At 46.7% G+C, this 85155-nt stretch carries 63 protein-coding genes and 1 tRNA gene; 35 read left to right on the plus strand and 29 right to left on the minus strand.

Annotated elements, in window-relative coordinates; translation table 11 throughout:
• Nucleotides 1-106 precede the first annotated feature (106 nt).
• From ACEW9O_RS16180 to pcaB, 5 genes are all read left to right on the plus strand, one after another.
• Nucleotides 107-1453, plus strand: coding sequence for a 3-oxoacid CoA-transferase (locus ACEW9O_RS16180; RefSeq protein ID WP_373551283.1), 1347 nt, complete (start codon nucleotides 107-109; stop codon nucleotides 1451-1453).
• Between the two features lie 70 nt (nucleotides 1454-1523).
• Entirely contained in the window at nucleotides 1524-2930 is a 1407-nt protein-coding gene (locus tag ACEW9O_RS16185; RefSeq protein WP_373551221.1) for an ATP/GTP-binding protein, read from the plus strand.
• Nucleotides 2917-3618, plus strand: coding sequence for an RloB family protein (locus tag ACEW9O_RS16190; RefSeq protein ID WP_373551222.1), 702 nt, complete (start codon nucleotides 2917-2919; stop codon nucleotides 3616-3618). Before ACEW9O_RS16185 ends, ACEW9O_RS16190 begins: the two co-directional genes overlap by 14 nt.
• Before the next feature lie 7 nt (nucleotides 3619-3625).
• Nucleotides 3626-4831: a 3-oxoadipyl-CoA thiolase gene (gene pcaF / locus ACEW9O_RS16195; RefSeq protein WP_373551223.1), complete on the plus strand. Its 1206-nt coding sequence runs from the start codon at nucleotides 3626-3628 to the stop codon at nucleotides 4829-4831.
• 28 nt (nucleotides 4832-4859) lie between these two features.
• Complete coding sequence (pcaB, locus tag ACEW9O_RS16200) at nucleotides 4860-6206, plus strand: 3-carboxy-cis,cis-muconate cycloisomerase (protein WP_373551224.1); 1347 nt, start codon at nucleotides 4860-4862, stop codon at nucleotides 6204-6206.
• 29 nt (nucleotides 6207-6235) lie between these two features.
• Here the strand turns inward: pcaB and ACEW9O_RS16205 are convergent, their stop codons facing one another.
• Entirely contained in the window at nucleotides 6236-7690 is a 1455-nt protein-coding gene (locus ACEW9O_RS16205) for a hypothetical protein (protein ID WP_373551225.1), read from the minus strand.
• A 186-nt stretch (nucleotides 7691-7876) separates the two neighbouring features.
• On the opposite strand from ACEW9O_RS16205, the gene ACEW9O_RS16210 reads away from it, so the two are divergent.
• Together ACEW9O_RS16210 and ACEW9O_RS16215 are read left to right on the plus strand one after the other, a co-directional pair.
• The gene (locus tag ACEW9O_RS16210; protein WP_373551226.1) at nucleotides 7877-13225 is read left to right on the plus strand and encodes a T9SS type A sorting domain-containing protein; all 5349 of its coding nucleotides are present in this window, start codon (nucleotides 7877-7879) and stop codon (nucleotides 13223-13225) included.
• A gap of 193 nt (nucleotides 13226-13418) precedes the next feature.
• Nucleotides 13419-14786, plus strand: coding sequence for an AGE family epimerase/isomerase (locus tag ACEW9O_RS16215; protein WP_373551227.1), 1368 nt, complete (start codon nucleotides 13419-13421; stop codon nucleotides 14784-14786).
• A gap of 7 nt (nucleotides 14787-14793) precedes the next feature.
• On the opposite strand, the gene ACEW9O_RS16220 is transcribed toward ACEW9O_RS16215, so the two are convergent.
• Complete coding sequence (locus tag ACEW9O_RS16220; RefSeq protein WP_373551228.1) at nucleotides 14794-15444, minus strand: hypothetical protein; 651 nt, start codon at nucleotides 15442-15444, stop codon at nucleotides 14794-14796.
• Here ACEW9O_RS16220 and ACEW9O_RS16225 point away from each other — a divergent pair.
• The gene (locus ACEW9O_RS16225; protein ID WP_373551229.1) at nucleotides 15443-15664 is read left to right on the plus strand and encodes a hypothetical protein; all 222 of its coding nucleotides are present in this window, start codon (nucleotides 15443-15445) and stop codon (nucleotides 15662-15664) included. The genes ACEW9O_RS16220 and ACEW9O_RS16225 overlap by 2 nt on opposite strands.
• 19 nt (nucleotides 15665-15683) lie before the next feature.
• Here ACEW9O_RS16225 and ACEW9O_RS16230 read toward each other — a convergent pair whose 3' ends face one another.
• From ACEW9O_RS16230 to ACEW9O_RS16240, 3 genes are all read right to left on the minus strand, one after another.
• Complete coding sequence (locus tag ACEW9O_RS16230) at nucleotides 15684-16553, minus strand: inositol oxygenase family protein (protein ID WP_373551230.1); 870 nt, start codon at nucleotides 16551-16553, stop codon at nucleotides 15684-15686.
• 37 nt (nucleotides 16554-16590) lie between these two features.
• A complete protein-coding gene (locus ACEW9O_RS16235; RefSeq protein ID WP_373551231.1) occupies nucleotides 16591-18204 on the minus strand; it encodes a sodium/sugar symporter in 1614 nt (537 codons plus the stop codon).
• 70 nt (nucleotides 18205-18274) lie between these two features.
• Nucleotides 18275-19483, minus strand: a complete 1209-nt coding sequence (locus ACEW9O_RS16240; RefSeq protein WP_373551232.1) for an aminotransferase class V-fold PLP-dependent enzyme — start codon at nucleotides 19481-19483, stop codon at nucleotides 18275-18277.
• Nucleotides 19484-19743: 260 nt separating this feature from the next.
• Here ACEW9O_RS16240 and ACEW9O_RS16245 point away from each other — a divergent pair, with 260 nt between their 5' ends.
• Together ACEW9O_RS16245 and sufU are read left to right on the plus strand one after the other, a co-directional pair.
• Entirely contained in the window at nucleotides 19744-20940 is a 1197-nt protein-coding gene (locus tag ACEW9O_RS16245; protein ID WP_373551233.1) for a molybdopterin molybdotransferase MoeA, read from the plus strand.
• A gap of 37 nt (nucleotides 20941-20977) precedes the next feature.
• Nucleotides 20978-21403, plus strand: a complete 426-nt coding sequence (gene sufU / locus ACEW9O_RS16250) for a Fe-S cluster assembly sulfur transfer protein SufU (RefSeq protein WP_373551234.1) — start codon at nucleotides 20978-20980, stop codon at nucleotides 21401-21403.
• A 6-nt stretch (nucleotides 21404-21409) separates the two neighbouring features.
• On the opposite strand, the gene ACEW9O_RS16255 is transcribed toward sufU, so the two are convergent.
• The 3 genes from ACEW9O_RS16255 to yihA form a co-directional block, all read right to left on the minus strand.
• Complete coding sequence (locus ACEW9O_RS16255; protein ID WP_373551235.1) at nucleotides 21410-21952, minus strand: exonuclease domain-containing protein; 543 nt, start codon at nucleotides 21950-21952, stop codon at nucleotides 21410-21412.
• 46 nt (nucleotides 21953-21998) lie between these two features.
• On the minus strand, nucleotides 21999-23711 hold the full coding sequence (locus tag ACEW9O_RS16260; protein ID WP_373551236.1) for a 1-acyl-sn-glycerol-3-phosphate acyltransferase: 1713 nt from the start codon (nucleotides 23709-23711) through the stop codon (nucleotides 21999-22001).
• A gap of 135 nt (nucleotides 23712-23846) precedes the next feature.
• Entirely contained in the window at nucleotides 23847-24467 is a 621-nt protein-coding gene (gene yihA, locus ACEW9O_RS16265) for a ribosome biogenesis GTP-binding protein YihA/YsxC (protein ID WP_373551237.1), read from the minus strand.
• A 249-nt stretch (nucleotides 24468-24716) separates the two neighbouring features.
• Between yihA and ACEW9O_RS16270 the strand changes: the two genes are divergently transcribed.
• The 3 genes from ACEW9O_RS16270 to ACEW9O_RS16280 all read left to right on the plus strand — a co-directional run bounded on the left by ACEW9O_RS16270 (nucleotide 24717) and on the right by ACEW9O_RS16280 (nucleotide 30461).
• Nucleotides 24717-25364, plus strand: a complete 648-nt coding sequence (locus ACEW9O_RS16270) for a porin family protein (RefSeq protein WP_373551238.1) — start codon at nucleotides 24717-24719, stop codon at nucleotides 25362-25364.
• Nucleotides 25365-25506: 142 nt separating this feature from the next.
• Nucleotides 25507-28689 (plus strand): AsmA-like C-terminal region-containing protein, encoded by a 3183-nt coding sequence (locus tag ACEW9O_RS16275; protein WP_373551239.1) that lies wholly within the window; start codon nucleotides 25507-25509, stop codon nucleotides 28687-28689.
• Nucleotides 28690-28859: 170 nt separating this feature from the next.
• Nucleotides 28860-30461, plus strand: a complete 1602-nt coding sequence (locus tag ACEW9O_RS16280; protein WP_373551240.1) for an OmpA family protein — start codon at nucleotides 28860-28862, stop codon at nucleotides 30459-30461.
• A 118-nt stretch (nucleotides 30462-30579) separates the two neighbouring features.
• On the opposite strand, the gene ACEW9O_RS16285 is transcribed toward ACEW9O_RS16280, so the two are convergent.
• Nucleotides 30580-31161 (minus strand): TIGR00730 family Rossman fold protein, encoded by a 582-nt coding sequence (locus ACEW9O_RS16285; protein ID WP_373551241.1) that lies wholly within the window; start codon nucleotides 31159-31161, stop codon nucleotides 30580-30582.
• A gap of 160 nt (nucleotides 31162-31321) precedes the next feature.
• Between ACEW9O_RS16285 and ACEW9O_RS16290 the strand changes: the two genes are divergently transcribed.
• From ACEW9O_RS16290 to ACEW9O_RS16300, 3 genes are read left to right on the plus strand one after another with little or no spacing between them, the layout of a single operon-like run.
• Nucleotides 31322-34054, plus strand: a complete 2733-nt coding sequence (locus ACEW9O_RS16290) for a family 78 glycoside hydrolase catalytic domain (protein ID WP_373551242.1) — start codon at nucleotides 31322-31324, stop codon at nucleotides 34052-34054.
• 34 nt (nucleotides 34055-34088) lie between these two features.
• Entirely contained in the window at nucleotides 34089-34742 is a 654-nt protein-coding gene (locus ACEW9O_RS16295; RefSeq protein ID WP_373551243.1) for an alpha/beta hydrolase, read from the plus strand.
• Nucleotides 34743-34747: 5 nt separating this feature from the next.
• Nucleotides 34748-36217, plus strand: coding sequence for a TlpA family protein disulfide reductase (locus ACEW9O_RS16300; protein ID WP_373551244.1), 1470 nt, complete (start codon nucleotides 34748-34750; stop codon nucleotides 36215-36217).
• Nucleotides 36218-36322: 105 nt separating this feature from the next.
• On the opposite strand, the gene ACEW9O_RS16305 is transcribed toward ACEW9O_RS16300, so the two are convergent.
• The 8 genes from ACEW9O_RS16305 to ACEW9O_RS16340 all read right to left on the minus strand — a co-directional run bounded on the left by ACEW9O_RS16305 (nucleotide 36323) and on the right by ACEW9O_RS16340 (nucleotide 47587).
• Nucleotides 36323-36880, minus strand: coding sequence for a Uma2 family endonuclease (locus ACEW9O_RS16305; protein WP_373551245.1), 558 nt, complete (start codon nucleotides 36878-36880; stop codon nucleotides 36323-36325).
• A gap of 137 nt (nucleotides 36881-37017) precedes the next feature.
• Nucleotides 37018-37731 (minus strand): DUF4386 domain-containing protein, encoded by a 714-nt coding sequence (locus tag ACEW9O_RS16310; protein ID WP_373551246.1) that lies wholly within the window; start codon nucleotides 37729-37731, stop codon nucleotides 37018-37020.
• A 3-nt stretch (nucleotides 37732-37734) separates the two neighbouring features.
• Nucleotides 37735-38202 carry a hypothetical protein gene (locus ACEW9O_RS16315; RefSeq protein ID WP_373551247.1) on the minus strand — a complete coding sequence of 156 codons (468 nt, stop codon included), beginning with the start codon at nucleotides 38200-38202 and terminating at the stop codon, nucleotides 37735-37737.
• A 57-nt stretch (nucleotides 38203-38259) separates the two neighbouring features.
• Nucleotides 38260-39360 (minus strand): SMP-30/gluconolactonase/LRE family protein, encoded by a 1101-nt coding sequence (locus ACEW9O_RS16320; RefSeq protein WP_373551248.1) that lies wholly within the window; start codon nucleotides 39358-39360, stop codon nucleotides 38260-38262.
• 107 nt (nucleotides 39361-39467) lie between these two features.
• Nucleotides 39468-40031 (minus strand): Crp/Fnr family transcriptional regulator, encoded by a 564-nt coding sequence (locus ACEW9O_RS16325; RefSeq protein WP_373551249.1) that lies wholly within the window; start codon nucleotides 40029-40031, stop codon nucleotides 39468-39470.
• An 85-nt stretch (nucleotides 40032-40116) separates the two neighbouring features.
• Nucleotides 40117-43323, minus strand: a complete 3207-nt coding sequence (locus ACEW9O_RS16330; protein ID WP_373551250.1) for a S41 family peptidase — start codon at nucleotides 43321-43323, stop codon at nucleotides 40117-40119.
• 164 nt (nucleotides 43324-43487) lie between these two features.
• Nucleotides 43488-44234, minus strand: coding sequence for a LytR/AlgR family response regulator transcription factor (locus ACEW9O_RS16335; RefSeq protein WP_373551251.1), 747 nt, complete (start codon nucleotides 44232-44234; stop codon nucleotides 43488-43490).
• A gap of 59 nt (nucleotides 44235-44293) precedes the next feature.
• Nucleotides 44294-47587, minus strand: coding sequence for a histidine kinase (locus ACEW9O_RS16340; protein WP_373551252.1), 3294 nt, complete (start codon nucleotides 47585-47587; stop codon nucleotides 44294-44296).
• Nucleotides 47588-47823: 236 nt separating this feature from the next.
• On the opposite strand from ACEW9O_RS16340, the gene ACEW9O_RS16345 reads away from it, so the two are divergent.
• The 3 genes from ACEW9O_RS16345 to ACEW9O_RS16355 all read left to right on the plus strand — a co-directional run bounded on the left by ACEW9O_RS16345 (nucleotide 47824) and on the right by ACEW9O_RS16355 (nucleotide 55550).
• Complete coding sequence (locus tag ACEW9O_RS16345; protein WP_373551253.1) at nucleotides 47824-53451, plus strand: N-acetylmuramoyl-L-alanine amidase; 5628 nt, start codon at nucleotides 47824-47826, stop codon at nucleotides 53449-53451.
• A gap of 126 nt (nucleotides 53452-53577) precedes the next feature.
• Entirely contained in the window at nucleotides 53578-54582 is a 1005-nt protein-coding gene (locus ACEW9O_RS16350) for a hypothetical protein (protein ID WP_373551254.1), read from the plus strand.
• A gap of 107 nt (nucleotides 54583-54689) precedes the next feature.
• Entirely contained in the window at nucleotides 54690-55550 is an 861-nt protein-coding gene (locus ACEW9O_RS16355; protein ID WP_373551255.1) for an RICIN domain-containing protein, read from the plus strand.
• 22 nt (nucleotides 55551-55572) lie between these two features.
• On the opposite strand, the gene ACEW9O_RS16360 is transcribed toward ACEW9O_RS16355, so the two are convergent.
• The 4 genes from ACEW9O_RS16360 to ACEW9O_RS16375 form a co-directional block, all read right to left on the minus strand.
• Nucleotides 55573-56643, minus strand: a complete 1071-nt coding sequence (locus ACEW9O_RS16360) for a PorV/PorQ family protein (RefSeq protein ID WP_373551256.1) — start codon at nucleotides 56641-56643, stop codon at nucleotides 55573-55575.
• Nucleotides 56644-56960: 317 nt separating this feature from the next.
• A complete protein-coding gene (locus ACEW9O_RS16365; protein WP_373551257.1) occupies nucleotides 56961-58076 on the minus strand; it encodes a YihY/virulence factor BrkB family protein in 1116 nt (371 codons plus the stop codon).
• Nucleotides 58073-58486: an acyl-CoA thioesterase gene (locus ACEW9O_RS16370; RefSeq protein ID WP_373551258.1), complete on the minus strand. Its 414-nt coding sequence runs from the start codon at nucleotides 58484-58486 to the stop codon at nucleotides 58073-58075. Before ACEW9O_RS16370 ends, ACEW9O_RS16365 begins: the two co-directional genes overlap by 4 nt.
• A gap of 138 nt (nucleotides 58487-58624) precedes the next feature.
• A complete protein-coding gene (locus ACEW9O_RS16375; protein ID WP_373551259.1) occupies nucleotides 58625-59878 on the minus strand; it encodes an arginine deiminase family protein in 1254 nt (417 codons plus the stop codon).
• 274 nt (nucleotides 59879-60152) lie between these two features.
• On the opposite strand from ACEW9O_RS16375, the gene ACEW9O_RS16380 reads away from it, so the two are divergent.
• Both ACEW9O_RS16380 and ACEW9O_RS16385 read left to right on the plus strand, forming a co-directional pair.
• Nucleotides 60153-60830 carry a hypothetical protein gene (locus tag ACEW9O_RS16380; protein ID WP_373551260.1) on the plus strand — a complete coding sequence of 226 codons (678 nt, stop codon included), beginning with the start codon at nucleotides 60153-60155 and terminating at the stop codon, nucleotides 60828-60830.
• 64 nt (nucleotides 60831-60894) lie between these two features.
• Nucleotides 60895-61923 carry a hypothetical protein gene (locus tag ACEW9O_RS16385; protein ID WP_373551261.1) on the plus strand — a complete coding sequence of 343 codons (1029 nt, stop codon included), beginning with the start codon at nucleotides 60895-60897 and terminating at the stop codon, nucleotides 61921-61923.
• Nucleotides 61924-62050: 127 nt separating this feature from the next.
• On the opposite strand, the gene ACEW9O_RS16390 is transcribed toward ACEW9O_RS16385, so the two are convergent.
• Entirely contained in the window at nucleotides 62051-62845 is a 795-nt protein-coding gene (locus ACEW9O_RS16390; RefSeq protein WP_373551262.1) for a DUF6089 family protein, read from the minus strand.
• A 205-nt stretch (nucleotides 62846-63050) separates the two neighbouring features.
• Here ACEW9O_RS16390 and ACEW9O_RS16395 point away from each other — a divergent pair, with 205 nt between their 5' ends.
• Nucleotides 63051-63584: a hypothetical protein gene (locus tag ACEW9O_RS16395; RefSeq protein WP_373551263.1), complete on the plus strand. Its 534-nt coding sequence runs from the start codon at nucleotides 63051-63053 to the stop codon at nucleotides 63582-63584.
• A 78-nt stretch (nucleotides 63585-63662) separates the two neighbouring features.
• Nucleotides 63663-63738 (plus strand) — tRNA-His (locus ACEW9O_RS16400).
• A gap of 169 nt (nucleotides 63739-63907) precedes the next feature.
• Here ACEW9O_RS16400 and ACEW9O_RS16405 read toward each other — a convergent pair.
• The 4 genes from ACEW9O_RS16405 to ACEW9O_RS16420 form a co-directional block, all read right to left on the minus strand.
• Nucleotides 63908-65218: a gluconate:H+ symporter gene (locus tag ACEW9O_RS16405; protein WP_373551264.1), complete on the minus strand. Its 1311-nt coding sequence runs from the start codon at nucleotides 65216-65218 to the stop codon at nucleotides 63908-63910.
• Between the two features lie 144 nt (nucleotides 65219-65362).
• The gene (gene pyrF, locus ACEW9O_RS16410) at nucleotides 65363-66169 is read right to left on the minus strand and encodes an orotidine-5'-phosphate decarboxylase (RefSeq protein WP_373551265.1); all 807 of its coding nucleotides are present in this window, start codon (nucleotides 66167-66169) and stop codon (nucleotides 65363-65365) included.
• Nucleotides 66170-66180: 11 nt separating this feature from the next.
• On the minus strand, nucleotides 66181-66432 hold the full coding sequence (locus ACEW9O_RS16415) for a NifU family protein (RefSeq protein WP_373551266.1): 252 nt from the start codon (nucleotides 66430-66432) through the stop codon (nucleotides 66181-66183).
• Between the two features lie 130 nt (nucleotides 66433-66562).
• Nucleotides 66563-67657, minus strand: coding sequence for an Mrp/NBP35 family ATP-binding protein (locus ACEW9O_RS16420; protein WP_373551267.1), 1095 nt, complete (start codon nucleotides 67655-67657; stop codon nucleotides 66563-66565).
• Nucleotides 67658-67762: 105 nt separating this feature from the next.
• On the opposite strand from ACEW9O_RS16420, the gene ACEW9O_RS16425 reads away from it, so the two are divergent.
• The 6 genes from ACEW9O_RS16425 (at nucleotide 67763) to ACEW9O_RS16450 (ending at nucleotide 73719) form a co-directional block, all read left to right on the plus strand.
• A complete protein-coding gene (locus ACEW9O_RS16425) occupies nucleotides 67763-69757 on the plus strand; it encodes a bifunctional riboflavin kinase/FAD synthetase (protein ID WP_373551268.1) in 1995 nt (664 codons plus the stop codon).
• On the plus strand, nucleotides 69754-70485 hold the full coding sequence (locus ACEW9O_RS16430) for an RluA family pseudouridine synthase (protein ID WP_373551269.1): 732 nt from the start codon (nucleotides 69754-69756) through the stop codon (nucleotides 70483-70485). Before ACEW9O_RS16425 ends, ACEW9O_RS16430 begins: the two co-directional genes overlap by 4 nt.
• An 11-nt stretch (nucleotides 70486-70496) precedes the next feature.
• On the plus strand, nucleotides 70497-72170 hold the full coding sequence (locus ACEW9O_RS16435) for an ArnT family glycosyltransferase (RefSeq protein ID WP_373551270.1): 1674 nt from the start codon (nucleotides 70497-70499) through the stop codon (nucleotides 72168-72170).
• Nucleotides 72171-72245: 75 nt separating this feature from the next.
• Nucleotides 72246-72623, plus strand: coding sequence for a hypothetical protein (locus ACEW9O_RS16440; RefSeq protein ID WP_373551271.1), 378 nt, complete (start codon nucleotides 72246-72248; stop codon nucleotides 72621-72623).
• A 66-nt stretch (nucleotides 72624-72689) separates the two neighbouring features.
• The gene (locus ACEW9O_RS16445) at nucleotides 72690-72896 is read left to right on the plus strand and encodes a hypothetical protein (RefSeq protein WP_373551272.1); all 207 of its coding nucleotides are present in this window, start codon (nucleotides 72690-72692) and stop codon (nucleotides 72894-72896) included.
• 91 nt (nucleotides 72897-72987) lie between these two features.
• Entirely contained in the window at nucleotides 72988-73719 is a 732-nt protein-coding gene (locus tag ACEW9O_RS16450; RefSeq protein WP_373551273.1) for a hypothetical protein, read from the plus strand.
• A 149-nt stretch (nucleotides 73720-73868) separates the two neighbouring features.
• Here the strand turns inward: ACEW9O_RS16450 and ACEW9O_RS16455 are convergent, their stop codons facing one another.
• Complete coding sequence (locus ACEW9O_RS16455; protein WP_373551274.1) at nucleotides 73869-75287, minus strand: c-type cytochrome; 1419 nt, start codon at nucleotides 75285-75287, stop codon at nucleotides 73869-73871.
• Nucleotides 75288-75400: 113 nt separating this feature from the next.
• Between ACEW9O_RS16455 and ACEW9O_RS16460 the strand changes: the two genes are divergently transcribed.
• Both ACEW9O_RS16460 and ACEW9O_RS16465 read left to right on the plus strand, forming a co-directional pair.
• Nucleotides 75401-76015 (plus strand): inorganic diphosphatase, encoded by a 615-nt coding sequence (locus ACEW9O_RS16460; protein WP_373551275.1) that lies wholly within the window; start codon nucleotides 75401-75403, stop codon nucleotides 76013-76015.
• Nucleotides 76016-76101: 86 nt separating this feature from the next.
• Nucleotides 76102-77337 carry a hypothetical protein gene (locus ACEW9O_RS16465; protein WP_373551276.1) on the plus strand — a complete coding sequence of 412 codons (1236 nt, stop codon included), beginning with the start codon at nucleotides 76102-76104 and terminating at the stop codon, nucleotides 77335-77337.
• Between the two features lie 8 nt (nucleotides 77338-77345).
• Here ACEW9O_RS16465 and ACEW9O_RS16470 read toward each other — a convergent pair whose 3' ends face one another.
• Nucleotides 77346-77705 (minus strand): hypothetical protein, encoded by a 360-nt coding sequence (locus tag ACEW9O_RS16470; RefSeq protein ID WP_373551277.1) that lies wholly within the window; start codon nucleotides 77703-77705, stop codon nucleotides 77346-77348.
• The gene (locus ACEW9O_RS16475) at nucleotides 77702-78307 is read right to left on the minus strand and encodes an RNA polymerase sigma factor (RefSeq protein ID WP_373551278.1); all 606 of its coding nucleotides are present in this window, start codon (nucleotides 78305-78307) and stop codon (nucleotides 77702-77704) included. The genes ACEW9O_RS16470 and ACEW9O_RS16475 overlap by 4 nt, the downstream gene beginning before the upstream one ends.
• A 355-nt stretch (nucleotides 78308-78662) precedes the next feature.
• On the opposite strand from ACEW9O_RS16475, the gene ACEW9O_RS16480 reads away from it, so the two are divergent.
• The 4 genes from ACEW9O_RS16480 (at nucleotide 78663) to ACEW9O_RS16495 (ending at nucleotide 84961) form a co-directional block, all read left to right on the plus strand.
• Nucleotides 78663-79361 (plus strand): Uma2 family endonuclease, encoded by a 699-nt coding sequence (locus tag ACEW9O_RS16480; RefSeq protein WP_373551279.1) that lies wholly within the window; start codon nucleotides 78663-78665, stop codon nucleotides 79359-79361.
• Between the two features lie 73 nt (nucleotides 79362-79434).
• A complete protein-coding gene (lysA, locus tag ACEW9O_RS16485) occupies nucleotides 79435-80664 on the plus strand; it encodes a diaminopimelate decarboxylase (protein ID WP_373551280.1) in 1230 nt (409 codons plus the stop codon).
• 10 nt (nucleotides 80665-80674) lie between these two features.
• Nucleotides 80675-83416, plus strand: coding sequence for a valine--tRNA ligase (locus tag ACEW9O_RS16490; RefSeq protein WP_373551281.1), 2742 nt, complete (start codon nucleotides 80675-80677; stop codon nucleotides 83414-83416).
• A gap of 156 nt (nucleotides 83417-83572) precedes the next feature.
• Nucleotides 83573-84961: an IS4 family transposase gene (locus tag ACEW9O_RS16495; protein WP_373551282.1), complete on the plus strand. Its 1389-nt coding sequence runs from the start codon at nucleotides 83573-83575 to the stop codon at nucleotides 84959-84961.
• Nucleotides 84962-85155: the final 194 nt, after the last annotated feature.

The raw sequence follows: 85155 nt of genomic DNA on the forward strand, positions 1-85155 counted from the left end.
GGTTGAGGCTGCCGCAGCGATTTTGACGATGTCAATGTCTAAGTCGCTGCGGCAGCCTCAACCTTCATCAACCTTCATCAACCTTCTCAACCTTCTCCCAACCCACATGAAATCAGTCCCACAAATCACCCCCCAACAAGCCGCTACACTCGTCAAAGAAGGCGATACCATCCTCGGCGGAGGCTTCGGCATGACCGGAAACCCAGTCCACCTGCTGCATGCCCTGGCGGAAACCACCACCAAAAACCTCACCTTCATCGGCAACAACGTTGGCGAACCAGGCCTGGGAGGTGGACGTTTGCTCCGCAATGGCCAAATCCGCAAAATGATCGGCTCCTTTTTTACCTCCAATCCCGATGCAGTAAAGGCTGCCCAATCGGGCGAGGTAGAATATGAGCTGTTGCCCCAGGGCACTCTGGCCGAAGCCATTCGGGCGGGCGGTGCAGGTATTGGAGGTTTTTACACCCCCAGCTCGGCCGGAACATTGATTGCCAAGGGGCGGCCCACCATGCTGATCAATGGGGTAGAACAGGTATTTATCCCTGGGATCAGAGCCAATGTGGCCTTTATACGCGCCTGGAAAGCCGATACTGCGGGCAACCTCACCTACCGCATGACCGAACAAAACTTCAACCGCGCCATGGCCACGGCTGCAGATATCGTAGTGGCAGAAGTGGAAGAAATAGTGCCAGTTGGGGCCATCGATCCCAATTTTATCCATACGCCGGGTTGTTTTGTGGATTACCTCGTGCAAGCCAATCTTTCACTGGAACTACTCGGTTCCTCAGCTTCAGTTGGCGCTGCCAAAAAAGTGAGTGAAAGCCGCATGAACATGGCCAAACGTGCTTTTGCAGAGTTGCAAAAAGGCGACGTGGTCAACCTCGGCATTGGCATTCCCACCCTGGTTGCTGACTTGATTCGACCTGAGCACGGTATTATTCTGCATACCGAAAATGGCATGCTGGGCGTTGGTCCTTCTCCTGCCGATGGTGGCGGTGCACTGGATTACCCAGTGAATGCGGGCAAAATCCCCGTTACCGCCCTGCCTGGCAGTAGTTATTTCGATAGTGCCGACAGTTTCGCCATGATCCGCGGTGGGCATGTCGATGTGGCAATCATGGGCGGCCTGGAGGTGGATGAAAAAGGCAACCTGGCCAACTGGGCTGTTCCTGGTAAACCACTGCTGGGCGTTGGTGGCGCGATGGATTTGGCTTCTGGTGCCAAAAAATTGATTGTTACTTTGACCCACGCCGACCCGGATGGGACTTCCAAAATTGTGCCGGAATGTACCTTGCCACTTACCGCGATTGGGGTGGTGGACGTGGTGATTACAGAATTGGCAGTGTTTAAATACCTGGATGGCCAGTTGACTTTAGTGGAATTGATGCCGGGGGCGAGTTTGGAGGAGGTGAGAGTGAAGACGCAGGCGAAATTTTTGGAAAGATTGGGTTAACTAGCTTTTTTGCCACTAAATATCTCCTTTTGGTGAAAAAAAGTGGTTTTAAAGTGAAAAAATCACGTAATTGCAGAAAAAAATCATCATGCTGATCACTTTTCGCGTAGCTAATTTTCTTTCTTTTAATGAGGAGGAAGAATTTTCGATGTTGGCGGGTAAACAGCGTAAGCCCGTGCGACCTGCTGTGCCTTTGGCTACAGGCGTAGAGGCTTTGAAGTTGGCGGTTGTTTATGGGGCGAATGCTTCTGGGAAATCGAATTTGGTGCGGAGTATAGATTTTGCTAAAAAGATGATAGTGGATGGGGTTAAGTATACTTCTACGCTTACCCTGAATGATCACTTTCGGTTGAAGCAAGGTAGCGAAAACGAATTTACAAAATTTGAATTTGAATTTACCCTGAAATCAAAAATTTATGCATACGGGTTTCAAGTTTATCTAGATAGAGGTGAAATTTTGGAGGAATGGCTCTTCGAAATCAAAAAGACCACACAGAAGCCGATTTTTGAACGTATCGTTAGAGAGTCGACTACCACATACATGAAGAGCAAACCTTCATTAAAAGGAGAAGAAGAAACCCGTTTCACCATTTATGCGCAAGACGTGCAGGCAAATGAACTGCTGCTTAATGTATTGGGAGAAAAATTATGGGACCATGGATCGTTTTTTTCAATTTTTAGAAATATACATCAATGGTTTAAAAATAGGCTATTTGTAATTTATCCCGATTCTCAATCAGATATCCACAATTTTTTTGAATCCTCTCCAACAGAGCTTGAAAATATGGTGTTTACAGGCGCAATGCTGAAAAATTTAGGTACAGGTATTAGTCAAATTAAGATACAAGAGGAAGATTACCAAGGAAAAGACACAATTATTGAAGAAATGATTAATAGACATAAACAGGCAATAAAAGAAGGCTTAGGCCGGTTTATGGCATTCAATTTAATCATCGACAATAAACGATACCTTTTTGCTAGAAATGGAAATGGAAAAATCATAACTTATCGTATATTAACAAAGCATGATGCAACAGAAGAGGCAAATGATGTTTTTTTTGATTATCAAGATGAATCAGATGGTACAAAGCGATTATTAGATTTTATTCCTTTTCTTAAATTTCTATCCGTATCGGGTGTTACCGTTGTAATTGATGAAATTGATAGAAGTTTACACCCTGAACTGCTGCATAAAATTATTGAATTCTATTTAGAATCATCTAGGGAAACCAACAGCCAACTCATTGTCACCACCCACGAATCCAGTCTTCTCGATCTCAGCCTACTACGCCGGGACGAAATCTGGTTCGTCGAAAAAAACAAACATGGTGAATCCCATCTCTATTCCCTCGAAGAATTCCAGCCCCGTTTCGACAAGGAAATCCGCAAAGCCTATTTGCAAGGCAGATATGGTGCCATTCCCTTCATCTCCGATGTACAACAGCTAAACTGGGAAACTGCCAATGCCGAGGGATAAAAAAGGACTAAGCCGCAAAAGTGGCGGGCAACGTAAAGACCCCACTACTTTTTTCGTCATCGCCTCGGAAGGCCGAGAGAGTGAGCCGCAATACTTTGCCCATGTAGCCGATTTTATCAACACCAAGTCTCTGGGGCGTTTGATCAAAATAGAAGCCTTGCGCCGGGAAGACAATGCCAGTGATTTTCGTCGGGTCTTGTCGATGCTGGATGAATACAAGAAAAAATATAAACTTAGTGACAAGGATCAATTGTGGTGTTTGGTGGATGCGGACAAGTGGCCAGAGAAGAACATGGCTGAAGCGCAGCAACTCTGCAAACAAAAAGAGTATGAATTTTGTATGACCAATCCCTGCTTTGAGCTTTGGCTTTTGCTGCATCATCTGGATTTTAAGACCATTGATGAGGCTGCAAAAAATGATTTATTGAAAAACCCCAAGACTACCTCTTCCAAAAATCACCTGGAGCAAGTGCTCCATGCAATACTTAAAAAAGAGTTTGGCGAAAGTTATCGCAAAGGGTCAATTTCAAAAGCCCACCTTGAAAAAATCCCTTTTGCCCTTCGTCAAGCTTTTGAGTTAGAATTGGAGAAAAACCACTGGACTTTTGATGCTTTTTGTACCAGAATCCACGTTCTCCTCCAACAAATTTTCCAATCTGAACCCCCAGATTATCCATTACCCGAATAACCAACACATGCAAACCTACCTAATCGACGGCATTCGTACCCCCATCGGCAGCTTCGGCGGCAGTTTGTCCACTGTCAGGGCGGACGATCTGGCAGCTCACGTACTGGCCGAATTGTTCAAACGCAACCCCCAACTCGACCCCGCCAGCATCACCGATGTCCTTCTCGGTTGTGTCAACCAAGCGGGTGATGACAACCGCAACGTAGCCCGGATGGCGCTGCTGCTGGCCGGATTGCCCTTCAGCGTACCTGGTGAAACAGTCAATCGACTTTGTGCTTCTGGTATGTCTGCCATTGTCAATGCCCAGCGCGCCATTGCCAATGGCGATGGCGATGTGTATGTCGCCGGGGGCGTGGAGCACATGACCCGCGGGCCATACGTAATCTCCAAAAGCGCCAAACCCTTTGGCACCGATGCCCAAATGTACGACTCCAGTTTTGGCTGGCGCTTCATCAATCCCCGCATGCAAACCCTATACGGCACTGATGCCATGGGCATTACAGCCGAAAATTTGGTCGAAATCCACAACATCAGCCGTGAAGCCCAGGATCAATTTGCCTACAACTCCCAAATGAAAGCGGCGAAAGCCCAAGCCGCTGGCCGTTTTGCAGAAGAAATTATCCCGGTTCCAATCAGTATCGGCAAGGGCGATACTCAATTGTTTTCTCAGGACGAATTCATTAAAGGAGGGACAACTGTAGAAAAACTTGCTCAACTGCGTCCAGCCTTCAAAAAAGATGGCGGCTCGGTGACAGCTGGTAACTCTTCTGGTTTGAACGATGGTGCCATTGCGGTCATGCTAGCTTCTGAGAAAGCAGTAAAAGAACAAGGTTTTGTACCCAAGGCGCGCATTGTCGCTTCGGCAGTAGTGGGCGTAGAGCCGCGCATTATGGGCATAGGCCCGGTACCCGCTACACAAAAAGCCTTGCAAAAAGCAGGTTTAAGCCTGAAGGACATCGACATCATCGAACTCAATGAAGCCTTTGCCGCACAATCACTGGCTTGTATTCGTAGTTTGGGCCTTGACGACGATGATCCACGCATTAATCCGAATGGAGGCGCCATTGCATTGGGACATCCGCTGGGGATGTCGGGGGCTCGGATTACCTATAGCGCTGCACTGGAATTGCAAAAGCAACAAAAGCGGTATGCGTTGGCGACAATGTGTATCGGGGTAGGTCAGGGGTATGCGGTGATTATTGAAAGAGTTTGATTGTCGCTTTAGGATAAATTAGGAACACATGGAATCATTATTCGAATCTCTTTTTTATAAAGCTGAAGTCAACGCCTTGTTCAGCACTGAAGCCTACCTCAGTGCCATGCTGCGCTTTGAAGCTGCCCTGGCCCTGGCCCAAGCCGAACAGGGGATGATTCCAAAAGCTGCTGCCGATAGTATCACTCAATGTTGCATCCTGGATCACATCGATATTCCCAGTTTGATCCCAGCCGTTGGCCTAGCGGGCAATCCCAATATCCCACTGATCAAACAACTCACCGCAGCAGTCAAAAAGTTTGACCCCGAAGCAGCGAAGTACGTCCACCTGGGCGCTACTAGCCAGGATGTGATTGATACAGCGTTGATTTTACAAGTCAAAGCCGCATTACTTTTGATCCAAAAAGATTTAGAACGACTTTTAAACCAATTACGGCAACTGGCCGAAACCCACCGCCACAGCATCATGGCTGGGCGTTCCTTTTTGCAGCACGCTCGCCCCGTCACCTTTGGCTTCAAAGTGGCCATCTGGATGGATGGTTTGATTCGTTCTGCCCAGCGAATTGAACAGTTATTACAGCACAATTTGGTTGTACAATTTGGCGGTGCCGTAGGAACGCTGGCTGGTTTTGGAGAAAAAGCATTGCCCCTTGCACTCACTTTGGCTCAAAAACTAGATTTGGTTTTGCCGCCCATTTCCTGGCATACCCAGCGCGATCGTTTGCTGGAAGTCGCCAGTACTTTAGGGATCTTGACCGGGAATCTGGGCAAAATAGCCAAAGACATCAGCCTCTTGATGCAAACTGAAGTGGCCGAAGTATTCGAACCTTGCGGTGCGGGCAAAGGCGGTTCTTCTACCATGCCGCATAAGCGCAATCCTGTCGGTTGTGTGGCCATTTTAGCAGCTGCTCAGCGCAGCCCAGCCTTGATTGCTACCTTGTTTCAATCCTTGCCGCAAGATCACGAGCGCGCCACCGGGCTTTGGCATGCCGAATGGTTACCCCTGGTTGAATTGTGTAAAATAACTGCAGGTGCTTTGCAACAAGCACTGAATATGACCGATGGTTTGGAGGTTGACACCCAGCGGATGCTGCAAAATTTGGAATTGACCAATGGCTTGATTTATGCCGAAAACCTGTCCTTGGCCTTGGCTGAAAAAATGGGAAAAGCCGCCGCACATGAGCACGTTGAAGGCTTGTGCAAGCAGGTGGCGCAAACACAGACCCACTTGAAAATACTTGCTACAGCCGATCCAGTTGTGGGCAAGCACCTGAGCAGTACAATCATTGAGCAATTGTTCGATCCAGTTAATTCCTTGGGTGACTGTGATCGGCTGATCGATGCAGTTTTGGATATAAGGCCACCAAAAAGATAAGCCCGCAAGCGCCATTTACTTTTTAAAAATTATATTTCTTCCGCCAATGCATTTAGCTTCTCATCCAACCAGGCCCGGCTGAATATATCGTTTGTTTTGAGTAGACTTTCCCGGATTCGATCCAGTTCCACTCGGGCTTTATCCGCCGATAAATACTCCAGTCGAGAGCGCAGGTGTGCCGCTTTGCGAGTGAACCTAAATAGGTTGTAATACCCTTTTCGGAAGTTCTCCGACATGGTTTTGTCGCGCATCAACAACTGCCGAAAGGATTCAGTGAGTGAAAACAAGGGCTCGTATTCTTCCAATTCGTAATAGGTTTGCAGTAGCATGGTTTTGGCCCCCAGGTTGTAGCGCAAATCGCGGTATTCTACCTCTCGGAGGAGCAGCATGGCCTCGTGTGGCTGCACCAAAGACAGGTGATAACTGGCCAGATTGAAGCGATACGCATTGTCCTTGAACTCTGGCGCCAACTTATCCTTATACTCCTCAATAAAATTTCTGACCCACTCGTGTTGTTTGAGTCGCAATCCCGCCGCTACGATATTTTTGTAATTCCACTCCAACATCACCCCCTCTTCCAGCAACAAACCCTGATCCAGTTGATATTGGTACAAACCAAATAAGTTATCTAAAAAAGCCTGATCACCCTGATTAATGCGAATGAGGCAATAGTTTTTAAACTGGTTGTACAAATCACTCACTTCTACCCGCGAAAAGGATTTTTCCCACTTCTGAAAAACATTGAGGGCTTGCTGGTAAAAATTTGGATCATGGCTCGTTAACATGCGGTAAATCATGTAGTGGGTAATGGTTTGGGGGACTTGCTGGTATTTTTCGAAATTTTCCTCAACCTCTTGCAATACGGCCTCCAACAGGCGAGGAGGTTGTTCATCTCGCTTCATTTCCTGACGGAAAATAGCTTCCGAGGCGTCCTTCAATTTTTGAGTGAGGTAAAACTCATCCAGTTCTGCTTGTTTATTTTGAAAAGACCCTTCAAATTCAGGCTTGTTGGACTGCGACCAATACCGTTCACCTTCACCTGCCAGCAGGTAGCGCATCAAAGTTTGATCTGCGCCCAGGCATGGAGTAGGCTCCGGCTTTTCTTTTAGCTCATTAAACAAGCGTTCATAAGGGCCAAAGGCTTGCTGCACCCTCAATTGCCTCAAGTAAAGATATTGTTGAAAATAGGTGTCTTCCCGAAATTCCTCATAGGCCCAGAACTGCTCCAACAATCTTTGGGTATAAGTTAGCACCGGAGCCAATTGTTTTTCACTATATTTACCGCCGTCAAAAACCGATTTATACAGTAGTTCCTTTTTACACTTTTTTTCGTCTAATCGAGGATAAACCTCAGAAAGGTACGCAACCAGTCGCCGTACTTCCTCGTGTTTATTGAGGTAGGGAGAAAAGACAAACTCCTTAAAACGAGTCATTTCTTTACGTGATAATTTTTCCAGGTTGCGAATTAATTTGTTACTACTCACAAAAAATCAATTTTTGGCCGTATTTTTTTGTCATCAAAATATTGATTGACAAAAAATTAGATCGTAATTTCGGCTCAATAATCACGAATTTTTTCCAAAATTCCAACGATTATGTCAGTTTTAACGTCTAAAAAAAGCAGCACTTTTGTATCAAGAGCAAAGTGTAGTATAAAAAAATATCGCACCATGAACAATTCTACACGTTGGGTTTATCTACTGCTTTTTTGTTTTGGTCTGTTTTCGACACAGTTGGAGGCCCAATCCCAAAAACAAGAGGTCTGTTTTAACTTCAACGACCTAGCCGACGGAACCAAGTTCGGCACCGATGCCAACCAAAAACCTGGCACACCTATCTTGAAAAAAGACGGCATAGCCGTATCCATCGAATCCTTTCTCACTGGCAACAATAGCACTGAATTTGGCTCTATCAAAGTAGAGGAAAAAAAACTACTTTTTGACGGAAGCTTCAAAGAAGCCGAAGGCAAAGTACTTTTTGTGTCCAATGTCAATTTGAAGTGGATTTTTAGCGGATTACCCAAAAAGAAAGCGAAACGGGTCTGCCTCAATTTTATTGATGGAGGGGGGCAAGAAAACTTTTCCATCAATGGTCAATTGGTCACTGTTTTGGAAGATTGGGGCTCTTTGAACGACAAAGAAGTCGCCAAGGGGGTCAAAGCCGCAGTATCTATCAAGGAAGACTCCGATCTGTTACAAGGCACCATCTGTTTTGAGGGAGACATCGATTCTATTTCCTTTGGTGGCCAAGAATTTGGCATTGACAATGTTTGTATTGAATATGAAAAAGAAATTACCCCCATTGCCTGTATTCGTGATTTGGTGATTTTGCCCCGTCCTTGTACGCCCAATGGTGTTTTTTACCTCGCAGCTACCTTTAAAACCGATGTAAAAGCCGATACGGCCACTTATAATGTTTGGGTAAATGGCCAAAAATTCGGCCCATTCAAATACAAGGATGTTTTCCCTGCCATTGGCCCTGTAAAACTGGATAGCACCGGGAAGTACTTCTTAACCGTGCGGGATAGCAAAGACAGTAGCTGTTTCAAAACTGAAGATTTTAAGCACGACTGTAGTGTTACCAATGCCTGTGAATTAAAAGAGCTATCAGCAACGATAAAATATTGTCCTAGAGATACTTTTGCCCGACTTATCGTTAAAATTGGCTCGGTACAACCTGCCAATGCCAACATTATTTTGAGCATTGGAGGAATTGTTATCGGCGAATATCCAGCTGAGAAGTTGCCCTTTGAAATCAAACTTTCCAAAAAACACCTGTCTTCTGTAACGGCGCTTGTGCCGCTGGTTCAGGCTTGTATAAGTTTACCAGGAGGGCGGTGTTGCATCAGTGTTACGCCAAAAATAGAATTGGATTTGAGTTGTGCCGATGATCCCACGGCCTGTGGGATAAAGGAATTTGCTGCTCAGCCCGGAGATTGTAACAGTGACGGAAGCTTCCGCATGGTGTATAAATTTAGTGGCGAAAACAAATGGCTATCGGGCTATTACATTTATGTTAACGATCAGCGTTTTGGACCATTTCGCTACGCGGTCAACGGTGGCACTATTGGTCCAATCAAGCCAAATAATGATGGCTACTATCGGGTAGTGATGAGCGATGTGGAAAACACACGCTGTGCGGATACTGTAGAAATCAAAAAATTCTTTTGCAAACCCTGTTCGATTCGCGATCTGGCCGCAGCTTACATCATTTGTGAAGAAGAGAATCAAGATATTTTTACGTTGAACCTGCTTTCAGGGCCAACAGTAGATACTGGTTACGTTTTGACCATCAATGGCATTGAAATTGGGACCTTTTCTTTGAAAAAAATGCCATTGCGCATCAGCATTTCTAAAGCCATTCCCAACCTGATCAACGATGTACTCAAAGTACAGGTTTGTTTGCCGGGCGTGGAAAAATGCTGCATTGAAACAGTAGCCAAAATCATCCGGGTTAAATCTTGTGCGAAGCCTGATTACCTGTGCCCGATCAAAGAAGTAAAAGCAGTTGCTACTGGTTGTGGGGTGATTGGGAAATATCGACTCGAAGTGAATGGTTCATTTGATGAACAATTGTCGACTTCTGGGAAAATATTCATTAAAGTAGGTGACAAAACTTTTGGGCCATACAAAGCTAGTAGCTTCCCTGTAAAGCTGGATCCATTGGAATTGTTGGTAGGTGGGATCGTTCCGCTGAAAATTCAGGTTTGTGCCGAAAGTTTGTTGGACACTTGTTGTGTGGAAATCATTCCACAAATCAACAATACTGGTTGTGATTGTAGCTTGGATTTGAGTGTCACACCCGTGGAGTGTAATGGAGAAAAATATTATGCCTCCATTAAATTAGAGGGCAAAAACGGTAGCCAGTCGGGTTATGTCGTGATTGGCCCAGATGGCAAAAAATATGGCCCTTACGCCTATGGTCAAGGCCCTAAAGTAATCGGGCCATTTACTCGCGCAACGACTTCGCCACGGCAGGTATTTGTTGCAGTGGATGTGGAAAAATATTGTACGGATACAGTTGTACTGAGTTCAATTGTATGTGCTTCAGACACGCTCTGTAAGATCAGGGAATTAAAAGTTGTTGTTCGTGGCTGTAATACCAAAGGAGGCTATGATTTATTGATCACCCCCTTGCTCAATTTAAACCCATCCAATCTACTCTCGACCTACTACGTCTATATTGAAAACCATAAATATGGCCCATTCAAATTGTTGAGCACGCCTCAATTGATTGAAAATGTAGTCATCAATACCGACGCCCTCAGTTTTGAAGTAAAGGTATGCGTCGACGGACAAAGTGAAAAATGTTGTGTCTCTGCCAAGGTCGAAAAGCCGAAATGCCCTGAATGTGAATTGGGTGAATTGGTAATCAAAACTGCACCTTGCAATGATAAAGGCGAAGTATATGCTTACCTGGATTTCAAACACTTCCGCACCAATTCAGACTATTTTGTGCTGGTACAGAACGGTAAGGAAATTGCAAAATACAAATACTCCGAACTGCCGATTCGTCTAATCTATCCATCACCCCAAAAAGATACCATCCGCCTGGAGGTGTACGATAGCAGTACCCGCGCTTGCAGCAGCAAGGGCTACATCAAACCTTTTGAATGCAAACTGCATTGCAGTCTGAGCGACATCAGCGTTACCGAAGTGAAGTGCAACAATGATGGCACTTACAGCCTATTGTTGAAATTGAAGGCAACGAATACCGACTCCATCCTTTGGCTACAAACCTCCACAGGCTATGAAGCACGTTTTAAATACACTGGCCAAGCGGTAAGAATTGACAAAATTCCACTGCCCAAAAACAGCAAAACCGATTGGATCATCGTCTGTGATAAAAATTCACCAGACTGCTGCATCAAGTGGTTGTATGAGGTACCTTGTACCCAAACGACTTGTGAATTTGGTGCCCTGAAGTTGGAACAGGTTTGTCTGCCCACTGGCGGGTATTATGTGAACTTGAATTTTGAGCGCAAAAACACGGGTGCCCTCTTCAATGTTTACGTGAATGGCAAATTGTACGGAACCTATAATTACAATGTATTGCCTTTGCGCATCGGCCAAATCGTGAGTGCCGATGTGGCGGTGTTAGAGGTCAAAGTTGAAGACAAAGAAAAGGGTTGCACCCAAGCCGGGCGTTTGGAATTGAAAAAATGCGAAACCAACTGTCCGATTGAAGGCTTAAAAATAGATTTGCTGCCTTGTGAAAAAGGGTACTATTACGCTAAAGCCTTTGTTGTATCTCGACCAAGTTCTACCTTGCTTAAAGGCTACATCATCTATGCCAATGGCATGCTCTTTGGTCCATTTGCTTACAATGGTGAAGCTCCCAAAATAGGCCCATTCCCAAGCTCTGCAAGCGGCAATATGGAATTCCTGGCGGTGGATGTAACCAACCCAACTTGTTTTGCGGCAACCAAACTTTCTGCTCCACAATGCCCCGACCCCAATCCATGCAAAATTTCAAACCTGGCTATTCGTAGCCTGGGTTGCAATCCCGACGGTACACGGCGCATGGCCATCAGTTTCAAGTACGAAAATGTTACGAATCGCTTCTTTGACGTCATGGTAGATGGCAAAATCATCGGCACTTTCCCCTTGATTCGCCTGCCTTTGGAAGCCAATTTCAAACTGACAACGGACAAAGAAGTATTCAAAATTACGGTTTGTATCAATGATCAAAAGAGCTGCTGCGAAACCCTGGAGGTGAAACTCCCCTGTGAGCGCCCCTGCCCTGATTTAGTCGTTGATGTCAAGCAAAAACCTTGCAATGCAGGGGGTGCTTTTGGCGCGGAATTGGTGTTCAAAAACCCAACCCCAGGTCCTTTGCGTATCGCCATCAATGGCAAAATTCTGGATACCCTTGCAGCGGGTAGCAAAGGTTTTAACCTGGGTATGCTGCTTGGCGATGGGGTGACTTTGTACAAAGTGGATATCCTGAACCTGAAAGATACCACGTGCAAACGTTTGGTGGTCTTTGGCCCAGTGAAATGCCGCAATATGCGGGTGAGTGATGTATGGCCTGGTGATGTCAACCTGGATAACATTGCCAACCATTTCGACTTGTTGCACATTGGACAAGCTTTTGGGGCCAAAGGATTGAAGCGCTTCCTGATCAACTCCTGGGATTGGAAACCAACCCCATCCGAAGACTGGTCTGAAATCTTCTTCGATGGCATCAACTACAAAAACGCCGACGTCAATGGTGATGGTGAGGTCAACCGCAAAGACATTGAGGCCCTGGCCTTGAACTTTGGTTTGTCGCGTGGTCCTTTCAAAATCATCAAAGCTTTACCTGCTACCGTTCTTGATCCAAAAATTTTGGTAGAGATGCCTGCGAAAGGAGAACTGGCGGACAGTACCCGTTTTGAAATCCCCATCATTTTGGGTGATGACAAACACGTCATCAAGGACATTTACGGGACTGCTTTCAGCGTGAAGTTTGATCCAAAATTGATTGACCCCAAAAATCTGTCCATCGAAGTACCTACTTCCTGGATGGGGCAACCTGGGGTGAATCTGGAATTCATCTACAAAGTCTATCCCAACGAAGGCCGTGTGGACATCGCCATTACCCGTACCGATCAAAACGAAGTTTCGGGTTATGGCACCATTGCCAAATTGAAGGGGATCATCATCGACCTGGTTGGTCGTGCTGAAACAAAATTACAAACGGACGATGCCATCCTGAACCGACTGGACGGCGAAATCCTGCCACTGAATACCCAAATTACCGCCTTTAGTATTGTTGACGCACCTCGTGCAGTACGCCCTGAAGATTTGTTGAGCGGTGTTAAGGTTTATCCCAACCCAACCAACTCACAAATCAACATCACGAGTGCTGCGGGTACCGTTACGGAAGTAGAAGTGATGGGCCTCGATGGCAAAACCATGATCAAATCCTTCCGCAACACCAGCCAGCTGGAGATCGACGACCTGAAGGCAGGTATGTATTTCCTCCGCATCAAAGTAGGCCAGCAGGTCTTCTTCGAGCGGATCATTAAACAATAATCCTTGGAACCAGGTAAACTGGGACTTTGGAACCTTTTAAAATCTAGTGAGTGTTTTTTTATATAATCCCATGTAACTGTTTTTTTATCGTTTACCATGATGCATATCCGGCTGCCGATTCCTACAACAGGGATCGGCAGTTCTTTTTTACTTCTATTTTTATGGTTATATTTCTTGCCTCAAATACCACATTATGCACCGCAAACAGCTAATTGTCCTGCTCGCCTTTGCTTTTATTTTCTCCTTCTGCAAAACGCCAGCCCCACATCCCAATGCCCATTCATCCAAAGAACGACTAGCCCTGGCCGATACCTTGGAACAACTCCTCCAATTCAACCTCGTCGATACCTGGTATCCGGCAGCCATCGATACCGAATTTGGCGGTTATCTATCCACCTTCAATGCCCAATTCAAACCCATAGGCAACCAGGATAAAATGATTGTATCCCAAGCCCGACACCTCTGGAACAACGCCAGAGCATCTCAGCACTGGCCTACTGAAAAAAAATACCAAAGCTTCGCCCGACATGGTTTCGCCTTTTTAAAAGACAAGATGTGGGATGCTGAGAACGGTGGATTTTTTTGGCAGGTGGAACGCTCGGGCAAACCGCGTGGGGATTCCTCCAAAACTGCTTATGGCAATGCTTTTGGGCTGTACGCAGTGTCGGCTTATTACCAGGTAAGTAAAGACCCTGCGGCCTTGGTTTTGGCTAAAAAGTCTTTCAACTGGCTGGAGCAACACAGCCACGATCCCATTCACAAAGGTTATTACCAACACCTGGATAAAACCGGAAAAATTCAGCCTAGACTCAAGACTACACCTTCTACAGCTGAGCTGGGGTATAAAGATCAAAACAGCTCCATTCACTTGTTGGAAGCTTTTACAGACTTGTACCAAATCTGGCCCGATCCATTGGTCAAAACCCGACTCGAAGAAATGATTTACCTCATTCGAGACAAAATGGTAAATGATAAAGGCAACCTCATTTTGTTTTTTCAACCGGATTGGACACCAGTGAGTTTTCGGGATTCCAGCCGTGCCAGCATCCGACAGCACCACAACCTGGATCACATTTCCTGGGGGCACGACATTGAAACCGCTTATTTACTGATGGAAGCTTCTCATGTGGTTGGGTGGAAAAATGACACAACTACTTGGCGCATCGCCAAAAAAATGACCGATCAGTGTTTGACCTTGGGTTGGGATGATCGGGTAGGCGGTTTTTATGGTGAGGGCTATTTTTTCAAGGAAGATGCGGGTAATATTACGGTTACTCAGGATACCAAAAACTGGTGGACCCAGGCGGAAGCATTAAATACCCTCCTCATCATGACTGATTTGTACCCAAATGATCCATTGGATTATTATGGAAAATTTAAAAAGGAATGGCAATACATCAATAGCTACTTAATTGATCATCAATATGGTGAGTGGTATGATAGTGGCTTGGACAGAGACCCACGGAGTGTTGAGCGGAATAAAGGGCATATTTGGAAGGCGGGGTATCACCAGTATCGGAGTTTGGAGAATTGCATAAAACACTTAAAAGCGCAGAAATAGGCATCGGCTACTTCAACTCAAGCGTAGTCGCCGCATTACCAATCAACGTATTCTTTACGATATTCTTACTAGCCGCAGACCTGAATCGCCAAACATGGCCAGTGTAGGAGTCCATGACGATCTGGTATTTGGGCTTCAAACTGAAGTAATAAACCTCTTTGCCATCAAAATCCAGCCAATAGCCCAGTACCTCTTCCTGTAGTGAATTGATGACGGTGAATTTGGCAGCAGTAGTACTTCTAGCCGATTTTGAAGGAATTACGGCATGGTTGTACGGCGCTTTAAACTTAGCCGCAACCCGATGTCTTTGGGTGACAACATCGAAATACCCGCTGACTTCAATTTCGGTTTTGTCGGTAGCATTCGTCCATTTTATTACTTTACCCGCATTTTTTTCAAGGGCTGGATCATCACTAAACTGGCTCAGCCCAGTAGTTTTTACGGTTTTGGTGTAGCCTGCTAATGGGCATTGTTCAAGTAATTTGGCAAACTGATCGATGGCGACATTTTGCTCCACAGGGGTGGTTTTTTCCGAAAGTACCGCGTAATATTCATTGGAAAAAGCCTTGCCGTTAAAGTCGAATTGAGTAAAGATGTAATTGTTTGAAGTATTGGAGAGGGTTACAGTTGAGTGCCAAAAATTAGTACGTGAACCCATGGCATTCCCTTTCAGGTTCGTGAAATTGTCTTTTAACCCGCTGAGCACTGGTTTTAATTCATCACAAAATGCTTTTGAAGCTGAAGACTCCGGTCTAGCTTCATCGCTTGAAAATGAAGTACCAAGCAATAAAACTAAAGGTAAGGCAATAGCTGCTAGGTTCATTAGGGTAGAATTAGGATGTTTTACTATTGCCGCTGGTTTAAACACTTGGGTATAAACCAGCGGCATGGAGATACTTAGAACTTCAACGTACTCGGCAAATACTTCGCGATCAAGTCCTCATAATAAGGCTTCAGTTCCTTCACATTGGGTGGAACGGGGGCCTTGGAATACAAGTCATAAGGATTGAACAACTTCACATACTCGAACATCTCCCGATCGTAATCATCCATCAGGTGATCGTACGCGTGCTCGCGGTGCTGAGCATAAAAGGAGTGGTACCGAATCATGTACAGTGCTGAATCAGGCAAATGGTCCTTGACCATATGGTACAGGTACTCATCGTGCCCCCAGGATAGGTGTACGTTGCGCAAGCCACAGTTGGGCTCGTATACGCCGTAAGTGGTATTGTAACGCTCGTCCTGACTATCGGGATTGAGTTCAAAGAACTCAGGGTAAACGATTTTATCCGAGTGTTTGCAACCTACCGGGAAAGTGTCGCCTACGACCGCCCATTGTGGCTCACCAAACAGGCACAAAACCTTGCCCATATCGTGCAACAAACCCGTGAGTATAAACCAATCCGGGTGACCATCGGCGCGGATGGCCTCGGAGGTTTGCAGCAAGTGTTGCAATTGATCCAAGTCGGTATCGGGATCTGAGTCATCCACTAAGGTGTTCAAAAAGTCAAAAGCAGACCAAACCGGCATTTCTTTTTTGTCCAGCTTGAGGTACTTGGCCTCTTTTTCCATGACAAAATCGTAGGTCTGGTAAGTATGGTTCAAACGATAAAACTCCCGTACAGTATCGCGTTTAGGGTCATCGTAGTTGCGAAATTCTTCTTTGGTTTTGGCCGTGGTATTCGGCTCGGGGTAGCGGAGCAGCAGGTCATCTTCCCACTCGTCGAGGCTACCCAAGGGTGCATTGTTGTCGAAGTCCTGATTCATTGTTGTTTTTTTGATTTAACGTTAAAATTACAAAGGATTACCAAAATACGGTATAAAGTGCCGCTAAAATGCCACAAATCAAGATGGAAAGGATAGCAAAACTATCGGATACCTTGAACATTCCTTTGTCCAGCTCCAAACCTTTGGGATTGTGGGTACTTTTTTTGTCCAGCAGTGAAATCACCACCATAATGGCCACCAAAATTAAAAAGCACCATCCCGTGCGGTGTAAAAAAGGAATCGGCGTACTGGGTATCAACTTAAATGCTACGGCTAGCGGAATGGATATGGCCGCAGCCACAATTGCCGCAGTTGAAGTGGTTCGTTTCCAAAACATCCCCAGGAAAAACAGGGCAAAAGCGCCCGGTGTCAAATAGTTGGAATATTCCTGGATGAACTGATAGGCTTGCTCCAGTTGCCGCAGTTGTGGCGTGATGCACAAGGCAATGGCAAATGCACCCAATACCGCCCATCGCCCAGTTCGCACGGTTTGTTTTTCACTGGCCTCAGGTTTGAGGAATTTTTTATAAATGTCCAAACTGAAAATGGTGGCAATGCTGTTGCACTTGCCCGCCAGAGAAGCTACAATTGCCGCGGTCAGCGCCGCAAAAGCCAAGCCTTTCAAACCCATGGGCAACAAATTCATCAGGGTAGGGTAGGCGCGATCGGGTTTGATGGTACCAGCAGCATCCACCAATTCTTGTTGGAAATAGCCATTCTGGTGCAGCACATACACTGCAATCCCTGGGATCACACAAATGAGCGGAATCAGCAACTTGAGAAAAGCCGCAAAAAGAATCCCGGAGCGGGCCGTATTCAAGTCAGCTCCCAGTGCTCGTTGTACAATGTATTGATTGCAACCCCAGTAATTCAGGTTGTTGATCCACATCCCTCCAAAGAGTACGGCCATACCCGGCAGCTCGTAGTAATATTTGTGGCCTTCGGCAAAAATCATGTGAAAATGATCGTCGGCCTTGCTGTGCAACAAGCTTAGTCCATCCAGTACACCCGAGCCGCCAAAATGATCAGAGACCATTGATAGCGCCAAGTAAGTCACCACCAAGCCGCCCATAATCAGTACCACCACTTGTACAATGTCGGTGTAACCAATCACCTTCATTCCACCCAGAGTGATAAAAATGGCAAAAACGGCGAGCCCCAGCATACAGTACAAAAACGGCACACCAGAAATACTCTCCACCGCCAGTGCGCCCAGGTACAAAATGGAAGTCAGGTTGACAAAAACGTACAAGAGGAGCCAAAACACGGCCATAATGGTTGCGACAGTATCGTTGTACCGTTTGGCTAAAAACTGGGGCATGGTGTAAATTTTATTCTTCAGGTAAACTGGAATAAAAAATACCGCAACCAGAATGAGGGTTGCTGCCGACATCCATTCGTAGGAAGAAATGGCCAAACCCATGGCAAAGCCCGAGCCAGACATGCCAATAAAATGCTCGGCGGAAATGTTGGAGGCGATGAGGGAAGCACCGATGGCCCACCAGGTCAGGGAACCTTCAGCTAAAAAGAAGTCTTTGGTATCGGTTTCTTTGGCTTTTTTGCGCTGGTAAATCCAGTACCCGTACAACGACACGGAGACCAGATACACCAGGAAAACCAGGTGATCGAGGAAATGTAGTTGGTTCGTCATTTTGCTTGCGATTAGTGTAGGCAAGAAGTTTCAAAAAAATTGCTGGAAATTTTAAAAAACCGATCTTTTTTTAGCCCATGACACCAATTACTTGTGCTAAACCCTGTTTTAGTTTGTCCAAATCCTCTACTGAATTGTACACCGAAAAGGAAGCCCGCACTGTTCCCGGGATGTCGTAAAAGTCCATAATGGGCTGGGTGCAATGGTGCCCAGCGCGGATACAAATGTCTTGTTGCCCCAGAATGGTGGCCAAGTCATGGGGGTGAATGCCCTCAATGGTGAAGGAGATGATCCCGGATTTTTGAGCGGCCTCGCCATAAAACTGGATGCCGGGAATGCTGCTCAATTTTTCCATCCCAGCGGCGAGTAGTATTTGTAGATGGGCAGCGATGTTTTTTTGCCCCAAAGATTCTACAAAATCAAGTGCGGTGGCTAAAGTGGCTATACCGGCAATATTGGGGGTGCCCGCTTCAAACTTGTGCGGAATCGGCGCAAAAGTGGTTTTTTCAAAAGTGACATCCCGAATCATTTCTCCGCCAAAACGGTAAGGCGGCATTTCCTTCAGGAATTTTTCACGACCATACAATACTCCAGTACCCGTAGGCCCAAAGATTTTGTGCCCCGAAAAAACCAAGAAATCTACATCCAATGCCTGCACGTCAATTTGATGGGAACTGATGCTCTGAGCTGCATCAACTAGCACGGGAACTCCTTGTTCATGCGCCAAGGCAATGATTTCTGCAATGGGATTGATGGTGCCCAGGGTATTGGAAATATGGGTGAGCGCCAGGATTTTCACCTTGGGGTTCAATAGGTCTTTTAATGCTTGCAAATCTAGTTCTCCCTTCCAATTAAAAGGGATGACCTTCAGTTCCGCTTTTTTGGCCAAACAAACTTGTTGCCAGGGAATCAAATTGGAATGGTGCTCCATGGCGCTGATCAAAACCTGATCACCTGGCTCCAGCCGTGGCAAGGCAAAACATTGAGCCACCAGATTGATGCCATCAGTAGTGCCGCTAGTGAAAATCACCTGTTTGGCTTGTGGCGCATTGATGAAGCGGGCACAACGTTCGCGGCTACCTTCGTACAGGGCGGTAGCTTCGGCTGCCAGTCGGTAAATCCCACGGTGTACATTGGCGTTGTGTTGCTCGTAATATGCTCGCTCTGCTTCGATCACCACCTGGGGCTTTTGGGTGGTGGAGGCATTGTCGAGGTAGACCAAATCATGGAAGTGTTGAAAAACCGGAAAGCTTTGCCGAATCTGTTGTGGACTGAACATTGGTAGAGATTTGGGTTTCAATTTAGATAAAAACGAGTATTATTGAGTCTAGAAAAATGAGCAAAGCTGAATATTAGTTATTCTGGCAATCCTCATCCTGAGGTGAATCTAAAGTGCCTGAGGTTTCTTAGGTGGTGAAATATTAACTGCTTCGCAGATTCTTTTTTTCACCACCTAAGAAACCATAGGCACTTTAGATTCACCTTAGTTGATTATAGCCTAAATTACGCATGAAACTAAATTCTTCAATCATTTAACTTATGCTGACTGTTGCCCAAGCTGAATCAACTATTCTCCAACATGCCTTACCGTTGCACATTGAGCAGGTTCCTTTGCAAAAAGCACAGGGACGTATCCTTGCTGAAGACCTCTTTGCCGACCGTGATTTTCCCCCTTTCGACCGTGTAACCATGGATGGAATTGCCATTCATTATGCCGAATTCGCGGCGGGTCGTCGGCATTTTCCCATCGAAGCAGTGCAAGCCGCAGGAGCTGCACAACTCTCATTGCAGCAGACCCAACACTGCCTGGAAGTCATGACCGGCGCACCCTTACCCTTGGGCACTGATACCGTCATCCGCTACGAAGACCTCTTGATCGAAAACGGTATCGCTCAAATCAACATCGAAGCCATTACCCAGCGCCAAAACATCCACTCGCGGGCCATTGACCGTCACGAGGGAGATTTGATCATCGCCGCTGGCCGCAAAATTGGCCCGGCAGAGATGGCTACAGCGGCTACTTTGGGTAAAGCCGAAATTGCAGTAGCTCGTTTGCCCCGCACGGCGATCATTTCGACTGGTGATGAATTGGTAGAGGTACACGAAACACCCATGCCCCACCAAATTCGACGTTCCAATGTGTACGCCATTCAAGCCGCTCTGGCCGAATGGAAAATTGAAGCCGAAGCCTTTCATTTTTACGACGATGAAGCTGCCATTCAAGCCGGGATTCAGGATATTTTAACGCGTTATGAACTGGTCATCCTGAGCGGTGCTGTTTCCGAAGGCAAGTTTGATTTTGTCCCCCAGGCATTGGCCGCGGCAGGTGTACAGCAGCTTTTCCACAAAGTGAGCCAAAGGCCGGGAAAACCGTTTTGGTTTGGGACTTTTGGCGCCCAGGCCGTACTTTTTGCTTTGCCGGGCAACCCGGTTTCCGCTTTTGTGGGTACTTACCGCTACATTTTGCCCTGGTTGCGGCAATCACTTGGATTGAAAAAATGGCCAATCCAAACGGCGGCCTTGACCCGGGAGCTCGATTTTAAACCAGATTTGACCTATTTTGTTCCAGTTAAATTAGACAATGGAAGTGCAGGATTGATCAAGGCAACACCACTGGAAGGGCACGGCTCGGGCGATTTGGCGAACCTGAACGATGCAGATGGATTTTTGGAATTGCCCAGAGAAAGGTCACATTTTTCAGCGGGAGAGGTATTCCCTTTGTACCGCTACCGATGATTGATGTGCTGATTTGCTAATGGGTTAATGTGTGGATATGGAGCAAGAATTGAATGAATTGTATTCTCCGGTTATTTTGGATCACAACCAGCATCCCCGGCATTACCAAAAGCGCCCGGAGGCAGGGCTGATTTTGGATGCGTACAATTCACTTTGTGGGGATAAGTTCAAATTGTACCTGGATGTACAGGAGGGTAGGGTAGTGCAGGCTTCTTTTTCGGGCTATGGCTGTGCGGTATCCAAGGCGGCTACTTCGGTTTTGATGGAAAAAATTCAGGGTAAAACCTTGAAGGAGGTGCAGATGTTGGTGAAGGATTATTTTGAAGTCACCAAAACCGATCAAGAGTTGACAACTGATGAAGACCTGTTAGCTTTTGCGGCAGCAAAGAAATTTCCGGGGAGATTGAAATGTGCGGTGTTGAGTTGGGAGGCGGTGGAGGAGTATTTGGAACAGAAAGTCTAATTTTCATTAAAACTGCCACTCATCCAAATACTTCAAAAAAATCTTCGCCAGATTCTGCGCATCCGCCAGGGCCCGGTGTTGCGGCCCCGTAAAATCAAAGCCCTCCGCTTCCACACTCGCCTTCAGCCCCCGGGGACGGCGCAAGCGTTTCAGCTCCATGTACTGGTGCTTGATGTTGATGTGGGAATGCACCCAGTCATTTTCAACGTCGTGCAATTGGCAATCTTGGAGCAGCAAGCGTTTGTCCGTTCCGCCCCAGGAACAAAGGATGTAATCCTCGTCCAACATCAAACCCCAATCCTGAAAAAGCTCCACCACAGTTGGGAAAAGAGCTGCGCGATCCACTTCCGTTTGTTTGATGTTCGTCAACTCCTGGCAATACGCTGAGAGGCGGGGATTGAGAATAGGACGAACCATTCGGCTGAATTCATCTTCCACCTCGCCGTAGCCATTCATCAGCACGGCGCCAATCTCGATAATCTCCTGCACTTTGGAGGGTGGACTGCCCTCCCAACAAGTGGCTTCAAGGTCAAAAATGATGAAATTCAAGGCGATTGGGTTTTGAGTTTTTGTGTTTGAAACCTTTCCTATACTTCTATTTCGGCTCCAGAGTCAGTAAGGCCTCTTTATTGAGTTCAATCACCTCGTCCAACTGGTAATTATCCAGGCGGTTGTGGTAATAGTACAACAGCGTGAAATCTTCGCTAATGATGACTTTGTCCCGATTGTACCTCAACGGTTTTTTCAGGTGAAAAGTGCCAAGGTGCATCAAACCATCCTTGATCAATTCATCCAAACCTCCCCGCACAATGGTGGATAGCTTGATTTTACCCGCATCTTCCAATCGGTACAACTCTTGCCGAATTTGTTCAATCACATCCTTGAGCACCGACTCCTTGAACACATAATCCTCGTTGGGCAAACGCAATACCCCGAATAAATCGAGGCGGGAATTTTCTTTGCGCAACATTTGAAAGGCTGCAAAAGCCACCAAATGACTACTCAAAACGATGTTATCGGCGAGGTAGCGCTCTACGATTTTTTCGGCCAGGTCTTTGGTGTATTCCGATTCGCGTTGCAAGTTCTCGGTGACCTTGCCCCCGGATACAAAATAATCCTGTACCTGAATCAGGTTCCCGTATTTATCGTAACTGTTGCCATCGATGTCGACCGGGTTGCCCAGCACGTCCATGGGTTGCCCGAAGGAAAGGGCGATGTCATTGCCTTCCGAAAGCACTTGCCAGATGAAACGAATGATCTGTAAGGGATTGTAAAAATCATCCTTAGCCTTTAAAAATCGCTCCTTGCCCATTGTCCGCAGGTAACCCTCGACCAAAAACGGTGCTTCTAACACAAAATGATACCCCAAGACCAAGGGCACAATAAAGATTTTTTGATCCTTGCCCTGTTGGTACAAAGCCCGCTGTGCTTCAACGGTAGTACTCAATAACCCCAATTTGAGTTTTTCCTCCAACTTGCCCGAACGAGAGCGAGTGCCCCCCGGAAAAAACAAACTATTGGTACCCCGTTGCAGGGAGAGATTGGACATGGTTTTGAGTGTTTCCAGATAGATGCCATTTTTTTTGCGGCGATCCACCCGGTAAGCACCCAGACGATTCATAAAATAGGCGGTGTAGCCCGTATTGTAGAGGTTTAAACCTGCTCCGTATGAAAAAGAAGGCAAGCCCAGCACCAAATCCAGCACGTAACCAATCAAAATGGAGTCCAGGTTGCTAAAGTGAGTGGGTACCACCACCACAGTGCCTTTGGTCATCAAACCCCGGATTTTTTCCAATTCGCCCTCTACGATCAATTTTTCGGCCAACAACTTTTTTTGATAGGCAAAACGCCAGAATCCCTTTTGCCGAGCTTGTAAAAGACTATTGAAAAAACGGGTCAAAAAACGCCGAGCAAAACGAAAGGTAGAAATGCGAAAAGTGCCCACAATTTCCTCCGAATAACGGTGGATGATGGCTTGCAAGATTTCGGCGTTGTTTTTGGCGGCTTCCTGATCGGGTTTGTCCAGCGAATCTTTGATGAGTTTACGGCGAATTCGACTCCAAAACTGCCTCTCCTTGGGCGGATCCACTTTCCAGCGCTCTTCCTTGATGCGGATGCGTTCCTGATAAACAGTTTCGGCAATCAGATCGGTTACTTTTTGGGTCGATTTTCGGGTAAGCCGATCCTGCGTAAACGCGTCGATATCGTGAATAAAGGCCCGGCGGTCTTCGCTCAACTTGTAAATCGGCCACTCTTCAATATCGGGAATGACGGACGGGAATACGGGCGTTTTGGATCGTTGCTTCATAGTCAGTAGGTTGAGGGAGGTTGAGGGAGGTTGAGATGGTTGAGGCTGCCGCGAGCGATTTTGACAAGGTCCTCGTCTAAGTCTCTCGCGGCAGCCTCAACCATCTCAACCTCCCTCAACCATCTCAACCGTTTATCATTTTTTCTTTTTAATCTCTAGCGCACCCTCAGCGGCTAAACCATCAATAAAATTGAGGATTTCATCCCGTCCAATGTTTTTATTGGCTGAGGTGAAGAATTGTTGAGGCAACTCATTCCAGTATTCCAGCAGTTTTGCCTGCATTGCCTGAATGTTTGCTTCAATTTCCTGCGGCTTCAAACGATCGGTTTTGGTGAACACCAGCACAAATGGAATGTGCATTTCCCCCAACCAATTGATGAATTCAATATCCACCGTTTGAGGGGGAATATTGGAATCTATCAACACAAAAGCAGTGCACAAGGTAGGACGCAACACCAGGTAATCCTGGATCATCTTTTGCCATTCCTTGCGTTTGATTTTGGAAATTTTGGCATAACCATAACCCGGCAAATCGACAATGGCCCACTGTTGATTGATCAGGAAATAATTCAACAATTGGGTTTTGCCCGGTTTCTGGGAGGTGTGCGCCAATTCTTTTTTGCTACACAACATATTGATCAAAGAGGATTTACCCACGTTGGACCGACCAATAAACGCAAATTCCGGAAACTCGGCTGCCGGGCATTGCGAATGACTAGGAAAACTCCCCTTAAACTCTGTAGTCACTATTTCCATCTTTTCTGTACCTCTTTTTGTGTGGTAAAAGTAATAAGTACGGGGCGATAAAAAAATAAATTGTTCATTTTGCCAAAGGATTAGATAATTAAACGTTTCATTTCAAGTTTCTTATCTAATCCTTTGGCTCGAGAAAATGAACATTTATTTTTGCCCACTAATAATGGTGGTTTGGCGTAAGATTTGCATCTTTTGTAAAGCACGGGATCAAAATATTCATTAACTACCCGTGGATAAAAACTTAAAACCATGAAGAAGTACGCTTTGTTTCTGTGCTTGATGACTTTAGCTACAATTGGCTACAGTCAGATTCGTTTTGGTGTAAAAGGAGGGCTGTTGACTTCCAGTTTGAATCAGGAAGACCTGGCCATCCTGGATGCCGGAGGCGTAACCCGTCTCAAACTGGCGCTGGAAGATGCCAACTATGGCGTTAATTTTGGCTTTTTGATCCGGGCAGAACTAGGCAATGGTTTTTTGCAACCAGAAATCAACTTTCGCTCCAATTCCGTCAATTTTACCCTCGATGACCTCGGGCAACCCGGCACTCCTGGCGATGTTTTGAAAGAAAGTTATCAGTACCTTGATATCCCGGTGATGTTGGGCTTCCGCCTCGGGCCACTGCGCCTACAGGGTGGCCCTCAAGGCAACTTTTTCCTCAACAGCACCTCCGACTTGTTTGATTTTGAAGACTATGATCAAAACTTCAAAGATTTCACAGTTGGGTATGCCGTAGGTGGTGGCCTCGACATTTGGAACCTGATGATTGACCTCCGTTACCAGGGGAATTTCAGCAAATTTGGCGAACACATCAACTTTTTTGGCAAACAATACCAATTCGATCAAAGCCCGGCGCAGTTCAATCTGACGGTGGGCTGGTTGTTCGGGAAAAGAAAATAGTTTAAAGTTGAAAAGTTGAAGGGTTAAAAAGTCGCTGCGGGAGCCCTTCTTTTCAACTTCTTTTCAACAATTCAACTTTTCAACCTATTTTTGATATGACTTTTTTGCGCTTTCTGCATCTTAATAATAAACCAAGGACCAAATGAAAAAAATACTGAAAAGACTGTTGTTGGCGCTCGGAGTGCTTTTGTTGTTATTTGTTGGGACAGCTTTGGCAATTCCCTACTTTTTTAAAGATGAAATCCTGGCCAAGGCTAAGGAAGCCATCAACGCCAACCTGAATGCTAAGGTAGATTTTTCGGATGCAAGCCTCAGTATGTGGAGTACTTTCCCCAATTTGGGGTTGACTATGGACAGTTTTACTTTAGAAGGCATCGACGCATTTGCGGGTGTAAAACTGGCCGATGTAAAAAAAATGACCCTCGCCCTCGATTTTTGGTCGGTTTGGAATGGCATGGATCCGATCAAAATCAAATCGGTAACGGTGGATGAACCCAAAATTCACGTATTGGTAACCAAAGAAGGCCTTGCCAACTACGACGTTGCCAAACCAACGGATGACACCAGCACCACAACCACCGACTTCAAAATAGACCTGGAAGACTACCGCATCAACAATGGCAGCCTCATTTACGATGACGCGAGTATGAGTGCCTACGTAGTTGCAAAGGGCCTCAATCACAGTGGTTCGGGCGACCTTACTGCAATGATCTATGACCTCGATACCAAAACTGAAATAGATTCCCTGACGGTTACTTACGGGGGCATGAGTTACCTGAGCAAGGCCAAAACTGCCCTGGATGCCATTTTTCAGGTAGACCAAAACCAAAGTAAATACACCCTGAAAGACAACGACCTGCGGGTCAATGCCCTACATTTGCAGGCCGATGGTTGGGTGCAATTGCCCGATGAAGACAACGTGTTGATGGATTTGACCTTCAATGCACCTGAAAATGACTTCCGCAATTTGTTTTCGATCATCCCTGGTGCCTATTTGCAAGGCTACGAGCAGGTCAAGGTCGACGGCAAATTTGCGCTGGATGGTGAAGTGAAAGGCACCTATAACGCGGTGACTGAACAAATGCCCGCCTTCAAAATCAACATTGGTGTGGACAACGGCCGGGTTAAATACCCCGATTTACCCCTGTCCATTGCCAACATCAATGCCAAAGGCAGCATTGTCAGCCCGGGCAGCGATATGGACCAAATGATCATCGATTTTTCCAAATTTGCGCTCAAAATTGGGAGCAACCCGATCGAGTCCCGCTTTATTCTCAAAACGCCGATGTCTGATCCAGATGTTGACGCCAAGGTCAAGGGGATTCTTAATTTGGCCGAACTAGCCAAAGCATTTCCTATGGAAGGTTTGGAAGACTTGCGCGGTAAAATCACTGCCGATGTGGTCATGCGGGCCCGGCAGTCGCAAATCGAAAAACAACAATACGAGAGTGTAGACATGCGTGGCAACGCCCGTGTAGAAGGTATGGCTTACCGTGGCGCTGGTTTGCCAGTGGTCAACATCCAGGATGCCCAAATGACCTTCAGCCCGCAGTTTGTGGATTTGAGCCGTTTTGTAGGCAAGTTGGGCAAAAGTGACATCCAGGCCAGTGGTCGCATCAACAACATTCTGGCTTACTTTTCGCCTAGCAAAACCATGACGGGCAATTTAACCGCCCGCTCGCATTATTTTGACGCCAATGAATGGATGCCAGCCGAAGAAAGCAGCAGCACGGTAAGCGCAGCAGCGCTTTCGGGATCAGGCACAACTACTGCTTCCACCGAGATTTTTGACCGTTTTGATTTTGGGGTTGATGCCCAAGTGGACAAACTCGTATACGACAAATATACCTTGCTCAATAGCATAGCCAAGGGCCAAATCAGCCCCAATCGCATGAACATCAGTTCGGCGTACACTCAGATCCAGGACAGCGACATCGCGGTTAACGGGACGATTACCAATGTGTTTGACTACCTCTTCAAAGGGGGCACTTTGGGCGGGAACATCAACCTCAATTCCAATAAACTGGACCTCAATCAGTTTATGACGGAATTCACCGGAACCCCTTCCAGTGCTCCAGTAGCCGATGCTCCAGCTGAAGAATACGGCGTCATCCTGGTGCCCGACAACATCGATGTCAACATCAATGCCACTGCTGGACAGGTTCTGTACACCAACATGACCCTCGACAACATCAAAGGTCATCTGGAAGTAGCCGATAAAGCAGTAGAATTGCACGATGTAAGTGCCAACACGCTGGGTGGAACCATCGGTTTTTCGGGTTTGTACGACACCAAAAGTGAAAAAAATCCAATGTACAACATGCGTTTGGACATGTCCAAAATGGATTTCCAAAAAACCTTCAAGACTTTCAACTCCTTCCGCATCCTGGCCCCAATTGGTGCATTCATCAACGGCGTGTTCAATACCAGTTTGGTGCTAAAGGGCAACTTGAAAGACAACATGATGCCCGACCTCAGCACCGTAGATGCCAAAGGCTTTTTGGAAACCGTCAACGGCGTAGTGAAAGGGTTTAAACCCCTCGACGCCATCGGCCAAGCCCTCGACATTGCCGAAATCAAAAAAGACTTGCTCTTCAACACTAAAAACTGGGTGGCTATTCGCGAAGGGGGAATTGATGTAAGTGCATTTGACGTCAAAGTGAAAGACATCCAAATGACCATCGCCGGGCGTCATACCATCAATCAGGTCATCGATTATACCGTTAAACTCAAAATTCCGAAAAAATACCTGGATCAAAACCCGGCTGGAAAACTGGCCGCCGCCGGCTGGAAACAACTGAAGCAACAAGCTTCCAAGGTTGGGATACAAATGCAGGAATCAGAGTTTGTGAATGTATTGGTCAACCTCAGCGGGAATGTCAACAGTCCCAAAACGCAGTTCAATCTGTTGGCCAGTGATGGCGAAACCGTGGCCACCGATGCGGTGAAAAACGCCATAAACGATGAATTCGACGCGCAGAAGAAAAAGCTGGAAGAAGATGCCAAAAAGAAAATGGCTGAAACCGAGGCCAAAGCAAAGGAAATGGTAGGCAAAGCCGCCGACTCTCTGCGCAACTCGGCTCAGCGGGAAATTGACAAGAAAAAAGCGGAACTGGAAGCCAAGGCCCGTGAAAAAATTGGCAAAGAATTGGGCAGCAAAATGACCGATACCCTAGGCAAAAAAGCCCAGGAAAAACTAGGCGAGGTGATCGACAAGGGCAAAACCAAGGAAGAAGTGGACAAAGTCAAAAATGAATTGGAGAAATTCAATCCATTTAAGAAGAAAAAGCCGGCTGCGGATACAACCGGAGTGAAGAAAAACTGAGTCTTTTTGGTGCTATTGCCGAGCACCCATCTTAGGTGATTCTTAAGTGTCTGTGGTTTCTTAGGTGGTGAAAATAAGTCGCGTTCTTTTTCACCACCTAAGAAACTTAAGGCACCTAAGTCACACCCAAGCCGTAGTTTAGCAGAGCATTTTACCTGAAATTACAGCATATGCGCATCCTTTACTTTACCCTCCTCCTTTTCTGCTCAGCTCAGATTTGGGCACAAGACACCAAAAAAGCCATCACTTTACCCGATTGGCCCGTCAAACCCACTGCCCTGAGCTCCCTCAATTCCCCCCAACGCGACATCAACCTGTCTATCACCCCCAATGGCCGCTTTTTGTACTTCATGAGTGGTCGGGGTCAACAGCCCTGGTCGCAATCCTCTACCAGCTACAAAGGTCGCCCCGAGTTTGATGGTGACATTTGGTACGCCGAAAAAAAGAACGGACAATGGGCCACGCCCCAATGTTTGCAAGCCCCCATCAATACGCACAGTGGAGAAGATGAACCCAATATCTCCGCGGATGGCCAAACGGTATATTTCCAAAGTTGGCGCGACGATTGGGCGAGCACGGGCGGCCCTTACTACCGGGCAGAGCTTCGGGGCGAACGTTGGGAAAATCCACGCGGCTTGGGCACCGGGATTACGCGTTTTTTTCGCGGCACCGGGTTTACGGCCACCGACGGGATGTCCATTGCGCCCAATGGCAGGGTGATGGTAGTCGCTTGTGGCGGTGTGTACGACGGCCCCATGGATTTGTTTGTAAGTTGGAAAAACGAAGAAGGCATCTGGAGTGTGCCCGAACGCCTGGATGTATGCACTCGTGGGGATGAACGTTCGGTGTTCATCGGTGCGGATAGCAAAACCCTCTATTTCGCCTCGGATGGTTGGGGTGGTTTTGGTAAACTGGATATTTTTAAAACTACCCTCGAAGGGGGCGCGACTACCGGAGAGTTGATCAACATCGGACAACCTTTCAACACCCCCAATGAAGATTATGGATTTTTGCTCGATGCCCCCCGCAACGATGTTTATTTTGTGCGGGAAGGCGACATTTATTATGCCAATTTGGGCAACAATGTAGATGCCCGGATCAAACCCGAAGCCGTTGTTATCATCAATGGAACGGTGCGCGAAAAAGGCAAAGGTGCCCTCGAATCCAACCTGTTTTTCCGCTTCGATGAAACGGATGACATCCTGACCAAAGCACGGAGCAATGGCCTGAGTGGCGAGTACTCCATGTCTTTGCCCCGTTATCCGGGCGAATACACCCTGCGCGTGAACTTCGCAGAGGGTTATCCATCGATTGAACAAAAAGTGATCATTGATGAAAATACGCCGGAGGTTCTGGAAATTTCCTTTGAGGTGGATCCGGCAGCAACCAATGAACCTGTGGTAGAAAAACCTAAACCAGTTGTGGTCGCGAAGACGCCAGCGCAGCCCATGTCTTCCATCATCCTTTTTGCTTTTGACCAGGCTGTCATCAATGAAAGCAGCCGCACGGATTTATTGGCGATTGCCGAAGCAGCCAAAAAGGTGGGCAGCTACACGTTGACCATCATTGGCCATACCGACGATGCAGGTTCCTCCGATTACAACCAAAAATTGTCAGAACGACGTGCCAAGGTAGTGGCAGATTTTTTTGCCAGCCAGGGGCTTACCGCCAAGATTGCTGCAAAAGGGGAGTCTGTGCCAGCTGTAGCGAACGACTCGGATGGGAACAAGGCGAAGAATAGAAGGGTGGAAGTGGTGCTGGAAATGATGTAACTAAGCGCATCATTTCTGAGGTGATTCTTCGGTGGCTTAGGTTTCTTAGGTGGTGAAAATAAGTCGCTTTCTCACCACCTAAGAAACCTAAGCCACCAAAGAATCACCTTAGAGACATTTACACATCCTCCTTTGTGATCCACTTCGGCACATGAATCGGCTGATAATTGCGCATTTTTTCCAGCAACTCTTTAGGCTCGCGCGCATCCAGAATCAACCCCCGATTCTCCGTTTTGAGAAACTCATCCGTCACTGCCCGGCCCAAAAACTCAATCAGGCTATCATAAAAACTCAGGATATTGAGCAAACCCAGTGGTTTTTCGTGCAAACCCAATTGCGCCCAGGTACACAATTCAAACAACTCATCCAAAGTCCCAAACCCACCGGGCATGGCAATCGCCCCATCCGATAGTTCGAACATTTTCATTTTGCGCTCGTGCATGGTTTCAGTGTAGAGCATTTCAGTCACTCCGGTATGTTCTACTTCCTTGTGGGCCAAAAAATGAGGGATCACCCCAATCACTTTCCCGCCCTTTTCCAATACCGCATCGGCAATGACGCCCATGAGGCCGACTTTTCCACCCCCGTAAACCAAGGCGATGTTTTCTTGTGCCAACAACTCGCCCATTTGACGGGCTACGTGGGTATATTTTGGGTCGGCACCGGTATTGGCTCCGCAAAAAACGGTTAATGCACGCATGAGTACTTTTTTTGCAAAGAAAAGCAGCCTGAATTACTCTGTGCCGTTTTTTCAAAAAAAATAATCTGGATTGGGGTAAATCGTGGAAAAATCAGGATATTTAATTCAACTGCCAATGAGCAAGCACACCCTATTCAGTAAAGTCCTACAACTACAAACCATGTCAGCAAGAACATTCGTCCTTTTCGTCCTTTTTTTACCACTAACCCTCAACGCAATCGCGCCCCTGCAAGTAGCCCAACTAAGCTGCGAGTACCTGGAAAACCCATTGGGAATCGATGTCACCAAACCACGGTTGTCCTGGACTTTTAGCACCACGGCCCGCAACCAAAGCCAGTCTGCATACGAAATCGTCCTCCATACCGATCAAAAACAATTGGATCAAAATAAGGCGGCTACCTGGTCGACGGGTAAAATAAGCTCCTCCCAAAACTTACACATCGAATATACTGGGCCAGCGCTGCAATCCTTCACCCGCTATTTCTGGAAAGTAAAAGTATACAACCAAAACGGCGAAGCTTCGGAATGGAGCAAAACCGCCTGGTTTGAAACCGCCATGCTGAGTCCCAAAGATTGGCAGGCTCGTTGGATCAACGATGGCAGCACGCCACCCGCTCAGGAAGAAAAATACTACGAAGACGACCCCATGCCGATGTTTCGGAAACCATTTGCGGTAGGCAAAAAAATCAGCTCAGCGCGTTTGTACATCAGTGGGCTGGGTTACCATGAGGCGTTTTTGAATGGACAAAAAATTGGGGATCATGTACTCGATCCGGGCTTTACCACTTTTCGCAAACAAGTCTTGTACGTGGTACACGACATCAGCAGCCAGGTGCAAAAAGGCAACAATATCTTTGGCGTCCAGTTGGGCAATGGCTGGTGGAACCCCTTGCCTTTGCGCATGTTTGGGCGTTGGGATTTGCGCAATTTCCAGGAAACGGGCCGCCCTTGCCTGCGCGCCGAAATCCACCTCAAGTACAGCGATGGCAGCAAAGAAGTGATCGCCAGCAACGATACCTGGGAGACCGCTCCAGGTTCCATCACGCGCAACAACGTGTACCTCGGCGAACACCAGGACGCGCGACTAGAGCGCTCCTTCAGCGAAACAAAATCCTGGTCAAAAGCAAGCCTATTCAAAGGCCCCAGTGGTGAACTGAGCGTGCAAATGCAGCCTCCCATCCGCATCACCAAAACGATTCGTCCGCGCAGCATCAAGTTGATTGGCAAAGACACTTTTTTGGTGGACATGGGGCAAAACTTTGCTGGGGTGGCCAGCTTCAAGGTCAAAGGCCCAGCGGGCACCAAAATCACCATGCGTTTTGGGGAAGACACCCTGAAAAATGGCCACTTGAACTGGTGGACCACCGTAGCCGGCCAAATCAAGGAAGCCTGGCGACTTAGTGGCGGCCCGGGAGCCCCAAAAACCGCCTGGCAAAAAGACGAGTACATTTTGCGGGGCGATGCCCTAGCAGAAACCTTTGTGCCTCGCTTCACCTTTCACGGCTTTCGCTACATCGAGATCGTGGGCTGGCCGGGCCAGGCACCCAGCCTGGACGACATTCAAGGTTTGCGCATGAATACGGACTTATCGCCCAATGGCAGCTTTGAATGTTCCAATGCGATGTTCAACCAATTGCATGAGGTGATTCAATGGACTTTTTTGAGCAATGTGTTCAGCGTCCAATCCGATTGCCCCGCCAGAGAAAAAATGGGCTACGGTGCCGATATGGTGGTGAGCTCCGAAGCGTTTTTGTACAACTACAACATGGCCAATTTTTACGGCAAGACTGTACGCGACTTTGCCAATGAACAGCGCCCCGAGGGTGGCATTACCGAGATTGCCCCTTTTACCGGCATTGCCGATCGGGGCTATGGCGACTTGTCGGGGCCGCTGGGTTGGCAATTGGGCTTTCCTTTTTTGCAGAAGAAATTGTACGAGTTTTATGGCGACAAACGGGTGATCGAGCAATATTATCCGGCCTTTGAACGACAGATGACCTTCCTGCAAAGCAAGGCCGTAGACAATCTCTTCTACTGGGACATCAGCGACCACGAAGCGCTGGACACCAAACCAGAAGCGCTCACGGCTGCTGCCTTTTATTACCACCACGCCCTGTTGATGACGGAGTTTTCGGAGATTTTAGGCAAAAAAGAAGCGACCGAGAAATACCAAAAACTGGCTAACAACATCAAACGCGCTATCCAAAACCACTACCACGTGAATGGCACCGGGCGTTTTGACAATGCGACCCAGTCGGCGCAGTTGTTTGCCCTGTGGTACAAACTCGCTCCCGACCGCAAGCAGGCTTTGGAGGTGTTGTACCAGGAGTTTCAACGGCATAAAATGCACGTTTCCACGGGCATTTTTTCCACCAAGTACCTCTTCGACGTGCTGCGAGAAGAAAACCTGAACGAGTGGGCGTACCAGATTGCGAACCAGCGCGATTACCCGGGATGGGGGGACATGCTGGCCAAAGGGGCTACCACTTTGTGGGAAACCTGGGGCGACCCTGGGTTCACCTATTCGGCCAATCACCCCATGTTTGGCTCAATTGATGAATGGTTTTACCGCTCGCTGCTGGGCATCAACCCCGCTGCTCCCGGTTTTTCCAAAGTCATCATCAAGCCCCAACCTGCCGGGGATTTGACCTGGGCAAAAGGGGCGTATCAGTCGGTGCAGGGTACCATTGAAAGCGACTGGAAAATTCAGGGCACCACTTTCTCACTGCGTGTGAACATTCCAGCAAATGTGCAGGCGGAGGTCTGGATCAAGTGTAAGGAGAATGGCCGCGTGACGGAGAGTGGAGTAGTTTTGAGTGGAGTGCAGTATCGGGATGGGTATGCGGTGGTGGAATTGGGTTCGGGGGAGTATCGGTTTGAGGCGGAACATTAAGCAGCATAATTCATTTTATCCACTAAAGCACAATATGACAAACGAAATCTACCTATTCAGCGGACTTGGCGCTGACGAAAGTGTTTTTCAGCGACTGGATTTTTCAAACTATTCGACAACTTTTATCAAATGGATAGCCCCATTAGGCCAAGAAACAATTGAACACTACGCCACAAGGCTGCTTGAGCAAATACCAACAGGGAGACCAATTCTGATTGGCCTTTCATTTGGTGGCATAATGGCTATTGAAGTAGCCAAACAAATTGACACGACAAAGTTCATTTTGATCGCTTCCGCCAAAACCAAAAAAGAAATTCCATTTTACTACCGTATGGCTGGGCGAATTGGACTGCATAAATTATTGCCAGCAAGACTTTTAAAAAGCTCAAATGTCGTAACAGACTGGTTTTTTGGGGCAAAATCAAGCTTTGACAAACAACTATTAAAAGAAATTCTCCATAACACAGACCCGACTTTTTTGGAATGGGCCATTGATAAAATAGTCCATTGGACCAACCAAGAGCAGCCCGAAAATATTTTCCATATTCACGGAGCAAAGGACCGAATTTTGCCTTTGAGTTTTGTAAATTGTGATGTTATAATAAAAAGCGCGGGACACTTAATGGTGTTGAATAAGTCGGAAGAGTTGAATGAAGTACTGTTAAATCAACTGCCACCTCAAAATTAGAACATATGAAATTATCCTCTTTTTTATTGCTAAACTGGCTTCTGCTCGCCTGGAACACCCATGACGTCGCCCCGAAGGAAGTGCTGATCACTGGAAAAGTCACCGTGAGTACCGTCAAAGAAGTGACTTATACAATCCCCCATCGAGGGATTTTCCATTGGGCGCTCAAAGCGAGTGTCCCAGTTGATGCGCAGGGGAATTTTCAAATTAAAATACCTTGTGAACAAACTTCCATCGTGGCGATTGGTGGGGCGGACCAAACCAAAAAGATCCTGATCCTTAGCCCCGGTGAGCACCATAAGCTCAACCTGGGGGCGGATAAAGACGAAGACTTTTTTGAAGCAAAAGGCCCGAATGAGGAGGGGCAAGAATTGTTTCAAGCTTTGCCTAACCCGGGATTTGTGCAGGTCGCTGCCGGTAAGTATTTTAAAGATACCGTCATTAGTGAGATCAAATCCAAAATTGCAGCGGAAAAGGCCAAAGATCTGGAACCCTTTATGGCCTTACTCAAGGCCAAAAAAATTACCCAGGCCTTTTTTGAATTGGTCAAAGCAGATCGGGATTGTTATTATGCAACCATGCAGGCACAGATCGTTTGGGTCAAATTGCTGCGAACCGATCCTGATAAAATCAAAACCTTCTCTCCAGCCTATCAATCCTGGTTTGCTGAAACCTTACGGGAATATCCCATCAGCAGCAAAAGCCTGATCTGTTCCTTTTGGTGGCAGGAGTACGCTTACACTTATCAGGGCGTTTCTATTTATATGGACAAGGATTTTGATCCAAAGCAACACGAGGAGCGGTATAAAAACGAAACTGCTCATACTTTTAAAATGAAAGATGCCCCAAAACGTTTCAGTGGGGAGTTTTTGGAATATTTTCAGTTTTCTTACCTCTATAGCGCTTGTTTGCAAAAAGAATACGAAAAGGAATTGATTGCCTTGGTGGAACAGTTCAAACAACAGTATCCCCAAAGCCCCTTCAGCAAGTACCTCCAACCTTTAGTCGATCCCATCGTCGAATACCACTTGGCTCAAGCGGCTGGATTCTCAGACCAATACCAATTTGTAGAAAACTACGCCAACCTCAACTCCCTGGAAGAAGCATTGCAGCCATTCAAAGGGAAAAAATTGTACATCGACGTGTGGGCAACCTGGTGCGGCCCCTGCAAAGCAGAATTTGCCCACAAAGAAGGCCTTAAAAAGCTGCTGGCTGAAAAAGGGTATGATATATTGTACATCTCCATTGACGAGCCCGACCGGGATGAGGCCTGGAAAGGCATGATCAAATATTATAAATTAGAAGGCAATCACTTGCGCACCAACAAGAATTTCAATAGTGATTTGAGGGAAATCTTTGATCAAGGTGGTGCCCTTTCGATCCCCTGGTACTTGATTGTCAATGAGGAAGGTAAAATTGTAACCACCAAGGCCAAAAGACCTTCTAATTTAAAGGGTTTGGAAGGGCAGTTATAGGCATGAAAGGCAATTATTTTGAATCCGAAGTGCTGATAAGTTTGCCTCAAACGCAAGGAGGAATTTTATCCGTGCTTCGGATTTTGCAAGCCCTAAACCCATTCTTCACTCAAAAATTTGCCCCACTTCCAACTCCAACCCCAATCCTGCAAAACGCAATACATCCCCAATTTTTAGAGTATTAAGCTCCTGATAGCTTCCATCTATCGGGTTAGTGTACACTTCAACGGTATGATTTTTCAAATTGACGATCCATACTTCAGCAATGCCAGCCTCTGCGTACAAAGGCAGTTTGATTTTGCGGTCTTTTTGAAGGGTGGTATCAGCCACTTCGATCAAAAAATACACCTCCTCTGGGCGAGGGTGCTGGTGACGGTATTTATGCGTATAAAAATGAGCAATGGTTAAATCAGGCTCCGGTTCGGAATAGTTGTCGATTTGAACCGGGTTCTGTCCTCTAATGATTGCTTTTTCTCGGAGTAGAAATAGCAGTAAATCGTGTAAGTTGTCAACTATACTGGCGTGAAAACTTTTAATCGGACTCATCTTCAGTATTTCTCCATGGATCAATTCAACGCGGTCACCTGGCTCAAGTATCCCTACTTCAGCCATTTTATAATATTCATCAACCGTAAACAGTTTTTTTTGCGTTTGAACGGCCATTTTATGCAGTTTTTTACAAAGATAAATATTTTGCCCTTCCCTCACAAGCGCCTTCTTTGAATCAAATGAAACGGATTCCCCGCAAGTTCACAAGTGATCACTTGCAAACTTGCGGGGAAACTGGTATCACCTAGCATTTAGCTTTGTGGAATATTCATTTTTAAAAACTTCACCCCCACCACAATCAACCACACCAACCACAGCGTACTCCCAATCAGCCCTGCCAAGTCCAGCACTGGAAAGCCCGGCATCACCGTAGCAAACAACTCCGCTTGCGCCAAAAAGTAAATGAAGGAAGTGCCATAGCCAAACCAAATCACCCATTTGGGCATCAAACGAAGCTTGCCAAAAGTATAACTCATGCCCAGCGTCCAGATGATGGTAAACAACTGCCCGATGTGCTCGCCCAGCACCACGCCACCGTATTGGTGAATAACTTGGAAGGCAATTTTAGTGGCCTCTTTGGCCATTTCATTGCCGTTAACATAGCTGTTCGCCAAAATGGGCACTACAAAAGTCCAGCGCAGCAAGCCCAACATTTGGACAATCAGACTGATCACCCCAATGTAGGTGACCCAGCGCACCAGCGGAAGTTTTGCTTCCAGTTTTTGGCCCAATAACACATAGGCGGGTAAAAGGGGCAAGCCTACCATTGCAAATGTCCACCATGTCCAAATCAAGGCGTTGCCCCCATAATGAAACTTGTTCAAAACAAATCCAATATCTTGTCGCAAAATTTGCGGGTATTCAAACGTAATGGACAAAATGGTGTAGGGAATGAACAACAAAATGCCACTGACAATCAATAAAATGCCGATGGTTTTTTCGGTTTTAAAGCTTGTATTTTCCATGGTTTATTGCTTTTTGGAATTAATAAAGAAGGAATAACTCAGTCCTGGGGTGGGGTTGATTTGTACATCCTGGTCTTTGGCAATCAACGCAATTCCCCCAATCCTAAAATTGAGCCCTTCCCAGATCATCCAGCGAAAACCAGCTTCCAAACCCAGCGCGTTTTGATCCTTGTAATCGAGGTTGAGGCCGCGCAGATAGGAGGCACCAGCGTAAAAAGAAGAAGGATGTTCTTTTTGACCTACGGGCAGAAACCACGTTGTTAGGCCCACCTTCATAAACTTGGTCGTGATCCCTGGTTCTAGCGCCGTAATGTAGTAGCCCGCGTGTACGGAAAGCTGTTGGTGGCGGAATTCCAGGCCGATGGAGGGGTTGCGAAAAGCATTGACGCTGAATTCATTGCCAGAAAAACGATTTTGGGCAAAAGTATGGCTAGCTGCTGCCAGGAGCAGCAATACGATAAACTGTTTCATTAGAATTGGATTTGAATTGGTTTGAATAAAAAAGAGGTAATAAAATGGAGTGCAATTTTACAGGGCTGCGTCCAGTTTGAACTTGCCAATGTGTGGCAACACGTCGCCGCCGAGGTACAGGTAACCCTGGTGCTCTTTCACGGCACCAGCTTCGGGCATGATCTTGCCTTGAGTATCGAACAAAGTGTGCAGAATTTTGCCTTCTGCGGATACATGCATGACCATGCCAAATAAATCTGCTTTGGGCTGCATGAAGTTGGGCAGGCTGTAGACCAGTTTTTTCATGCCTGGTTTTGGATGAATTTTATCCAGTGCATCGCTGCGTTTGGTGGTAAAACCCAGCCAGTAGCTGCCATCGGGCCGGATGGAAATGCCGTTGGGAAAACCGGGCAAATTGTCCATAAAAACCTCCGTTTGGCCTGCTTTCTCCCCTTTGAGCCAATAGCGCAGCACGCGGTACCGGGTGGTTTCGACCAGCAACACATGACTTTCATCCTTGGACAAAACCACGCCGTTGCCAAAATACGTCCCTGCCATTAAGGTTTTGACCGTCCCTTTTTGTGGGTCGTAGCAATAAAAGCCACCGATGGGCTTCATTTCCAGAATGACTTTGCGACCGTATTTGATGCTGTAAGGCGCAATTTCGGAGGTGTTGGAAAAATAGATTTTGCCATCCGAGGCCAAATCCAGACCATTGGGAATCAGGAATTTTTCACCCGCTTCATCTTGTTTGGCCAGCACCGTCACTTTTTTTTCGGGGCTGATGCTGATCAGGCCTTCTTTGTGACTCAGTGCCAGTAAATTTCCACGCTCGTCGAAGTGCAAGCCAGCGACCCAAGAGCCAGCGTCGTAAAAAATGCTCACTTTACCACTGGAATCAATTTTCAAAATCTTTCCATCACTAAAGTCTGCTGCGCCGCGGTGCACGCCACAGTACAGGTTTCCCTCCTGGTCAAACACAATGTCTTCCGGGCCGTACCAGCCAGCCAGAGCGATTGTTTGAGTTGTATTGAGCTCTTCGTTCAATGTGGTAACGCCAGTAAAGGCGGGTTTGGTGGCAGGCTCCCAGGCCTGTGGTTGGATCGCGCATCCCGTGCTTAAGGCAAGCAGCAAAATGCCGAAACTAAAAAGGTGTGTGTTGTTTTGTACTTGTTTCATGATGTCATCTTTTAATTGACAGCACAAAGTTCAGGCGAGGCGGTTTAAGAACACTAGACAAATGTCCAAAAGAAAAATAAGCGCATAAAAAATGAAAAAGTAGGCAATTAGCGAATCGTGCTCCGAATGCGACTCAGATGGCGGGGCGTTACGCCCAGGATAGAGGCAAGGTGTTGCAAAGGAATGTGTTGCAAAAGATGGGGCTCTTCACGCAGCATTTTTTCGTAGCGCTGCTCAGCATTTAGTACGATCAGGTCGTGCCGAGTGCTGGCGATGCCACAAACCGCGTTTTCCAAAAGGGCAATGTAGAAGTCTTTAAACTTCGGGAGTTCGTTGACCAACTTTTTTAAGGCGATTTTACTGATCAAATAAATTTCACCCTCTGTTAAGGCACGTACGGATTCCAGCGAAGGTGTTTCACTCACGAAACTCAGAACTGAAGAAATAAACGTGTTTTCGATTGAAACATAAGTCGTTCGTTCATTGCCATCCACAATGACGAAGTATTGAAAGAGACCGCTTTTTATAAAACCTATATGTTTGCTGGTTTTGCCCTCTTCGATAAAAAAATCATTCTTTTTGTACTGCTTTAACGTGAAAGCGTTCAAAACCTGATCGAGTTCTTTATTGGCGAAACCGATGGATTCAAAATAGTTTCGCAGTTTTTGCATAAGGCATTTCAGCTTTTGTCCTATACTCAAATCATAACATTGAACGTATCCCCTCAAAAATCTTTCAAGGGGATACGTCCTACTTTTACTTCAAATCCTTTAACAGCGCTTCAACCGCTGCTTTCAACTGCTCATCCGTACCCTTCGCGGTATAATCCAGCGAGTTATCCAGGATAATATCAGGCACAGCTGGGCCCAATTCCTGGTTTTTATCGGTCGCCTTGGTAAACCAGCCCCGGAAAGGCAGGCGTACAAAGGAGCCATCAATCAAACCTCGGCCTCCGGTGGAAATCACCGAGCCATTTGTCGTTTGACCGACCAGTTTACCGATGCCCAGGGTTTTGTAGGCATGTGAAAAAATCTCAGCATTGGAATAACTGCCCTCGTTGCAGAGGGCAACCGAAGGTTTCATCCAGGCCGAAAACACCAAACGTTCGCCGGTAGGGTAGTAGTCGCGGTATTTTTTCTTGTCCTTCTCCAGGTCTTCACTGGCCCCGCGGGGGATGGTATACGCGTGTTGTTTGTAGTTGAGCACGGTCATCAGGTAATCGGCAGTGGAACCACCACCATTGAACCGTACATCGATGACCAAACCATCTTTGCCATAACCAGCTGCGGTAAATTCCCGTTCGGTTTCTTCAAAACTAGGCATGTCCATACCCCGGATGTGGATGTACCCCAGACGGCCTTTGGACCATTCATCCACCAGCTTTTTCCGATTGTCCACCCATTCATCGTACAGGTTGTTGGCCAGGCTGGAACTTGGTCGAATCACCACTTCGCGGCTTTTTCCATCGGCACTCAGCACATTGAGCAACACTTTTTCGTTGACCAAACCATTCAGGTTTTCATAAAAATTGCTGGTTTCGCTATACGTCACCCCATTCACTGCGGTAATGACATCTCCTACATTGAGCTGGCTGCCCACTTTGCTGGCGGGGCTCTCGGGAACAACTCGGTTAACCCGCATACCCTCTTTCACTGGGGTCATCTCAGCGCCCAGCATACCCGTAGCTTCTTGTTGAGTTTCCGCCCGATCGGGAGCAGTCAGGGCCATGTGACTGGCGTTGATTTCCCCGAGCAGGTAGTTGAACATGTCGCGGAAGTCGTTGTTGGTGGAGGCATTGACACAACGCTCGCGGTATTTTTGCCCCAGAGCATTCCAGTCGTAGCCGTGCATTTGTGGGTCATAAAATCCATCGCGAATGGTGCGCCAGGCTTCTTCAAAGATCTGCAAACGTTCGGCTGGGTAGTCAATTTTCATTTTGGCCGAATAGGGCAAACTTTCGGCAGTACCCGACTTGGCATCCACTCTGGAAAAACCACCCAAGCGGCCATAATACACATATTTCCCCTCCTTGTCCATTTGCAGGCCGAAGGGGTTGCTGCCACCTCTGGTCACTTCTTTCAAGTCTTTGCCATCCCATTTCACACTGTACAAATCGCGGCCACGGGCGGTACTGCTGAGGGCAGTGTAAAAGAAGGTTTGACCGTCTTTGGAAATAACTACACCCGATTCATCACCAGGAGAGCTGGTGACTTGTACCAGGCGCTCATGGATGTTGTCGAAGTCGATTTGGATGGGTTTGGGCTCGGCTTTGGCATTCGCTCTAGCCGCTCCAGCTCCGGGAGCACCCTCGGTTGGACCATCCTTTTCTTGCCAATCCTGGCTGACTTTTTCCCAGTCTTCTTTTTTCAACCAAACAAACCATACGTCGGCATTGCGGTTGTTGCGGGCAGAAAGGAAACCTAATTTTGATCCATCCGCACTCCAGAAAGGCTGTGAATCGGTGCGTGGGTGCATCGTGACGTTGACGGGTGGCTTGGAGTTGTCCGCAGCGTGAATGAAGACTTCGTTATTGAAGTACAAGTCGCTCATGGAGTAGGCCAGCCATTTGTTGTCGGGACTCCAGGTCACGCCATTTGCACCAGCCCAACCATCAACCAGTACTTTTTCATTGCTGAGTTTGCCATCTCCCGCAATCTCGGCTACGATCAAATCACCTCGACCCCGTCCATAGGCAATTTTTTTGCCATCGGAAGAAACCACGGGCGAAGATTCATCTTCTTTGGTAGTGGTCAGGCGGATCAATTCGTGTTTGAGTGATTTAAAAGGGTTGGGCTCCGCGCGGTCTGCCGAACGTAGGAGGAAAAATTCAAAATTCCCATCTGCGCGGTCGGAGCAGAATACCAGGGAGGTATCGCTCAACCAGGTGGGGTTCATATCGCGATTGGGGTGTTCAGATACATTGACACTGCGCGTTTTTTCCTTGTCCGCTTCTTTGATAAAAACTTCCCCACGGATCGCATAAGCGATCAGTTTTCCATTGGGAGAAATGGCCAACTCACTGCCACCAGTGCTTTGGGTTTTCATCTCACTAGGGTCAAAACGGTCGTCGGCGGCAATTTGCACATTGATTTTGCTGCCATTGCCTTTGCCCGCCTTCATAAGGTACAGGTTCATGTCCTTTTCAAAAACGATGGTAGAACCGTCCGTTGAAATGCTGAAATGGCGAATGGCTTCATCTTTAAAAGTAGTCAATTGTTCAGGGCTGCCCTGGGCCTGGCCATTTTCGTTGAGGTTGATTCGGTACAAATTGTACGTGCCCGTGGTAGAACTCAGGAAGTACAAAGTGCGGTTGTTGCCCCAACGTGGCAGAATGTCGTTGGTGTCAAACAAAGGCAGTTTGTTGTACTTTTTGTTTTTGGTGTCGTAAATCCAGATTTCGCGGTTGGCCGCGCCCTTGTAATCTTCGCGATAAACGGGGTTGATGCTCCCGCGCACCAGGGCGATGAAACGGCCATCGGGAGAATAACTCGGGTCGTACGCTTCGATGTCGAGCAGTCTGGACTCCGTACCTCCGCTGGCGTTGATCCCGTAAATTTCAGGATGGCCACCAATTTGACGGAATTCTCGATTGGTAGAAAATGCAATCTGACTGTTGGATACCCAGCCCGCTACGTTGTCAGCGGCGGAATGATAAGTGAGCCGTTTGGGACTTCCCCCTTCGGCAGGCATGACAAATACGTCGTTGTTGCCATAACGTGCGCCGGAAAAGGCAATTTTTTTGCCATCAGGGCTGTAAACCGGATTGCCTTCATAGGCTTCGTGGATGGTGAGGCGCGTGGCCTTACCGCCACTGGACGCTACGGTCCAAATGTCGCCTTGAAAAGAAAAAGCAACCTGGGAACCATCGTTGTTGATTGCTGGATGACGCAGCAAAAGATTGGATTGGCCATTTAACGCTAGTGAGCAAAGCGCCAAAGTCAGCAAAGTAACTAGTTTGTGCATGGTTAGGTCTTGAAAATTTACAATCAGGTGAATTAGTATTCCAATCAGCTAAAGTAAAGTAGGACTGCTAATTGTTCTTCATTTTGACCTGGTTGTATCCATGCAAAAAAGGGTAATTGGGCTATATTATGCCACACAGCTAAGTTTTTTATGGTTAAAGCGGTTCAACTATTGAGCCCAAGTTTTTCCAATAATTCAAGTTTTCTGCTGCGTGCAACAGGTAACCTTTTGCCGTTGGCCATTAAAATCTCGCCACCTGAGCCTTTGATGTAGCGTTTAATGTGTTGAAGATTGAGCAAATGAGAATGATGGGGACGGAAAAAATCAGATGGGGGCAAAAGTTCTTCCAGTTCCTTCAGCGATTTGGATAATACTATTTTGTTGCCTGTGTGTAGATGAACTTCTGTGTAACTGCCATCAGAACTGCAATATAAAATCTCTTTGAGTTGTACAAAATCAACACCTGCTGCGGTACATAACGCAATCCTGTCGGGTGCTTTATTTTCACTATTGCGGTATTTTGCTGCCATATCCAACTGCGAAGCCTGCACCAATTGCTGTGAATTTGCTTTTTTTACAGCGGATTTAAGTTCTTCAATATCAATTGGTTTTAACAAGTAATCCAATGCACTAAACTTGATGGCCTTTACAGCATACTTGTCATATGCGGTTGTAAAAATCAGCTTAAAAGTAAAGGGATGTAGTAAGTTGAGTAAATCGAAGGCGTTGAGCCGGGGCATTTCCACGTCTAAAAAAACGAGATTGGGAGAAGGATGCTTGCGCAGGTACTCCAATGCGGCTATAGGGTCTGTAAAACTGGCTGTGATCTCGATTTCGGGGCAATGTCTTTTCAACAAATGGCCCAATAATTCAACGCAGTAAGGTTCATCATCAAGCAGGAGAGCTTTCATAGGATGTAGGAGTTCATTTGTTAACGGGATTAAATATATACCAAAATACACATTAATGGCTATATCTCCAACAAAATTTTTACTACAGTTCCTTGTGCATTACCAAAATCATCTTTGAGGTCAAGAATCGTGACCTGAATATTTTTGCCTGTTCGAATTGTAAACATCTTAAGTCGCTCGCCAGTGATGTCCATGCCATGCGATTTTTGACGTGTCGCCGATTTACTTTTAATTTCTTGCGCCATGTCACGTCCAATGCCGTTATCGAATATTTGAATGTTTAAGCAATCGAAATCGGTCATGCGCAATTCAATATGGAGTTTTCTGTCGAAACCTTCTTTTTGCATCAAACCATGCCAGATCGCGTTTTCAATATAAGGCTGAATAAAAAGCGGCGGAACTTTAATCATCTCTGTGTCTATGGTTTGATCTATTTCCAACTGGTACTCAAAAAGCCCAGAGAAGCGCAGGCTTTCCAGCTCTAAATAGAGTTTTATTGCTTCCAATTCGTTGTCCAGTGTAATCACATCTGAGCGAGAGTTATCGAGCACCAATCGGATGAGCCGGGCAAATTTGGTAAGATAATTGGAAGCGGCGTCAGGGCCACTCATTTGTACAAAACGATTGATGCTATTGAGGCTGTTGAAGATGAAATGGGGATTCATTTGTGCGCGCAAGGCAGCCATTTGGTATTCCGAAAGCCGTTGGTTTAGCTCTGCTTCTTTTTGGAGGAATTCTGCTTCTTTTTGCTTCAGTTCAGCAGCTAAACGTTGCTGCCACTGCCGCAATGAGGCAATCACGGCCACAAAAGCCAATAAAATGCTTGCAATAAGCAGCTTGAACCAGATGGTCTGATAAAATGCAGGTACGATGCGAATGCGCAGCATTTTTTCGGGGCCGAATACGCCATCACGGTTTTTGCATTTCAAGCGAAAAATATAATTGCCTGGCGGTAGTTTGAGATAGGAGGCAGCGCTGTGATCAGATCCGACAGCTACCCAATCATCGTCCATACGGGTAAGCTGATAATAAAAACTGTCCTGTTCCGGGTTGCTGAAGTTGCGAGCCGACCAGGCGATGCTGAGGGTGTTATCGGTGTGGTTCAATTTGATTTTCTCCAAAAAATCTACATGTACGGGTGTCGACCACTCTCGGTCGAAAATTTTAAAGCCGGTGAAACGGCATTCTGGCCCTTGTTTCAGCATTGGGATTTCATCAGGGAAAATGCGGCAAAATGGCCCCCAGCATACTGCTCCATCTTTACGGGTGTAGAGTATTTCGCCAGCCCAGTACATGCCGTTTTGTTCTTTAAAAATGCGCACTTTTTTGGTACGGGGATTGTACATGGCTGCTTCATCGCCGCTGACCCAGATGTTCCCCATTTTGTCAATGGTAATATTTTTGTACTCTTTTGATAAGCCTGTCACCTGGTGGATTTTAGCATCAATGGGATCGAACCAACAGATGCCCGAATTGGTGGCCATCCAGATGCGCCCACGTTGATCCTCAGCCATATTGTTCACCAAATTGTTGGATAGGGAGTATGGATTGTTGGGTTCTTGGGTAAATACCATGGTCTTTTTGGAGGTAGGATTGTAGCAGTTAACGCCCTTGCGGGTGGTATGATCAGGCATCAACCAGATTCTGCCTTTGCGGTCAATAAAAAGATTACCACCTGCCGAGACGGTGAGCCCCCCAGCTGAGGTGCGGACGTACTCAAAACGATTTTTATCGGGAAAATAATGAACCAAGGAGATATTCGACTCGGCATTCAGAATAGAAATCCAAAGGCTACCATCGGGAGCTAGGGAGATGTCTCTCAGTGAATTAAGTGAAGCCTGTTTGGTTGCCAGATCGGATGGCGGTGGAATTTTTACTTGGGCTAATTGATGGGACGTAATATTGAATTTGTAAAGGGTATATTCCGAAACAAAAAAAATATCGCCACCTCTTTTGGTCAACCCATTCAAGGGAACCTTGTTGATTATTTTAGGGTCGAAAAGAAATGGCCACACAAAACTTTCAATTTTACCCGTCTTTTCATCCAGGCAATAAATACCTCCTGTCCCTTGATGATCATTGTCTTCTTTCAAAAACCAGGTCTTGTTTTCTACCCCATCGTAAAAAACGTCTTTTTTGCGTCCTGAAGGGAACTTGATACCGGTTTTTTGGATGAATTGCCTGTGCTCATCATGCACCATTAAATTGCCTTCCGATACCCAAAGTCTACCATCTTGGTCAATGAGCGCATTGCTGAGGTCGTGGTTGCCAGGGGCAATGGAACCAGGTTCTTCGGTATGCCACCAAGCTGAAAAAAGACGGGTTGATGGATCAAAAAGGGTCAATCCGTGGGTGGTTCCAAGCCACAATTTACCCTCCTGAGTAGGGGTGATGAATAGTGTTGTCTCTAAATCTACCCCAACAACGCCGTCCTCTTTTCGGTAAACCTGGGTGAACTGCGTCCATTGTTTGGAGGCTAGATTAAAGCAGCGCAAGCCACCTCTCCACCCGGCTACCCAAATGTTTTCCCCTTTTTCATCTGGCTGCATATCGGTGATCCACGGGTCATAATCAGGGCTGCTTGCCTTGTCCCGAACATCCATCTTGATCATTGGGTAGAGGATGCTGATTCCAGTGCTTGGTTTTACACAAACCAATCCTAGTCCGAGGGGGCTTGATTGAAAGCTCCAAATGTTTCCTTCTGAATCTACCCATCCAGGATAAAGTAGCCAATGAAATACAGTCTCTGCGCTGCGATTGGGGTTGCTGCCGTCGACTATTTTTGATGGAAATGCTTTTACAAAACGATTGGTAACCGGATCGAAAAACCCGGAGGGTATTTCCCGGCCCTTAAAAAATTCAAGCGGAATGTTCATGGCGGAATCCAACTGCATCCTGAAATTCAGAAAACGCTCAGTCACTGGATTGTAGCAAGAAAAACCCTGCTCGTGTCGGACCCATAGCCAGCCATTGGGGGCTTCCACCATGCCGCAAATTAGATCGAAAACACCGTTGATTAATTGAGTGCTGTCGTTCGGATCGGGATGAAAATATTTGAATTGATGGCCATCGTAGCGAATGAGATCAGTTGCGACATCGTCCTTGATCCAAATATCGCCCCGGCGGTCTTGCAGGAGCAAAAATGCAGAGCCTTGGAGACGCAAGCCATCTTGTTCCCCAAACTTGTAAAACTCTAAAAGTGGCGGCGATTTTTCAAACCAGGACTCGGTTACCCGCCAAATTTTGCCATTAGGGGACTTAATCGGCATGACTCCAGCGGGCTGTGCCAGCAGCTGGCAGCACAGGCAAAACAGCCAAGCTGCGATCGTGCCGATTTTAGTGAATTTGGGCAAGTGTTATTTATTGAAATGATTTTTAGCGCTTAATCAAACACTCAAAGAAAGGGAAAGATTTTTGTATTGCATCAATATTTTTCTTCATTGATTTATGTACGAGTAGACATTTTACCAACGACAAACTCGAACTTACCAAATAGGAGCTTAAGATTACCAATCACAAACCTGGGCGACACTGTATGTTTTTTAAATATATGTTTGGGTAGTGCAATTTAACTATTCAAATCAAGATCATGCAACTCAAAGGCTCCATAATCCCACTTCCACCATTCGATCCAGCTGAAAAGATCAATGGTTTTAAAGTAGAAATCCTCTATCGTGATAAAAATATAGCGGAAGTAAAATTGACTACCAAAGTATGTTTTTTGGAAGCTGACCATACGACCTTCGAATTGGACTTACCTGAAGCCAAAGATATTCTGGAAGCACAGCAAATGATCATCAATGTTTACGACCGAAGCGGGGTGTTAATCAAGCAGGTTTTATACGATACCAAATTATTGTTGGCAGAGGTTGCTAAGCCTGAGTTTAGATTACAGATAGATATACAACCTGCACTAGTATCCAAGAGTAATAAAATTGAATTGTCGGGAAATTTGAGTTTTAAGGGAAATCAGAATCGTTCCTTCGATGGCTATACCATAAATGCGTATTTTGAAGAAACTACGGGAACTGCTGGGCAAAACCTTTCAAGATCTGTCTTGGGTGTGGTCACATCGAGTGGGGCTTTTACTGTCACTTTATGGCTTACACCTTCCCAATCACTGTCCAATAACAAAGAGGTACTGCTAAAAGTCAAATACCCAAATGGACAAATCATAACAGAGCACAAAGAGATCATTGAAGAAAAAGAAACCTCAAAGACAATAAACATAGCCGATATCATCCCTTGGTTAGCTCCGGTCATCAAATCAAACCCTGAATCCTTAATCGCTAAACGACTGAAAGTAAAAGGCCGGGTCGTGGACATCTCGGGCAAGTACAAGGTCAAAAACGCCCAAATCATCATTTGGGGAAAGCGCACCAAAGAAAGCAAGCCAGCGCCCATCCTGATCAGCACCACCGACTCTTTGGGCAGTTTTTCGGGTGAATATCCCAAAGGAAGTTTTACGGAAGTTTATGCCACGATTGCCGGAACGCTGCACGATACGGCCGAAGAATCGCTAACGGTTGATCTTGAAATAAATAATGGGTTCCCCGAGTTCATCTACCTCGCTGCCAAAGTGGCGGCCAATTACGGTGAGCTACAGGACGATTGTGACTGCAAAACCCTGAAAACCTTCGAACTGCCCGACCAAGAAGAATTGGTACATCAAAATAGCGCTTACGCACAGGACATAGGCTTGGGCTGTAGCAATATGGTAACACCCAACCGTACCCTCGAAGAGTTTTCCTACTTTATGGTCGTGCGCACTACCGACCCGGAAATAAAGGGGACGACCGTTACCGATTTGGATAAAAAACGGCAAGAAACCGCTAAGCCTTTTGTGGGTAGAATTGATAAAGATCCTTCTTTAAACATTACCTCAAGTGGTTTTGTAGGAAAAACTAATACTGTCGCTTTTTCTCCATTGAATACAGATAATCCCTCCATTTCAACCCCTCAACAGAATTTAATTCAGGCCTTAAATCAACAGCTTTTGGCAGAGAGCTCGAATCTGGTGAATGATATTTCCAGTTCTGGCATCCTGCAAGCCATTGCTGCAAACCAGGGCCTTGTCAAGTCTGTACAATTGGGAACAGCTACCAATATTGTGCCAAATGTCACTGCTGTTGGTGACGAAAACAAACATAAAAACACAGCAGAACGTGGCCAGCTCAATGCAAACAACAGCGTAGATTGGGACAACGAGCCTACTTTCTATCAAGCCGTAACCATTGCCCATGGACACATCCTCAAATACAAACAAATTTGGAAAGCGGCGGGCTACTCCCTTGGCGATTTGCTGTACAGCGTTCCGCTCGCTCCCGGACAAAAAAAGAACATCGTCATTTTCGATTGGGGGCGAGAGCAAACGGGCATGCGAGACGACAAATCCGATTTTAGCGCTCATATTGACTCCTTCCTTAGCCATCAGCGGGACATCAACGACATTGTAAACTCGTCACTCAAAGAGCAATCGAAAGGTGGCAGCAAGGCAAAAACCTCTGGTAAATCGGGCGGCATTGGTGGTAGTTTTACCGGGCCGCTGTTTGGGGGCTTTTTAGGCGTTTCAGGTGGCTTCTCGTCCAACAGTGGCCAAGCAGAGTCGAATGCCTGGCAAAATTCAGGGCGAGACATAGCGGCAAACTCCCAGAATCAACTGCGGGACAATGTCATGCAAAGTGCCTCTGAGGTTCGCAACCAACGCTCTACGGTCGTGTCTACCGCACGACAGGCCGAACGCTTCAAGGTGGAGACCGAGGTCATCGCCAACCACAATCATTGCCATGCCCTTACCATCCAATATTTCGAGGTACTGCGGCATTATGTGGTGGAGCAAAAACTAGAGGACGTGCAAGAATGCCTGTTCATCCCGCTGTTGATGTCCAGCTTCGACAACGATAAAGTGGTGCGCTGGAAAGAGATACTCCAACGCAACTTGCTGGATGCGGGTTACGACCCTGCCTCCAATAAGACCCTCTACGATGCATTCGACGCAGTGGAGCGTATCCGGCATGATTACATTGGCTCCGACTTCCCTCTCGGCACTTACGCCGACGAGCAAGTCATCGACCTCACGGGCGATATGCACATTCGCCTGCGCCTCAACCGCCCGATGCCTGCTGACAACGACGAAGTGGCCTGGCCCATCGTGTTTCGGGACTTTTCAATGATGTCCGGTTTTACGGTACAATGGATGCGCACAAAACTTTCTGGAACGGAAATAGCAAAACGGGACGAATTATTCGACCGGGAGGTGGCCCCGAAAGTGGCCGAGGGCTTCATCAACTCCCTCAAGATAATGGCCGTGGATGAAGTGGGCAGGCTGGTGGACCTCAACCTCGATCTGACCCTTATCTCCGACTACCGGCGTGACCAGGAACTCTTTGTCACCATTCGCTCCAAGGGCAGGGTACCCGCCCTCAAGCGCCGACAAATCAGCAGGGTCGTGATTTACTCCAATTATAGTCTTGCCGCCAACGAAAACTCCAAGGCCATTGTCGTAAATGGCCGCCTGGACTACCGTACGCCAAACATGGCGGGCACGCTCTTCGCCGATGGCAACATCAACAACGACCTGAAAAGCGGTGGTTTCTTTGGCGAAGCTTTTGGCGACAGCGTATCCCTCGCCACGCCGCTCACTGCGCCCGAACTTCGCAACCCCCGTCGGGAAGACGCCGAGCTTAACCTGCGCCTGCTCAACCACCTCAATGCTAACCTCGAATACTACCACAAGGCCATCTGGGCACAAATGGACCCCGATCGTCGTTATATGTTGCTGGATGGATACCATGCTCCACATACGGATCCTGCGCGCAGCGTGGCCTCGGTAGTGGTGAATACGGTCATCGGCATAGCGGGCAACAGCCTCATCATGCCCGTAGCGCCAGGCTACCGCCTCGACCCCTCCTATAAACTTAAAAGTGAGCAGATGGTGGATGGCCTCAAATCCGAAGAACCCATCGGAATAGACGCTGCTGGCAACGCAATACCTGTGCCCAAAAAAGAAGAAAAAATCATTCTAGACACCGACAACATCTTCGAACACTACGCGCCCATTGTGCCCAGCCTGCCCTACCGGGTGAGTGTGCCTACCCGTGGCGTGTTTGCCGAGGCCATACAGGGGGCCTGCAATTCTTGTGAAAAAATTGAAGAAGGTCGCCGTGACTGGCCCGACAAAGATCTCGACGAACCGACCACCATCAACCCCATCCAGACCAAAGCACCAGAGTTCGACCCGAACCAGGAGGCCAACTTACGTCCCGCTGCCCTGACCCAGCCCGTGATCAACATCCAGAACGCACCAACTGCCCCTGCACCGGGTGCAGGTTTGGCCGATGCGCTCGATGCATTGACCAAGGCAAGCACTTTTGCCGGCATTACTGGATTGGAGGGCAACCAACAGAACGCCCTCAAAGCCGCTGCCCTGAGCAGCGACGCGGCGAAGCATTATGCGGATGTGTCGGCGGATTTGGCGAAAACAGCCGCTTATCTCGACAATGCCCAAAAAATACAAGAGAGCATCAACAAAGCGGAAGCCGACAAGAAAATCACCCCAGAGCAGGCGAAAGCGATGACGAAAAAGAATATTGATAATATGCTGGGGACAGCTGGTGGAAATGCTTCGAAAACAGGCAGCAGTTCAGGAGAAGCCGGAAGCGCTTCCAGTGGCACTGCAGGAAGTGGCGATAGCAGCGAGGTACCTCCGAAATCCATTGCACAGCAGGCCATGGACACGCTGAAGGAAATGGGCGTGGGCGGTGAGTTAACGACTACGGATGTATTGGGGGGGATGACGAGTTTGAAAATTCCGACGATGGATGCGGCTGGGAGTAAATTGGGGGTAATACAAAAAACAACTGAAGGTGCAAATACCAGCCAACCAAGGGATAAAGAAATTACTGACAAAATAGGTAATTTAAAATGGTCTTCTATTGATACTGGTGAGTTATTGAAAGAAAAAGAAATTACCGTTACTACACCAGGAAGGGAAGATCCAGTATTCAGTAAGTGTGATGTTGTTATTTTTGAAAATACTTTATTTTTTAACTTTAAAAACTCTGGAGTTTATGAAATGCATGGAACAATTTTCCAATTCTTTAGAATGAATTTCCTTGATAAGAATAATAATTTAATCGACTCAAAAAATATTCCAATATCTGATGAGTATAGTTTGGATGACCAAGGAAATGAGATTAGTAATTTACTCTCCAAAAGTCTCGTTTGGAATAAAGCTTCAAATATTGTAAATATTCAAGAATACCGTTCCCCTGGAATCGTATTAACAAAAGGCAATATAAATAAATATCAAAGTGACAAAATCATTATTCACTGTAAACAAAAAGACTTTAGTGGTAAAAGTCTAATAAATTGGAGCGGAGTTTTTAAAGGCAAGCCAATTCGAAGTGAACCATATACAGGTTATAAGTTTAATCATGCTAGACCAAAAAATTTAATTAGTCAAATTGTATTACATGAAACAGCAGGGTTTAGTGATCTCTTGTATAATGGCAATGCGGGGTTCTGCCCTCATTTTGGAATAATGAAAGATGGAACAATTTTGCAGTATTTTGATATAGCGGAATACCAGCAACACACAGGGGAAGACTTCAGTAATTTCTCAATTGGAATTGAGTTTGTAAATAATCCGTGGGCTAATAATTCTCAAGATCAAGTAGTAGGGAATCAACCAAATTTGATTGAATCAAAAAAGAAGAAACTTGAAATTTTGAAGCTTCCTGAAAAAATAGCTGGTCATACTGATTCACTTTATTTACCAGTTGATTTGCAAGAAGACAACTCTGTAGCTTTACTTCAGCTTGAATCTTTAGTAATCTTAGTAGAATGGTTAATTGTAGAGTTCAATATACTACCGAGGTGGCATAGTTTGATAAAATCTCCAGATACGAATATAATAAGAGATACAGGTAAAGAATCCTACTTCATATTCTCTAATGCAAATAGTATGTTTCCAAAACAAAATGGGCCTGGTATTTATGCACATGGAGTAGTAGCACATCCAAAAGGGCATGCAGATGGATTTATTCAGAATTTTTATACATGGTTAAGAATATTTGTTAAGCTGAATCCTCAGGAATCCTATAAAGCCTTAAAAAAATACCTATCAGATACAGAGGTTGTTAATAAAAAGGTTGTTCCAAAATACTGGAAGGTATACAAAAGCATCACAATGTTAGATGTTGATGATTTACTTTAGAATGGGGTGTTTTAAAATTTAAAACCGATGATACCTTTTGGTGCCACACGTACTAAACTGGTGGTTTTCCTAAAATTGTAAACAAGGCAAGCCATCTTCCACTAGCACCCCACAACCAAACCACCAATGCAAGAAATCGAAAAAAAATACCTCGAACACGGCGGCGAAGCTGGCCCCCTCGGCGCCCCGACCAGTGATTACGACCTCAACCCGGACCAGCTTGGCTTCCGTCGGCATTACAAAAACGGCAGCATCTACTGGCATCCTGCTACTGGCGCTCGCATGGTTTTTGGGAGCATTCATAGACTTTGGTCAAACCCCCATCGGGAGGAAAAAGGCGAACGAGACGGTTGGGAGCAGGGCCCTTTGGGTTACCCCTTGACCGACGAACGAGTAACGCTCGACCGAGTGGCGGCATACAGCCACTTTCAGCGGGGCAGCATTTATTCGCATCCGGTTCAGGGCACCTGGCGCTTGCAGGGCATCGTCCGTGAGCTTTGGGCAAATGCGGGCTGGGAGCGCTCAAAATACGGCTATCCCACCTCCGATACCGACCTTCGGGAAGATGGCCTGACGCATTTTGGCCTTTTTCAGCATGGGGTCATCGAATGGTTTCCGCATACCCCTTACCAGGCAGTACAGGCAAAGTACGCAGCATTCGGTGGTGAATCCGTACTCGGCAAGGTCAAGTCAGCTTTCCGGCTTTGTCCCGATGGGGTAGGCTATTTTCAGTGTTTTGAGCATGGATGCATTTATTGGCATCCCAGCGCTGGCACAAATATGATCAGTTCCTTCCTGCTCCGTAAAAAGACCGGGGATGTGAATTTGGAAAGCCCTTTTTTGGGTTACCCCATTCAGGACGAGATGGATACTCCCGGACAGACAGGCCGTTTTTGTGCTTTCCTGCATGAACATACCTTTATTTACTGGAAAAAAGGAAGCGAAAAGGCCTTTGAAGTTCATGGTGATATAGGCAAACAGTACGCTGCTCTAGGCTGGGAGCAGTCCCCGCTCGGCTTCCCCATCTCCGATGAAATAGACTCCGACCGACCGGAATTCAAACGCTTGAATCGCTTCGAAGGTGGGACCATCTACTGGAAGAATGGAGAAACTCAGGTGTTTAGGAAATAAGCAAAGTCTCAGGTATCTAGCAGCAAGCACCCAATAGCAGCATTAGTATAGTTCGTATTGATAAACTGCAAACACCCAACGCTTCAATCAAAAAAACAGCTCCAATCATGCAAAAACACATCATCATTACTCTATTGCTGCTCGTCGCAAGCACCCTCAGCGCCCAAGTAAATAACGGCACATACACCCTCAAATCATTGAGAACGGGCAACGTGATAGCAGTACGGAATGGCCAACTCGCTCCAGTGGATCGATCGGATCAAAATAATTGCATTTGGACCATCAAACAGACTGGAACGTTGAAGGAGCGGCGAGTGTATACGTTAACCTCAATCATCAATGGATTTCGATTGGACGGAAATGAGCAAGAGTTGTATCTCCACGAAGCAAATGACGGTTATCATCAAAAATGGATTTTTGATCCAGTCCCGGACTGTACGGATTGTTATCGCTTGACTTCCTTAGCTACTCGAAAGCGGATCGATAGTAATCCAGTGCAACTATTCCCACGTGACCCCGACGATGGCTGGGACCAGATCTGGCGAATTACAGCAGAGACACCACAACCTGTCGCCATCAAAAATGCCCCAAACATAAACCCGGAGACCAAAACCATCAATAAGGCATCCCCTGATCTGACTAGCAATACATTCATCAGTGGGCCTTGGTCGGAATGGCAAGCTTTTGCGCTGGGCAACTTCCGTTGGCGTTGGAGTGCAAATAAATTTGACGCAAATTTTCCCCTATTCGTACAAGTGGATTTTGAGGTACAAAGTACCAAATCTCAACCCAGTAAAATCATGGTGGGCGTGATGAATTGCAAGGATCCAGAAAATAGTTCCAGCAAGTACATCAAGGAGTTGCCCTTCGGCGCCAGTCAACTGCTTAAATACAGTTTAACAGCACAAAACTGCGGTACAAAAGAGCGTCCATCTGTGATCAAACCCTATGCGATAGAGCGGTATTGATGCATTTGAAAACAAGTACCTACTATTTCCTAGATTTCAAATTCAACAACAAAGAAATAATATGCGAATACGTATTCTCCTGCGCAGCCAGATCCGTAAACGCATAATCCACCTGCAACGCAGAAATTTTTAACCCAACCCCAATTCCTGGCCTTGGCGAAAGCACACTTTTACCTGAAAAGGAACTTTCTTTCTGGAACTGGTTCATACCCAGGCGCAGAAAAACGGTTTGGTTCAAATCCGCCTCGATGCCAATGGCGGGATCAATGCTAAAAGGATTGGAGGAGAACAGGGTGTTCCGTTTGCCGTCGGTAGAAACAATCAGGTCTATTTCTGGGGTAATTCCGATTTTTTTGAACTGGAAGCGTTGGGCCACGCCCAGGATCAGTTGTGGTTTGGTCGTTTCCAGGCTATTGATGGGAACTTCATTGTTGGTCAACTCCAGGGTTTGTCTTTCCTCTTCCGTAAAATTGAAAGACCAGGCATTGAAACTGGTACTGATGTCTTTGGCCATGGCACCAAAGCGAAAATTACCTCTGCGGTATTGCAGGCCACCGTCCAGTCCAAAACCCCAGGAATTGGCAAAGGGCCCAATCCGCCGATGGATGACTTTAATATTGCCACCCCAAAACCATTGGCCCGTCCGAGGGCGGCTTTTTTGGGCGTAGGACAAGATTAAGGCATAATCAGCCGCAGAAAACTCGCGCAGGTTATCAAAGTTGACCGTTCCATCACTTTCGTAAAGGGTCAAAGTATTGGGAATTTCATCTACCCCAAAACGGATGAAAGACAGGGCCAACCTACGTTTGTCATTGCTCGCCGGCAGCATCACCCCGATGTAATCAAATTTGCCTACCCCGGCAAACCACTCGGCGTGCATGGCCCCAATTTGAATGCCATTGGCGTCTTCGTTTGCAGCTAGCCCGGCTGGGTTCCAAACTCCAGCGGTGACATCGTTGGTTTGTGCGACCACTGCATTGCCTAAGGCCTGAGCTTTTGCACCCACTCCAATGGACAAAAATTCATTGCTGTATTTTTGGGCAAACACACTGCCAAACGAAAAGAACAGCAGAAAAACCAAAAATGCCTTCATACTTTATTTATTAAGTGAAAAGCGAAAAGTGAAAAGTGAAAAGTGAAATTTTACATTATTAGACTCGATGCGGATTGATTATCAATAAATTATAAATTAAGGTGTGACGACTAGCGGCAGAGCCGCCAAAACGTCTGTAGCATTTAGACCATGCAAGGCTTTTAAGGTGCAGAGCACCGGAACAAAAGGCAACAGTTACGGTACTACGTACCTTAAAATCTATCTTCGTTCCTTGAGCTACAGACGTTTTGGCGGCTCTGCCGCTGGTCGTTATGCCTAAGATCATCCAATTGCCTGATAATCAACTCGCCTCAAGTCTATTCACTATTCGCAGGTTGTCCTTCGATTTTTGCGGGTTGTTCTTCGCCGATCTCTATTTGCTTTTCACTATTCACTATTCGCTTTTCACTTTCAAGATCGGGTTGGGGCTCCAATTGTGGTTTGACTTCCGTGATTTTTTCGACGGTGCTCAACATTCTTTTGTTGATGACGATGCTGGCATTGAGTTCAAAACCAATCAGGATCGACATGACGTTCATCTGAATCCACAACATCAGCACGATGATGGCCCCAATCGAACCATATAAACGGTTGTAAGTGTTGAACATGTCTACATACATGGAAAAAACCACCGAAGACAGGAGGCACAAAAAAGAAGCCAATGCCGCCCCTGGAGTGAAAAACTTGAAGCGGCGGATCATGGCGGCGCCATTTCGGTAAATGAGCGCAATCGATACATAATATAAGGAAATAATGACGATCCAACGGACGACGTTGAGGGACAATTCTACAAATGATCCTAGGTCCAACCAATCGTTGATCATTTTGACAAAAGACTGCCCCAAAATGACCAAAACCACCGAGGCAATCAGCAGTGCACTCAATTGAACCGCGAGCACAATGGCTACCCAGCGCATTTTCCAGGAGTTCCACTTGGCAAAATCTTCGTAAGTTTTGTCAAAAGAACGCAGCAGGGAGAGGATACCATTGGAGCCGAAATAAATGGCGGAGATAAAACCCACCGAGAGCAAGCCAATTCGGGGATTGTTGGTGATGTCTTCAATGAAGCCGAACAATTGATCACCCGCGTCACCTGGCATGATTTTTTGAATCTCATTTTGCAGGTAAACGTCAAAATTTTCTCCGCCGGGCAGGTAATGCAAAAAAGTGCTTTTCAACCAGGGGATCAGGGTGAATAACGCAATGATGGAGGGAAACAAAGACAAAAAGAAACTGTAGGCAATGGAATTGGCGCGGGTAAACAGGTCGAATCGTTGGATTTCCTGCATGAAAAATTTCACCACATTGTAGATGGACACGCCAAAAAAACCCGGAAAAGAGCGGTTTTGCGCCCAGCCAACCAGCTTGATCCACAGGGGATGTCCCCAGAACCATTTTTCCCATTGTTTGAAGTCTGGTAATCGTACTTTCACGGCTCAAAAAAGGGTCGAAGTTTTTCAATTAAATAGACCGGTGCATCAATGGTTTTGTTGCTTTTTTTGTCTACAAAACAGAGACGGACATTGCCGCCATTGACCAGCTTATTTTTTTCGTTGTAAATTTCAACGTGAAAGGTAATGAATTGATCTGGTAATCGCCGCAATGCCGTCCGAATTGTCAGCAATTCATCGTAATAAGCGGGTCGGACATAGCGCATTTGTAGAGACAAAACGGGCATCATTACCCCCAATTCTTCTTCCATCGCCTTGTAGGTCAAGCCCAGTGAACGCAGCATTTCTACCCGACCAATCTCGTAATACTGGGCATAATTGCCGTAGTAGAGATACCCCATCTGGTCGGTTTCTCCGTAACGAACGCGCTTTTGAAAATCGTGTGTGTACATAGGTTGGGTTGAGGAGTTGAAGGGAAGTTGAGAAGGTTTAGGGAGGTTGAGAAGGTTTAGGCTACCGCGAGCGATCTTGTCACCGAGCGTAGCCGAGGTGCAAAGTCGCTCGCGGTAGCCTAAACCTTCTCAACCTTCTCAACTCCTCAACCTTTCCATCGGGCAAGTCATACAATGCGAACCACCCCTTGCTCTGGACAATTCATTGGAAGGTAGGGTAATGATGGTGTTTTCGATGGTCTCGGGATCGAGTTGACCTGCCCGGTAAGCCGCCAAAAAGTCGCGGGCATGCAGGATACTGTAACCAGCTTTTTGAAAAGCTTGTTCGGTTACCGGGTTGCGATCATAAGTGAGGGCTACCCCGGGTTTGAGGGCGACCAGGTTACAGCCATCCGTCCATTGTTCGCGCTCCTGGTAAGGGGAGACACCATTGCCGCTGTAAATGAATTTCATCTCCGGATCAATCTCGGAGCGAATGAAATTGTGCACCGAAGGGTAGTATTCACTACTCCCATTGGCGCGGTACAACTCCACGGTAGAACTTATTCCATCCACTACCAATGGTTTATAAGCCACAATATGATGGTGGTTGATTTGGGTAAAAACGGTATCGACGTGCATGTAGGAACGATCATTGGGGATGTTCACCAAGGCGACATTGCTGATCACCCCTTTTTCAAACAGGACCTTGGTCAGCGACATGATCCCGTGGCGGGTGGTGCGTTCACTACAACCGATCAGGAGGTAATCGGGGCTTAGAATCATCATGTCACCACCCTCGATGGATACATATTCCCCTTTGCGTGAGGGCGGGAATTTATCAATGTTGTTGAGATTGATGAGTTTTCCTTCCTCGTATCGTTTTTTGAACAAAGGGTGGCTCCCAAAAATGAAACGGGTGAGGTGGTTTTCCCGGTGGCGGGCCTCCTTGGCGGCTTTGGTGATGATCACGTGGTCGTTGACGGCTACCGCAATGTCCCGGGTAAAAATAAAATTAGGAATGGGGTCAAAAAGGATGTAGTCTTCAGGGGCATAATACCCCGTGATGAGCACTTTGGTCAACTCGGTGGGCGGCAGACTATTCAAAAAATCTAGTGCGGAATGGGGCAATTCTTCATAATCGGCAATTTCTGCCAACAGGCTTTGCCGATTTTCCGCGTCCGCGATTAGGGACTCCAGCAGCAATTGTTCGGTTTCATGCACTCGGTCATTTCCTACAAATGCGCGCAGCACTGCTGTAAACACATCGTGTTCTTCCTGCATCTGAGGCAAAAAGACGATGTCGTCGAACAGCAGTTCTTCAGAGCGTTTTGGGGAGACTCGGGCGATGCCTTCATCGGGTCGATGGACAATTACACGTTGCAATCGGCCAATTTCATTGTTCACTTGCATAGATAATCAGTGCTTATAGGCTTTTTTGGATCAGGAATTGAACTAGTCCTACATAAATTTTTGTTGTAAATGTAATTCTTCCTTATTTTGTATGACGCAAAAAATTACTTCCCGATTTTTTTTGAGGATTTTGAATAGAAAGCTCACTTGAAATGAACCGTTCGACTTCCTATTCAAAATCCAAATCGGGAAGTTAATTTTTCTGCGTTATTTTGTAGACAATAATTTTAATTTAGTCGTATCCTCGCAACCATCTCAACACACTTGTCGTATTATGTCAAACGGATTTTTAAAAGACTTTAAATCGCTCTTCATCGTACCAGGCGAAGAGATCGCGAAGCCAGAACCAAAGGCTACTGCCACTAAACCCAGTGCAGGTGGTAAAACGCCGCTGAACCAGCCTAAAGAGGCGGCTTCGGATACCCCTTCGCCAGGTAAAGTGAACGATAAATTCCTGAACGTGCTTTTTTCGGCCATCGAAAAAAACAACCAGGAAGGTTTTGATTACCTGGAGTTTCGGAATTCCCTGCAATCGTTGAAAGAAATGAACATGGACGAAGCGACCCGCTTTAAATCGGCAATGGCGATGGCCAAATCCATGGGTGCTTCGATGGCTACCATTGTAACCTCCGGTCAGCAATACTTGCAAGTGCTCAAAACGGAGCAAGGCAAGTTTGATGAGGCCATGAAGAATCAACGTTCGCAGCAAATTGGCAACAAAGAGCAACAAATGGAAGAATTTTCCAACGCGATTAAAGCCAAGGAAGAAGAAATAAAAAAATTGCAGCAGGAAATTGAACAAACCAAGCAGAAATATGTGGAACTTTCGCAGCAAATTAAAGATGCGACCCGACACATTGAATCCACTAAAAATGATTTTGTAGCTTCCTACGAATCATTGGTGGGTCAGATTCAGGGCGACCTGAACAAAATTCAAGAATACATGAAATAGTTTGGTGGTGGAAGTTTTTCCATTATGGATGGAAATTTCCCCATCAATCACAAACCTTTTTTTTATGTCTGAGCAATTGAAGCCAAAATCATTCTGGAGTAGACCTGAGGGTAAAACTGGCGCAATTTTTTTAATCGGGATTGGTGCTTTAGCGGTGATTGGCTTTGTGACCATTTTGCCAATATTGGGCCTGATCCTTAGCAATACGATCAATTTAGCCGTTGCGGTTACGGTATTGGTGGCCTTGTTGTACATGGTTTTGGACAACCGTACCCGGACGCTGGTATGGTACATGTACAAGAGTGTGATGCGCTGGATTACGGGCCTGTTTGTACAGATTGACCCCATCGCGATCCTGAAAGGATATGTAGACCATTTGCGTAAAAACCTGCATGACATGGAGCGCCAGATCAATCGCTTGCGTGGCCAAATGCACAAATTGCGCGAAATCATTAGAAACAACCAAAAAGAAATCAAAAGCAACCTGCAATTGGCTAGCGAAGCTAAAGATAAAAGGGACGATGCTTCGATGATTCTAAAAACCCGCAAGGCGGGTCGTTTGCAGGAGTCCAATGTGCGCCTGGAAGAGCTGGATCGCAAAATGGAAGTCATGTACAGGGTATTGACCAAAATGCGGGAAAACTCCTATATCCTGGCTGAAGACATTCAGGATCAGGTGATGGTCAAAGAACAGGAACAAAAGGCCATCCATGCCAGCAACAATGCCATGAAATCAGCCATGAGCATCATCAGTGGTGACCCCGACAAACGCGCCATGTTCGACGCAGCGATGGATGCCATCACCGAAGATGTGGCCAATAAAGTGGGTGAAATGGAAAACTTCATGCAGATGTCGTCCAAGTTCATGGAATCAATCGACTTGCAGAATGGGGTTTTTGAAGAAGAGGGTTTAAAAATGTTGGAGAAGTGGGAACAGGATGGGGTTTCACTGCTCCTGGGGGAAGAAAAAGAAAACATTCTTACGCTGGCCAAAGATGACAACCAGGTATTGGATTTGAACAAACCCATGAAAGAACCCATTCGGGAAATGGGACATAAAAATCAGTACGATAGTTTTTTTGAAGCAGAATAGTGTTAGTGAAGAGTGAAAAGTGAAAAGTGAAGAGTGATGTGAAAAACAGACACTCTATTTGGATTCGACCATTGGTTTGTTTTCTTCACTCTTCACTCTTCACTTTTCACTTTTCACTCTACACTTTTCACTTTTCACTTGTTGATGCTGTTCCCCCCGATACCGGTTTTTTATCCTTAATGAAAAAGCGACGATCCAAAACGGATTGTAAACGATAAGAAAGGGTAATTCCTCCTACCGAGTACCAGTCGTTGTACTCCGGATTAGCTGATTGGCTGATTCCATCCAAATAATCATTAAAAACGGGGTTCAATCCCACTTCACCGCCAATGGTCCAACGCTCGTTCAAGTCAATTTTGATGCCCCCGCCAAATGGAATGGTAAAAACGGCAGAACGTTGATTTTGTTCGTCCTCAGCAATTAATGCATCATAACGATCGCCCAAATTTGGATTAAAAAAAGTGTTTGGTTTGATGAGACTCAGCCCAGCACCTGCGTAGAGATAGAGGCTGAATTTCTTTTGAAACCCATTGGCCACGCTCCAACGCTTGTGGTTCATAAAGTCGAACTCAGCGCGTGCCGCCAGCTCCGTCAAAGGAGTAGTGAAACTGAAACCTCGTCCAACGCGGTCAGTTCCTTCCCAGTCAAGATCATCACCTTTGAGTTTTCCTTGATTTAAGCTAAAGCGCCAACTCAGGTTGTTGCTCGAGTAAAGGCGATAAAAAGCGCCAAAATTGAAGCAAGAAGCTCCTAAGTCATAATCCCCATTTTTGACGATGTCGCCAGCATAGGTGCTTGCTCCCACCAATATCCCGACTTCACTTGGAAATTTGTAGGGATTAGCCAGGGTTGTTTGGGCGCAAAGCGGAAAATAGGCTGCAAACAGCAGCACAAACAGGATAGAAGAGTAATACTGTTTCATGAGTATAATTTGTTAGGTACAAAAAGCAAGTTGTAGAAGTGATCGTGATTCCTAGTGTTTCGGAGAGAAAATTGCTGAATGGAGAAGTAAAAAAGTACTGTGAATAGAAAGTGATAATTTTAGGTGCATTTTATTCTGACGCTAAATTACATTTTTTTATCATTGATACAACACTATTTCATTTATTTTTTTCGTTTAGGGTGGCATGAAAAAAGGGAATCTAATCATTGGCACTTTATTACTGTGTGCACATTTCGCCCTGGGCCAATCTTACAATACTGCAGTGGGTTTGCGGATGGGCACCGAGTGGGGACTCACGCTACGTCAGCGTTTTTACAAAAACTACGCAGCGGAAATGTTGCTCCAATCCAGTCTGCAAAGGGAAGAAACCCAGCTTACCTTGTTAGGGATCAGTCACAAGCCATTGTTGACCCGTCGTTTGAATTTTTATTATGGCGCAGGTTTTCACAAAGGTTGGGCGGATCAGTTGGAAGTGTCTTACGAGGATCCCTGGGGCATCGACTTCATCGCTGGTTTGGAATTGACCATCGGGAGCATCAATTTAAGTTACGACTACAAACCCGCAATCAATCTGTCAGGGGGAGCAAAAACCTTCGACAGCCAGACAGGTATCAGCTTGCGCTACGTTATTTGGAAAAGAGATAAGTATCCTTGGGAACAAAACTCCAAGAAAAAGCGTAATAAAGGTAAAGGTGGCTTATTCGGAATCTTTAAGTAAATTTTTTTTTGAATAAAACTTGACAATTTCCGAAGCAGTATATTATCTTTGCCCTGCTTTAGAAATAAGGCAAATTATGGTGATTGTAGCTCAGTTGGTTAGAGCACCAGATTGTGGTTCTGGGGGTCGCCGGTTCGAACCCGGTCATTCACCCATCATAAGAGTCAATGGTTTTTTCAAGCCGTTGGCTCTTTTTTTTTGCTTGTCACTGACCTGTTAAATGACGAATTTTTCGAGTGACGAATGACGAATATGGAGCATTGCCACTGAATTTTGATGAGCGCTCCCAATTCGTCATTCGTCACTTGAATAATTCGTCATTTTTATACAATCAAACTAAGCAGCATCACACCAATCAATCCCACCACACCCACTATCCCTTCCATGATGGTCCAGGTTCGGAAAGTTTGCCCCACCGTCAGTCCCATGTATTCCTTGAACATCCAAAATCCGGTATCGTTTACGTGTGAAAGCATCAGGCTACCTGCACCAATGGCCAAAACCATGAGTTCCGGAGATACATCAGAACCAGCCATCATCGGCTGAATGATTCCTGCTGCCATCAAACCTGCCACGGTCGCAGATCCCAGCGACACCCGAATGATTGTAGCAATCAGCCAACCCAAAAACAAGGGTGAAAGCGCAATCCCTCCCATTAGTAACGTCAATTGATCCCCAATACCAGACTCGATCAAAACTTGTTTGAATGCCCCACCACCACTGACAATCAACAAGATGGTCGCCACACTTTCAATGGCGGTGGAGGTTTTTTGCATGATTGCCGCAAAATTCTTTTGTTGACCAAGGATTGGAATCGCCAGAAAAACGCCCAGGATCATCGCCGTACTTGGATCGCCAATAAAGCCTAAAACCTGCCGGATGGTACTTTCTTTTTCGAACACCAGATCACTGATGGTGGCGATCGCCATCAGCACCACTGGAGTCAACGCAGCAATCAGACTTGGCCAGAACCCAGGTAAATTAGCATCGCTGTTTTCACTTTCTGGGAACAACTTGTCGGAGGGTTTGATGTCCATTCCCCGCAACAATCGTGGAAAAAGAATCCCGGAAAAAAAGATCGCAGGTATGGCCACAATAAACCCATAAATAATCACCAAACCCACATTGGCACCAAACAAGGCCGCAATGCCAGAGGGCGCAGGGTGGGGAGGTAGAAAACCGTGGGTAACCGATAGCGAGGCCGAGACCGGAATCACTACCTGTATCAAGGAAATACCAGTCCGGCGTGCAATGCTAAAGACCAAAGGCAACAGTAAAATAAACCCGGCATTGTAAAACATCACAATACCGATTACAAATGCGCTTAGCGCCATCGATATGCCTAAGTACTTCATACCAAAAGTATCAATCAAGCCCTGACTGATTCGTTTCACCGCACCAGTTTCTGATAAAATGATGGCGAGCAATGCACCAAAGGCAATGATTAGGGTAAGCGATCCCAGGGTGTCGCCCATTCCTTTCTGAACGGCTTTGATTACAGTTACTGGAGCCATCTGGGCACTTAAACCAGCCAGAATGGAAACCAAAATAAGGGCAATGAAAGCATTAAACTTGAATAAAGTGATGAGCAAAATCAGCAGCACTACGGCTGAAATCAATACGATCAGGAGCATGATGCGATGGGTTTTTGATGTAGGAAAGAGGCAAAATAGGCATTTATTTTAAAAAACAGGAAAGTTTACAAATGAAAAGAAGCCAGGGCATGGCAATGGAAAATAAAACAACTAAGCTTTAGAAAAACGCAATATAAGTCTGGATCATTTGATGAATTTAGCCATTTGACTTTGAATCTCTTGCGCTGCAGCTCTGGCTTTGTCTGCAAAATCAAGCCCGGAACCTGCATAAATGATCCCCCGCGAGGCATTAACCAATAAGCCGATGTCCTGGTTCAAACCATATTGGCAAAGTGCATCCAGGTCTCCTCCTTGGGTGCCCACTCCAGGCACCAGTAAAAAATGATCGGGCGCAATGCGGCGAATGTCGGCAAATTTGTCGGGATGGGTAGCGCCGATGACAAACATGAGGTTTTCGGGAGTCCCCCAGGTCATGGCTTTGCGCATTACTTTTTCGTACAGGGGCAAAGCACCATCTTGTAGGCCTATTTGAAAATCTGAACTGCCTTCATTGGAGGTTAAGGCGAGTAAAATGACCCATTTATTGGGAAAATCTAAAAAGGGTTGGACAGAATCAGCACCCATGTAGGGAGCAACGGTTACTGAATTAAAGGTATAGGTCTCAAAAAAAGTTTGGGCGTACAGCCGGGAGGTATTGCCAATATCGCCCCGCTTGGCATCGGCAATGGTGAAGTGCTCCTCACCTATATAGTTTATGGTTTTTTGCAAGGAAAGCCAACCTTGAGGCCCACGGGCTTCATAAAAAGCCAAATTGGGTTTATAGGCTACGCACAAGTCGCGCGTAGCATCGATGATGGCCTTGTTGAATTCAAAGATCGGGTCTTCGGTTTCCAACAAATGTGCTGGAATTTTGCTCCATTCCGTGTCCAATCCTACGCACAAAAAGGACTTTTTGCGGCGGATTTGGGCAATTAATGCTGCTCTGTTCATGCTGTCAAAACTTACAATACGATACCGTTCACGGCTTCTACACCAGTGATTTCAGGTACTTTTACTCTGATGGCTTGTTCAATGCCCGCCCGCATGGTCATGATCGACATGTTGCAGTTTTTGCAATTGCCCAGCCATTTGATTTTGACAATCTTATCGTCGGTAACGTCCACAACTTCTACGTTGCCACCATCTACGGCGAGGTGGGGGCGCACGTCGTTGAGCGCGGAATCGATACGGGCGATTAATTCGGTTTTTTCCATAATGTTGTTTATAAACTGTCGCCGATTCCCACGAATAAATTCGTGGGCTGTGCTGTATTTTGTGCCTCCCACGGCTAAAGCCATGGGTTGGCGAAATTGCTATTCGCTTTTCACTTTTCGCTTTTCACTTTTAACTCATCTTCACCACCTGCGTTGGCTCCATCGTTTCGTTTCGAATGGCTACTTGGCGGGCAACGTTTTTGGCCAGGTTCAAAAAAGCTTCGCGTGAAATGGGGTCTTCTTCATCTAGAATGATGGGACGACCACCGTCACCCGCTTCGCGGATGCCTTGCACCAAGGGGATTTGCCCCAAAAGCACCGTATTGTTGATGACCGCCAGTTTTTTGCCACCACCCTGACCAAAGATCAGGTACTTGTGGTCGGGCAACTCCTTGGGGGTAAACCAGGACATGTTTTCCACTACACCCAAAATAGGTACTGCTACTCCTGGAAGTTGGAACATGTTGGCCGCTTTTACGGCGTCGATGATGGCCACTTCTTGTGGGGTTGTCACAATGACCGAGCCGGTCACGGGTACCGTTTGTACAAGGGTCAATTGCACGTCGCCTGTGCCAGGAGGCAAGTCAACGATCAGATAGTCCAATTCCGGCCAAAGGCAATCGTTGAAAAACTGTTTGATGATGCCCGCCAAACGAGGGCCACGCAGGACAACTGCTTGTTCGGGCTCAATGATGAACCCAATCGACATCAGGGCAATCCCGTAGGCTTCCAGAGGAACCATCTTGGGTTGGCCGTACACATCGCGTACCTTGGGGCGTTGGCCTTGCAAACCAAACATGGTCGGAACCGAAGGGCCGTAAATGTCGGCATCAACTAAACCTACTCTTGCACCTAGCATCTTTAAACCCAGCGCTAAATTGGCGGCAACCGTTGATTTTCCAACGCCACCTTTACCCGAGGCTACCGCGATGACATTGCGCACTTGCGGCAAACTACTCGTTGGCTGCTTCGTCTCAGTTGCGCGCGACATCATGTGAACGTGCACACTGACTCCTGGGTAAACTTCGGCTATCGCGGCTTGACAGGCAAAATTGAGTTCAGACTTGTGTTGGGCATTGATGGAAGCCAATTCGAGGGTAAAACTGATGGAATCCCCTTCGATCGCCAAATCACGCACCATATTGGCTGTAATCAAATCCTGACCAGTAACCGGGTCACTTACTTTGGCCAAAGCCCTGACAACAGTGGATGTATCTATCGACATTTCTTGAAAAGCATTAACGAACACAAAAGTAAAACAATTCACGGCAAAAAAGAGTTTTTGAAATACTCTTTCCCACTTGCGCTTTGCACATTACCTTTGCACACCATGAGAGTTCACCGCGACCTTAACGAACTGCCAGACTTCAGCAACGCCGTAATTACCATTGGTTCTTTTGATGGCGTGCACGAGGGGCACCAGAGCATTATTGAGCAAGTAAAGCAAATTGCCTCACAGCAGAAGGGCGAAAGTGTTGTCATCACTTTTCATCCTCATCCCCGTTCTATTGTATTTCCCAAAGACACTTCGCTGCGCCTGATCACCACTACGGAGGAAAAGATCAGTCTGTTTGAACGTTACGAGGTAGACCATTTGGTAGTCGTTCCTTTTACCGTGGAGTTCTCCCAACTGAGTGCTGATGAGTACATTGAGAAGTTTTTGGTGGAAAAATTCCATCCAAAATGCATCGTCATTGGCTACGATCACCGTTTTGGGTTGAGCCGACAAGGCGACATCAACTATTTGCGCTGGCACAGCCAACGTTTTGGTTACGAAGTGATTGAAATTGAGCCACGCCAGGTGGATGACATGACAGTGAGCTCCACCAAAATCCGCAATGCGCTGGAAAATTGTGCGGTAAAATCCGCTGCTCAACTAATGGGGCATTACTTTCCGCTGTTGGGAACCGTGGTGAAAGGGCAACAAATTGGGCGGACCATTGGCTTTCCCACCGCCAATATTGAAATCAACGACCGCTTTAAATTGATCCCGCCAGACGGTATTTACGCCGTGAAACTCTGGATCAATGGCAATGAGCAGCGGGGGATGTTGTACATCGGCACCCGACCTACTTTGCCCCAATACCACAACCGTACCATCGAAGTCAATATTTTTGATTTTGACCAGGACATTTACGGCCAAAAAGTTACACTAGAACTAGTTGATTTTATCCGCCATGATCAGAAATTTGATCATTTGATCGAGCTAACCAAACAGTTGGAAAAAGATCGGATTGCTGTAGAAAAGGTACTTCTGGCGGCCAACGATGATGATTTTTTGCCAATGGATCATTTTCCCAAGGTTGCAGTGGTCATTCTGAATTACAATGGTCGGGATTATTTGGAGCGCTTTTTGCCCATTTTGCTCAAAAGTACCTATCCCAATTTGGAGCTGATCATTGCCGACAATGCTTCAACGGATGACTCCATTGCGTTTTTGGAGGAGCATTATCCGCAGTTGCGTCTGATTGAGCTACCTGAAAACTATGGTTACGCAGGCGGTTACAACGAAGCGCTACGCCAGGTAAGCGGTGTAGACTATTATGTGCTGCTCAATTCAGACATCGAAGTTTCCCCCAACTGGGTTGAACCCATCATCCAAATCATGGAAAAAGACCAAAATATTGGTGCTGCCCAGCCCAAAATTTTGTCTTTTGACCAAAGAGATACCTTTGAATATGCTGGTGCTGCGGGCGGCTGGTTGGATACCCTTGGTTATCCTTTTTGTCGGGGCCGGATTTTTGCCCATACTGAAAAAGATGAGGGCCAATACAATACCACTCAGGAGATTTTTTGGGCCACTGGGGCGGCCATGTTCATCCGGGCCGAACTGTTTCACAAAATCGGCGGCTTCGATGCAGATTATTTTGCTCATGCCGAAGAAATTGACCTCTGCTGGCGCTTAAAAAGGGCGGGCTACAAAATTGTGGTGCGTCCACAATCGGTGGTTTACCACGTGGGTGGTGGAACCCTTTCCTACAATACGCCCCGCAAAACCTACCTCAATTTCCGCAATACCCTTTTTACCATCTACAAAAACGAAACTTTTGGTAAATTGCTCTGGCTCTTGCCTTTGCGACTGGGAATGGACGGTTTGGCCGCAGTTTTGTTTTTGTCGCAGGGTCGTCTGGATCACATTCAAGCCATTGTGCAGGCACATTGGAGTTTTTTTCCACAATTAAAAGCATTGCGCCACAAACGCCGGGAAGCAGCCCAACGGGTTGCCGATTGTCGCATTCAGGCCGAAAACACGCAGGGGCGTTATAGTCGATCCATCGCGATGGACTATTATGGTCGCCGTAAACGCCACTTTGAAGACTTATGAAAGCAAATCCGCTGAAGATTATTTTTGTTGACGAACACATCATCGTGTCTGAAAAACCCTCCGGGATGTTGAGCATTCCCGATCGTTTTGATCTGACCAAGCCCAATGTGTACCACGAGTTGGAGGCCGAGTTTGGACAAGTGTGGATCGTACACCGCATTGACCGGGAAACAAGTGGCATTTTGGTCTTTGCCCGCAACGAAGATGCCCACCGGGCACTCAACCAACAGTTTTTGGACCGCACCGTAGAGAAAATATACCTGGCTCTGGTGGAAGGTCGCCCCGCGCCACCGACGGGGGAAATCAACAAGGCGATTGCTCCACACCCCAGCATTCTGGGCAAAATGATCGCGAGTGGAAAAGGAAAATCGGCGCTGACTTACTACAAAGTGGTGGATACGTACAAAGCTTATTCAGTAGTAGAGGCCGACATCAAAACGGGGCGCACGCACCAAATCCGGGTTCACTTTGCCACCATCGGCCACCCACTGGCTGTTGACCCCATGTATGGCAAACGAGACGCATTCTACCTCTCCGAAGTGAAAATGCGCAATTTTAATCTGAAGAAAACCCAGGAAGAGGAGCGCCCGCTGGTCAGTCGCCTGACCTTACACGCGCACAAACTCACACTGGATCATCCGGCTACAGGCGAACGAATGGTGTTTACTTGTGAATTGCCGAAGGATTTTCGGGCGCTGCTGAGCCAGTTGGATAAGTGGGGGCGGTAAAAAAATGAACCATGCAGGGCAATGATAAATCTACTTTGTTAAAAACCAGCCTCGGCCTTACCCTCCTCGCTGGCCTATTCTTCCTGCCCTTTTTAGGAGGCGTTCACCTTTTTGACTGGGACGAAATCAATTTTGCGGAGATCAGCCGGGAAATGCTGATTTCCAAAAACTACCTGCGCCCATTGATCAATTATGAGCCGTTTTGGGAAAAACCGCCGCTGTTCATCTGGATGCAAGCGCTGGCCATACAAATATTTGGGGTAGGGGAGTACGCGGCCCGCTTTCCCAATGCCATTTGTGGGGTCTTGACCTTGTTGGTGATCTATCGCATTGGGGCCAAACTACATCACCACCGAATGGGCTTGCTCTGGGCCCTGAGTTATTTCGGTTCGGTTTTGCCCTTTCTATATTTTAAGTCGGGCATCATTGATCCCTGGTTCAACTTGTTCATTTTTCTGGGTTTGTATTGCCTGATTTTATTTTATTGGAAAAAAGAACAGCAGGTGATCGAGCTACCCTGGAACAAATGGAGCTACCTCATCGTAGGTGGCTTGCTCCTGGGCATGGCCATTTTGACCAAAGGCCCGGCGGCTTACCTGATCACTGGCTTGACTTTGGGTGTGTATTGGGTGTACAAACGTTTCCGTTTTTACATCAATGTGCCTCAGTTTGTGCTTTTTACCATTGCTGCTTTTTTGATCACTGGGCTGTGGTTTGGCATCGAAACGATCAAAAATGGGCCCTGGTTCATCACTGAATTTACGCGGTACCAATACCGACTGTTCAGCACACCCGACGCTGGGCATGGCGGATTCCCGGGGTATCACTTTGTAGTTTTATTGTTGGGCTGTTTTCCGGCTTCGATTTTTGCCATTCGGGCATTTTTCAAATTGCCGGAAGCAGAACGGGAAGTGCAGGTGGATTTCCGACGCTGGATGAAATTTTTGTTTTGGGTGGTACTCATCTTGTTCACCATCGTCAAATCTAAAATTGTCCACTATTCTTCACTGGCTTATTTCCCTTTGACTTATCTGGCGGCGCTGAGTGTGGAGAACATCATTGCGGGCAAAATCCCTTTTAATCGTGGGCTTAAAATTGGTTTGTGGGGCATTGCTGGCTTGTACATCCTCATCATTGTGGCCTTGCCTTGGTTGGGACAACGCCCGGAACTGCTACAAACCTTCATGGACAAAGATCCCTTTGCTTACGCCAACATGGAGGCTCAGGTGCGCTGGACGGGCTGGGAATTTTGGCCGGGTTTGTTTTTGCTGATGGCCTTGGTTGCTTTTTTCATTTTGCTCCGCCAAAAGGGGGGGCAAGTGGCTTTCCCCACGCTGTTCCTTTGCACGGGCTGCTTCGTCTTTTTTACCCTGATCACCTTTATCAAACGGGTAGAAGGCTATTCCCAACGGGCCGCCATCGAGTTTTATCAAAGTAAAATTGGGGAAGATTGTTACGTATGGACTTATGGCTACAAGTCCTACGCTCACTTGTTTTATACCCGCAAGCAACCTGTGCAAAACCCGAAGAGTTATGAACAAAATTGGTTGTTGCAAGGCGAGGTGGATAAAACCACTTATGTTGTTTGTAAAATCAACAAGGTAGAGGAGTTAGAGGCTTTGGGGACGTTGAAGGAAGTAGGGCGGAAGAATGGGTTTGTGTTTTTTGAACGAAAAGAACAGTGATCATTTTGAGGGTTTTTTAATCCTTGTCAATATCCTACCAATCGGCTATCTTTGCCCCCGAAATTCAACAAAAGCATGATCCAATTCAAGCAGCACCGGCCATTTTTTGGCACATCATCCAGTTCCTGGATGTTGCTGCTGCTCAGTTTGTATTTTTCCTGGATCTGCCCGGCGGAGCTTGCTACCCGCCCTTGTTGCTACGACACCGTATTGGTAGCACAAAAGCCAAGCGAAGTACTTGGTCGCTTTTATCAATGTAGTTTAGCCGCTGGCAAAAGCAGTAAAACCAGCGCCTATCTCCCCATTTTTTCATTTCAAAATGCCCTTGATTGCTTTCAGGTTCAAATCAAAACGAGCTGGCATCAACGCCGTCAACTGCAAAATTTGTTACCCGCTCCTTCCATTTTTAGTCAGCTCCAAATACACCTTCCCCGCAGCGCGGCCTCCTGTTGATGCGCATTTTTAATTGCTGCACAAGCACTGATCTCAGGTGCATTTTTTAATTCATTATCTTGATTTATGCAAAAGAAATGGCTCAAAGCCCTGCGCTTAGTGGGTTTGGCTTTGTTGATTGTATTGGCTGTGCTGGGCGTTGGGCTCAGCGGAGCGGCTGTGGCCTTACAAACCCGAAAACGTGCGGAAGACCCCGAAATTAAAATCGAATTGGTCGAGCCCAAAAGGGATGAAAAAGAGGGTGTGAAACAACTGGAAATCAATAAACCCTAGGCTTTAATATTCAAAAAAATCTGCTTATTTTCAGCAATAACCTTAATTTCGTTGAACTTTCGACCCATTTTTTAACCTAAACACCTAAGCCATGCCTTATACCCTAAGAACACGGAATACCACCCTTGCGATCGTATTATTGATCGCCCTGAGTGCCTGTAGCATCAAATACCGCTACACCAAGGCCCTCAACGACGCGGCTCAACCCAGTGCCAGCAAAATCAGCAATGCCTTAACCAAAATCAGTCAGGATGCACCAACCCTGAAGTGGAAAACCATCAATGGCGAAAAATACGTGCTGGTTTCTTCCTGGAAAGCGGATGCGAAGTACTACAAGAACGACGACAAAACAGGATTTTACAATACGGGCAAATACCCGATTTGGGTAACCGTGGCACCCGACTTACAAAACTGGCTGGCCGCTCAAAAGAAAGTAGGCGACCCCGAAAAACGCCTCAAACAATTGCTGGGCTTGCCCCCCAATGCGGATAAAAAAATCTTCGTAGAGTTTTGGGTACGCCCTCAAGACTTGATCCGCCCGTGCATTGATACCGAAGTGAATGACTCAGCCTGTGATTTGTACCTGAAGAATCCAGCTGATGCCAATGCCGAGAATTTGCTTTGGCTCCTGGAACAGGCCCGTCAATCCTTTGCCGATTCCACCTTGTACAATCGGTACCCCTTCACCCAATTGGGCTATACTTATGATTGGAATCCCCAGAACAAAAGCCACATCGGGCTCAGTGAATTTGTGATTGGCAAAAACAAAAACATCGTGGTGGGTGAGGTGTTTCCTAATTCTGATTACTTAGTACAGAAGTAGGTTATAAATCAAGCGTCGTAGACGCATATTTCTTAGGTGAACCCTAAGGTGTCTTAGGTGGTGAAAAGAAAAAAAACCCTGCGGAGCAGGGCCCGTATTTCACCACCTTAGACACCTTAGTTCACCTTAAGGGGTCACCTAAGAAAGGTTTACAGACCTTTCAAATATTCCAACAAGGCTTTACGTTCCTCCGCATCAAGCTGATCCCCATAAGTATGACCACCATTGCCATAACCAAGCAGCGTCGTATTGTACGTTTCTTTGTCGTTTGCCTTGGCCTCTACACTATATTTCCAGCCTACTTTGTTCAGGTCGTAGTCTTTGTCTTCAAAACTGCGCTTCCAAAACTTTGGTCGAAGCTTACTATCCAGCAAAGTCTCCAGATCTGGTACCGAACCATTGTGCAAATACGGCGCTGTAGCCCAAACTCCATCCAAAGGTGGGGCCACATAGCCCCGTGAAGGTTTGGCCTCCGAGCGTGGATTGGATTGTGCGTACCAACTTTGGTTGTACCAATTGCTGAATGCGATGTTTTCCATAAAATAATTGGCATAAGCCGAATCAGTGCCCACTTTTTTTAGCTCCACCAATAGGTTGGGATATTGCGCCTCTTGCCCGTAACGTCCGTGACAAGCCTGGCAATTTTGCGCATAAATCCTCCGGCCTTTTGCAGCTGTGGGCACATCGATTTCGCCGGGGTATTTCGGCGCTTCCAGGTTTTGCAACCAGGCCATCACATCCTTAAAATTGGTGTTCATCTGGCGAGCAGTGGCGGTATCTTCTACCGCTACGACGGACACCTGCATCAGCAATTTGGTAAAATCGCCGCGCCCCATGCCGTTGTAGTACAGCGCGTATTTCTTTTTGGCCAACCACAATGGCGGCACATCCGAGCCAATAGATATTTTGGGAATGGCATAAGTAGTTTGCCCATCATTCCAGTTCAAATTTGCCGCCTGCCGATGTGCTACACTGGCTTGCTCCAGTGCGAAGGCCGGATTGATGCCCCGAAAGGGCAGTACAATGTAAGGTGATATGGCTTTGCCCCCACGCATAAATGGCTCAAAAGCCTTCCATTCTTCCGATTTTTTGCCATACTTGTTGCGGATTCCCAAGGCCACCAGATTGAACAAAGTACCGGTGTTTTTGGTGAAATCCAGGGTGCTATTGCCCAAACCTGGAATGAATTGCCCATTCACTTTCCCAGAATGGCAAGCAAAACAGGTCAAGCCACTCGCAATTTGTACACCAGCAGCATTGGTGTAGGCATTAAACGCTGGGGGAAGTTGGGCATTTGGCCCTTCTCTTTGCAGCAAGTTTTCGTTGTCCAGATTTCTTTTGAACGCAGTGTAGGTAGCTAAGGGGATTCCGCCGCCAATAAAATCACCATAACGCAGATAATCCCAACCTTTGGCCGGGTCGCCCTCGTTGGTTTGTACGTTCGTCGGTAAAAGAGAGGTGCCAACCGGAATTTCTGGGTCAGTTGCAACTATCCATTCATCTTTGTAAAAGTTGAACAGCAAAAGTGCCAGAATGGAAAACAAGTAAAGTTGGCGTTTGGTAGACATCGGACATTGTTTTGAACTTGTTTCACAACACAGCAATAATCCCGAATGTTTTTACTTTCTTTAAGCGTGTTGTGGAAAGTAGCTCACTGATCCAAAAATCAAAGCAATTAAGTATGAAACAAATGTACCGCGTCACCATTTTTTTGTTGATCATCAGTACCTTTGCTTGCAAACGAGACAACAAGCCTACGATCACCATGATAGATGTGAAAAAACTGCCTTTACGCGGCGAAAAAGGATTCAACGCCATTGTTGAAGTGCCTGCTGGCACCAACCGCAAATTGGAAATTCAGCCCGATGGGCAATTTGTAGCCGAACAAGTGGAAGGTAAAGCACGGGTGGTCAATTTTTTACCCTATCCGGGCAATTACGGGTTCATTCCTTCCACCCTCATGGACGAAGCCCGCGGCGGCGACGGCGATGCACTGGATGTCATCATCATCGCAGAAACCGTAGCAGTAGGCACGGTACAGGAATTCATTCCTATCGCGGTGTTGAAGATGATTGACGAAGGCGAAAACGACACTAAAATCATCGGGGTACCCGCAGATCCAGCTTTGCGGGTCATCCGTGCAACCAATTTTGAGCAATTTTTGTTAGAGTACGACGCAGCCAAACGCATCATCGAAACCTGGTTTGTGCATTACCAAGGTTATGGAACGGTGCAAGTGTTAGGCTGGGAAGACGAAAAAGCAGCGCTTGCAGAAATTGAAAAATGGGTACTCTAATTCGCCTGTAAAAATGACCATACTCTGGTTAGTAACCTCTGCGTTCAACCATGCTCGATAACTCAAATCACCCGAATTCTTCGCCCATGAACACCTCTGACACCCTGGAGTCACCCCAACGTTGTACCATTCAGTCTATGTTTCATCCCTTTAAACCCAAATCCTTTCCTTTTGGGAAAAAAGTTGCAGCCGAAGGGTATGAATGGATGTACACTGATCGCATTCAGCAGGTTGAAGCACAGTGGTTGGCTTCGGACAATTTGTACGTACAGCCCCACTACCTACAGGCTTTGGAAGACGCAAAAACTACGGGCCTGGACTTTCGATACCTGTTGATGTTTAAAAATGGCCAACCGATTGGGGGGATCACCCTCCAACTACTTACCGTCAGCGCTGCACACAGCATTCGTTCCTTGCGCCAGGGTGAAATCAGAGACTTTTGGGACCGACTCAAATTCCTGCTAGCCAGTTGGGGCAAGTACCGCTTCATGATTTGGGGGAACATGTTTTTGACCGGGCAATACAACCAATGGTGGAAAGCACCCGAAGATGAAATCCCCGCCCTGCAAAGCGCCACACTGAAGGTGTTGAACTGCATCGCCCGCCAGGAAAAAATCCAAATCCTGATGGCTCGGGACTGTTTTGAGCGGGATCAACCGCTGGAGAATGCGGGCTACCACGCCATCGATTTTCAGCCCAACATGTGTATGGACTTATCCAAAGACTGGAAATCCTTTGAAGATTACCTCAATGCGATGAGCTCTAAATACCGCGTACGGGCACGGCGAGCCTTCAAAAAAACGGAAGGAATCATTTTTAAAGAATTGGATTTGCGGCAAATTGAATTGTTTGCGGATGACTTAAATACACTGCACCATTCGGTCGTTGAACAGGCGGATTTTAACATGTTGTGGGCTGGCAAAAATTATTTTGTTCAACTCAAGGAGCAACTAGGCGCTGATTTTTGCCTGACGGCTTGTTTTGAAAAGGAGCGTTTATTGGGTTTTTATACCACCATTCGCAATGGAAAAGAGCTGGATGCCAATTTTTTAGGCTTTGATCCAAAAGCCAATCGGGAGTACCAGTTATATTTGGCTATGTTGTACAAAATGATAGAACAGGCGATTGTTTTGCGCTGCGAAAAAATTTGTTTTGCGCGTACTGCCTTGGAAATCAAAAGTTCGGTGGGTGCCCTGGCACAGAAAACTTATATCTACCTCAAACACACCAACCCTCTGCTCAATTATATTTTGCCAACTGCCGTTCGTTTTGGAGAACCAAAAGAAGAATGGGTGCCGCGCCATCCCTTTCGAGAGGACTAAGCACTTGTTTAATTTTCGATCTGAACATGAATGGTGTCACCTGGTGCTCCAGATGGCAAAGTCAAAAAGCGGCGCATTTCAGGCAGGGTATCCTCTGGGGACAATACCTGCAAAATTACCGGTGGATTGCGCAGGTCGGCGCGTCTTTGTTCTTCGATGGATACGCCAATCAGGACAGGGCCAACAATGGCGAGCAACAACAAAAAAAACAGTACAACCTGCGTAGAGATGCGCAAGGCCACTTTATTCCAACGATCATGAGTATCCAAGCGGCGTGATAAACGTCGCCATACACTGGGCCCAGGGCGTTCTTGCACCTTGGAGGCCTGCTGTCGAAACAACTCGCTGAGATCTCTATGTGGTGTCATGGCTTGGTAGTTATTTTTACTGGGGCTTCCACTTCTTCTTCTTCCACTTCTTCTTCAACATCGAACAGTTCGATACCGGGGTAGCGAATTTGTTCGAGCAAGGTTTTGAGTCGCTTTTTGGCCAAAATCAATTGTGACTTGGAGGTATTGATGCTAATGCCCATGATTTGGGCAATTTCGCGGTGCTTGTAGCCTTCCAATACGTACAAGTTGAATACAGTACGGTAGCCGATTGGAAGGATGTCGATGAGGTTCAAAATATCCCGGGCGACCAAGTCTTGCAAAGCGGAGGTCGTAACGGGAATGTCCACTTCGGAAAGTTCCAACATCTGACTAAAATTGACCCTCTTGCGCAGCGCCATCAAGGATTCATTGACCACGATGCGGCGAATCCACCCTTCAAAACTGCCTTCTCCTTTGTATTGCTCAATGTTGGTGAGTACTTTAAAAAACGCTTCAATCAGCACATCCTCGGCATCTTCTTGAGTTTTAACATAACGCTTGCACACGCCAAACATGTTGGGTGCAAAGCGGTCGTACAAGGCTTGCTGAGCCCTCCGTTCACGCAGACGACAGGCATTGATGAGATCTTTTTCGCTCACAAAAAGCAGTTTAGAGCTGGTTTGATTTTTTTGTTTTGCTACAAATGGCCTAATTTAAGGTGAATTTCGTTCCAAAAATGCTCATTTAGCGCTGCTAAACTCCGCTTTTCGTGCCTCATTCACCTTAAATTAGCCTTATTTTCGCTTAAAACAAAAAAATTAAACCAGCTCTTAGCCAAGGAAGAATATATACTAGATGCAATTTACACTGTTTTTTGGCGTGAACAATGAAAAAAATATTTGCAATTTATTTTTTGTTTTTATATTTTTACAAACAAATAGATTTATAATTCAAGCCCTAACCAGGGTTTGTTTTTCTGGTTGGAAAACAATAAATTTGAGGAAAATGCAGACCATGCAATCATCCGCGATTAAAAAGGAAAAAGTTTTCTACCCGGAATCAGATGGTCAACCGATGGCAGAAAACACCTTACAATACGAATGGATCGTCCTCATCAAACAGGGGCTCGAATCCATATTCCTCAATCGCGATGACGTGTTTATTGCCGCTGACCTGTTTTGGTACCCGGTAGAAGGGGAGAATACCATCCGTTTGGCTCCTGATGTATTGGTAGCCCTAGGGCGCCCCAAAGGGAAACGTGGTTCCTACAAACAGTGGAAAGAAGCAAACATTGCTCCACAAGTCGTGTTTGAAATCCTTTCGCCGAGCAATCGACCACTTGAAATGAGCCGCAAGCTACAGTTTTATGAACAATACGGTGTTTTGGAATACTATATCTACGACCCTGAGAACTTCAGTTTTAGTGCTTGTGTGCGGAAAGATACTCAAAGTGCGCTGGTTGATGTGAGCGAAGCAGAGTGGGGTAATTGTACGAGCCCTCTTTTGGGCATCAGTTTCTATTGGGATGGCGAGACAGCGCTGGAGATTAAAGACCCTCAGGGGAAGCCTTTTTTGGCTTATCAGGAATGGATTGAATTGCAATCAAGAGCGAAGACCATGGAATTGGAACTCGAAGCTGAAAAACGCCATGCCGAAATCCTAGCCCAAAAACTCCGTGAACTCGGCATCAACCCCGATGAATTAAGCACTTAATAATTTTCAAAAACGCACAAATTATCCTTGTTTTTGCCGATATTTGCCCTCCAAAATTGGCAAAAACACTCCAATGGACTACAAAAACGGCCATTTCCTGCTCGGCGGGGCCATCAACCCACTAAAGCTGGTAGAAAAATACGGTTCACCACTTTATGTCTACGAAGCAGACATCATTGAGCGGCAATACAATCGCCTCAAAGCTGCCTTTCAGGTAGAAAAACTCAAAATCAGTTACGCGTGTAAAGCGCTGACCAATATCTCCATCCTAAAGTTCATCAAACAATTGGGCAGCACCGTCGATTGTGTGTCCATTCAGGAAGTCCAAATGGCCATGCGGGCGGGCTTCGAGCCAGTAAATATCCTGTATACGCCCAGTGGTGTGAGTTTCAGCGAAATTGAAGAAGCCGTTACTCTGGGGGTACGCATCAATCTGGACAACATCCCTACCATCGAACGTTTTGGCGAAGCCTATCCACACATCCCCATTTGTGTGCGCATCAATCCCCACATCATGGCGGGAGGCAACCTCAAAACCTCGGTGGGGCACATCGACTCCAAGTTTGGCATTTCCTACACCCAAATGCCATTGGTACGTGGAATTCTGGAAAGCACCGGGATGAAATTGGAGGGTTTGCACATGCACACGGGTTCGGACATCCTGAATCCTGATGCATTCCTAGCAGGAGCCGATGTATTGCTTACCCTGGCTAAAGAATTCCCCGATCTAGACTACATCGATTTTGGCAGCGGCTTCAAAGTGCCCTACAAACCCAACGATCTGGAAACCAACATCGAGGAATTGGGTGAAAAACTGTCGGCCAAATTCAATACTTTCTGTGCAGAATACGGTCGCCCTTTGACCATGATTTTTGAACCTGGTAAGTTTTTGGTGAGTGAAGCAGGATCGTTTTTGGTCACCGTAAATGTGGTCAAACACGGCGAAACGACCGTGTTCGCTGGCGTTGATTCAGGGCTCAACCACCTGATTCGCCCGATGTTTTACGATTCCTACCACCGCATCAGCAACATTTCCAACCCCGAAGGCAAAAAACAGCCTTACAACGTGGTAGGTTACATCTGCGAAACCGATACTTTTGCTACCAACCGGGAAATCCCGGAGATCGCCATCGGCGACGTCCTGTGTTTGCACAATGCTGGGGCCTACTGCTATTCGATGGCTTCCAATTACAATTCGCGCCTCCGCCCAGCTGAAGTTTTGATTCATCAGGGAAAAGATTACCTGATTCGGGAACGCGAAACCATCGAAGACTTGTTTAAGCATCAAATTGACGTATTTTAATCCTATAACTATGTCCTTGTCCACACGTTACACCCCACAAGAGATTGAAGGCAAGTGGTATCAACACTGGCTCGATCAGCGGTATTTTCATTCCGAACCCGATGACCGTGAGCCATTTACCGTCGTGATTCCACCTCCCAACGTCACCGGGGTGCTGCACATGGGGCATATGCTCAACAATACGATTCAGGACATCCTGATCCGCAAAGCGCGTTTGGATGGCAAAAATGCCTGTTGGGTACCAGGTACCGACCATGCTTCTATTGCAACCGAAGCCAAAGTGGTCCAACAACTGCGCGCACAAGGCATCCGCAAAACCGACATTGGCCGCGATCAATTCCTCAAACACGCTTTTGACTGGAAAGACAAATACGGTGGCATCATCCTCGACCAGCTCAAACGCCTGGGCGCTTCCTGCGATTGGGAACGCACCCGTTTTACGATGGAAGACAGCCTGTCGGAAGCCGTAATTCGCGTTTTTGTAGACTTGCACAAAAAAGGTCGCATCTACCGGGGTCTGCGTATGACCAATTGGGACCCTGAGGCCAAAACGGTATTGTCCAACGAAGAGGTGATTTACAGTGAGGAAAACTCCCAATTGTACCACCTTCGTTACCCTTTGGAAGGTGACCCCAGCCAAGGCATCATCATTGCAACCCAACGCCCCGAGACCATCATGGCCGACGTGGCTATTGCGGTTCACCCGGAAGACGAGCGCTTCCAACACCTGATCGGCAAAAAAGTACTAATTCCCTTGATTGATCGGGCTATTCCGATCATCGCCGATACCTATGTCGATCGTGAATTTGGAACGGGTGCCTTAAAAATCACCCCCGCGCACGACCAAAATGACCACGAAATCGGGCAACGTTACAAACTGCCCGTGATTGATATCCTCACCGAAGACGCCAAACTCAATGAGCAGGCGCAAATCCTGATTGGTGAAGACCGCTTTGTAGCCCGCAAGAAAATCCGCAAAATGCTGGAGGAATCCGGGCACTTGATCAAGCTGGAAGACTACCGCACCAAAATTGGCCGCTCCGAGCGCACCAATTCAGTGGTTGAACCCCGCTTGACCTTGCAGTGGTTTGTGGACATGAAAAAATTCGCCCACTCGGCCCTGGAAGCGGTACGCAGTGGCGAAGTGAAGTTTTATCCAGAGCATTTCTGGAACATGTACAACTCCTGGCTCAACGAAGCTAATGTCCGAGACTGGTGTATTTCCCGCCAATTGTGGTGGGGTCAGCGTGTACCGGCCTGGTATTTGGCCGGAGAAAGAATGGGGGAGGAGAGCCACATTTTTGTGGCGGATACTGCCGATGAGGCTTTGGCGCAAGCGCGTACAGCTACGGGCAATGCCAATTTGAGCATCAGCGACTTGCGGCAAGACGAAGACGTAGTGGACACCTGGTTTTCTTCCTGGCTTTGGCCGATTTCGGTATTTGACGGCTTCAAATCGCAGGAAGAGCTGCAATACTATTACCCGACCAGTGTATTGGTAACGGGTTGGGACATCATGTTCTTTTGGGTAGCGCGCATGATCATGTCGGGTTACGAATGGGCACCTGAATTGATGCCAGAGGTGGTGAAAACCAAAGGGGCAATGCCCTTCAAAGGGGTCTATTTCACAGGGATGGTACGCGACAACCAGCGCCGCAAAATGAGCAAATCCCTGGGTAACTCTCCAGATGCACTGGCGCTGTTGGACAATTACGGCGCCGATGGGGTACGTTTTGGGATGCTTTCAAGTGCGGCGGCGGGGAACGACATTATTTTTGATGCACCTTTTGATCCGGTGACCAAAGCAATCCTCAACGAAAGTAAACTCTGCGAACAAGGCCGCAATTTCTGCAACAAACTGTGGAATGCCCTGCGCCTGATCCAGGGCTGGGAGGTAACAGAAAAAGCGGTTGATGCCGAAACTGCGCAGATCAATAGTCTGGCCGCCAAATGGATGGAGCAACGTTTCAACCAAACCTTGACCCAACTGGAAGGTATGTACACCGATTACCGCCTTTCCGAAGCGCTAATGACCCTTTACAAGTTCATCTGGGACGATTTCTGTGCCTGGTACCTGGAAATGATCAAACCCGCCTACGAGGCACCGATCGACCGCCAGACTTTGGAGGAAAGCATCAATCTGCTAGAGCGTATGATGACTTTGCTGCACCCCTTCATGCCGTTTATCACCGAAGAAATTTGGCACCAATTGCGTGAACGGGCGGCAGGTGACGACTGTGTAATCAGCAAATATCCGCAGGCGGCGACTTTTGATGCTGCTTTTATTGAAAAAATTGAATTGGCCAAAGGAATAGTATCGGGCATCCGGGATGTACGCAACAACAATGGCCTGAAGCAAAAGGAGTTACTCAAAGTATTCGCACAAGATACCGCTAGCAATCATACCCTGCTGGAAATTGACGGCTTACTGCCGATGGTGGTTAAAATGGCCAGCCTGGAAAGTCTGGAAATCACCAGCACCGAAATCAGCAACGGCGTAGCCTTTCTGGTGGGCAACGAAAAATTCTTCGTTGAACTGGAAATTGCCATCGACGTAGAAGAGGAGCGCAAACGCCTGCAAAAGGAACTGGAATACTACCAGGGCTTTGTGAAGTCGGTACAAAATAAACTCAGCAATGAGAAGTTTGTGAGCGGTGCTCCGGCTGAGGTGGTAAACAAGGAAAAGCAGAAATTGGCCGATGGGGAAATGAAGATGAAGAATTTGGCGGAGGAGCTGGCGAAGTTGGGGTAGGGGTTTAACAGTCAGTATGTAACTTTGGTGACTCTTCGGTGTCTAAGGTCTGTCAATTACCCACAAAACCGACAAATCAGGAATTGTGGTTAAAGAACCAAGAAGTTCATTGAGGTAATGTAATGTAAGCAAAACAAAAATGTATTTTTTTGCTGGATGAAAGCGGCAAAAAAATATAGTACATCCAGCTTGGGAGATAAGCGACTGGAAGTTCGGTATCGAAGCGTCATCCGTCAGTTGAGTGCACAAATGAATGCGACGGTACCCCAAGCGAACCTGGACTGGAAAGCGATCAAAGGCACCTATCGGCTATGGGATAACGAAAAGGTGACACCGGAGGGACAGTTAGCGCTTCATTTCCAAGAGGATATCAGTAGTTTACTACAAAGCAAGGAGGTGAAAGAGAGGGTTTTGCAAATTAGCGATACGGTTGAGTTGAACTACACCCGCCACCGTTGCGCTAAACATCTTGGTCCTCTGAAATACATCAAACATCGGGGTCTGCATTTGCATAATAGCCTTTTGGTGAGCGAACAAGGCCAGCCTATGGGGGTATTGAAGCAAACTTTTCATATCCGTAAGGACGAGAAACTGGGCAAAAGCGCAGAGCGTCTCCACGAACCAATTCAAGATAAGGAAAGCGCACGCTGGCTTGATCACTTTGATTGCGGGCAAACTTTTAGCCAAACCCAAGGACTTGAGGTGGTTTATGTTGCAGATCGAGAAGCTGATATTCTAGAGTTGTTTGCTGAGCGATCAGCTCCTGGGATGCATTTTTTGATCCGCTCCAACCATGATCGCAAACTGTGCGATGGCGAGAGCAATTTAGGCCCGACCGTTGATACTTGGGCTTCTCAAGGCACCTACCAAACTCAGGTATTTTGTTCAACAAGCAAAAAGTGGCGTACGGCTAAGCTGGAAATAAGATTTGGTGGCCTTGTAGTAAAATTGAAAAACCCTTTGCCTCATAAGCAACACCTCCCTCCAATTGCCTTAAATGTGGTAGATATCCGGGAAGTCTCAGCCAATCAAGATCAGGAACATACCATCCATTGGCGATTATTGACTTCTTTAGATGTGCAATCCTTCCAGGATGCCGTCCAGATTTGTCGCTACTACGTATTAAGATGGATCATCGAACGCTTCCATTTTATTTTAAAGAGTGGTGGTGCTTCGGTTGAAAAACTTCAATTAGCTTTACCTCATCGACTCAAAAATGCCATCACTACCTACAGTATTGCCGCCATGGATGCGCTACAACTACGATACTACTGCGATACCGACCCAGATCAAACCATTGATCAAATCGGTATCGATGACCTAAGCTATAAGGTCCTTTATACCTATGCCGAAAAACGACTAAATCTCGACGTCCGCTATGACCCCGAAAGTCCCCCAAGTGTCAAGCAGTTTTGCATAACCTTGGGCCGAATCGGGGGCTTTTTGCCCTCTAAACGACAACCCGTACCGGGTATCATCATCTTGACCAGAGCTCTGGAAAGACTCAAAACTCTTGTTGATGCTTACATTACATTCTCTCAATGAACTTCTTTTCCATTACCCCAAATCTATTTTGAGGTTTTGTGGGTAATCGACAGAGCTTAAACCTGCTAAATGGAACCCATAATCTGGTTGTTTCCGTAGTATCACTTGGAGAAATTCGTGCCATTGCCAAACGAAATAAGTGGGGCGAGAAAAAGATTAAAGCAGTAGAAAACCTCATCGACGGTTTTTTGATC

Origin of the sequence: Haliscomenobacter sp., assembly GCF_041740695.1 — a bacterium.
GTDB lineage: Bacteria > Bacteroidota > Bacteroidia > Chitinophagales > Saprospiraceae > Haliscomenobacter.

Coding starts and splice junctions, on each gene's coding strand:
- ACEW9O_RS16180 (WP_373551283.1), top strand. CDS start 107: ATGAAATCAGTCCCACAAATCACCCCCCAACAAGCCGCTACACTCGTC.
- ACEW9O_RS16190 (WP_373551222.1), top strand. CDS start 2,917: ATGCCGAGGGATAAAAAAGGACTAAGCCGCAAAAGTGGCGGGCAACGT.
- pcaF (WP_373551223.1), top strand. CDS start 3,626: ATGCAAACCTACCTAATCGACGGCATTCGTACCCCCATCGGCAGCTTC.
- pcaB (WP_373551224.1), top strand. CDS start 4,860: ATGGAATCATTATTCGAATCTCTTTTTTATAAAGCTGAAGTCAACGCC.
- ACEW9O_RS16210 (WP_373551226.1), top strand. CDS start 7,877: ATGAACAATTCTACACGTTGGGTTTATCTACTGCTTTTTTGTTTTGGT.
- ACEW9O_RS16215 (WP_373551227.1), top strand. CDS start 13,419: ATGCACCGCAAACAGCTAATTGTCCTGCTCGCCTTTGCTTTTATTTTC.
- ACEW9O_RS16225 (WP_373551229.1), top strand. CDS start 15,443: ATGGCATTCCCTTTCAGGTTCGTGAAATTGTCTTTTAACCCGCTGAGC.
- ACEW9O_RS16220 (WP_373551228.1), bottom strand. CDS start 15,444: ATGGGTTCACGTACTAATTTTTGGCACTCAACTGTAACCCTCTCCAAT.
- ACEW9O_RS16230 (WP_373551230.1), bottom strand. CDS start 16,553: ATGAATCAGGACTTCGACAACAATGCACCCTTGGGTAGCCTCGACGAG.
- ACEW9O_RS16235 (WP_373551231.1), bottom strand. CDS start 18,204: ATGACGAACCAACTACATTTCCTCGATCACCTGGTTTTCCTGGTGTAT.
- ACEW9O_RS16240 (WP_373551232.1), bottom strand. CDS start 19,483: ATGTTCAGTCCACAACAGATTCGGCAAAGCTTTCCGGTTTTTCAACAC.
- ACEW9O_RS16245 (WP_373551233.1), top strand. CDS start 19,744: ATGCTGACTGTTGCCCAAGCTGAATCAACTATTCTCCAACATGCCTTA.
- sufU (WP_373551234.1), top strand. CDS start 20,978: ATGGAGCAAGAATTGAATGAATTGTATTCTCCGGTTATTTTGGATCAC.
- ACEW9O_RS16260 (WP_373551236.1), bottom strand. CDS start 23,711: ATGAAGCAACGATCCAAAACGCCCGTATTCCCGTCCGTCATTCCCGAT.
- yihA (WP_373551237.1), bottom strand. CDS start 24,467: ATGGAAATAGTGACTACAGAGTTTAAGGGGAGTTTTCCTAGTCATTCG.
- ACEW9O_RS16270 (WP_373551238.1), top strand. CDS start 24,717: ATGAAGAAGTACGCTTTGTTTCTGTGCTTGATGACTTTAGCTACAATT.
- ACEW9O_RS16275 (WP_373551239.1), top strand. CDS start 25,507: ATGAAAAAAATACTGAAAAGACTGTTGTTGGCGCTCGGAGTGCTTTTG.
- ACEW9O_RS16280 (WP_373551240.1), top strand. CDS start 28,860: ATGCGCATCCTTTACTTTACCCTCCTCCTTTTCTGCTCAGCTCAGATT.
- ACEW9O_RS16285 (WP_373551241.1), bottom strand. CDS start 31,161: ATGCGTGCATTAACCGTTTTTTGCGGAGCCAATACCGGTGCCGACCCA.
- ACEW9O_RS16290 (WP_373551242.1), top strand. CDS start 31,322: ATGTCAGCAAGAACATTCGTCCTTTTCGTCCTTTTTTTACCACTAACC.
- ACEW9O_RS16295 (WP_373551243.1), top strand. CDS start 34,089: ATGACAAACGAAATCTACCTATTCAGCGGACTTGGCGCTGACGAAAGT.
- ACEW9O_RS16300 (WP_373551244.1), top strand. CDS start 34,748: ATGAAATTATCCTCTTTTTTATTGCTAAACTGGCTTCTGCTCGCCTGG.
- ACEW9O_RS16305 (WP_373551245.1), bottom strand. CDS start 36,880: ATGGCCGTTCAAACGCAAAAAAAACTGTTTACGGTTGATGAATATTAT.
- ACEW9O_RS16310 (WP_373551246.1), bottom strand. CDS start 37,731: ATGGAAAATACAAGCTTTAAAACCGAAAAAACCATCGGCATTTTATTG.
- ACEW9O_RS16315 (WP_373551247.1), bottom strand. CDS start 38,202: ATGAAACAGTTTATCGTATTGCTGCTCCTGGCAGCAGCTAGCCATACT.
- ACEW9O_RS16320 (WP_373551248.1), bottom strand. CDS start 39,360: ATGAAACAAGTACAAAACAACACACACCTTTTTAGTTTCGGCATTTTG.
- ACEW9O_RS16325 (WP_373551249.1), bottom strand. CDS start 40,031: ATGCAAAAACTGCGAAACTATTTTGAATCCATCGGTTTCGCCAATAAA.
- ACEW9O_RS16330 (WP_373551250.1), bottom strand. CDS start 43,323: ATGCACAAACTAGTTACTTTGCTGACTTTGGCGCTTTGCTCACTAGCG.
- ACEW9O_RS16335 (WP_373551251.1), bottom strand. CDS start 44,234: ATGAAAGCTCTCCTGCTTGATGATGAACCTTACTGCGTTGAATTATTG.
- ACEW9O_RS16345 (WP_373551253.1), top strand. CDS start 47,824: ATGCAACTCAAAGGCTCCATAATCCCACTTCCACCATTCGATCCAGCT.
- ACEW9O_RS16350 (WP_373551254.1), top strand. CDS start 53,578: ATGCAAGAAATCGAAAAAAAATACCTCGAACACGGCGGCGAAGCTGGC.
- ACEW9O_RS16355 (WP_373551255.1), top strand. CDS start 54,690: ATGCAAAAACACATCATCATTACTCTATTGCTGCTCGTCGCAAGCACC.
- ACEW9O_RS16360 (WP_373551256.1), bottom strand. CDS start 56,643: ATGAAGGCATTTTTGGTTTTTCTGCTGTTCTTTTCGTTTGGCAGTGTG.
- ACEW9O_RS16370 (WP_373551258.1), bottom strand. CDS start 58,486: ATGTACACACACGATTTTCAAAAGCGCGTTCGTTACGGAGAAACCGAC.
- ACEW9O_RS16375 (WP_373551259.1), bottom strand. CDS start 59,878: ATGCAAGTGAACAATGAAATTGGCCGATTGCAACGTGTAATTGTCCAT.
- ACEW9O_RS16380 (WP_373551260.1), top strand. CDS start 60,153: ATGTCAAACGGATTTTTAAAAGACTTTAAATCGCTCTTCATCGTACCA.
- ACEW9O_RS16385 (WP_373551261.1), top strand. CDS start 60,895: ATGTCTGAGCAATTGAAGCCAAAATCATTCTGGAGTAGACCTGAGGGT.
- ACEW9O_RS16390 (WP_373551262.1), bottom strand. CDS start 62,845: ATGAAACAGTATTACTCTTCTATCCTGTTTGTGCTGCTGTTTGCAGCC.
- ACEW9O_RS16395 (WP_373551263.1), top strand. CDS start 63,051: ATGAAAAAAGGGAATCTAATCATTGGCACTTTATTACTGTGTGCACAT.
- ACEW9O_RS16405 (WP_373551264.1), bottom strand. CDS start 65,218: ATGCTCCTGATCGTATTGATTTCAGCCGTAGTGCTGCTGATTTTGCTC.
- pyrF (WP_373551265.1), bottom strand. CDS start 66,169: ATGAACAGAGCAGCATTAATTGCCCAAATCCGCCGCAAAAAGTCCTTT.
- ACEW9O_RS16415 (WP_373551266.1), bottom strand. CDS start 66,432: ATGGAAAAAACCGAATTAATCGCCCGTATCGATTCCGCGCTCAACGAC.
- ACEW9O_RS16420 (WP_373551267.1), bottom strand. CDS start 67,657: ATGTCGATAGATACATCCACTGTTGTCAGGGCTTTGGCCAAAGTAAGT.
- ACEW9O_RS16425 (WP_373551268.1), top strand. CDS start 67,763: ATGAGAGTTCACCGCGACCTTAACGAACTGCCAGACTTCAGCAACGCC.
- ACEW9O_RS16430 (WP_373551269.1), top strand. CDS start 69,754: ATGAAAGCAAATCCGCTGAAGATTATTTTTGTTGACGAACACATCATC.
- ACEW9O_RS16435 (WP_373551270.1), top strand. CDS start 70,497: ATGCAGGGCAATGATAAATCTACTTTGTTAAAAACCAGCCTCGGCCTT.
- ACEW9O_RS16440 (WP_373551271.1), top strand. CDS start 72,246: ATGATCCAATTCAAGCAGCACCGGCCATTTTTTGGCACATCATCCAGT.
- ACEW9O_RS16445 (WP_373551272.1), top strand. CDS start 72,690: ATGCAAAAGAAATGGCTCAAAGCCCTGCGCTTAGTGGGTTTGGCTTTG.
- ACEW9O_RS16450 (WP_373551273.1), top strand. CDS start 72,988: ATGCCTTATACCCTAAGAACACGGAATACCACCCTTGCGATCGTATTA.
- ACEW9O_RS16455 (WP_373551274.1), bottom strand. CDS start 75,287: ATGTCTACCAAACGCCAACTTTACTTGTTTTCCATTCTGGCACTTTTG.
- ACEW9O_RS16460 (WP_373551275.1), top strand. CDS start 75,401: ATGAAACAAATGTACCGCGTCACCATTTTTTTGTTGATCATCAGTACC.
- ACEW9O_RS16465 (WP_373551276.1), top strand. CDS start 76,102: ATGAACACCTCTGACACCCTGGAGTCACCCCAACGTTGTACCATTCAG.
- ACEW9O_RS16470 (WP_373551277.1), bottom strand. CDS start 77,705: ATGACACCACATAGAGATCTCAGCGAGTTGTTTCGACAGCAGGCCTCC.
- ACEW9O_RS16480 (WP_373551279.1), top strand. CDS start 78,663: ATGCAATCATCCGCGATTAAAAAGGAAAAAGTTTTCTACCCGGAATCA.
- lysA (WP_373551280.1), top strand. CDS start 79,435: ATGGACTACAAAAACGGCCATTTCCTGCTCGGCGGGGCCATCAACCCA.
- ACEW9O_RS16490 (WP_373551281.1), top strand. CDS start 80,675: ATGTCCTTGTCCACACGTTACACCCCACAAGAGATTGAAGGCAAGTGG.
- ACEW9O_RS16495 (WP_373551282.1), top strand. CDS start 83,573: ATGAAAGCGGCAAAAAAATATAGTACATCCAGCTTGGGAGATAAGCGA.